Annotated in this window: 90 protein-coding genes, 3 pseudogenes and 1 riboswitch (2 of these 94 cut by a window edge); of the genes and pseudogenes, 58 read left to right on the top strand and 35 right to left on the bottom strand. The window is 61.2% G+C overall.

All coding sequences use genetic code 11. The features are described from left to right. The 6 genes in view from AAIS01_RS10850 to AAIS01_RS10825 are tightly spaced (at most 9 nt apart) and all read right to left on the bottom strand, a layout consistent with a single transcriptional unit that may run on beyond the window. Positions 1-1,274 carry the 5' portion of an ApeI family dehydratase gene (locus tag AAIS01_RS10850; RefSeq protein WP_343468956.1) on the bottom strand. It extends 406 nt beyond the left edge of the window, so the window shows 1,274 of its 1,680 coding nt (coding positions 1-1,274); its start codon is at positions 1,272-1,274; the stop codon falls past the left edge of the window. Then, the gene (locus AAIS01_RS10845; protein ID WP_343468955.1) at positions 1,271-1,816 is read right to left on the bottom strand and encodes a COG4648 family protein; all 546 of its coding nucleotides are present in this window, start codon (positions 1,814-1,816) and stop codon (positions 1,271-1,273) included. The genes AAIS01_RS10850 and AAIS01_RS10845 overlap by 4 nt, the downstream gene beginning before the upstream one ends. Continuing rightward, complete coding sequence (locus tag AAIS01_RS10840; protein WP_030140951.1) at positions 1,813-2,067, bottom strand: acyl carrier protein; 255 nt, start codon at positions 2,065-2,067, stop codon at positions 1,813-1,815. The genes AAIS01_RS10845 and AAIS01_RS10840 overlap by 4 nt, the downstream gene beginning before the upstream one ends. Before the next feature lie 9 nt (positions 2,068-2,076). After that, positions 2,077-2,337: a phosphopantetheine-binding protein gene (locus tag AAIS01_RS10835; protein WP_343468954.1), complete on the bottom strand. Its 261-nt coding sequence runs from the start codon at positions 2,335-2,337 to the stop codon at positions 2,077-2,079. Further along, positions 2,318-3,127 carry a lysophospholipid acyltransferase family protein gene (locus AAIS01_RS10830; protein ID WP_343468953.1) on the bottom strand — a complete coding sequence of 270 codons (810 nt, stop codon included), beginning with the start codon at positions 3,125-3,127 and terminating at the stop codon, positions 2,318-2,320. Before AAIS01_RS10830 ends, AAIS01_RS10835 begins: the two co-directional genes overlap by 20 nt. Further along, on the bottom strand, positions 3,103-3,822 hold the full coding sequence (locus AAIS01_RS10825; protein WP_343469047.1) for a beta-ketoacyl synthase chain length factor: 720 nt from the start codon (positions 3,820-3,822) through the stop codon (positions 3,103-3,105). The genes AAIS01_RS10830 and AAIS01_RS10825 overlap by 25 nt, the downstream gene beginning before the upstream one ends. A gap of 358 nt (positions 3,823-4,180) precedes the next feature. Here AAIS01_RS10825 and AAIS01_RS10820 point away from each other — a divergent pair, with 358 nt between their 5' ends. After that, positions 4,181-4,951 (top strand): ParA family protein, encoded by a 771-nt coding sequence (locus AAIS01_RS10820; RefSeq protein ID WP_343468952.1) that lies wholly within the window; start codon positions 4,181-4,183, stop codon positions 4,949-4,951. Between the two features lie 114 nt (positions 4,952-5,065). Here AAIS01_RS10820 and trxC read toward each other — a convergent pair whose 3' ends face one another. Beyond that, positions 5,066-5,488, bottom strand: coding sequence for a thioredoxin TrxC (trxC, locus tag AAIS01_RS10815; RefSeq protein ID WP_343468950.1), 423 nt, complete (start codon positions 5,486-5,488; stop codon positions 5,066-5,068). Positions 5,489-5,661: 173 nt separating this feature from the next. Then, positions 5,662-6,288, bottom strand: a complete 627-nt coding sequence (ycaC, locus tag AAIS01_RS10810; RefSeq protein WP_343468949.1) for an isochorismate family cysteine hydrolase YcaC — start codon at positions 6,286-6,288, stop codon at positions 5,662-5,664. Between the two features lie 156 nt (positions 6,289-6,444). On the opposite strand from ycaC, the gene AAIS01_RS10805 reads away from it, so the two are divergent. The 3 genes and pseudogenes from AAIS01_RS10805 to AAIS01_RS10795 all read left to right on the top strand — a co-directional run. Beyond that, positions 6,445-7,350: a LysR family transcriptional regulator gene (locus tag AAIS01_RS10805; protein ID WP_343469046.1), complete on the top strand. Its 906-nt coding sequence runs from the start codon at positions 6,445-6,447 to the stop codon at positions 7,348-7,350. 246 nt (positions 7,351-7,596) lie between these two features. Further along, a complete protein-coding gene (locus AAIS01_RS10800; RefSeq protein WP_343468948.1) occupies positions 7,597-7,875 on the top strand; it encodes a hypothetical protein in 279 nt (92 codons plus the stop codon). A 9-nt stretch (positions 7,876-7,884) separates the two neighbouring features. Beyond that, positions 7,885-8,019, top strand: a pseudogene (locus AAIS01_RS10795) (transcriptional regulator); the annotation flags it as partial. Between the two features lie 123 nt (positions 8,020-8,142). On the opposite strand, the gene selO reads toward AAIS01_RS10795, so the two are convergent. The 5 genes and pseudogenes from selO to AAIS01_RS25685 all read right to left on the bottom strand — a co-directional run. After that, on the bottom strand, positions 8,143-9,606 hold the full coding sequence (gene selO / locus AAIS01_RS10790; RefSeq protein WP_343468947.1) for a protein adenylyltransferase SelO: 1,464 nt from the start codon (positions 9,604-9,606) through the stop codon (positions 8,143-8,145). A gap of 37 nt (positions 9,607-9,643) precedes the next feature. After that, complete coding sequence (mscK, locus tag AAIS01_RS10785; RefSeq protein WP_343468946.1) at positions 9,644-13,006, bottom strand: mechanosensitive channel MscK; 3,363 nt, start codon at positions 13,004-13,006, stop codon at positions 9,644-9,646. A gap of 34 nt (positions 13,007-13,040) precedes the next feature. After that, positions 13,041-14,783 (bottom strand): potassium/proton antiporter, encoded by a 1,743-nt coding sequence (locus AAIS01_RS10780; RefSeq protein ID WP_343468945.1) that lies wholly within the window; start codon positions 14,781-14,783, stop codon positions 13,041-13,043. Between the two features lie 312 nt (positions 14,784-15,095). Then, positions 15,096-15,695 (bottom strand): annotated as a pseudogene (locus AAIS01_RS25690) (methyl-accepting chemotaxis protein); the annotation flags it as partial. Between the two features lie 303 nt (positions 15,696-15,998). Next, positions 15,999-16,655, bottom strand: a pseudogene (locus tag AAIS01_RS25685) (MCP four helix bundle domain-containing protein); the annotation flags it as partial. Positions 16,656-16,978: 323 nt separating this feature from the next. Between AAIS01_RS25685 and AAIS01_RS10770 the strand changes: the two are divergent. Both AAIS01_RS10770 and AAIS01_RS10765 read left to right on the top strand, forming a co-directional pair. Next, a complete protein-coding gene (locus AAIS01_RS10770; RefSeq protein ID WP_092395630.1) occupies positions 16,979-17,209 on the top strand; it encodes a hypothetical protein in 231 nt (76 codons plus the stop codon). Beyond that, positions 17,206-17,508, top strand: a complete 303-nt coding sequence (locus tag AAIS01_RS10765; RefSeq protein ID WP_092395632.1) for a cell division protein ZapA — start codon at positions 17,206-17,208, stop codon at positions 17,506-17,508. The genes AAIS01_RS10770 and AAIS01_RS10765 overlap by 4 nt, the downstream gene beginning before the upstream one ends. Positions 17,509-17,692: 184 nt before the next feature. Here the strand turns inward: AAIS01_RS10765 and AAIS01_RS10760 are convergent, their stop codons facing one another. Further along, positions 17,693-19,495: an acyl-CoA dehydrogenase gene (locus AAIS01_RS10760; protein WP_343468943.1), complete on the bottom strand. Its 1,803-nt coding sequence runs from the start codon at positions 19,493-19,495 to the stop codon at positions 17,693-17,695. A 273-nt stretch (positions 19,496-19,768) separates the two neighbouring features. Then, the gene (gene putA / locus AAIS01_RS10755; protein WP_343468942.1) at positions 19,769-23,722 is read right to left on the bottom strand and encodes a trifunctional transcriptional regulator/proline dehydrogenase/L-glutamate gamma-semialdehyde dehydrogenase; all 3,954 of its coding nucleotides are present in this window, start codon (positions 23,720-23,722) and stop codon (positions 19,769-19,771) included. A gap of 466 nt (positions 23,723-24,188) precedes the next feature. Here putA and putP point away from each other — a divergent pair, with 466 nt between their 5' ends. Further along, positions 24,189-25,673, top strand: coding sequence for a sodium/proline symporter PutP (gene putP / locus AAIS01_RS10750; RefSeq protein WP_343468941.1), 1,485 nt, complete (start codon positions 24,189-24,191; stop codon positions 25,671-25,673). A gap of 93 nt (positions 25,674-25,766) precedes the next feature. On the opposite strand, the gene AAIS01_RS10745 is transcribed toward putP, so the two are convergent. Continuing rightward, positions 25,767-26,261, bottom strand: coding sequence for a DUF2165 family protein (locus AAIS01_RS10745; RefSeq protein ID WP_343468940.1), 495 nt, complete (start codon positions 26,259-26,261; stop codon positions 25,767-25,769). A gap of 265 nt (positions 26,262-26,526) precedes the next feature. Here AAIS01_RS10745 and AAIS01_RS10740 point away from each other — a divergent pair, with 265 nt between their 5' ends. The 3 genes from AAIS01_RS10740 to AAIS01_RS10730 all read left to right on the top strand — a co-directional run bounded on the left by AAIS01_RS10740 (position 26,527) and on the right by AAIS01_RS10730 (position 30,249). Beyond that, positions 26,527-28,584 carry a type VI secretion system Vgr family protein gene (locus AAIS01_RS10740; protein ID WP_343468939.1) on the top strand — a complete coding sequence of 686 codons (2,058 nt, stop codon included), beginning with the start codon at positions 26,527-26,529 and terminating at the stop codon, positions 28,582-28,584. Beyond that, on the top strand, positions 28,581-29,315 hold the full coding sequence (locus AAIS01_RS10735; protein WP_343468938.1) for a DUF4123 domain-containing protein: 735 nt from the start codon (positions 28,581-28,583) through the stop codon (positions 29,313-29,315). The genes AAIS01_RS10740 and AAIS01_RS10735 overlap by 4 nt, the downstream gene beginning before the upstream one ends. A 94-nt stretch (positions 29,316-29,409) precedes the next feature. Next, complete coding sequence (locus AAIS01_RS10730) at positions 29,410-30,249, top strand: 23S rRNA (adenine(2030)-N(6))-methyltransferase RlmJ (RefSeq protein WP_343468937.1); 840 nt, start codon at positions 29,410-29,412, stop codon at positions 30,247-30,249. Positions 30,250-30,397: 148 nt separating this feature from the next. Here AAIS01_RS10730 and msrA read toward each other — a convergent pair whose 3' ends face one another. The 5 genes from msrA to aceE form a co-directional block, all read right to left on the bottom strand. Next, entirely contained in the window at positions 30,398-31,045 is a 648-nt protein-coding gene (gene msrA, locus AAIS01_RS10725; RefSeq protein ID WP_047226186.1) for a peptide-methionine (S)-S-oxide reductase MsrA, read from the bottom strand. A 218-nt stretch (positions 31,046-31,263) separates the two neighbouring features. Then, complete coding sequence (locus tag AAIS01_RS10720) at positions 31,264-33,957, bottom strand: putative bifunctional diguanylate cyclase/phosphodiesterase (RefSeq protein WP_343468936.1); 2,694 nt, start codon at positions 33,955-33,957, stop codon at positions 31,264-31,266. A gap of 182 nt (positions 33,958-34,139) precedes the next feature. After that, a complete protein-coding gene (locus AAIS01_RS10715) occupies positions 34,140-35,546 on the bottom strand; it encodes an alkaline phosphatase D family protein (RefSeq protein WP_343468935.1) in 1,407 nt (468 codons plus the stop codon). Positions 35,547-35,859: 313 nt separating this feature from the next. Continuing rightward, entirely contained in the window at positions 35,860-37,497 is a 1,638-nt protein-coding gene (gene aceF, locus AAIS01_RS10710; protein WP_343468934.1) for a dihydrolipoyllysine-residue acetyltransferase, read from the bottom strand. 11 nt (positions 37,498-37,508) lie between these two features. Beyond that, a complete protein-coding gene (gene aceE, locus AAIS01_RS10705) occupies positions 37,509-40,154 on the bottom strand; it encodes a pyruvate dehydrogenase (acetyl-transferring), homodimeric type (protein WP_135843372.1) in 2,646 nt (881 codons plus the stop codon). A 382-nt stretch (positions 40,155-40,536) separates the two neighbouring features. On the opposite strand from aceE, the gene glnE reads away from it, so the two are divergent. The 13 genes from glnE (at position 40,537) to AAIS01_RS10640 (ending at position 56,875) form a co-directional block, all read left to right on the top strand. After that, the gene (gene glnE / locus AAIS01_RS10700; protein WP_343468933.1) at positions 40,537-43,476 is read left to right on the top strand and encodes a bifunctional [glutamate--ammonia ligase]-adenylyl-L-tyrosine phosphorylase/[glutamate--ammonia-ligase] adenylyltransferase; all 2,940 of its coding nucleotides are present in this window, start codon (positions 40,537-40,539) and stop codon (positions 43,474-43,476) included. Between the two features lie 344 nt (positions 43,477-43,820). After that, complete coding sequence (waaF, locus tag AAIS01_RS10695; RefSeq protein WP_107321432.1) at positions 43,821-44,855, top strand: lipopolysaccharide heptosyltransferase II; 1,035 nt, start codon at positions 43,821-43,823, stop codon at positions 44,853-44,855. 1 nt (position 44,856) lies between these two features. Continuing rightward, positions 44,857-45,915: a lipopolysaccharide heptosyltransferase I gene (gene waaC, locus AAIS01_RS10690; RefSeq protein WP_343468932.1), complete on the top strand. Its 1,059-nt coding sequence runs from the start codon at positions 44,857-44,859 to the stop codon at positions 45,913-45,915. Next, positions 45,915-47,039, top strand: a complete 1,125-nt coding sequence (locus AAIS01_RS10685; protein ID WP_343468931.1) for a glycosyltransferase family 4 protein — start codon at positions 45,915-45,917, stop codon at positions 47,037-47,039. The genes waaC and AAIS01_RS10685 overlap by 1 nt, the downstream gene beginning before the upstream one ends. Next, entirely contained in the window at positions 47,036-47,842 is an 807-nt protein-coding gene (rfaP, locus tag AAIS01_RS10680) for a lipopolysaccharide core heptose(I) kinase RfaP (protein ID WP_343468930.1), read from the top strand. The genes AAIS01_RS10685 and rfaP overlap by 4 nt, the downstream gene beginning before the upstream one ends. Then, positions 47,842-48,576: a lipopolysaccharide kinase InaA family protein gene (locus AAIS01_RS10675; protein ID WP_343468929.1), complete on the top strand. Its 735-nt coding sequence runs from the start codon at positions 47,842-47,844 to the stop codon at positions 48,574-48,576. The genes rfaP and AAIS01_RS10675 overlap by 1 nt, the downstream gene beginning before the upstream one ends. Beyond that, the gene (locus tag AAIS01_RS10670; RefSeq protein ID WP_343468928.1) at positions 48,573-49,325 is read left to right on the top strand and encodes a lipopolysaccharide kinase InaA family protein; all 753 of its coding nucleotides are present in this window, start codon (positions 48,573-48,575) and stop codon (positions 49,323-49,325) included. Before AAIS01_RS10675 ends, AAIS01_RS10670 begins: the two co-directional genes overlap by 4 nt. Then, positions 49,325-50,764, top strand: a complete 1,440-nt coding sequence (locus tag AAIS01_RS10665; RefSeq protein WP_343469045.1) for a lipopolysaccharide kinase InaA family protein — start codon at positions 49,325-49,327, stop codon at positions 50,762-50,764. The genes AAIS01_RS10670 and AAIS01_RS10665 overlap by 1 nt, the downstream gene beginning before the upstream one ends. Positions 50,765-51,017: 253 nt before the next feature. Then, entirely contained in the window at positions 51,018-52,775 is a 1,758-nt protein-coding gene (locus AAIS01_RS10660) for a carbamoyltransferase family protein (RefSeq protein ID WP_047225903.1), read from the top strand. Further along, positions 52,759-53,889 (top strand): glycosyltransferase, encoded by a 1,131-nt coding sequence (locus AAIS01_RS10655; protein WP_343468927.1) that lies wholly within the window; start codon positions 52,759-52,761, stop codon positions 53,887-53,889. The genes AAIS01_RS10660 and AAIS01_RS10655 overlap by 17 nt, the downstream gene beginning before the upstream one ends. A 55-nt stretch (positions 53,890-53,944) precedes the next feature. Beyond that, entirely contained in the window at positions 53,945-54,901 is a 957-nt protein-coding gene (locus tag AAIS01_RS10650; RefSeq protein WP_343468925.1) for a glycosyltransferase family protein, read from the top strand. A gap of 57 nt (positions 54,902-54,958) precedes the next feature. Further along, the gene (locus AAIS01_RS10645) at positions 54,959-55,723 is read left to right on the top strand and encodes a glycosyltransferase family protein (protein ID WP_343469044.1); all 765 of its coding nucleotides are present in this window, start codon (positions 54,959-54,961) and stop codon (positions 55,721-55,723) included. Between the two features lie 48 nt (positions 55,724-55,771). Then, positions 55,772-56,875: a glycosyltransferase gene (locus tag AAIS01_RS10640; RefSeq protein ID WP_343468924.1), complete on the top strand. Its 1,104-nt coding sequence runs from the start codon at positions 55,772-55,774 to the stop codon at positions 56,873-56,875. Here the strand turns inward: AAIS01_RS10640 and AAIS01_RS10635 are convergent. After that, entirely contained in the window at positions 56,861-57,466 is a 606-nt protein-coding gene (locus AAIS01_RS10635) for a BUD32 family EKC/KEOPS complex subunit (RefSeq protein WP_343468922.1), read from the bottom strand. The genes AAIS01_RS10640 and AAIS01_RS10635 overlap by 15 nt on opposite strands. A 110-nt stretch (positions 57,467-57,576) precedes the next feature. On the opposite strand from AAIS01_RS10635, the gene AAIS01_RS10630 reads away from it, so the two are divergent. The 4 genes from AAIS01_RS10630 (at position 57,577) to hldE (ending at position 62,777) form a co-directional block, all read left to right on the top strand. Beyond that, the gene (locus AAIS01_RS10630) at positions 57,577-58,749 is read left to right on the top strand and encodes an O-antigen ligase family protein (protein WP_343468921.1); all 1,173 of its coding nucleotides are present in this window, start codon (positions 57,577-57,579) and stop codon (positions 58,747-58,749) included. 15 nt (positions 58,750-58,764) lie between these two features. After that, positions 58,765-60,570, top strand: coding sequence for a lipid A export permease/ATP-binding protein MsbA (msbA, locus tag AAIS01_RS10625; RefSeq protein ID WP_343468920.1), 1,806 nt, complete (start codon positions 58,765-58,767; stop codon positions 60,568-60,570). Between the two features lie 107 nt (positions 60,571-60,677). Beyond that, the gene (gene cysC, locus AAIS01_RS10620; protein ID WP_431191920.1) at positions 60,678-61,265 is read left to right on the top strand and encodes an adenylyl-sulfate kinase; all 588 of its coding nucleotides are present in this window, start codon (positions 60,678-60,680) and stop codon (positions 61,263-61,265) included. Between the two features lie 90 nt (positions 61,266-61,355). Continuing rightward, entirely contained in the window at positions 61,356-62,777 is a 1,422-nt protein-coding gene (gene hldE, locus AAIS01_RS10615; protein ID WP_343468918.1) for a bifunctional D-glycero-beta-D-manno-heptose-7-phosphate kinase/D-glycero-beta-D-manno-heptose 1-phosphate adenylyltransferase HldE, read from the top strand. A 152-nt stretch (positions 62,778-62,929) separates the two neighbouring features. Here hldE and AAIS01_RS10610 read toward each other — a convergent pair whose 3' ends face one another. From AAIS01_RS10610 to AAIS01_RS10595, 4 genes are all read right to left on the bottom strand, one after another. Further along, positions 62,930-63,895, bottom strand: coding sequence for a metal ABC transporter ATPase (locus tag AAIS01_RS10610; protein ID WP_092395688.1), 966 nt, complete (start codon positions 63,893-63,895; stop codon positions 62,930-62,932). 34 nt (positions 63,896-63,929) lie between these two features. Further along, positions 63,930-64,742 (bottom strand): aldo/keto reductase, encoded by an 813-nt coding sequence (locus AAIS01_RS10605; RefSeq protein ID WP_092452423.1) that lies wholly within the window; start codon positions 64,740-64,742, stop codon positions 63,930-63,932. After that, the gene (locus AAIS01_RS10600) at positions 64,739-65,914 is read right to left on the bottom strand and encodes an NAD(P)/FAD-dependent oxidoreductase (protein WP_343468917.1); all 1,176 of its coding nucleotides are present in this window, start codon (positions 65,912-65,914) and stop codon (positions 64,739-64,741) included. The genes AAIS01_RS10605 and AAIS01_RS10600 overlap by 4 nt, the downstream gene beginning before the upstream one ends. 220 nt (positions 65,915-66,134) lie before the next feature. Then, positions 66,135-66,467, bottom strand: a complete 333-nt coding sequence (locus AAIS01_RS10595) for a DMT family transporter (RefSeq protein WP_047225891.1) — start codon at positions 66,465-66,467, stop codon at positions 66,135-66,137. Positions 66,468-66,571: 104 nt separating this feature from the next. On the opposite strand from AAIS01_RS10595, the gene AAIS01_RS10590 reads away from it, so the two are divergent. Together AAIS01_RS10590 and waaA are read left to right on the top strand one after the other, a co-directional pair. Continuing rightward, on the top strand, positions 66,572-67,462 hold the full coding sequence (locus AAIS01_RS10590) for a LysR family transcriptional regulator (RefSeq protein WP_343468916.1): 891 nt from the start codon (positions 66,572-66,574) through the stop codon (positions 67,460-67,462). A 22-nt stretch (positions 67,463-67,484) separates the two neighbouring features. Beyond that, positions 67,485-68,765 carry a lipid IV(A) 3-deoxy-D-manno-octulosonic acid transferase gene (gene waaA / locus AAIS01_RS10585; protein WP_343468915.1) on the top strand — a complete coding sequence of 427 codons (1,281 nt, stop codon included), beginning with the start codon at positions 67,485-67,487 and terminating at the stop codon, positions 68,763-68,765. A 181-nt stretch (positions 68,766-68,946) separates the two neighbouring features. Here waaA and AAIS01_RS10580 read toward each other — a convergent pair whose 3' ends face one another. Further along, entirely contained in the window at positions 68,947-70,386 is a 1,440-nt protein-coding gene (locus AAIS01_RS10580; protein WP_092395698.1) for a TolC family outer membrane protein, read from the bottom strand. A gap of 154 nt (positions 70,387-70,540) precedes the next feature. Further along, positions 70,541-70,646: riboswitch (TPP riboswitch) on the top strand. Positions 70,647-70,821: 175 nt separating this feature from the next. Between AAIS01_RS10580 and thiC the strand changes: the two genes are divergently transcribed. Together thiC and cytX are read left to right on the top strand one after the other, a co-directional pair. Beyond that, positions 70,822-72,711: a phosphomethylpyrimidine synthase ThiC gene (thiC, locus tag AAIS01_RS10575; RefSeq protein WP_092395700.1), complete on the top strand. Its 1,890-nt coding sequence runs from the start codon at positions 70,822-70,824 to the stop codon at positions 72,709-72,711. Between the two features lie 171 nt (positions 72,712-72,882). Beyond that, positions 72,883-74,175, top strand: coding sequence for a putative hydroxymethylpyrimidine transporter CytX (gene cytX / locus AAIS01_RS10570; RefSeq protein WP_343468914.1), 1,293 nt, complete (start codon positions 72,883-72,885; stop codon positions 74,173-74,175). Here cytX and AAIS01_RS10565 read toward each other — a convergent pair. Further along, positions 74,144-74,890 carry a DUF3298 domain-containing protein gene (locus tag AAIS01_RS10565; protein ID WP_343468913.1) on the bottom strand — a complete coding sequence of 249 codons (747 nt, stop codon included), beginning with the start codon at positions 74,888-74,890 and terminating at the stop codon, positions 74,144-74,146. The two genes, cytX and AAIS01_RS10565, sit on opposite strands and share 32 nt — an antisense overlap. Positions 74,891-75,104: 214 nt before the next feature. Between AAIS01_RS10565 and AAIS01_RS10560 the strand changes: the two genes are divergently transcribed. The 10 genes from AAIS01_RS10560 to AAIS01_RS10515 all read left to right on the top strand — a co-directional run bounded on the left by AAIS01_RS10560 (position 75,105) and on the right by AAIS01_RS10515 (position 86,075). Continuing rightward, a complete protein-coding gene (locus AAIS01_RS10560; RefSeq protein WP_343468912.1) occupies positions 75,105-75,722 on the top strand; it encodes an NUDIX domain-containing protein in 618 nt (205 codons plus the stop codon). Beyond that, on the top strand, positions 75,713-76,165 hold the full coding sequence (locus AAIS01_RS10555; protein ID WP_343468911.1) for a DUF1249 domain-containing protein: 453 nt from the start codon (positions 75,713-75,715) through the stop codon (positions 76,163-76,165). Before AAIS01_RS10560 ends, AAIS01_RS10555 begins: the two co-directional genes overlap by 10 nt. Positions 76,166-76,271: 106 nt before the next feature. After that, entirely contained in the window at positions 76,272-77,087 is an 816-nt protein-coding gene (gene cpdA / locus AAIS01_RS10550) for a 3',5'-cyclic-AMP phosphodiesterase (RefSeq protein ID WP_343468910.1), read from the top strand. 1,165 nt (positions 77,088-78,252) lie between these two features. Beyond that, positions 78,253-78,582 (top strand): DUF6124 family protein, encoded by a 330-nt coding sequence (locus AAIS01_RS10545; protein WP_214913614.1) that lies wholly within the window; start codon positions 78,253-78,255, stop codon positions 78,580-78,582. A 275-nt stretch (positions 78,583-78,857) separates the two neighbouring features. Beyond that, positions 78,858-79,466 (top strand): YqiA/YcfP family alpha/beta fold hydrolase, encoded by a 609-nt coding sequence (locus AAIS01_RS10540; RefSeq protein ID WP_343468909.1) that lies wholly within the window; start codon positions 78,858-78,860, stop codon positions 79,464-79,466. Between the two features lie 41 nt (positions 79,467-79,507). Continuing rightward, positions 79,508-81,412, top strand: a complete 1,905-nt coding sequence (gene parE / locus AAIS01_RS10535; RefSeq protein ID WP_343468908.1) for a DNA topoisomerase IV subunit B — start codon at positions 79,508-79,510, stop codon at positions 81,410-81,412. Then, a complete protein-coding gene (locus AAIS01_RS10530; RefSeq protein WP_343468907.1) occupies positions 81,412-82,398 on the top strand; it encodes an esterase-like activity of phytase family protein in 987 nt (328 codons plus the stop codon). Before parE ends, AAIS01_RS10530 begins: the two co-directional genes overlap by 1 nt. After that, positions 82,395-82,916 carry a retropepsin-like aspartic protease family protein gene (locus AAIS01_RS10525; protein WP_186658186.1) on the top strand — a complete coding sequence of 174 codons (522 nt, stop codon included), beginning with the start codon at positions 82,395-82,397 and terminating at the stop codon, positions 82,914-82,916. Before AAIS01_RS10530 ends, AAIS01_RS10525 begins: the two co-directional genes overlap by 4 nt. Positions 82,917-82,926: 10 nt before the next feature. Continuing rightward, the gene (gene parC / locus AAIS01_RS10520) at positions 82,927-85,191 is read left to right on the top strand and encodes a DNA topoisomerase IV subunit A (RefSeq protein ID WP_092395716.1); all 2,265 of its coding nucleotides are present in this window, start codon (positions 82,927-82,929) and stop codon (positions 85,189-85,191) included. Positions 85,192-85,370: 179 nt separating this feature from the next. Then, positions 85,371-86,075 carry a PqiC family protein gene (locus AAIS01_RS10515; RefSeq protein ID WP_343468906.1) on the top strand — a complete coding sequence of 235 codons (705 nt, stop codon included), beginning with the start codon at positions 85,371-85,373 and terminating at the stop codon, positions 86,073-86,075. A 223-nt stretch (positions 86,076-86,298) separates the two neighbouring features. Here the strand turns inward: AAIS01_RS10515 and AAIS01_RS10510 are convergent, their stop codons facing one another. Next, positions 86,299-87,816, bottom strand: coding sequence for an AhpA/YtjB family protein (locus AAIS01_RS10510; protein ID WP_343468905.1), 1,518 nt, complete (start codon positions 87,814-87,816; stop codon positions 86,299-86,301). A gap of 133 nt (positions 87,817-87,949) precedes the next feature. Between AAIS01_RS10510 and serB the strand changes: the two genes are divergently transcribed. Beyond that, complete coding sequence (serB, locus tag AAIS01_RS10505; RefSeq protein WP_092395722.1) at positions 87,950-89,164, top strand: phosphoserine phosphatase SerB; 1,215 nt, start codon at positions 87,950-87,952, stop codon at positions 89,162-89,164. 155 nt (positions 89,165-89,319) lie between these two features. Here serB and AAIS01_RS10500 read toward each other — a convergent pair whose 3' ends face one another. The 4 genes from AAIS01_RS10500 to AAIS01_RS10485 form a co-directional block, all read right to left on the bottom strand. Then, positions 89,320-91,080, bottom strand: a complete 1,761-nt coding sequence (locus AAIS01_RS10500; protein WP_343468904.1) for a molecular chaperone — start codon at positions 91,078-91,080, stop codon at positions 89,320-89,322. A gap of 193 nt (positions 91,081-91,273) precedes the next feature. Then, complete coding sequence (gene asd, locus AAIS01_RS10495; protein ID WP_092452377.1) at positions 91,274-92,134, bottom strand: archaetidylserine decarboxylase; 861 nt, start codon at positions 92,132-92,134, stop codon at positions 91,274-91,276. Between the two features lie 19 nt (positions 92,135-92,153). After that, a complete protein-coding gene (locus AAIS01_RS10490; protein ID WP_343468903.1) occupies positions 92,154-92,969 on the bottom strand; it encodes a rhodanese-like domain-containing protein in 816 nt (271 codons plus the stop codon). Positions 92,970-93,011: 42 nt separating this feature from the next. Beyond that, a complete protein-coding gene (locus AAIS01_RS10485) occupies positions 93,012-94,550 on the bottom strand; it encodes an HDOD domain-containing protein (RefSeq protein WP_343468902.1) in 1,539 nt (512 codons plus the stop codon). Positions 94,551-94,716: 166 nt separating this feature from the next. On the opposite strand from AAIS01_RS10485, the gene motA reads away from it, so the two are divergent. Then, a complete protein-coding gene (motA, locus tag AAIS01_RS10480) occupies positions 94,717-95,568 on the top strand; it encodes a flagellar motor stator protein MotA (protein WP_343468900.1) in 852 nt (283 codons plus the stop codon). 1 nt (position 95,569) lies between these two features. Next, positions 95,570-96,607, top strand: coding sequence for a flagellar motor protein MotB (motB, locus tag AAIS01_RS10475; RefSeq protein ID WP_343468899.1), 1,038 nt, complete (start codon positions 95,570-95,572; stop codon positions 96,605-96,607). A 72-nt stretch (positions 96,608-96,679) separates the two neighbouring features. Here motB and rsgA read toward each other — a convergent pair whose 3' ends face one another. Further along, complete coding sequence (gene rsgA / locus AAIS01_RS10470; protein ID WP_092395734.1) at positions 96,680-97,711, bottom strand: small ribosomal subunit biogenesis GTPase RsgA; 1,032 nt, start codon at positions 97,709-97,711, stop codon at positions 96,680-96,682. A 250-nt stretch (positions 97,712-97,961) separates the two neighbouring features. On the opposite strand from rsgA, the gene orn reads away from it, so the two are divergent. Together orn and AAIS01_RS10460 are read left to right on the top strand one after the other, a co-directional pair. Next, positions 97,962-98,504 carry an oligoribonuclease gene (gene orn / locus AAIS01_RS10465; RefSeq protein WP_024780809.1) on the top strand — a complete coding sequence of 181 codons (543 nt, stop codon included), beginning with the start codon at positions 97,962-97,964 and terminating at the stop codon, positions 98,502-98,504. Between the two features lie 236 nt (positions 98,505-98,740). Next, positions 98,741-99,355 (top strand): trimeric intracellular cation channel family protein, encoded by a 615-nt coding sequence (locus AAIS01_RS10460; protein ID WP_343469043.1) that lies wholly within the window; start codon positions 98,741-98,743, stop codon positions 99,353-99,355. Here AAIS01_RS10460 and queG read toward each other — a convergent pair. Then, positions 99,337-100,416, bottom strand: coding sequence for a tRNA epoxyqueuosine(34) reductase QueG (queG, locus tag AAIS01_RS10455; RefSeq protein ID WP_343468898.1), 1,080 nt, complete (start codon positions 100,414-100,416; stop codon positions 99,337-99,339). The genes AAIS01_RS10460 and queG overlap by 19 nt on opposite strands. 63 nt (positions 100,417-100,479) lie before the next feature. Here queG and AAIS01_RS10450 point away from each other — a divergent pair, with 63 nt between their 5' ends. From AAIS01_RS10450 to AAIS01_RS10395, 12 genes are all read left to right on the top strand, one after another. Continuing rightward, positions 100,480-101,979 carry an NAD(P)H-hydrate dehydratase gene (locus AAIS01_RS10450; RefSeq protein WP_343468897.1) on the top strand — a complete coding sequence of 500 codons (1,500 nt, stop codon included), beginning with the start codon at positions 100,480-100,482 and terminating at the stop codon, positions 101,977-101,979. After that, complete coding sequence (tsaE, locus tag AAIS01_RS10445) at positions 101,967-102,437, top strand: tRNA (adenosine(37)-N6)-threonylcarbamoyltransferase complex ATPase subunit type 1 TsaE (protein WP_214913598.1); 471 nt, start codon at positions 101,967-101,969, stop codon at positions 102,435-102,437. The genes AAIS01_RS10450 and tsaE overlap by 13 nt, the downstream gene beginning before the upstream one ends. After that, a complete protein-coding gene (locus AAIS01_RS10440) occupies positions 102,437-103,867 on the top strand; it encodes an N-acetylmuramoyl-L-alanine amidase (protein WP_343468896.1) in 1,431 nt (476 codons plus the stop codon). Before tsaE ends, AAIS01_RS10440 begins: the two co-directional genes overlap by 1 nt. After that, on the top strand, positions 103,864-105,777 hold the full coding sequence (gene mutL / locus AAIS01_RS10435) for a DNA mismatch repair endonuclease MutL (RefSeq protein WP_343468895.1): 1,914 nt from the start codon (positions 103,864-103,866) through the stop codon (positions 105,775-105,777). Before AAIS01_RS10440 ends, mutL begins: the two co-directional genes overlap by 4 nt. Continuing rightward, entirely contained in the window at positions 105,777-106,748 is a 972-nt protein-coding gene (gene miaA / locus AAIS01_RS10430) for a tRNA (adenosine(37)-N6)-dimethylallyltransferase MiaA (protein WP_343468894.1), read from the top strand. Before mutL ends, miaA begins: the two co-directional genes overlap by 1 nt. Positions 106,749-106,839: 91 nt before the next feature. After that, a complete protein-coding gene (hfq, locus tag AAIS01_RS10425) occupies positions 106,840-107,100 on the top strand; it encodes an RNA chaperone Hfq (protein ID WP_214913595.1) in 261 nt (86 codons plus the stop codon). 12 nt (positions 107,101-107,112) lie between these two features. Beyond that, positions 107,113-108,414, top strand: coding sequence for a ribosome rescue GTPase HflX (gene hflX / locus AAIS01_RS10420; RefSeq protein WP_343468893.1), 1,302 nt, complete (start codon positions 107,113-107,115; stop codon positions 108,412-108,414). A gap of 85 nt (positions 108,415-108,499) precedes the next feature. Next, complete coding sequence (gene hflK / locus AAIS01_RS10415; protein ID WP_343468892.1) at positions 108,500-109,675, top strand: FtsH protease activity modulator HflK; 1,176 nt, start codon at positions 108,500-108,502, stop codon at positions 109,673-109,675. Continuing rightward, positions 109,675-110,544, top strand: a complete 870-nt coding sequence (hflC, locus tag AAIS01_RS10410; protein WP_343468891.1) for a protease modulator HflC — start codon at positions 109,675-109,677, stop codon at positions 110,542-110,544. Before hflK ends, hflC begins: the two co-directional genes overlap by 1 nt. A 313-nt stretch (positions 110,545-110,857) precedes the next feature. Then, positions 110,858-112,045 carry an ATP phosphoribosyltransferase regulatory subunit gene (locus AAIS01_RS10405; RefSeq protein WP_047227314.1) on the top strand — a complete coding sequence of 396 codons (1,188 nt, stop codon included), beginning with the start codon at positions 110,858-110,860 and terminating at the stop codon, positions 112,043-112,045. Between the two features lie 54 nt (positions 112,046-112,099). After that, positions 112,100-113,392, top strand: a complete 1,293-nt coding sequence (locus tag AAIS01_RS10400; RefSeq protein WP_053117910.1) for an adenylosuccinate synthase — start codon at positions 112,100-112,102, stop codon at positions 113,390-113,392. A gap of 149 nt (positions 113,393-113,541) precedes the next feature. Then, a protein-coding gene (locus AAIS01_RS10395) for a methyl-accepting chemotaxis protein (protein ID WP_343468890.1) crosses the window boundary here: on the top strand, positions 113,542-115,343 show its 5' portion. Its footprint extends 133 nt past the window's final position; only the first 1,802 of its 1,935 coding nucleotides appear in the window; its start codon is at positions 113,542-113,544; its stop codon lies beyond the right edge, outside the window.

The raw sequence follows: 115,343 nt of genomic DNA, 5'->3' as shown, positions 1-115,343 counted from the left end.
TTGAGCGGCAACTGCCGCAGCCAGCGCCAGCGTCGAGGCAAGGCGAGCGTTTCGCAGTGTTCGTTCAAGTGATGGCGCAAGGCTTCGGTCACGGCGCGTCGGCCCAGGTTGCGCAAGGCGTGCAGGCCGCTTTCGCTCAGCACCAGCAGCGCCCCGAGGGAGGCGCGATTTTCCTGGACCACCCCCAGCCTTGCTTCGCTGACCCAGTCGTGGGTCATCAGCGCCTGTTCCAGCATGGGCAGTGAAATGCGTTTCTCTTCAAGCTTGACGATGCGGTCCAGTCGTCCGAGCAGTTCGAAGCATCCATCCTCGGCGATCCGCGCCGCGTCGGCAGTGTGCTCCACATGGCCGGCCGGCAAATAAGGCGAGGCGATCAGCAGGGCGCCGTCACTGTCCTGGCTCAGCTTTACGTCGGCGAAGGGCTGCCATAAGCCCGCGCCCTGACGCCAGGCAATGCCGCCGGTTTCTGAACTGCCAAAGATCTCCGTCGGCCATTGCCCCAGTCGCTGGTGCAGGCTTTGTGCAGCCTCGGTCGGCAAGGCACCGCCGGAGGAAAATACCCGGCGTACGCCGCTCAGTGCCGGCCAGTCGAGGTTATCGCCCATGCGCTTGAGCAAGGCCGGGCTGGCGACCCAGGCAAAAGCCGGGTACTGGCGGCTGGCGCGTTGCAGGTCTTCCGGAAAAGCCAGTTGCCGACGCACGAATGTACGCCCGGCGCACAGCGGCCACAGCACGCGAAACAGCAGGCCATAGATGTGCTGGGTGGCGACGCTGCCGATCATGCACGCCGGGCCCAGGTCGGCGCCCCACAGTTGTTCCAGCGCCTGAACTTCGTTACTCAACTGACGCAGGTTTTTTTCGATGCGCTTGGGCTCGCCGCTTGAACCGGAGGTGCACAGGCTCAGCCAGCACTGATCGAGGTCCAGTTCCGTGGCCTCAAGGGGGGCTTGTTGCAGATCGTCGAGACGGATGTCCGTGGGGTGATCGGTCAACCACAGGTCGACGTCCGCCGACCAGCGCTGGCGGGTCTGGGCTTGCAGGTCGGCCGGGAGCAGGACGCAGACCCCGGCGCGCCAGGCACCGAGCAGGGCCACCGCCAGGTCGGCGGCGTCTTCCAGGTGCACCGCCAGGCGCCGTACGCCTCGGGCCTGCAGGCTGGCGGCCAGGCTCAGCGCCGCGTCCCGCAGTTGCGAATGGTTCAGCGCCGGTTCGACGGCCACAGCACGTTCCGGCTGGGCGCTGAGCAACATCTGCTCAAGTGTTATCCAATTCATGGGCGGCCTCTTACCCGTTGTCGTATAAGCCATTCAATGGCAAACAGCAGCCCCATCAATCCGTAGGAAATCAGGCCGGTGTACAACATCCACCAGCTCAGCGGCGCCCAGAGGGTCAGGGCGGCGGCGAGCAAGCCGTTACACAGGAAAAACACACTCCAGACCACCGTGACCTGGCGGGTATACACCACCGCCTTGGCCGGTAGCTGTGGTTCGCGCAGACGGGCCAGGCGTTCAACTATCGGCGGACCGTATTTCAGGCTCAGGGCGAACAGCCCGAGCATGAAGGCGCTGATCAGTACTGGATACCAGCGCAGCAGGAGCGGGCTGTCGAACAGCGCGAGCAATACACTGAAGGCAATTGCCGTCATCGCCATCCAACGGCTGCCGGGCCCGCCTTTGCCGAGCAAGGCTCGGGCCAACCACAGGCTACCCAGCAGCAAGCCGAACTGCCACGGGGCGAAATGCTCCATGCCGAAATACACCGCAAAGGGGTACAGCAGGCCTACCAGCAGCAGGCCGAGGCCAATCAGCCGGGTCATGCGGCCGGTTGAACCAGTCGATAGACCGCCTCGACCACGTCGTTGACGGTGCGCACCGACTTGAATTCTTCGGCGGCGATTTTCTTGCCGGTCTGGCGCTTGATGTGGTCAATCAGGTCGACCGCGTCGATGCTGTCGATTTCCAGATCCTGGTACAGGTTCGATTCCAGCGTTACGCGCTCAGGGTCCAGCTCGAAAAGCTCCACCAGAGCATCGCGCAGGGTATTGAAAATGTCGTCACGAGTTTGCATGGTCCGGTCTCAGGCTACGCGTTTTGCAGTGACGAAGGCCGCAAGGCTTGCCACATTGCTGAAATGGTTGCGGGTGTCCTTGGCGTCGGCATCGATCTTGATGCCGTACTGTTTCTGGATCGCCAGCCCAAGCTCCAGGGCATCCACCGAGTCCAGGCCCAGGCCCTCGCCAAACAGGGTCTGGTGGTCACCGATGTCGTCGGTGCTGATGTCCTCAAGGCCCAGGGCGTCGATGATCAGCTGTTTGATGTCACGGTGCAGATCGCTCATCTTCGGCGAGCTCCTTGATGTAATAGTGATGCAGAAAATCGTTGAGCCTGCGCGACGCCTGAGGCGGGGGGCCGAGCGCGGCGAACGCCTGTGGATCTATATCGGCCCCCACGTGAAAACTGAAGTGCACGCGGCGTTGGGGGATGCGATACCAGGGTTCGGCCTTGGTCAAAGTGGTGGGGCAGACCTTGATGGTCACCGGAGTGAGGATTTTCGCACCTCGCAGGGCGATGGCCGCTGCGCCCCGATGAAAGGCCGGCGGCTGGCCTGGCTGGGTGCGAGTACCTTCGGGAAACACGATCAGGCTCTGGCCGTCCTGCAGGGCGTCGCTGGCGGCATCGAGCATGTCCATGCTGCCATCATTGCTGATGTATTGGGTCGAGCGCAGCGGGCCGCGGGTGAAGGGGTTTTCCCACAGGCTCTGCTTGACCACGCAGTTGGCGTCGCGCACCAGGCCGATCAGGAACACCACGTCGATCAGCGACGGATGGTTGGCGATGATCATTTGCCCGGGGCGACCTAGCTTTTCCGCGCCGTCGATCCGATAGGTGAGCACGCCGGTGCGGGCCATGAAACGAATAAAGAACCAGAACAATCGCCCCACGGTACGGCGGGCCCGCAGGCGGTGGGCCTGGGCGTCGCCGGGCAGCCAGGTCAGCAATGGAAACACCAGCAATCGCAGGCACAGTCCGCCCAGCCCGAACAGGACGAAGCTTGCTGCGGTCGCGAACAGACGCCAGTAGTAGGCGTCGCGATGTTTACCGTTCACCGGTTGCATTGCCAGGTCCATAGACGATTCTTCCAGGCATGTTGGCAGGTGGATGGGGGGTTGAGCAGCGTACGCAACAAACCCAGGGCATGGGGCCAGTCGCTGGCGGGCCTTTGATCGGCCTGGGTGGACAGGTCCAGTTGCCAATCGTCGCCTGGAGTCAACAGCAGGCCCATTGCATAGGGGAAGGGCACGTCGTTGACCCAGGGGGCGTACACCTGGGGTGGCTGCTCTTCGGTGATTACCAGCAGAACCGCCGCCGCACCCTCGTTCAACAGCGCAACGGCTTCCAGGATCCCGTGTTCCAGCCCGTCGCCAGTGGCCGCCAGGGCGGTCATTTCGCTGGTTTCGCCACGCAGGATCGACCACAGACCGATCACGGCGTTATGCACCGACAGGCTGAATTGAGTCGGCGATAACGGTTGGTTGGCTGCCAGGTCCTTGAGAATCTCAAAAGTGCGTGGGGTTTCGCCGTGGCGGGAAATAAAGACCAACGGTAGGTTCGTCCGGCCTTCGGCCAGTGGCCAGCCGACGCTGAAGGCCATCCGCGCCAGGCGACTGAGGCGTCGGCGCTGCATGGCCGGCAGAAACGAAACGTCAGGGGCGGCATCGCTGGCGGGCAACACGACCGGCTGTCGGCTCCACGCCTGCCAGTCGTCCACGCTTTCGAGCCCAGGGGCCCACGCGCGCCATTGGGCGATGTTGAAATTGATCACAAATACACCCCACCCCTGCGGGCTTTTATTGTCACGGTTCAGTGGCTTGACCCGCGTCCAACCCTGCATGGTCTTGCGACCCAAGTGGCGCGCATTATCCCGGTGCGGTTGGCTTGTAGCAAATGCTGGTTACATTTTGCTCAGCGAAATGTACCGGTTCGTTCGTCCAGGCGCAGACAAGAGCCATTGTCGCGATTATGACGAGGATGTCTGTCGGACGTTTCTCTGGTTTTCGAGGTCAATGGATGCTCCATTGCTGGAAAAAGCCACAGACCTTGTGGTCCGGCCACACCGAAGGTAGCGAAGCGGTATCGTGGCCTACTACACTCGGGAATCTTTGATACACGGAGGTTTTGACATGCGGCGCGTGGTGTTCAATCAGAAAGGTGGCGTGGGCAAGTCCAGCATCGCCTGCAATCTGGCAGCGGTCAGTGCCAGCGAGGGGTATCGCACGCTGTTGGTGGACCTGGATGCCCAGGCCAACTCCACTCAGTACCTGACGGGCCTGACCGGCGACGACATCCCCATGGGTATCGCCGATTTCTTCAAGCAAACCCTGTCGTCCGGGCCCTTCTCGAAAAAGAACAAGGTGGATATCTACGAAACGCCATTCGACAACCTGCATGTCATCACCGCCACCGCCGAGCTGACGGATCTGCAACCCAAGCTTGAGGCGAAACACAAGATCAACAAACTGCGCAAGTTGCTCGAAGAGCTGGATGAGGATTACGACCGGATTTATCTGGATACCCCGCCCGCTTTGAATTTTTATGCGGTTTCGGCACTGATCGCTGCTGATCGTGTGCTAATTCCCTTCGATTGCGACAGTTTTTCACGTCAGGCGTTGTACGGGCTGTTGGCGGAAATAGAAGAACTCAAGGACGACCATAACGAAGGGCTTGAGGTCGAAGGCATCGTCGTCAATCAGTTCCAGGCGCGTGCCAGCCTGCCGCAGCAGATCCTCGACGAACTCATTGCCGAAGGCTTGCCGGTTTTGCCGGTGTACCTGAGCAGCTCGGTGCGCATGCGTGAATCCCATCAGGCGAGCCTGCCGCTGATCCATCTGGATCCGCGGCACAAACTGACCCAGCAGTTTGTCGAGCTGCATAGCCTGTTGGAAAGCGCCTGATTCTGGCCTGTGCAAAAACAAGGTGGAAGCGGGCTTGCTCGCGAATGCGGTGTATCAGAGTTGACTGATACACCGCATTCGCGAGCAAGCCCGCTCCCACATTTCTCTCACGGCTCAAATCCCCTGGCTACGCAACCAGCTCATCAACTGCGGCAACGGCAGTGCCCCGCTCTGGCGCGCCACTTCGCGGCCGTCCTTGAACAGAATCAGGCTGGGTATCGAGCGGATCCCCAACTGCGCCGATAGCGGCTGATTGGCTTCGCTGTCGAGCTTGGCCAGGCGGCATTTACCCATCAGTTGCAGGGCGGCCTGTTCGAACACGGGCGCAAAGGACTTGCATGGCCCGCACCAATCGGCCCACACATCCACCAGTAACGGCAGGTCACCCTTGATCTGGCTGGCGTAGTCGCCTTGCTTGAGTTCGAACGGTTTGCTCAACAGCACCTGGGCTTTGCAGCGCCCGCACTTGGGCGCATCGCCCAGGCGTTCGGCGGGGATGCGGTTGAGCCCGTTGCAGTGGGGGCAGGGGATCAGCATTGGGACAGTCTCCAGGAAAAATCATCGGTACAGATTGAACACTATATAGAAACCACCGCAAAAACCTGTGGGAGCGAGCTTGCTCGCGAATGCGGTGTGTCAGACATATAGATGTCGACTGACGCACCGTCTTCGCGAGCAAGCCCGCTCCCACAAGGGTTAGGCGTTGCCGGTTATTTCGCGCTGGTCAGCGTGTTGTAGCTGGTCATGAGGTTGCGGTAGTCCGGGATGTGGTTGGAGAACAAGGTCGCCAGCCCTTCCACATCGTTGCGCCAGTCGCGGTGCAGTTCGCAGGCCAGACCGAACCAGGTCATCAGTTGCGCACCCGAGGAGGACATGCGGTCCCAGGCCGATTGACGGGTCAGCTCGTTGAATGTGCCAGAGGCATCGGTGACCACGAACACCTCGAAACCTTCGGCCAGGGCCGACAGTGCCGGGAAGGCTACACAGACTTCAGTGACCACGCCGGCGATGATCAGTTGCTTCTTGCCGGTGGCCTTGATCGCCTTGACGAAATCTTCGTTGTCCCAGGCGTTGATCTGGCCAGGACGAGCGATGTACGGCGCGTCCGGGAACAGGGTCTTGAGCTCGGGCATCAACGGACCGTTGGGGCCGGTTTCGAAACTGGTGGTGAGGATGGTCGGCAGCTCGAAGTATTTGGCCAGGTCGGCCAGGGCGAGCACGTTGTTCTTGAAACGGTCCGGGTCGATGTCACGCACCAGCGACAGCAGGCCAGCCTGGTGGTCCACCAGCAGAACGGCGGCGTTATCTTTGTCGAGACGGTTGTAGGAAGCGGTCATGGCGTGAGTCCTCTAAGTTTTGGCTGCCGAACGGTTCGGCGTGGTTAACGTTTTCAGTGTTGGTGTGTTGCTAAGCGATGGACATAGATTAAAACTGGCACCTTTGATGCGCTAGACTGCGAAAATCAGCCTTAGCGTTCTATTTGGAGAACGATCATCGAAGACCTCAACACGCTTTACTACTTCACCCAAGTGGTCGAGCACGGCGGTTTCGCCGCCGCCGGCCGGGCGCTGGACATGCCCAAATCGAAACTCAGCCGGCGGATTGCCCAGTTGGAAGAGCGCCTTGGGGTGCGGTTGATCCATCGCACCAGTCGTCATTGCTCGTTGACGGAGATCGGCCAGGCCTACTATCAGCGCTGCCTGGCGATGCGGGTCGAGGCCGAGAGCGCGGCCGAAGTGATCGAACGCAACCGCTCCGAGCCCCAGGGGCTGGTGCGCCTCAGTTGCCCGACGGCGTTGCTCAACAGCTGGGTCGGGCCGATGCTGACCCGCTACATGCTCAAGTACCCGCGGGTGGAGTTGTTCATCGAGAGCACCAACCGCCGGGTCGACCTGATCCATGAGGGGTTCGATATCGCGTTGCGGGTACGTTTTCCGCCCTTGGAAAACACCGACATGGTCATGAAAGTACTGGGTAACAGTACTCAGTGCCTGGTGGGCAGCCCGGCCTACCGCGAGCGCCTGTCCTCACCCGCTTCACCGGCGGACCTCCACGGTTTGCCGAGCGTGCATTGGGGGGCTGCGCAGCGCGAATACCAGTGGGAACTGTTCGGTCCGGACGGCGCCAGCGCGTTGATCCGCCATGAACCACGCATGGTCACCGATGACCTGCTGGCCCTGCGTCATGCGGTATTGGCGGGTATCGGCATCGCGCACCTGCCCGCCGTGGTGGTGCGCGAGGACCTGGCTGCTGGACGACTGGTGGAGTTGGTGCCGGGCTGGACGCCCAAGTGCGGGATCGTCCATGCGATCTTCGCCTCACGGCGCGGGTTGCTGCCGTCGGTGCGCACGCTGATTGATTTTCTGGCCGAGGAATTCAGTCACAGCGACATGGCGTAGCGTGGAGGCAGCCATGCCAGCGGATTCTCCTTGTGGGAGCGGGCTTGCTCGCGAAGACGGTGTGTCAGTCAACATCTATGTGTCTGATACGCCGCATTCGCGAGCAAGCCTGCTCCCAAGGGACTCACACTCCAGGCTTCTCCAAGGACGTTTATCAAGGCTGCCATTCATCAGGTGCGCCGCACTGAAAAGCTGTCAGGGCCTCAAAAAGACACCACGTATCTGTTTGCAGACTCAGGAGGTCCCATGAGCCATCCTCAAGACCCAGCCACTCCCCAAGCAGTGGACAACCCCAATGACGACGGCTTTGTCCTCGGCACCGCAGGCCGCGACGAAGACCCTAACGCCGCCCCGGCCTACGCCATCGACCGCCGCCACGAGCGGGATGAACTGACTCCCGAAGACGCCCGCGGCATGCCCGGTTACCCCGATAAAAAACCGCCGGCCAAACCGGCTGGTGAAGAAGGGGCCGAGACAGAACCGGGCATCGAGACGCCTGAGCAGGGCAACGACAAGGTTGGATGAGCAGGGCCACACCCGCTCACATTGCCAGGCGTCGACACCCAGTCGGTGGTATCGGAGGTATTGAGCGGCAAACGCCAGCTCAATTTAAGGCAGGTCCGCTGGTTGGCGGGGCGCTTCGGCGTATCGGTTGAAACCTTTATTTGACGGTCGCTGTGGGAGCAAAGCTTGCTCGCGATGCGGGCTCCTCGGTTTTTGGGGAAGACCGAGATGCTTTCATTGCGGGCAAGCCGTGCTCCCACATGTCTTGCCCTCGCAAGACTGAAGCCTTTACGACGAACAACTGATTTCCAGGTGCTTGCCCCACTCCGGCGGGCGTTGCGCGTAGCTGTCCATGCCCGGCTGTTCCTCGAACGGCTTGCTCAGCACCGTATGCAGGCGGCGCACTTCGTCGTAGTCGCCTGACTCGGCAGCGTCGATGGCTTTCTGCGCCAGGTAGTTGCGCAGCACATACAGTGGGTTCACCGCGTGCATGCGGGCGCGCCGCCTGTCTTGATCGACAGCACCTTCACGGCTGACGCGGGCGACATAAAGCTCGCCCCAGGCGTCGAAGCCCTTGAGGTCGACGAAGTCATCGCGCAGGCTGGCGACGGCTTGCTCGGGGGATTGATCGCCGAGCCGACGGAAAAACAGGCTGTAGTCGACGCCACTGTTTTGCATCAGTTGCAGCAGGCGCTCCACCAGGTTCTGGTCATCCTCCTCGGCGCTGGTCAGGCCTAGCCGGCGGCGCATCAGGTCCAGGTAGTGGGCCTGGTACAGCGGCAAATACAAACCGAGTGTTTCACGCAGGGCCTCGACGCTGATGAACGGCGTCAGGGCCTGGGCCAGGGCGCTGAGGTTCCATTGGCCGATGGGCACCTGGTTGCTGAACGAGTAGCGGCCCTGGTCGTCGGAGTGGTTGCAGATGAAATTGGCGTCGAAGTCGTCGAGGAAGGCGAATGGCCCGAAATCGAAGGTGATGCCCAGGATCGACATGTTGTCGGTGTTCATCACGCCGTGGCAGAAGCCATAGGCTTGCCATTTGGCGATCAGTTCGGCGTTGCGCTCGACGATCTCGCGGAACATCGCCAGGTACGGCTCCGGTTGTTCGCGGCACTCGGCAAAGTGCATGTTCAGCACATGTTCCGCGAGGGTGGCATGCAACTCGGGCTTTTTGGTGTAGTAGAAGTATTCGAAATGCCCGAAGCGCACATGGCTCGGCGCCATACGCAACACCATGGCGGCGCGCTCCTGCTTCTCGCGCCACACCGGGGTGTCGGAACCGATCACGCATAACGCGCGGGTGGTGGGTATGCCCAGGGCGTGCAGCGCTTCGGACGCCAGGAACTCGCGGATCGAGGAGCGCAATACCGCTCGCCCATCGCCCATGCGTGAGAACGGGGTCTGGCCGGCGCCCTTGAGGTGCAGGTCCCAGTGCTCCCCGGCCTCGTTGTAGACCTCCCCCAGCAACAGCCCGCGGCCGTCCCCCAATTGTGGGTTGTAGTGGCCGAACTGGTGTCCTGAGTACACCATCGCCCGGGGTTCGGTTTCAGCCCACAGCTTGTGCCCGCCGAACAACTCGGCGAACAGCGGTGCCTGGGCTTCGGCCGGGTCCAGGTCCAGCAACGCCATGGCTTGGCGGCTGGCAACAACCAGTCGGGGGTTGTCGATAGGCTCGGGGAGCACGTGGGCCGAGAAACCGTCGCCTAGACGGGCGAAGCGGTTATCGAAGGTCAACGTTTCCAGGGTTTTCATGGCCGTCTCCGGCGCGATGCCCGTAGGCTTCGCGCGATCAGTCGAGTGTGGCTGCCGGCGGCTCCGGCAAGGACTTGGGCCCTGGCGTGAGGGGAGGCTCGGGCGTCGCGGTTTTGTCTTCAGGCAAGACAGGTGTCAGTTTGTATTCCAGGCCTTGAAGATTTTTCAAGGAGACTTCTACCTGCCGGAACGCAATGCTGATGCCCTGTTTCTTGAATTCGCGGCTGATGAACCGGTTGATCTCGTCCAGCACCGGGTTGCGGTCGCCCAGATCACGCACATGCATGCGCAGCTCATGGTCCAGGGTACTCTCCCCGAAGTTGAGGAAGTACACCAGTGGTTCCGGCTCCTTCAGCACCCGTGGATTCTCGCGGGCGGCCTTGAGCAGCAGTTCCTTGACCAGATCCAGGTCCGACCCGTAGTCCACGCCCAGCTTGAGGGTCACGCGGGTGACGGTGTCCGTCAGCGACCAGTTGATCAACTGCCCGGTGATGAAGGTCTTGTTGGGGACGATGATGTCCTTACGGTCGAAGTCGGTGATGGTGGTGGCGCGGATGCGGATCTTGCTGACCGTGCCCGACAGGTTGCCGATGGTGATGGTGTCGCCGATCCGCACCGGACGCTCGAACAGGATCATGATCCCGGAGATGAAGTTGGCGAAGATCTCCTGCATGCCGAAGCCCAGGCCCACCGATAGCGCGGCCACCAGCCATTGCAGCTTGTCCCAGCTCACGCCCAGGGTGGACAGGGTGGTGACGAAGCCGATGCCGGCGATCACATAGGACAGCAGCGTGGTGGCGGCGTAGGCGCTGCCCTGGGCCAGGTTGAGCTTGGACAGGACGAACACTTCCAGCAGTCCCGGCAGGTTGCGTGCCAGGGCGAAGGTGATGCCGATGATGATCAGCGCGCCGAGCATGTCGCCGATGCTGATGGGCACCATGCTCATGGTGGCGCCGGTGCCGCTGGTGTATTCGTAGAGGGTGATGTTGTCCAGGTAGGAGAACACGCTGATCAGGTCTGACCAGACCCAGTACAGCGCGGCAATGAAGCCGCCCAGCAGGGCCAGGCGGATCAGGCGCAGGGACTGCTCGTTGACCTTTTCGATGTCCAGGGTCGGTTCCTCGACCACTGCTTCACCGTCACCGGCTTCCTTGGTCGCCTGACGCTTGGCCAGCGCGCGCTGGTAGGCCAGGCGCCGCGCCGCGACCGACAGGCCGCGTACGAAAGTCGCTTCGATCACCAGCCAGAACATCAGCAGGTACAGGGTATTGATCAGTCGGTCGCTGAGTTTGAGCGCGGTGTAGTAGTAGCCGAAGCACACCGCCACGAACAGCGCGATAGGCAGCGCGGTGAACATCACCCCGACGGCCTTGCGAAACAGTGAGGTGTTCTGGTGCGTCGGGCTGCTGAGCAGCAGGCGGCTGAGCAACCACGCCATCAGGGCGTAGCAGGTCAGCACCACCGGCATGCCCAGCACATCGTCGGCCAGGGCGGAGGGTTGCAGTTCAGCTACCGCCACCACGGCCACCAGCGCCAGTACCACCAGCCCGAGTCGGCGGATCCAGCCCTGGAGGAATTCGACCTGGGGCTTTTCCCAGCGGAAATGCAATTCAGCCACGCCACCGGGCGCCAGCACCCTATAGGCGGTATAGAACACCAGCCAGGCCTGGCCGATCTGCAGCAGCGCCGCGCCGAGGTTGGCATTCTGGCCCCGGGCGTCGATCTGCAGGGCATAGCCGCACAGAGCCAGGGCCAGGGCGACCGGCATCGCCAGGAGGATATTGATCAGAATCGCCTGTGGGGTGTGCCACTGACTGTCACGCTTGAAGTGGCCGACGTCCTGGTGAACCTTGTTCAGCCGGGCATACAGATTCTTGCGTCGCCACAGCAGAGCACCGATGAGCAGCGCCAGGGGCAGGAACAGCAGCGGCCGCTGGGTCAGGCCGTCCGCCAGCTCACTGAGGCTCGAGGCCCAGGGTAGCGAGTCAACCTGTTTTTCCAGGCGAGCCGGCACGTCACGCATCCATTCCAAATCCAGCGGCTTGTTGCTGGGAATCCAGAACATTTGCTCTTCGAGGGTGGCGCGCAGGTTTTGCGCGGTACTGAGCAGTTGCTTCTGGTTGAGCTGCAAGGTGATGGATTCGTTAAGCACCGCGCTCAACTCGCGGTTCAGGCGTTCCAGCAGGTCGACCCGGGTCAGGGCCAGTTCCAGCAGGGTCTTGCGCAGTTGCGGCGTGACTTGCTCGGCAGGCTGCGACGCCAGCAGATTGTCGACATAAGCGCTTGGATTGTTCAGCAGTTCGCGTTGCTGGCTGACTTCGAACTGGTACAGGCGGATGTCGGCGATCTGGTCCGCCAGATTCTTGTCCAGTTCCAGGCGCGGTAGGGTCTGGCGCTGTTTGTAGAGAATCTTGGACAGCAGCAGGCTGCCCTTGAGTACGCTGATCTGCTCGTCCAGCGCGGCGTCGGTCTGGGTAACGCTGTCCAGCAGTTGTTTGGTCTGCAGGTTCTGCTGGGTGACCTCATTGAGGCGGTCGGTGCTTTTGAGCAGATAGTCGGAAAGCTTCAGGTTGGCCGCGCTTTCGGTCGCCAGCAGGCTGCTGCCGCCGGCCTTCTGGGCTTCGATGGATTGTTGGGTCACCGTCTCCTGGGACTGGGCCAGGCGTTTCTGGTTGATCAGGTTTTGCAGGTCCTGGATTTCCTGCTCCATGCGGTTGATTTTTTCCGTCAGCAGGTCGCGCTGGCTGTTGCCCAGGTCTTGCAATTGACTGTTGCCGGCCAGTTCCTGGCGACGCAGCGGAATCAATGCATTGAGTGCCGCCAGTTCGGCGTTGAGCTGGTCGCGCTGTTCGCCGTTGAGGGTTTTACCGGCCTCCTTGCCGGTCTTGAGGATCGTGTTGATTTGCTGGATGCGGGTCTGGCTGTTGGCGATCTCGGCCTGGGCGCGCTCGGGCCGGGTCTGAGCGGTAATGACCAGGCTATTGGCGTCGGCCAGGGCTTTTTGCAAATCACCCTGCTGGGTGGAGCGCTCCGTCAGCATCTGTTCGAGTTGGGGAACCGGCAGGTTGGCGTAACGCTGCGCCACCGGCACCACGGGCGTGCTCTTGAGCCGGGCCAGTTCGCGCTGGTTCTCGATGTTTTGCTTCGGGGCATTGGCCAATTGTTGCTTGAGGTCAACCAGCTTCTGCTCGTATTCGGCCTTGCTGGTGAGCTGTGCCAGAGTCTTTTGCAGTGTCTCCTGCAAGGCCTTCTGCTCGGCTTCCGGCAGTTTGCGGTCAGCGATTTTGTCCAGGCTGGCCTGTACCGAAGCGCTGGTGGGCGGTTCAGCGGCTTGCAGCGGGCAGACGGAAAGACTCAGGCCCAGCAGGGCAATGGTGAAAAAGGAGCGCAGGGTAGGCATAGAGACCGGTCGAGCAAGTGAAAGTGGGAGCAGTTTAGAGGAACAAGCCGGGACCCGGGCGACTTCCTTCGGGGAATCTGACGCCCACTTTGCCGATCTTGTTCCCGTCCATGACCGCAACGGTCCATAGGGTGTTGTTCCATTCCACCTGGTCGCCGACCACTGGCGCGCCGCCAACTTTCTGGGCGATGAAGCGGCCCAGGGACATGTCCGGATCGATGCCGTCCAGCTTCAGCCCATACAGGGCCGCAACTGCGGCCAGCTGGGCGTCTCCTTCGAGTACGAAGTCACCGAAGAAGCGCAGATCCAGGCCCCTTTGCGGAGCCTGGCTGAACAGTTTTCCAAGGGCCGGCAAATCGTGTTCATGACCGATGACACAGAGCAAATCACCGACTTCCAGCACGGTACTACCCGACGGATGGAGCAGTTGCTGGCCACGGAACAGGGCTGCGATCCGTGTGCCGTCGGGCATTTTCAGATCCCGCAGGGGCGAGCCGATGCACCATTTCTCCGCGCCGAGGCGATAGATGAACAGTTCCCACTCACTGGTGACGTGGACCTCCAGCGCTGCCCGGGAAATCGGCAGGGGTTCTGGCGGGACGGTGACATGCAGCAGTTTGGCGACCCACGGCAGGCTCGTACCTTGCACCAGCAACGACACCAGCACGATAAAGAACGCCAGGTTGAAGTAGAGCTGGGCGTTGGGCAGGCCGGCCATCAATGGGAACACTGCCAGGATGATCGGCACCGCGCCGCGTAGGCCGACCCAGGAAATGAACACTTTCTCGCGGCCATGGAAAGCCTTGAACGGCAACAGCCCCACCATCACCGACAGCGGACGTGCGATCAGGATCATCCACAAGGCCAGGCCCAGGGCAGGCAGGGCGATCGGCAGCAGGTCATGGGGCGTGACCAGCAGCCCCAGCACTAGGAACATGCCGATCTGCGCCAGCCAGGCCATGCCATCAAGCATGTGCAGGATGCCATGACGGCTGCGCACCGGGCGGTTGCCGATCACCAGGCCGCACAGGTAAACCGCGAGGAAGCCGCTGCCGTGCAGGGCGTTGGTCAGGGCGAACACCGCCAGGCCGCCGCTGATGACGAGGATCGGGTAGAGCCCGTTGGCCAGGTTGATGCGGTTGACCAGTTGCAGCATCAACCAGCCCCCACCCAGGCCGATCACACCGCCAATGCCGAATTCACGCAACAAGTGCCCCAGCAGGTTCCAATGCAGACCTGTTTCACCGCTGGCGAGCATGCCGATCAGGGTAACGGTCAGGAACACCGCCATGGGGTCGTTGCTGCCGGACTCGATCTCCAGCGTCGCGCTGACCCGCTCGTTCAGGCCCTTGCCGCCCAGCAGCGAAAAGACCGCCGCGGCATCGGTGGAGCCGACGATGGCACCGATCAGCAGGCCTTGCATCAGGTTCAGATTGAACAGCCATGCCGCCGCCAGGCCGGTCAGCCCGGTGGTGATCAGTACGCCAACGGTGGCCAGCGACAAGGCTGGCCACAACGCCACGCGAAAGCTCGACACCCGCGTGCGCAAGCCACCGTCCAGCAGAATGACGGCCAGCGCGAGGTTGCCGACCAGATAGGCCGTGGCGTAGTTATCGAAAAGAATCCCGGCGCCATCGACACCGGCCAGCATGCCCACGGCCAGGATGATCACCAGAATCGGGATGCCCAGGCGGGACGAGAGGGAACTGACCAGAATGCTCGCACCCACCAGCAACGCGCCGATCAAGAACAGGCTGTTGATGGTCGTCGCAGTCAAAGGCAATACTCCGAGCAAGCGTGAGGGGCGGGCGCAAACTGACCATGCAGTCTGCGTGCCAGCGATTCTAACCTGTTGAAATGTGATGCTGTCAAAAAAGGTTGGGTACAAGCGCGGCAGCACCGTGGCGAGAGGGCTTGCTCCCGCTGGGCCCTGTAGGAGCTGGCGAAGCCTGCGATCTTTTGATCTTTATCTTTCGCTTTCGACTCAATGGGTCGTAGAAAGATCGCAGCCTCGTTGCACTCGACAGCTCCTACACAGCTCCTACAGGGCCCCGCGGGAGCAAGGTCCCTCGCCACAAAAGCCAGAGAGTTAAAGGCTGAACCGCCCAACCATGCTGTTCAAATCCACGGCCAGGCGTGACAGTTCGGCACTGGCGGCGCTGGTCTGGTTGGCGCCAGTGGCCGATTGCACCGACAGGTCGCGGATGTTCACCAGGTTGCGGTCCACTTCACGGGCCACCTGGGCCTGTTCTTCGGCGGCGCTGGCGATCACCAGGTTGCGCTCGTTGATCTCGACGATGGCGGTGTTGATGGTGTCCAGGGACAGACCGGCACCACGGGCGATGTTCAGCGTCGACTCGGCACGTTCGGTGCTGTTGCGCATCGAATCCACCGCGTGTTCGGTGCCGCTCTGGATGCTGCCGATCATGCGTTCGATTTCGCTGGTCGACTGCTGGGTTCGATGGGCCAGGGCGCGCACTTCATCGGCCACTACCGCAAAACCACGACCGGCTTCACCGGCACGCGCGGCTTCGATGGCGGCGTTCAAGGCCAGCAGGTTGGTCTGGTCCGCCAGGCCGCGGATTACATCCAGCACCTTGCCAATGTCACGGGACTCATTGGCCAGGTCGCCGATCAACGTGGCGGTGCTCTGTACATCGGCGCTCATGCGTTCGATGGCGCTGACCGTTTCCTGCACCAGGTCGCGACCGTCACCCGCAGAGGCGGTGGCGTCTTTCGAGGCTTCGGAGGTGCTGACCGCGTTGCGTGCCACTTCTTCGACGGCGCTGGTCATTTCATTGACCGCCGTGGCGGCCTGCTCGATTTCGTTGTTCTGCTGGGTCAGGCCACGGGCGCTTTCGTCGGTGACGCTGTTGAGCTCTTCGGCAGCGGAGGCCAGTTGGGTGGCCGAGCCGGAAATCCGCTGCAAGGTATCGCGCAGTTTGTCCTGCATGGTCGACATCGCCCGCAGCAGGCGACCGGCTTCATCGCTGCCATCCACGGTAATCGGTCGGGTCAGGTTGCCCTTGGCGATTTCTTCGGCGGCCTCCAGGGCGCTGCCGATCGGGCGGGTAATGCTGTTGGTCAAAAGCCAGGCGAACAGCAGGGTCAGGCCGGTGGCGATGACCAGCAGCGTGACCACCCAATTGAAGGCCGTTGAATATTGTTGGGTCGCGTCCTGATTGAGGGCTTCGGCTTGCTGGTTGTTGATTTCCACCAGGCGATTGATTGCCACGTTGATGGCGTCCGAGTTGCTCAGCAGTTCAGTGTTGAGCAGGGCGCGCAACTCATCGAGCTGATTGTTGCGCGAAAGGGTTTTCATCCGCTCTTCGAGCTGGCGGTATTGGCTCAGCAATTGAACGTACTGATCGTAGGCGGCCCGCTCCTGCGGGGAGCTGATGAGTTTTTCGTAGGCGCTTTGAGCAGCCTGGATCTGCTGATTGCGTTGCTCGAACAAGCTGAAGGTTTTCTGCTGGATGTCCGGTTCGCGGTTGACCAGCAAGCGATAGGACAGCACGCGCAGGCGCAGGGTCAGCGAGGTGAATTCATCCAGAGCCTTGATGCTGGGCACACTGTTTTGGACGAGGCTTTCGCCGGACGCACGGATTTTGCTCATCTGGCTCAGGGCGAACACCCCGAGGGCCAGCATCAGGGCGCCGATCAGGGCAAACCCCAGGAACGCCCGCGGCGCGATATTCATATTACGTAGGGACATGGAAAGTACCGGAAGAGGGCGCGTCCGTGCGGGGGCTGTGACAGGTGTTCCCTGACTTATCGGTCATACGACTAAAGTCTTGAGTCGCTGCGTGCTTTTGTCGCAGGGCAGCGCCTGCTGCGCGACGAAGGGCGGGAACCAGATCTTCCATTCACAGTCTTTACAGCTCGCCAGCGAAGCACCGCCGCCCAAGCCGTGGCATTGACGGTGACTTTTCTTTATCGTACGCGCCCCCTTGAAAAAGCCTGGAAATCAATATGTTGGAAACATCCCTCAGCCAACTGGAACAACTGGTCAACGACCTGGTGCAACAGAACCGCCACCTCGCCGGCCTGAACGAGACGCTGAATGCGGAACTGGCCAAAGCCAAGGATGAAAATGAAAGCCTGCAACTGAGCCTGATGGAACAGGAAGAGCTGCACGGCACCACCGCCGCGCGCATCCAGGCCCTGATCGAGCGCGCCAGCGCCGGCCCTGTCAGCGCATGAAGCATGGCGCCGACGGGGTGACAGTCGTCTCGATCCTGGGAGAAGACTATTCAATCAAGGCACCGGCCGGGCAGGAACAGGCCCTGCTGGACGCCGCTTCGATGCTCAAGGCGGCCCTGGCCGACACCAAAAGGAAATACCCGACGCTGATCGGTGATCGCCTGCTGGTGCTGGCGGCCATGAACCTGTGCTCGCAACAGATGGAAATGCAGAAGCAACATCAAGCGGAACTCGACCGTTACCAAGAGCAAGTCAGCGCCACGGTCGAGGTCATTGCCAAGACGATTCAGCAGGCTTGAAGGCCAAAGGCTAGCGCAGACCCAACGGTGGGAGCGGGCTTGCTCGCGAAGGCGGCGTGTCAATCGCAATTGATTTGCCGGATCCAACGCTTTCGCGAGCAAGCCCGCTCCCACAGTAGATTCGGGTGGCCAGAGAATCTGCGTTCACCGCCGATTGGATTTCAGCCGCGCCGCAAGAACTGGATCAGAACCACTCATCCCGCATCCCCAGGCACGTATCATCCCGCGCCTCGAGAATCGCCAGCTCATGGTGGCACCCTGGCACCTCCCAAGTCAGGAAGTAACGCGCCGCCTGCAGCTTGCCTTTATAGAAGTCGGTGTCCGCCGCGCTCCCCTTGGCCAGGCCTTCCTCGGCCCGAATCGCCTGTTCCAGCCAGCGCCAGCCAATCACCATGTGCCCAAACACCTTGAGGTACAGCGCCGAGTTGGCGAGGCTGCTGTTGACCTTGCCCTGGGCCAGGTCCGTCAGCAGGCCCAGGGTGACGGTTTGCAGGCGCGCCACCAACGTTTCAAGCGGCTGGCGTAATGGCGTCAACGATGGGTGCGCCTGGGCCCGTTCAGTGGTGTCGGCCACCAGGCGGATCAACTGCTTGAGCCCGGCACCGCCGTTCTGTGCCAGCTTTCGCCCCAGCAGGTCCAGGGACTGGATGCCGTGGGTGCCTTCGTGAATCGGGTTCAAGCGGTTGTCGCGGTAATACTGCTCGACCGGGTATTCGCGGGTGTAGCCGTGGCCACCCAGAATCTGGATCGCCAGTTCGTTGGCCTTCAGGCAAAACTCCGATGGCCAGGATTTGACAATCGGAGTCAACAAATCCAGCAATTCATGAGCGCGTCTGCGCTCGGCTTCGCTTTCAAGGGTGGTGGTGTCGTCGAACAGGCGCGCCGCGTACAGGCCCAGGTCAAATGCGCCTTCAACGTAGGCCTTCTGAGTCAGCAGCATGCGACGTACATCGGCGTGCTGGATGATCGCCACCGGGGCGGTGGTGGGGTCCTTGCTGTCGGGCACCCGGCCTTGCGGACGTTCGCGGGCGTATTCAAGGGAATACAGGTAGCCGGCGTAACCCAGCATCACCGCACCCATGCCAACGCCGATTCGCGCTTCGTTCATCATCTGGAACATGTAGCTCAGGCCGTGGTGCGGTTTTCCTACCAAGTAACCGACGCATTCGCCGTTGTCGCCGAAATTCAGTGCCGTGGAGGTGGTGCCGCGCCAGCCCATCTTGTGGAACAGCCCGGCCAGCAGCACGTCGTTACGTTGGCCGAGGCTGCCGTCGTCATTGACCAGGAACTTGGGCACGATAAACAGCGAGATACCCTTAACCCCGGGCGGCGCGTCCGGCAACTTCGCCAGGACCATGTGTACGATATTTTCCGACAGCGGATGATCGCCGCCGGAGATGAAGATCTTGTTGCCCTTGAGCCGATAAGTGCCGTCGGATGCCGGCTCAGCACGGGTACGAATATCCGACAGCGAAGAGCCGGCGTGGGGTTCGGTCAGGGCCATGGTGCCGAAGAAGCGCCCCTCGATCATCGGTTGCAGGAAGCGTTGTTTTTGCTCCTCGCTGCCGAAGCTTTCGATCAGGTTCGCCGCGCCCATGGTCAGGAACGGGTAAGAAGTCGACGCGGCGTTGGCCGACTGGAAATGCGCGAAGCAGGCCTGGGACAGCAGCGTCGGCAATTGCATACCGCCGGCCTCGAAACTGCGCGCGGCATTGAGAAAACCGGCCTCCAGGAAGGCATCCACCGCCGGTTTCACTTCCGGGATCAGAATCGCCTGACCGTCCTCGTAGCGCGGCTCGTTTTCATCGTTCTTGCGGTTATGCGGTGCGAAATATTTCTCGGCGATGCTGCGGGCTGTGCCGATGGCCGCGTCGAAGGTTTCGCGATTGTGCTCGGCAAACCGCTCGCGCTGGGTCAGGCCCTCGGCATCGAGGACTTCGTACAGCTCGAAAGCCAGATTGCGGGAACTGAGCAACGTCTCGGACATGGCGGCCTACCTTTTTTTGGAATGGGCCGAGTCTAGGCGTGGCAATAGAGGCTGAACAGGATGATTGATTTGGGTGATGGAGGAGAGAGTGCGACGCTAATCAAATGTGGGAGTGGGCTTTGTGGGAGCAAGGCTTGCCCGCGACGAAAGCGCCGCAGTCTCTTGAGTACCGCAGTGCCTGGATCGCGAGCAAGCTCTGCTCCCACAGAGTTCATCCCCACAAGGGATTTCGTTGACCAGGCACCCATTGCAGGTGCCTGGTCTACAGCGGGTTTAGCCGATGGTCATCAGGCTGGCGTTACCACCGGCCGCTGCGGTGTTGACGCTCAAGGCCCGCTCGATCACCAAACGCTCCAACGCAATGTTGGTCTCGCCCTGGGACAAACCATGTACCCCGACGATGGCGCCGGCACGCTTGGCCACCTGCTGGCAAACGTCGCGCAGTTGGTCCGAATCGCCGTGGTGCAGGACCGCGTCGAACAGCACATCGTCCTTGGTCCAGTCGGCAACCCGCTGGATGCGTGCCTGAATCTCTTTCGGCAAGCGTGCGAACAAGGCCTTGCTGGTGTCGGTTTCCGGCCACACGGCCGAGCCGCCCACGGCCAGTACGGCCGCCAGTTGCGTCAGCAGGTCGCCTTCCACGTCGGCCAGGCACAGCACGTGCTCGCGGGGCAGGATGGCGTAGCTGTTGCGTTCGCCGGTCGGACCGGTCAGTTGGCGGGTGATACCGCTTTGCGATTGAGCCGCGAACTGTACGCACAGGGCGCTCAGTTCGGCGAGTTTCTGGCTGTCTGCCCAGGCTTGCAGGGCGGTCAGCGGCTTGCTCATGGCGTCACGCAAACGCAGGTCTGGCGCGTTGAGTGCGTCGTCACGGACGAACGACTGCTGGATCGCATCGGTCGGACGGGTCGACAGCAGGCGGTACAGGTACAGCGGACCACCGGCCTTGGGACCGGTGCCCGACAGGCCTTCGCCGCCGAACGGTTGCACGCCGACCACGGCGCCCACGATGTTGCGGTTCACGTAGACGTTACCGGCATGGACGTTATCGATCACCTTGGCGATGGTCTCGTCGATGCGGGTGTGTACGCCCAGGGTCAGGCCATAACCGGAGGCATTGATCTGGTTGATCAGTTGATCCAGTTCCTTGCGCTTGTAGCGCACCACGTGCAGCACCGGGCCAAAGATTTCGCGCTGCAGTTCGTCGAAGCTTTCCAGCTCGATCAGGGTGGGCATCACAAAGGTGCCGCGCTTGCATTCGGCGCTGTCGGCGATTGCCATCTGGTAAACGGTGCGACCTTTGTCGCGCATGGCCTGGATGTGTTTCTCGATACCGGCCTTGGCTTCGGCATCGATCACCGGGCCGATGTCTACCGACAGACGCTCCGGGTTGCCGAGGCGCGATTCGGCCATGGCGCCCTTGAGCATTTCGATGACTCGGTCGGCCGAGTCTTCCTGCAAGCACAGGACCCGCAGGGCCGAGCAACGCTGGCCGGCGCTATCGAATGCTGAAGACACCACGTCGATGACCACTTGTTCGGTCAGGGCCGAGGAGTCGACGATCATCGCGTTTTGGCCGCCGGTTTCGGCGATCAGCGGGATCGGCCGCCCCTGGTTGTCCAGGCGCCCGGCGATGTTGCGTTGCAACAGACGAGCGACTTCGGTGGAACCGGTGAACATCACGCCTTTGACCCGATCATCACCCACCAGGCGGGCGCCAACGGTTTCGCCACGCCCTGGCAGCAGTTGCAGCACGCCTTCCGGAATACCGGCTTCGAGCATCAGGCGCACGGCTTGGGCGGCCACCAGCGGCGTCTGCTCGGCAGGCTTGGCCAGTACCGGGTTGCCGGCGGCCAGTGCGGCGGCCACTTGTCCGCTGAAAATCGCCAGCGGGAAGTTCCACGGGCTGATGCAGACCACAGGGCCCAGTGGGCGGTGGGCATCGTTGGTGAAGTCATTGCGGGCCTGCACGGCGTAGTAACGCAGGAAGTCTACGGCTTCACGCACTTCGGCAATGGCGTTGGCGAAGGTCTTGCCGGCTTCGCGGGCCAGCAGGCCCATCAGCGGCTGGATCTCGCCTTCCATCAGGTCGGCGGCGCGCTCCAGGATCGCCGCGCGCTCGGCCGGCGGCGTGGCCTGCCAGATAGGTGCAGCGTTGAGCGCGCACTGGATGGCGTTGTCGACGTCTGCGACCGTGGCTTCCTGTACATGGCCGACCACGTCACGGTGATCGGACGGATTCAAAACCTGTGCCGGTGTTTCTTCGCTGGCTGCGCAACCGAGCATCGGCGCGGCTTTCCAGTTGTTATGAGCGGTGGCCAGCAGGGCGCAAGACAGCGACGCCAGGCGATGTTCGTTGGCCAGGTCGATGCCGCTGGAGTTGGCGCGTTCGCTGCCATACAGGTCACGCGGCAGCGGAATACGCGGGTGCGGCAAGCCGAAACCGCCTTCCAGGGTTGCCATCTGCTCGATGCTGGCCACCGGATCGGCCACCAGCTCCTGAATGGAAATGGACTGGTCGGCGATGCGGTTGACGAACGAGGTGTTGGCGCCGTTTTCCAACAGGCGACGCACCAGGTACGCCAGCAGCGTTTCGTGGGTGCCGACCGGGGCGTACACGCGGCACGGACGGTTCAACTTGCCTTCCGAGACTTTGCCTACAACCTGTTCGTACAGTGGTTCACCCATGCCGTGCAGGCACTGGAACTCATACTGGCCCGGGTAATAGTTCTGACCGGCGATGTGATAAATCGCCGACAGAGTGTGGGCATTGTGCGTGGCGAATTGCGGGTAGATGGCTTCCGGCACCGACAGCAGTTTGCGCGCGCAGGCGATGTAGGAGACGTCGGTGTACACCTTGCGGGTGTAGACCGGATAGCCTTCCAGGCCTTCGACCTGGGCGCGCTTGATCTCACTGTCCCAGTAGGCGCCTTTCACCAGGCGGATCATCAGGCGGTGACGGCTGCGGCGGGCCAGATCGATGACGTAGTCGATCACGTACGGGCAACGCTTCTGGTAGGCCTGGATCACGAAGCCAATGCCGTTCCAGCCGGTCAGCTGTGGTTCGAAGCACAGGCGTTCCAGCAGGTCCAGGGACAGCTCGAGGCGATCGGCTTCTTCGGCGTCGATGTTCAGGCCGATGTCGTATTGTTTGGCCAGCAGGGTCAGCGACAGCAGGCGCGGGTACAGCTCTTCCATGACGCGCTCGTACTGGGCGCGGCTGTAGCGGGGGTGCAGGGCCGAGAGCTTGATGGAAATGCCCGGACCTTCATAAATTCCGCGGCCGTGGGACGCCTTGCCGATCGAGTGGATGGCTTGTTCGTACGAGGCCAGGTATTTCTGGGCGTCATGTTCGGTGAGTGCGGCTTCACCCAGCATGTCGTAGGAATAGCGGAAACCCTTGGTCTCGAATTTGTTGGCGTTGGCCAGGGCTTCGGCGATGGTTTCGCCGGTGACGAACTGCTCGCCCATCAGGCGCATCGCCATGTCGACGCCCTTGCGGATCATCGGCTCGCCGCTCTTGCCAATGATGCGGCTCAGAGAGGAAGTCAGGCCCGCTTCATTATGGGTGGCGACCAGTTTGCCGGTCAGCAGCAGGCCCCAAGTGGCGGCGTTGACGAACAGCGATGGGCTGTTGCCCAGGTGTGGGTGCCAGTTGCCGGTGCTGATCTTGTCGCGGATCAGTGCATCGCGAGTGCCTTTGTCCGGGATACGCAGCAGCGCCTCGGCCAGGCACATCAGCGCCACGCCTTCCTGGGACGACAGGGAAAACTCCTGCAACAGCCCCTGAACAATACCGGCACGGCCGCCGGCACTCTTCTGGTTACGCAGTTTTTCAGCAATCGAGGCGGCCAGTTTGTTGGTGGCTTCGGCCATGTCGGCCGGCAGGCGCGCCTGCTCGATCAGCATCGGCACCACTTCCGGCTCCGGTCGACGGTAAGCGGCCGTGATAGAAGCGCGCAGGACCGATTGCGGCAAGATGCTTTCGGCAAACTCCAGGAAGCACTGGTGCGCGTGGTCGACCTGAACGTCGCCGGCCTCATCGTTGTCGGCACGGGTCGAACCGTTCAGTTCGGTCAGGGTTGCACCACCCTCGAGTTTTTCCAGGTAATTGAAAATTGCCTGCTTGATCAGCCAGTGGGGCGTGCGATCAATCGAGGTCGCGGCCGCCTTGAGGCGTTCGCGGGTTGGGTCATCGAGTTTGACCCCAAGGGTGGTGGTAGCCATATTTTTATCCTCATGTTTACCACGTATTGCGTGGCATCAGCTGGCGGCAAGATTAGCTGTGAGCTGGTCGAGGTGCAACCGGGTGCAACCTTTTTTCGTCGAAAAAATAAGCAGCTCATCAGGAAAATAAAAATCGTGGTTCCAACGGTGTCTCTGCTTAGTGCATTGGCTTCTAGCAAAAGGTTGATACCGCACTAAAAGGGAGCAAAAACCAGTCATTGGGCGAAAAAACCGACTAGGTGCAACTGATTCGAGCGAAACTGGTTGCACCTTATTTCATTTGTTGAATAGCATTCGCCGCCAAGGTGCAACCGGCTCGAAGTCGAGGGGCATCGGCTGATGGCTTTCCTGGGGAAACATCAGTCATAAATTCGCGGGTCCTGGAAACGTCAAACAAGGTCTATGGTTGACTTGTCGACGCTTCCTACTGCCACCGCTACATAAAAACAAAGCCAGGGCGTAACTCATGAGTGTTAGTAATCCCACCCTGATCACTTTCGTGATCTATATCGCAGTAATGGTCCTGATCGGCCTGATGGCTTATCGCTCCACCAATAACCTTTCCGATTACATCCTGGGCGGTCGCAGCCTGGGCAGCGTCGTGACTGCATTGTCCGCCGGTGCCTCCGACATGAGCGGCTGGCTGTTGATGGGCTTGCCCGGTGCTATCTACATGTCCGGCCTGTCGGAAGGCTGGATCGCCATTGGCCTGATCATCGGTGCCTACCTGAACTGGCTGTTCGTGGCCGGACGGCTGCGGGTACAGACCGAGCACAACGGTGATGCGCTGACACTGCCGGATTACTTCTCCAGCCGTTTTGAAGATACCAGCGGCCTGCTGCGGATCATCTCTGCGGTGGTGATCCTGGTGTTCTTCACCATCTACTGCGCTTCCGGCATCGTGGCCGGTGCCCGTCTGTTTGAAAGCACCTTCGGCATGTCCTACGAGACAGCGCTGTGGGCCGGTGCGGCGGCAACCATTGCCTACACCTTCATCGGTGGCTTCCTGGCCGTGAGCTGGACCGACACCGTACAAGCGACGCTGATGATCTTTGCACTGATCCTTACGCCGATCATCGTTCTGTTGGCTACCGGCGGCGTGGACACCACGTTCCTGGCCATCGAAGCGAAGGATCCTACCGCTTTCGACATGCTGAAAAACACCACGTTCATCGGCGTGATCTCGCTGATGGGCTGGGGTCTTGGCTACTTCGGCCAGCCGCATATCCTGGCGCGTTTCATGGCTGCCGATTCGGTCAAGTCCATCGCCAAGGCCCGTCGTATCTCGATGGCCTGGATGATTCTCTGCCTGGGCGGCACCGTGGCTGTCGGCTTCTTCGGTATCGCCTACTTCTCGGCACACCCGGAAGTGGCCGGTCCCGTGACCGAGAACCCTGAGCGGGTGTTCATCGAGCTGGCCAAGCTGCTGTTCAACCCATGGGTGGCCGGTGTGCTGCTGTCGGCGATCCTGGCGGCTGTCATGAGCACCCTGAGCTGCCAGTTGCTGGTGTGCTCCAGTGCGCTGACCGAAGACTTCTACAAGGCTTTCCTGCGCAAGGGTGCGTCCCAGCTGGAGCTGGTCTGGGTCGGTCGCGCCATGGTGCTGCTGGTGGCAGTGGTTGCCATCCTCCTGGCGGCCAACCCGGAAAACCGCGTGCTGGGTCTGGTGAGCTACGCCTGGGCCGGTTTCGGTGCAGCCTTCGGTCCTGTGGTCCTGATCTCGGTGATCTGGAAAAACATGACCCGTAACGGCGCGCTGGCAGGCATCCTGGTGGGGGCGATCACTGTGATCGTCTGGAAGCACTTCGAGCTGCTGGGTCTGTACGAAATCATCCCTGGCTTCATCTTCGCCAGCCTGGCGATCTACTTCGTCAGCAAGATGGGCTCGCCTACCGCCGGTATGCTGCAGCGCTTCGAAGCGGCTGAAAAAGATTTCCGCCTGAACCAGTAAGGCTTTCAGCGAGGCCTTGACGGCTCGCGCGAAGGTTGTGAATAGAAAAACGGCCCGTTCTCCATGGAGACGGGCCGTTTTTTTTATGGGTAGTCAGTCCAGCTCTGCGTCGGCCTGATTGAGGAAAATCAGCACGCCCAGTAGCGCCATGTAGAACCTGAAAGCCGCGTCCTGGCCATTCCAGATTTCTGATTGCCACATCAGAAACCATTCCCCGCCAACCACCATGAAGCCAAAGAACCAGACGAAGAAACCCGCCGTCAAACCGATGATGGCCCAGCGCTTGGCCTGGGCGAAAACCAGGCTTGGGGTTTTACGTGCCTGCCATAGTTTCAGCGCGCCATAGCCCAGCAAGCCTGCGGTGAGCGCCTCGCCGAGGATGATCAGCCAGTAGGCACCGTGCCATGCCCAAGGCTGGTCGATGGCGCGATAGCGCGCGGCATTGTCGGGGAAGGTGGTGTCCATGCTCAGCACGTGATGGACGAAATTGAAGTTGGAGTTGTAGTCCGTGAGATTGTTGAACACGGTCAGCAAGGCGAAAGCGGCGAGGGCCAGGGTCATTGCGATTTTTGCGTAGCGAGTCGTCATGGGTTGCATCCTTTGCTTTTGCGACGAAAGGACGTTATCACGGCCTATGGCAGTCCCGGAGGCCGTCGCGTTGTAGGAAGTTGCTGATTGTTTCGTGCGGCGACTTTTGTACCGCCCATGCGCGGGATGTCTGTCGGAAAACACAGCGCGCGATGCGGCTTTTATCTTCTTGAATGTAAGGCGATTCTTTTTTTCCTGACCGCTGATCAACTCTCTCTGCTGCTCATGCAGAATCGGCCGCTTTTATTCAGCAGAGGCACATCGGATGTTCGCGCCTGCCAACCAACCGCGTTTTACGCTGACACTCGACAGCGGGCCGAATGAACTCAAGGTGCTTGAGTTCAGGGGCAAGGAAGCCATCAGTCAACCCTATCGCTTTGATCTGGAACTGGTCAGCGAACGATCGGATCTGGCACTGGAAGAGCTTCTGCATCGTCAGGCCTTTCTGGCTTTCGATGATCGGGGACGGGGGATACACGGCCAGGTGTATAGCGCGGCCCAGGGCGACTCGGGCACGCGCTTGACCCGTTACCAGATCAGTCTGGTTCCACGCCTGGCTTACCTGGACCATCGAATCAACCAGCGGATTTTCCAGCACCTGAGTGTGCCGGCAATCATTACCCTGATCCTGGCGGATCACGGGATACAGGGTGACGCGTTCCAGTTCAACCTCGGTGGGCAATACCCCGAGCGCGAATACTGTGTGCAGTTTGGTGAAAGCGACCTGGCCTTCATCGCACGGATCTGCGCCGAGGTCGGGATTCATTATCACTTCCGGCACAGCCACGACGGCCATCTGTTGGTCTTCGGTGACGACCAGACGGTGTTTCCCCGTCTGCCCGAGTCGACGATGTATCTGCCCGGCAGTGGCATGGCCGCCGACGAGCCGGCGATCAAGCGCCTGGCTGTGCGACTGCAGACCCGGACCACGGCGGTGACGCTGCGTGACTACGATTTCCACAAGCCGGGTCTACTGTTGCAAACCAGCTTGGACAGTCAGCAGCAACCGGTTCTGGAGGCGTATCACTACCCCGGTCGGTTTACTGATCGCGACCATGGCCGGCACCTTACCCAACGCGCACTGGAGCGCCATGGCGCCGATCACCGTCTGGCCGAGGGGCGCAGCGACCAATGCGCGCTCGTCAGTGGACACTTTCTCCAAATCAACGGGCATCCCCGAGCGCAGTGGAATGATCTCTGGCTGCTCACGCAAGTCACCCACCATGGGCGCCAGCCCCAAGTGCTGGAGGAAGCGATCAGTGACAGCCCGGATGAGTTTCAGGGCTACAGCAATACGTTTCTCGCCACCCCGTGGGACGTTTTCTTTCGTCCGCCCTTGTCCCGCGAAAAGCCACCCGCCCATGGTTATCAGTCGGCGGTGGTGACGGGGCCGGTGGACAGCGAGATCCATTGCGACGAATACGGGCGGGTCAAGGTGCAACTAATCTGGGATCGCGACGGCCAGCGCGACGAGCACTCCAGTTGCTGGCTACGGGTGGCCACGGGTTGGGCGCATGATCGCTACGGCGGCGTGATGATCCCCCGGGTCGGCATGGAGGTGCTGGTGGGTTTCATCGACGGTGATGTGGACAAGCCATTGGTCGTGGGCTGCCTGCCGAACGGCGCGACCCCGGTGCCCCTGGACCTGCCGGCCGATAAAACCCGCAGCATATTGCGCAGCCGGAGCAGCCCCGGTGGGGGAGGCTATAACGAATTGCGCATCGAGGATCGTCAAGGCGCCGAGGAGATTTACCTGCGGGCCCAGCGCAACTGGACCCAGCATGTGCTGCATGATCAGCGGGTTCAGGTTGATCACGAACGCAGCATCGTCGTCACCGGCACGGCCCGGCATGAGCTCAAGGCCGACGAGTTGCGCATCACCCATGGCCAGCGCCAGGCTGAGGTCAGGCAGGATGATCATCTGGTGGTGGCCGGCGAGCGGCATATTCGGGTAACCCGTCAGGTCCTCAATGCCACGCAGCAATTTCATGTCAGTGCCGGGCAGCAAGTGGTCCTCGATGCTGGCGTCAGCGCGACCATTCAGGCCGGGGGACATTGGATCAATATCGGCGCGGGGGGAATCTTCAGCAGCGTGCCGATCGAGGTCGGCGGGGCCCCATTGGCAGCCATGAATGCCGCGCCCGGTTCACCCGGCAGTCCCGAAAAACTGGTCGCGGCCGCAGCCGCTCCACTTTCCTTGGCGCAGATTCTCAGCCTGCGAGGGCAGGCGCCATTCTGCGAGGAATGCGAGCGTTGCAAAGGGGGCGTGTGCGAGCCATTACCGGTGATACCCAGGCAGGCTGATACTGAGGGGCGTCCATGAACACTGGTCAATCTCCCCGCGCCTGGCTTGAGCAACAACCCTTGCAGGCATCCGAGCAGCTCTACGCCATCTTCAGTAGCGCCAGTACCGCCGGGCCGTTGATGGCCTGGAGGCGTTCGATGACTTTCGCGCCCAGCCCGATCTGGGCCGACACACCTTACGCGGGCTGGGAAACGGTCATGCCCTATGTCGGTGCTGTCGCCCCAGACAGTGGGTTTCTTGACTGGGTCGCGGCGACCGACTCGCTCGATTGGGGCTGGCTGGCAGTGAGCGCTTGCAGCCAGCAAAGCCTTGCCGAACATTTGCGCGGGCTCACTCAGGTTCTGCTGCCCGGTGGCAAATCGGTTTTTTTCCGTTTCTGGGATGGTGGTTTTATCCAGCCCATCCTGCGGTCGGCCGCGGTGGACGTTGGCCAGCTATTACCCCCGATCAGCCGCTGCCTGATCAACGGTCGGTCCCTTGAGATCCTGGGAAATGCGCAGCGACCGGCTCGAACGTTCCCCTGGTGGGAAGTGCCCGCGCTGTTATTACAGGAACTGGCCGGGGATACGACGGACTGCCTGCTCAATAACCTGCTCAAGTGGTTGAGCGAAGAGCATCCGTATTTGTTCGAACAGGCCGACGAGAGCATCCTGCGCTGCAAGATCAGGCATTTTCTTGGGGAGCCAGGGATGGCCCATGGGCCAAAAGCCCCCCTGCAAGAATACTTGATGCAGGAATTGGGCAGATGACCACCGGGTGTGGTTACGGCCCGTCCGCTCGGCTGCGAACCCCTGACGTTGGGCGCGCTTCAAGGTAAACTCCTCGGCCTTCGCAGGAGCCGCCATGAATTATCGCCACGCCTTCCACGCCGGCAATCACGCCGATGTGTTCAAACACCTGACCTTGACCCGTCTCATCGCTTTGATGTCGCGCAAGGAGCAGCCCTTTGCCTATCTCGATACCCATGCGGGCATCGGGCTTTACGACTTGCAGGGCGATCAGGCCAATCGTACCGGCGAATACCTTGAAGGCATCGCGCGGTTGTGGGGCCAGGAGGATCTGCCCGCGCTGACCGCCGACTACATGAAAGTGCTGCACGAGATGAACCCGGACGGGCAGTTGCGCTACTACCCGGGTTCACCGGAACTGGCACGGCGCCTGACCCGGTCGCAGGATCGGGTGCTTCTCAACGAAAAACATCCAGAAGACGGCGTGCTGCTCAAGGACAACATGAAAGGCGACCGTCGCGTGGCGGTGCACCTGGGCGAAGGCTGGCACGTGCCTCGGGCGCTGCTGCCGGTGGCGGAAAAACGCGGCCTGATGTTGATCGATCCGCCCTTTGAGCAACTTGACGAGATGCAACGCTGCGCCGCGTCACTCAAGGAGGCCATTGGCCGGATGCGCCAGACAGTGGCAGCAATCTGGTACCCGGTGAAGGACCAGCGGATGTTACGTCGTTTCTACCAGGACCTGGCCGGCACAGGTGCGCCGAAATTGCTGCGAGTGGAATTGCTGGTGCATCCGCTGGCCACGCCCAATAGCCTGAACGGCTCCGGTTTGGCGATTGCCAATCCGCCATGGGGGCTGGAGGAAGAGTTGCGCGAGCTGTTGCCGTGGTTGTCGAAGAAGCTTGGTCAGACCCAGGGCGGCTGGCAGATGGATTGGCTGATCGCTGAAGGCTGATGGTTGGCCGGGTGCATTGATAGGCCTGGAAGGACGCCTTCGCGAGCAAGCCCGCTCCCACAGGGTTCCGGGCATGACCACGCGCTTGTGATCAATTCAGGTCCCTGTGGGAGCGGGCTTGCTCGCGAAGCTTTTCAGGGCCTGGGAATCAGATCGGGCAAGTCACGCCCGTACCGCCAATTCCGCAATAGCCCTCGGGATTCTTCGCCAGATATTGCTGGTGATAGGCTTCGGCAAAGAAGAACGTCGGGGCTTCTTCGATTTCGGTGGTGATGACGCCTTTCCCGGCCTTGGTCAATTCAGCCTGAAACACTTGCGCGCTGTGCTTGGCGGCAGCCAGTTGGGTTGGGTTGGTGGCATAGATCACCGAGCGGTACTGGGTGCCAATGTCATTGCCCTGGCGCATGCCCTGGGTCGGGTTGTGCAGCTCCCAGAACATTTTCAAAAGCTGCTCGTAGCTGACTTTTTCCGGCTCGTAGACCACCAGGACCACTTCGCTGTGGCCGGTAAGGCCCGAGCAGACTTCTTCGTACGTCGGGTTCGGCGTAAAGCCACCGGCGTAACCCACCGCTGTACTGACCACGCCTTCGCGCTGCCAGAACTTGCGTTCCGCGCCCCAGAAACAGCCCAGGCCGAAGATCGCGAAATCCACGTCCATGGCAAACGGACCCAGCAGCGGCGCATCGTGGACGAAGTGTTTTTCCGGCACGGTCATTGGGGTTTCACGGCCAGGCAGAGCTTGTTCTTGAGTAGGGAGCACGTTTTTGTTCACCAGGATTTCCGAGCGCAAGACCATCATCAGTCCTCTCAGTCAGATTGAATTGAGCGAATAAGACCGTCAGTGTGCCCAATGCCGATTCGTTAAGAAAGCGACAACTGTGGCGAGGGATTCAGCCCTGTTGGGCCGAGTCCTGCGGGCGCGACCGAAGGCCGTGATCTTTTGACCTTTCACTTTGGACTCAATTGGCGGGGGAAAGATCGCAGCCTCGTTGCACTCGACAGCTCCTACTGGCGTCAGACGAGCGGCCCGCGTGGATAGCGCTTGAGCTTTTCGATCAGCTCCGCGCCAGGGATCGGACGGTCGAACAGGTAGCCCTGGCCGACGTCGCAGCGATGGCGCCGCAGGAACGCCAGCTGCTGTGCGGTTTCGATACCTTCGGCCACCACCTTGAGTTTCAGGTTGTGGGCCATGGCGATCACCGCGGAAGTGATTTCCATGTCGTCCTGGTTGTCCGGGATCTCGTGGATAAAGCTGCGATCGATCTTGATGATATCGATCGGGAATTTTTTCAGGTAGCTCAGGGATGAATAACCGGTGCCGAAGTCGTCCATGGCCAGGGTCAGGCCCAGGCGCTTGAGTTGGTCGAGCTGCAGGTGGGTGTCTTCGGTGGCCTCCAGCAGCAGGCCTTCGGTCAGTTCCAGTTCCAGCAGGCGGGCCGGCAGTTGTTCTTCCTTGAGGATGCTGGCGATCGAGGCGACCAGGTCCGGATCGGAGAACTGCTTGGGCGACAGGTTGATCGCCACTTGCAGGTTACCCAGGCCAGCGGCGGTCAATTGCTTGCTCATGCGGCAAGCCTGACGGGCGATCCATTTGCCAATGGGGATGATCAGGCCGGTTTCTTCGGCCACGCTGATGAACTGGTCCGGGCGAATCATGCCCTTCTCGGGGTGGTTCCAGCGCAGCAACGCCTCCATGCCCAGCAGGCGACCGCTGCGCAGGCACAGCTTGGGCTGGTAGAACACGTCCAGTTCGTTCTGGGTCAAGGCGCGGCGCAGGTTGTTTTCCACGAACAGCTTGTAGCTGGCCTCGGCGTTCAACGCTTCGGTGAAAACCTGGACCTGATGCTTGCCGTTGGCTTTGGCCTTGTGCAAAGCGAGCCCGGCGTTGCGCATCAGGGTCTGGGGGTCGCGGCCGTGCAGTGGCGCGCAGGCCAGGCCAACGGAGCCGGTCACGCTGATCAGCTGGTTATCCACGAACATCGGCTTGTCGAGCGTCATCAGCAACTGGCTGGCGATCTGCTGCCCGGCCTCCAGGTCGGTGTCGTCCAACAGTACGGCGAATTCATTGCTGGCGAAGCGTGCCAGGCTGCCGCTGGGGCTCAGGCTGTTGCGCAAGCGTCGGGCCAGGCTGATCAGCAGCTTGTCTCCGGTCTGATGGCCGAGGCTGTCATTGATGCGCTTGAAGTTGTCGATGTCCACCAGCAACAGGCTGATGGGCGAATCGCTGTCCCGGGCAAAGCGCTCATCGAGGTTGCGGATGAACGCCGGGCGGTTGCCCAGGTTGGTCAGGTTGTCGGTGTAGGCCAGGCGCTCGATGCGCTGTTGGGCCAGTTTGGTCTGGGTGATGTCTTCGTAAATGCCGATGTAGTGGGTCAGTTCACGGTTATCGCCATAGACCTTGGAAATCGACAATTGGCCCCAGTAGGGTTCCAGATTCTTGCGCCTGCTCTTGAATTCACCTTGCCAGCTATTGCTCTGGGCCAGGGCCGACGGTGCATCGAACAGCAGCTCGCTGAGGTTTTCCAGGGCCGGCAGTTCCGAGAGGCGCTGGCCGTGGACTTCCTCGGTGGAGTATTGGGTGATGGCGGTGAAGCTGGGGTTGACGTATTCCACCACGCCGTCGCAATTGACCAACAGGAACGCGTTGGCGCTCTGCTCCACGGCACGCTGGAACAAGTGCAGGGCGTTGGTGGCGGTCCGTCGGTTGTGGTTGTTGATGACCTGGGCGAACTGGTCAGCCAGTTCACCGGCAAAGGCGATCTCGTCGGACTGCCAGGCGCGGGTGACGCCAATTTGCTCCAGGCACAGGACGCCCACCACCTGGCCGTCGATGCGAACGCTGGCGTCGAGCATGGCGTTGACTTCGCGGGTGCGCAGGCTAGCGGCCATTTCCCGGGTACGCGGGTCGCGCATCGCATTGTGCGCGTCGATGGCGCGGCAGGCCTGCAGCGCCTCCATGTAGTCGGGAAACTCGTTGGCGTTGATCACGTCCGGCAGAAAGTAGTCCTGGGAAGCGCGGTTATAAGCCGAAATCGGCACCAACTGGCCGTCTTCCAGGTTCCAGATGCTGGCGCAATCAATCTGGTAGATGTCGCAGGCACTGCGGGTGATGAGCTCGGCGGCTTCCTGCAGTGAATTGTTGGCGCTGTAGCGCTGGCGGGTCAGCAGCAGGATCAGGTCCTGTTGGGCGCGCACCCGGTCCAAGTGTTGAAGCTGCTCCTGCTGGGCGCGCTGGTTCAATTCCAGGGCGATTTGCAGGCGCGAATTTTGAGTTTCCAGGTCCAGAGCCGGCATCGACGGCTCGCTTGCGAGCAAATCGTCCACAGACAGCAGATAGCCGCGTAGTAGATGGCGATTGTGCTGTTTATAGGGCTCGCCCATCTCCAGCAGGTTCATGGGGCCCTTGGCGGTGTGGAGCGTGTAGCGGATCAGATAATGCGGGGCCTGGGCCAGTTGCTGCTGGATCGCATCGTGGAGTTGATAGCGCGCTTCGGGCTCCATCAGGCTGGCGTAGGGTGAACTGACCAGCGAGCAAAGCTCTACCGCCGGCAGGCCGAAATAACGTTCGCAGTTGGGATCGAGGAACAGCAGCGCCCAGCTCGCTTCATTCAGCCGTTCGAAACGCAGCATGCCGAGCCGCGAGGGCACCGGTAACTGCGTCACTACCTCGGCCGCCATACGGCTGGCGGCATCGGGTTGGCTTTTCATGGGGAAACTCGCTTCGAAAATGCTGATCGCGCCGGGCTGACGCCCTCGTTATTACGGACTGCCGCAAGGTTGCATCATTGCGGCACTGGCTGACAAGAGAGATGAAGGCCAAGTGCTATAAACCTTTTATCGGCCGACAAGCGAATTTCTCCAGCCGTCGACCGATCAGAGGGCCTGAGTGGTTATACCACTCGTCCGCGCAACGGGATATCAACGGTCTGTAATGAAGTACCGTCACGGTCATGAAAAGTGACCCGAACGCTCTGGTCCGTGACATGCAGGCGGGCGAAGTTGTCTTGGCTGATCACTTTGCTGGTCAGTTCGTACTGGTATTCACCGCCCCCGGCCCTGGCCATGGCTCTGTTGAAAATAAAATCGGATGGTTTTGCAAAGGGCAGCAGCTTGCTGTTGTAAAACGGCGAGGAAACGATGGTATGGACTTCGAAATCCGGGTCTTGGCTGTGACCCAGGCGGCTGGTCATGGAGCCGTGAATGTCGCCCGACACGAAAATCACATTCTTGATCCCATGGCCTCGGATGGTTTCCAGAAGGCGCAGACGTTGGGCCGGGAAGGCTTGCCAGGCATCACCGTCATTGCGTTTGCTGTCAGGGTAGAACAGGACGCTGGTCACGACGAATTTGACTCGGGCAGGGCTGTTGATAAGCCAGGCAAGCAGTGACTGCTCCTGTTCCACGTCGAGGATGCGTCGATCATCGGCTGACAGGTTGCGTCGGGTCCGGCTGTCAGTGACGAACCATTCGATATCGCCGTGAGTGAATGTGTACCAGAACTGTTTTAACGGCTTCTTTAATGTTCCATCGCTTAAAAGTTCATGGGCTGGGCTATGGCTGGCTTGATAAAGTCCATAAGCGCTCATGGCGTTGGCATATAAAACTTCATCCTTGGCGCATTGGTTGGCTGGCCAGTTATCTTCAATTTCATGGTCGTCGAGGATCATGTAAGTCGGCACGCCGGACATGAGTTTTTTAATGTGTGGCTGGGAAAAAACGGTGCGGTACTTGAACAGAATGTCCTGATAGGTCCGGTCCGGCGCAATACTATTCAAGTCGTCGAGATAAACCTGATCCCCGACCATCAAAACGCCGCTGATCGGCGGGTCGGCCTGGTCCACGATGCGGTTGATGCCAGCGAATGTCCGGTCTCCGAGTTCAGGAGTCGACGCGCGGCCCCCAGTGATCCGCAGGTAGCGGCAAGAACCCACGATATAGGCGCGTGTTGCGCCGGTTTTGCTGGAGGGGGTGCGGAACTGGTAAATACTTGCAGGCCACTGCAGCGGCAGCTCCTGGATGGTTTCCACGGTGTGGGTCGGGCTAAGGGGGGCGAGCCAGCCGGCCTGGTACTCATAGGCGGTGTCGGCTTGAAGACCTGTTAATACGATGACGTCAGACATGTCGCGGTAGCTATTCAACAGAACAAAGTGTCCCTTTGACCATGTTGTATCGCCTTGGCGCCTGTGACGAATGCCGGCAAATGTCAGGGTGCCGCTGCCCTTGTCTGCGCGCAGGAATATTCGCGCGTGATCGGTTGTCGTGTGGCCAACGATGGGGCCAACAGTGGGTTTAAACATATTCGAATCCATTCGAAGTTCATTATTTTTTAAATATGGGAGCTAGCACTTAGTTGTCCGGCCGAAGGAATGCTAAAGGGTGGCGGGAAATAAATGTTGATGGAGGAGGGGGCGTAACTTGTGGGCAATGACCAATGGGAGGTGTAGTCATTTATCTTGGGCGAGGTAGGAAAATTGCTAGATCGTTTCCTGTGCGGGGGTTGAGTTCTATCCCAGGCAAAAAAAGCCCCGCCAAATGGGCGGGGTTGAGGTACGAGCGTGGCGCTCGGAAAACAGCGGTCCGAAGGGCCCTCCGTGGGAGGGCTGCCCGGTGTTACAGCAAGATGGTGCGGATGTCGCCCAGCAGGTCGCTCAGACGCTTGGTGAAGCGTGCAGCGGCGGCGCCGTTGATCACACGGTGATCGTAGGACAGCGACAGTGGCAGCATCAGCTTCGGCTGGAAGGCTTTACCGTCCCAGACGGGCTGGATGGTGGCTTTGGAGACCCCCAGGATCGCCACTTCCGGCGCGTTGACGATCGGCGTGAAGCCGGTGCCGCCAATGTGGCCGAGACTGGAAATGGTGAAGCAGGCGCCCTGCATGTCGTCGGCGGTGAGCTTTTTGCTCCGGGCTTTTTCGGCCAGGGCAGCGGCTTCGCCAGCCAGTTGCAGCAGGCTCTTCTGGTCGACGTTGCGGATGACCGGTACCAGCAGGCCTTCCGGGGTGTCGACGGCAAAACCGATGTGCACGTATTTCTTGCGGATCACAGCTTTGCCGCTTGGGGCCAGCGAGCTGTTGAAGTCCGGCAGTTCCTTGAGCAGATGCGCGCAGGCCTTGAGCAGCAGTGGCAGCACGGTCAGCTTGACGCCGGCCTTCTCGGCCACGGCTTTTTGCGCGACGCGGAAAGCTTCCAGTTCGGTGATGTCGGCCTGGTCGAACTGAGTCACGTGCGGAATGTTCAGCCAGCTGCGGTGCAGGCTCGACGCGCCGATTTGCATCAGGCGAGTCATTGCCACTTCTTCGGTTTCGCCGAAGCGGCTGAAATCCACTGCCGGGATCGGCGGGATGCCCGCACCACCGGTAGCGCCTTCGGCCGGAGCGTTCTTGGCCTTCTGCATCATGGCCTTGACGTAAGCCTGCACGTCTTCCTTCAGCACACGACCGTGTGGACCGCTTGGGCCGACGGCGGACAGCTCGACACCAAACTCACGGGCCAACTGACGCACCGCAGGGCCGGCGTGCACCTTGGCGCCGCTTGGGGCGGGTGCGGCAGCCGGTGCGGGTGCTGGTGCAGTCTCGGCCTTGGCGGCAGGCGCGGCAGCCGGAGCAGGAGCGGCTTCGGCCTTGGCGGCAGGCGCAGCAGCCTGGGCTGGGGCAGCAGGTGCTGCAGCACCGGCCACTTTCAGCTTCAGGATCAGGTCACCGGTGCCCACTTCGTCTTCCAGCTTGATCTCGACGCTTTCCACCACACCGGCAGCCGGCGACGGGATTTCCATGCTGGCTTTATCGGATTCCAGGGTGATCAGCGACTGGTCGGCTTCGACGGTGTCGCCGACCTTGACCAGCACTTCGATGATCTTGGCCTTGCCCGAGGAGCCAATGTCCGGAACATGAATGTCCTGGACCGTGGCGGCGGCCGGTGCGGCGGCAGGGGCGGGAGCCGCCTCAGCAACCGGTGCGGCGGCAGGCTTTTCAACCGCCGGGGCAGCAGGAGCCGCCGCCTCAGGCGCCGCAGCGGCGCCCTCGACTTCCAGCTCCAGCAGTTCGTCGCCTTCTTTCAGGCGATCGCCCAGCTTCACTTTCAGGCTTTTGACGATACCGGCCTTCGGCGCAGGCACTTCCATGCTGGCCTTGTCCGATTCCAGCGTCAGGATGCTCTGCTCGGCTTCGATGCGGTCGCCGACCTTCACAAACAGTTCAATGACTTCACCTTCACCGCTGCCGATGTCAGGTACGCGAATGAGTTCGCTCACAAAAATTCTCCTCAGCAGTCCAGTGGGTTGCGTTTTTCCGGATCGATGCCGAACTTGACGATGGCCTCGGCCACCACCTTGGGTTCGATATCGCCACGGTCAGCCAGGGCTTCCAGGGCTGCCAACACAACGAACTTACGATCGACTTCGAAGAAGTGACGCAGCTTCTTGCGGCTGTCGCTACGGCCGAAACCGTCGGTACCCAGCACCTTGAATTCCTTGGAAGGAACCCACTGGCGGATCTGCTCGGCGAACAGTTTCATGTAGTCGGTCGAGGCGATGACCGGACCTTTGCGGCCGTTCAGGCATTCTTCGACGTAGCTCAGTTTCGGCTTCTGGCCTGGGTGCAGACGGTTGCTGCGCTCTACGGCCAGGCCGTCGCGACGCAGTTCGTTGAAGCTGGTGACGCTCCACACGTCGGCGCCGACGTTGAACTCTTCACGCAGGATCTTCGCTGCTTCACGCACTTCGCGCAGGATGGTGCCGGAGCCCATCAGTTGGACGTGGTGCGCCGCTTCGCGGGTATCTTCTTCGAGCAGGTACATGCCCTTGATGATGCCTTCCTCCACGCCGGCCGGCATGGCTGGCTGCTGGTAGGATTCGTTCATCACGGTGATGTAGTAGAAAACGTCCTGCTGCTCTTCGGTCATCTTCTTCATGCCGTCCTGGATGATCACCGCCAGCTCGTAGCCGTAGGTTGGATCAAAGGTGCGGCAGTTCGGGATGGTGGCAGCCAGGATGTGGCTGTGACCGTCTTCGTGTTGCAAGCCTTCGCCGTTGAGCGTGGTTCTGCCGGCGGTGCCGCCGATCAGAAAACCACGGGTACGGCTGTCGCCAGCGGCCCAGGCCAGGTCGCCGATACGCTGGAAGCCGAACATCGAGTAGAAGATGTAGAACGGCAGCATCGGCTGGTTGTGGCTGGAGTACGAAGTACCGGCAGCGATGAACGAGCTCATGGCGCCCGCTTCGTTGATGCCCTCTTCGAGAATCTGGCCCTTCTTGTCTTCCTTGTAGAACATCACCTGGTCTTTATCGACAGGCTCGTAGAGCTGGCCGACGGAGGAGTAGATGCCCAACTGACGGAACATGCCTTCCATGCCGAAGGTACGGGCTTCGTCCGGGATGATCGGAACGATGCGCGGGCCGATTTCCTTGTCCTTGACCAATTGCGCGAGAATCCGCACGAACGCCATGGTGGTGGAAATTTCGCGGTCGCCCGAGCCGTCAAGGATGGCCTTGAGGGTATCGAGCGATGGGGTCGGCACGCTGAAGCTCTGGGCGCGGCGCTGGGGCACGAAACCACCCAGTGCGGTGCGACGCTCGCTCAGGTAGCGGGCTTCGGCGCTGTTGGGCTCCGGCTTGAAGAACGGCAGGTTTTCCAGTTCCTCGTCCTTGACCGGGATGTCGAAGCGATCACGGAACAACTTCAGGCTGTCGACGTCGACTTTCTTGGTGTTGTGCGCAGTGTTTTTCGCTTCGCCGGCACCGGTGCCATAACCCTTGATGGTCTTGGCCAGGATGACGGTCGGTTGTTCCTTGTGGTTGACCGCTTCGTGGTACGCCGCGTAGACCTTGTACGGGTCGTGGCCGCCACGGTTGAGCTTCCAGATCTCGTCGTCGGACAGATCGGCAACCATTGCCTTGAGTTCAGGCGTGTTGAAGAAGTGCTCACGGACGAACGCGCCGTCCTTGGCCTTGTAGTTCTGGTATTCGCCGTCGATGACTTCGTCCATGCGACGTTGCAGGATGCCGTCGACGTCTTTGGCCAGCAGCGGGTCCCAAAAACGGCCCCAGATGACCTTGGTCACGTTCCACTGGGCGCCGCGGAACACGCCTTCGAGTTCCTGAATGATCTTGCCGTTGCCGCGAACCGGGCCGTCGAGGCGCTGCAGGTTGCAGTTGATGACGAAGATCAGGTTGTCCAGCTTCTCGCGGCCAGCCAGGGAGATGGCGCCCAGGGATTCCGGCTCGTCACACTCGCCGTCGCCCAGGAAGCACCAGACTTTCTGCTTGCCTTCGGGAATGAAGCCACGGGCTTCCAGGTACTTCATGAAGCGTGCCTGGTAGATCGCCTGGATCGGGCCCAGCCCCATGGATACGGTCGGGAACTGCCAGAAGTCCGGCATCAGCCAAGGGTGCGGATAGGACGACAGGCCCTGACCATCCACTTCCTGGCGGAAGTTGTTCATCTGCTCTTCGGTGATGCGGCCTTCCATGAACGCACGGGCGTAAACGCCTGGCGAGGTGTGGCCCTGGAAGTAGATCAGGTCGCCGCCGTGTTCGTCGGTCGGGGCCTGGAAGAAATAGTTGAAGCCGATGTCGTACAAGGTTGCGCTGGAGGCGAAGCTGGAGATGTGACCGCCCAGGTCAGAATCTTTCAGGTTCGTACGCATCACCATGGCCATCGCGTTCCAGCGTACCAGCGAGCGAATGCGGCGTTCCATGAACAGGTCGCCGGGCATGCGTGCTTCGTGGGTAACGGGGATTGTGTTGCGGTATGGCGTGGTGATGGCGTAAGGCAATTGCGAACCGCTGCGGGTTGCGAGTTCGCCCATACGGGTCATCAGATAGTGAGCACGGTCTTCGCCTTCTTTGTCGAGAACCGATTCCAGGGCGTCCAGCCATTCCTGGGTTTCGACGGGATCGAGGTCTTGCATGGCTTGCTCCAGGGCGGAAAGGCTACCAGAATCGGTTGCCTGAGTTTGCGACTGGCCTTGTGGGCAGACGGTATAAATTCTTGGATTGCCGAAGGTTGTTTCGGCGGCGTGTAGTTTTACTACAAATCGTCGGCCGTTTCAGCCTTTCGAATGTATAGACGAGTAGTAAAACTACACATGAGCGGCTTGTGGCCCCTCGTTTCGTTGTGAGAATAATCGTTACTGTTGGTCGTTAGCCAACTCGTACAGGTAAAAACTTGATGTCGGCTGCCAATAAAATCAGATTTTCAGCTATTTATCATCTTTGTTCGACAGTCGATCAGGTAGTGTCATCGGAAAAAACACTACATCCAGCCTTCCCCGCGCCGATCAAGGATAGACCATGAGCCTGCCCTCGCTTACCGAAGTTCCGGCCATTCTCCAGTCATTGGTCAGTCGTGCCGAGCAGTCGTTCCGTGCGGCGGTCGCTTCCCTGGACAACGACCACGGGCTGTCCACCTGGGCGCCCGAACGCTGGAGCGCGTTCAACCGTATTGCCGCCGCCAGTGATTTTTTTATCGAGCAGAGTGTTCGTGACCCCTCGATGCTGCTGGAGCTGGTGCGCAGCGGTGAACTGGACCGCCACCTGGCGCCCGGCGAAATGTGCGCTCAGATTGGCGCCGCCGTCCAGGCCGCCGAGACCGAAGACGAACTGGGTCGCGTCCTGCGTCGCCAGCGCACCCGCCAACAGGTGCGGATCATCTGGCGCGACCTGACCCGCCAGGCGGACCTGGTCCAAACCTGTCGCGACCTCTCCGACATGGCCGATACCTGCATCGACCAGGCCTATCAATGGCTGTACCAGCGCCATAGTCAGCAGTTCGGTACGCCTACCGGACGGCGCAGCGGTGAACCGCAGCACATGGTCATCCTGGGCATGGGCAAGCTTGGCGCGGTGGAACTGAACCTGTCGTCGGACATCGATCTGATTTTCGCCTACCCCGAGGGCGGCGAGACCGTTGGCGCCAAGCGGGCACTGGATAATCAGGAGTTTTTCATTCGTGTGGGGCAGCGCCTGATCAAGGCCCTGGACCCGATGACCGTCGACGGCTTCGTATTCCGCGTCGACATGCGTCTGCGCCCTTATGGTTCGGCCGGAGCGCTGGTGCTGAGTTTCAACGCGCTGGAGCAGTATTACCAGGACCAGGGTCGTGACTGGGAACGCTACGCGATGATCAAGGCGCGGGTGGTGGCGGGAGACCAGGTGGCCGGCGCGCAACTGCTCGACATGTTGCGTCCGTTCGTTTATCGCCGTTACCTGGATTTTTCTGCCATCGAAGCGCTGCGCACCATGAAGCAGTTGATCCAGCAGGAAGTGCGGCGCAAGGGCATGGCCGACAACATCAAGCTGGGGTCGGGCGGCATCCGCGAGGTGGAGTTCATTGCCCAGGCGTTCCAGTTGATCCATGGCGGTCGTGACTTGAGTTTGCAGCAGCGTCCGCTGTTGAAAGTGCTGGCGACCCTGGAAGGCCAGGGTTATCTGCCGGCCAAGGTGGTCGATGAGTTGCGCCAGGGTTATGAGTTTTTGCGTTACACCGAACACGCGATCCAGGCCATCGCCGACCGCCAGACCCAGATGCTGCCGGACACTGCGCAGGACCAGGCGCGCATTGCGTTCATGCTGGGTTTTGCCGACTGGGCGGCCTTCCATGAGCAATTGATGTACTGGCGCGGTCGCGTAGCCTGGCACTTCGGCCAGGTCATCGCCGACCCGGATGAAGAGCAGGACGGCGAAAGCGAAGTCACGGTGGGTGGCGAATGGTTGCCGCTGTGGGAAGACAGCCAGGATGAAGGGGCGGCGTGTCGTCAACTGGAGGAGGGCGGCTTTGCCGACGCACCCAAGGCGCTCAAAGCCCTGGCCGCCCTGCGCGGCAGTGCGCAGTTGCGCGCCATGCAGCGTCTGGGGCGCGAGCGTCTGGATGCATTCATTCCGCGCCTGTTGGCCCAGGCGGTGGAACATGCCAATCCGGACCTGGTGCTTGAGCGCGTATTGCCACTCGTGGAAGCCGTGGCGCGCCGATCGGCCTACCTGGTGCTGCTGACGGAAAATCCCGGCGCCCTGCGACGCCTGCTGACGCTGTGCGCGGCGAGCCCGTGGATTGCCGAGCAGATCACCCGTTTTCCCCTGTTGCTCGATGAATTGCTCAACGAGGGACGCCTGTTCAAGCCGCCCCTGGCGCCGGAGTTGGCGGCAGAGTTGCGTGAGCGCCTGACACGCATCCCCGAGGATGATCTCGAGCAGCAGATGGAGGCCCTGCGGCATTTCAAGCTGGCGCACCGTTTGCGGGTGGCCGCCTCGGAAATTGCCGGCAGCCTGCCCTTGATGAAAGTCAGCGATTACCTGACCTGGCTGGCCGAGGCCATTCTTGAGCAAGTGCTGGCCCTGGCCTGGCGCCAGACCGTGGCCAAGTATGGCGTGCCACTGCGCACTGACGGCAGCCTGTGCGATCCGGGCTTTATCATTGTCGGTTATGGGAAAGTCGGCGGTCTGGAGTTGGGGCATGGTTCCGACCTGGATCTGGTATTCATCCACGATGGCGATCCGCAGGCGGAAACCGATGGCCCGAAACCCATTGACGGCGCGCAGTTCTTCACCCGGCTCGGCCAGCGAATCATCCATTTGCTGACGGCCCAGACCAACTCCGGACAGCTCTATGAAGTGGACATGCGCTTGCGGCCGTCCGGGGCGTCGGGGCTGCTGGTCAGTTCCCTCGGGGCTTTTGCACGTTATCAGGAGAACGAGGCCTGGACCTGGGAGCATCAGGCCTTGGTGCGGGCCCGCGTGCTGGTGGGCAGCCAGGACGTGGGGCAGGCGTTCGAGAAAGTTCGTGCCCAGGTGCTGGGGCGCAAGCGTGATTTGTCGACGTTGCGCCACGAGGTCAGCGAGATGCGCGCCAAGATGCGCGATAACCTCGGCAGCAAGGCCACCGCAGCCGGAACCGCAGCGAATGCCTTCGAAGCCTCGGCGCCGTTCGACCTCAAGCAGGATGCCGGAGGTATCGTCGACATTGAATTTATGGTGCAATACGCGGCCCTGGCGTGGTCCGAGGAGCACCCATCGCTGCTGCGCTACACCGATAACATCCGCATTCTGGAAGGGTTGCAGGAGGTCGGGCTGATGCCGGCCGAAGACGCTACCCTGCTGCGCGAGGCCTACAAGGCCTACCGCTCCGCCGCCCACCGCCAGGCTCTACAGAAAGACGCCGGGGTGATTGCAGGTGACCAGTTTGTGGATGAGCGCCGGCAGGTGCTGCGTATCTGGCGTGAGCTGGGGCTGAGCTGAAGATTTAAATGTGGGAGCGAGCCTGCTCGCGAAGGCGGAGTATCAGGCAACAGGGATGCTGGATGTGGCGGCCCCATCGCGAGCAGGCTCGCCCCCACAATGGATTTGTGGTGCTGCACACTTGAAGCAGATGATTTTCCCCTGTGGGAGTGGGGCTTGCTCGCGAAAGCGGAGTGTCAGGCAATAGGGATGCTGGATGTGACGGCCCCTTCGCGAGCAAGCCCGCTCCCACAGGTTTGGATTGGCGGTGTGTTGTAGAGTGACGGCAACAGGCAGCGTCCTAAGCCACAGTGATTGTCGAGGCGGGGAGGCGTAGGCCTCCCCGCATCGTTTTTGGAAGCCACATGAATATTCTGATTGTAGGGCCCAGTTGGGTCGGTGACATGGTGATGGCGCAGACACTGTTCCAGTGCCTCAAGCAGCGTCACCCGCAGTGCGAAATCGACGTGTTGGCCCCCGAGTGGAGCCGGCCGATTCTTGAACGCATGCCCCAGGTGCGCAAGGCCTTGAGCTTCCCGCTCGGCCACGGTGTGCTGGAACTGGCGACCCGTCGACGCATCGGCAAGTCCCTGGCCGGTCAGTACGACCAGGCGATCCTGCTGCCCAATTCGTTGAAATCGGCACTGGTGCCGTTCTTCGCCAGTATCCCCAAACGCACCGGCTGGCGCGGCGAGTTCCGCTACGGCCTGCTCAATGACGTGCGCACGCTGGATAAAGAGCGCTACCCGCTGATGATCGAGCGCTTCATGGCACTGGCCTACGAGCCGGGTGCCGAGTTGCCCAAGCCGTATCCGCGCCCCAGCCTTGCGATCGACCCGGTGACCCGCGAAGCGGCGCTGGCCAAGTTCGGTCTGAGCCTGGACCGCCCGGTGCTGGCTCTCTGCCCAGGCGCCGAATTCGGTGAGTCCAAACGCTGGCCGGCGGAGCATTACGCCCAGGTCGCCGAGACGAAGATTCGCGAAGGCTGGCAGGTCTGGTTGTTCGGTTCGAAAAACGATCATTCGGTGGGCGAGGACATCCGCTCGCGCCTGATCCCGGGCCTGCGGGAGGAGTCGGTGAATCTCAGCGGCGATACCTCCCTGGCCGAAGCCATCGACCTGTTGTCCTGCGCCGATTCGGTGGTGTCCAACGATTCCGGCCTGATGCACGTGGCCGCCGCCCTGAACCGCCCACTGGTCGCGGTGTATGGTTCCACCTCGCCGGGCTTTACCCCGCCGCTGGCCGAAAAAGTCGAAGTCGTACGTTTGGGCATCGAATGCAGTCCGTGCTTCGACCGCACCTGCCGTTTCGGTCATTACAACTGCCTGCGCCAGCTCATGCCGCCGTCGGTGAACGATGCTCTGGGGCGTTTGCAGGGCGCACCGGTGGAGGTTCAGTAACTTGCGGGTATTGCTGATCAAGACCTCTTCGCTGGGGGATGTGGTTCACACCCTGCCGGCGCTGACCGACGCAGCGCGGGCGATTCCCGGCATCAGGTTCGACTGGGTGGTGGAAGAAGGCTTTGCCGAAATCCCCACCTGGCACCCGGCGGTGGATACTGTCATTCCAGTGGCGATTCGTCGCTGGCGCAAGAACCTCTGGCAAACCATCAAAAGCGGCGAGTGGCGACGTTTCAAGCAAAGCGTGCGTGCCAAAAAGTACGATCTGGTGATCGACGCCCAAGGTCTGCTGAAAAGCGCCTGGCTGACTCGCTACGTCAAAGCTCCGGTGGCTGGCCTGGATCAACACTCAGCGCGTGAACCCTTGGCCGCGCGCTTCTACTCCCGTCGCCTGGCGGTGGCTCGTGGTCAGCATGCGGTAGAGCGTGTGCGCCAGTTGTTTGCCGTGGCACTGGGTTATGACCTGCCCAAAACCATGGGCAGCTACGGCCTGAATGTCGACCGCCTGGTTGAATTGCCGCGCAGCTACCCCTACGTGGTGTTCCTGCATGGCACGACTTGGGAGTCCAAGCACTGGCCTGAACTCTACTGGCGCCAACTCGTTGAGCGCATGGGCCAGTTCGGCGTTGTGGTGAAGCTGCCATGGGGCAGTCCGTTGGAGAAAGCCCGGGCTGAGCGGATCGCCAATGGCATGCGCAACGCCCTGGTACTGCCAAAGCTGAATCTGGGTGGGATGGGCAAGGTGCTGGCCGGCGCGCAGGCCTGTGTGGCCGTGGACACAGGTCTGGGCCACCTGGCCGCTGCGCTGGATGTGCCGACCATTTCACTGCTCGGCCCCACAAACCCGGTGCTGACGGGTGCCTATGGCAAGGGGCAGATTCACCTCGCCAGTGATTTCCCTTGCGCGCCCTGCATGCAGAAACAATGTACTTACCCGCCGACCGCCGAAGATGCCCGTCGGTTTGACCTGAAACGCGAGCAGCCCCTGTGCTTCACGCGTCTGAATCCCGAGCGTGTTGTCAGCCACTTGAGCACGTTATTGGCTGAGGAGCCGCGCTGATGCAATTGGCTTTTGTCCTTTACAAATACTTCCCCTTTGGCGGCCTGCAGCGTGACTTCATGCGCATCGCCCTGGAATGCCAGCGACGCGGTCACCAGATCCGCGTCTACACGCTGATCTGGGAAGGTGACGTCCCGCCGGGTTTCGAAGTGCTGGTGGCGCCGGTCAAGGCGCTGTTCAATCACCGCCGCAACGAGAAACTCAGTGCGTGGATGGAAAAAGACCTGGCCAAACGTCCGGTCGACCGTTTGATCGGCTTCAACAAAATGCCCGGCCTGGACGTGTATTACGCCGCTGACGGCTGCTTTGAAGACAAGGCGCAGAACCTGCGCAATTCGCTGTACCGGCGTTGGGGGCGTTACCGCCACTTTTCCGAGTACGAGCGAGCGGTATTCGCCAAGGATGCCAAGACCGAAATACTGATGATTTCCGAAGTGCAACAGCCTTTGTTCATCAAGCACTACGACACGCCGCTGGAGCGCTTTCACCTGCTGCCACCAGGCATCGCCCAGGATCGTCGCCGGCCCGCCGACGCCGATGAGGTTCGCGCCGCGTTTCGTGCCGAATTCGAACTGGCCGATGATGATCTGCTGCTGGTGCAGATCGGTTCCGGGTTCAAGACCAAGGGCGTGGATCGCAGTCTCAAGGCCCTGGCCGCGCTACCTTCGCAGCTTAAAAAACGCACCCGCCTGTTTGTAATCGGCCAGGACGACCCCAAAGTATTCCAAGTGCAGAGCGCCGCGTTGGGGCTTGGTGACAACGTACGCTTCCTCAAGGGCCGCAGCGACATTCCGCGTTTCCTGCTGGGCGCCGACCTGTTGATTCACCCGGCGTACAACGAGAACACCGGCACCGTACTGCTTGAAGCGCTGGTGGCCGGCTTGCCGGTGCTGGTCAGCGCGGTGTGTGGATACGCCCATTACATCGCCGAGGCCGACAGTGGCCTGGTGTTGGACGAGCCGTTCGAACAGGCGCAGCTCACCGAGTACCTGGGGCGGATGTTGGGTGACGCCGACGCACGCGCGGCCTGGAGCCGCAACGGTCTGGCCTTCGCCGAGACGGCCGACCTCTACAGCATGCCGCAGCACGCGGCCGATGTGATATTGGCGGAGCACGCACAATGAAATTGATGCTGGCCGAACCGTTCAAGAGCCTTTGGGCCGGACGCGATGCGTTCGCCGAAGTCGAGGCGCTCAAGGGCGAGGTCTATCGCGAACTGGAAGCCCGGCGCACCTTGCGCACGGAGGTGGACGGTCGTGGCTTTTTCGTGAAAATCCACCGTGGCATCGGTTGGCGCGAGATCTTCAAGAACCTGCTGACCGCCAAGTTGCCGGTACTGGGCGCGGGACAGGAATGGAAAGCCATCCAGCGCTTGCAGCAAGTCGGTGTGCCGACCATGACCGCCGTTGCCTACGGCGAGAAAGGCAGCAACCCGGCCGACCAGCATTCGTTCATCGTCACCGAAGAGCTGGCGCCGACCATCAGTCTCGAAGATCTGAGCATGGACTGGGTCAAGCAGCCGCCACAGCCGAAACTCAAGCGAGCCCTGATCGCTGAAGTGGCGCGCATGACCGGCATGATGCATCGGGCCGGGGTCAACCATCGCGACTGCTACATCTGTCACTTTCTGCTGCACACCGATAAGCCCGTGACTGCCACGGATTTCAAGCTTTCTGTGATCGACCTGCACCGTGCGCAGATCCGCCCGGCCATCCCCCTTCGTTGGCGCAACAAGGACCTGGCGGCGCTGTATTTCTCTGCACTGGACATCGGTCTGACCCGTCGTGACAAATTGCGTTTCCTCAAAGGTTATTTCCAGCAGCCACTAAGGCGGATCCTGGCCGAAGAAGCTTCGCTGCTGACCTGGCTCGAAGGCAAAGCCAACAGGCTTTACGCGCGCAAACTGCGGTACGGGGGCGCGCTCTGATGTCGGGTTGGGTACTGGAGCCTTCCTACGCTGAGCTGGCAGAGGATTTCGGCAGTCTTGATGCAGTGTTCGCCCTGGAGGGCGAGCGTCTGACGCGCGATCCGCTGTCCGAGGTGATTCGGGTACAGCGCAACGGCGTGAATTACTATGTCAAGCGCTACACCGGGGCCGGCAAGGGGCTGCGGCGATACTTGGGTAAGCCTCGGGTCAAGTCCGAATGGCAGAACCTCAAGCGCTTCGCCAAGTGGGGCATCCCCACCGCCGAAGTCGTGGCCTGGGGGCTGGAGCGACGTGGCGCAGCCTATGATCGTGGCGCGATGATCACGCGCGAACTGCCTGGCACCGAAGACCTCTCGGCATTGGCCCGACGTCACGATCCTAGGCTGGCCAATCGTGCCTGGGTCGACGGCGTGAGTCGGCAACTGGCTGGCTATACCCGGACCATGCACGAAAATCGCTTCACCCATAACGACCTGAAATGGCGCAACTTGCTGATCGACGAGCAGTCACGGCTATTTTTTATCGATTGTCCCAACGGCGATTTCTGGCGCGGCTTCTGGCTCAAGTATCGCATCACCAAAGACCTGGCGTGCCTGGACAAGGTAGCCAAGTATCATTTGTCGGCCACTCAGCGCCTGCGTTTTTACCTGCAGTATCGCCAGCGTAACCGGCTCGATGCGTGTGACAAGAAGCGCATCCGTCACGTAATGAGATTTTTCGAGGGGCGTGAATGACTGATTTTCTGGCGACTGAAGACCGGTCATTGTTGCAACGCCACGGCCTGGATAGCTTCGAAGCCCTTTGGGAGCTGCAATTGGATGCGGTGGATGAACCCAACACCGCGGGTGGCGGTTGGAGCAGTGTCTTCCGGCTGGAACTGGAAGGGCGGGGTTATTACCTCAAGCGCCAGAGTAATTACCTGACCAGGACGTGGTCCCACCCCTTCGGCGAGCCCAGCTTTTCCCGGGAGTTTCGCAACATCAGCCGTTACCGCCAACTGGGGATTCCGGCCCTGCAAGCGGTGTTCTATGGTCAGCGCAATGTGGGCGGGGAGGTGCGGGCGATTCTGCTGACGCGTGCCCTGGACGGTTGGGATGATCTGGATTCATTGCTGCAACGCTGGTCGAGCCTGGCGGCGACGCAACGCGCCACCGTCCTGCAGGCTTGCGGGCAGTTGGCGCGACGCCTGCATGGCATGCGTCAGGTCCATGGTTGCTTCTATCCCAAGCACATTTTTCTGCAAGCCACCGCCAGCGGTTATCAGGCGCAGTTGATCGACCTCGAAAAGACCCGGCCGCTGTTGTTCGGTCAGCGGGATCGAATCAAGGACCTGGAGCCCTTGCTGCGGCGCGCGCGAGCCTGGAGTGACGACGATGTGCGTCAGATGCTCTGCACCTACCTGGATCAACCGCTCAAGAGTGCACTGGTTGACCGCTGGATGACCCGTCTGACCGCCCGGCGCAGCCATAAGGAGGCTCGATGATGCATTTATCCGAATTGAAGAACGCCGGCCGCAGCCCCAGCCTGCCCTTGAGCCTGGAGCTGGCGGACGCCGCCGGCCCGGCGCAATTGCAGTTGCTCTCCCTGTTGCGTGTGTTGCCGGGACAGCGCTACGTCGGTGCTGGCGTCTGGCGCGGCCGTCCGGTGTTGGCCAAGTTGCTGGTCGGCAGCAAAGCGGGCAGGCACTTTCACCGCGAACTGCAAGGCGTGCGGCTGCTGGCCGAGCAGGGGCTGACTACGCCGCTGTTGCTGGCCGATGGCCTGAAAGAAGGCGAGGGTGGCTGGCTGCTGTTCGAATTGCTCGAGGGGGCCGAAAGCCTTGGGGACGCCTGGAAACAGGTCGAGGGCCTGCCATTGCTCGCCGACGAACAAACGGCGGTACTGGCCGAGGCGTTGGGAGCGATTGCACAACTGCACAGCAAAGGCCTGTGGCAGGAAGATCTGCACCTGGACAATCTGCTGCGCCACGGCGGCAAACTCTACTTGATCGACGGCGCCGGCATCCGTGCCGAAACCCCAGGTCACCCGTTGTCGCGCAACAAAGTGCTGGAAAACCTGGGAGTGTTTTTCGCCCAGTTGCCCAAATCCCTCGAGCCTTTCAACGAAGAGTTGTTGGTGCATTATCTGCTGGGTAACGCCGAGCACGCATTGCCCATGGAGGCGCTGCAAAAACAGATCGACAAGGTATACGCCTGGCGCCTGAATGACTTTCTGGAAAAAGTCGGGCGTGAGTGCAGTCTGTTCAGCGTGCAGCGTGGTCCGTTCAGTCTGCGGGCGATTCGTCGTGATGAAGAGGCGGTCATGGCGCCGGTACTGGAGCAGGCCGATGCCTTGCTTGACCAAAGTCACTTATACAAGACCGGTGGGTCGGCGAGCGTGGGTAAAGTCGATGTGAACGGGCGCTCCGTGCTGATCAAGCGTTACAACATCAAAAATTTCGCCCACTGGCTCAAGCGCTTCTGGCGTCCGAGCCGCGCCTGGCATGCCTGGCGCGAAGGTCATCGCCTGACGTTCCTCGGTATCGCCACACCCAAGCCGCTGGCCTTGCTGGAAAAGCGTTTTCTGTGGCTGCGCCGCGGCGCCTACCTGGTGACCGAGCACCTGCCAGGGCCTGACATCATTGAGCGTCTGGCCCCTTACGTCGAAAGCGGCGCCGCTCCCGAGCCGGAGTTGCAGGCGCTGGACCGGTTGTTTGCCGGCCTGATCCGCGAACGCATCAGTCACGGCGACTTCAAGGGCCACAACCTGCTCTGGCAGGACGATCGCTGGGCGCTGATCGACCTGGATTCCATGTGCCAGCACCGCAGCCTCTCCAGCTTCGCCCCGGCCTATGCCCGGGATCGCGCGCGGTTCATGCGCAACTGGCCGCAGGACAGTGCGTTGTATCGGGTGATTGATCAGCGGGTGCCCAAAAGTTTTTAGATGATGCCCCGATAGCTGCTTCGGCACGCTCCTGTGCGTGAGCTGCCGAAGGGCGCGATCGTTGTTTTACCGCTTGAGGTTCAAGGGGAAAGATCAAAGTCAAAAGATCGCAGCCTTCGGCAGCTCCTACGAGGCTTGTCGCTGCTTTTCAGCTATAATCCCGCCCTTTAGCTGCCCCGCGCCCCGGCGTGCGGCACATCTTTTTTTGAGGCGTTTGTCGCCTCGCATGCAGACATTAAGAGGCTAGACCCCTGTGGCATTGACGATTCTTGGCCTGTCCGGCGCCCTTAGCCATGATCCTTCCGCAGCGCTGTATATCGACGGCAAGCTGATCGCGGCAGCCGAGGAAGAGCGCTTCGTACGCGATAAACATGCAAAGAACCGCATGCCCTATGAATCGGCGAAGTTCTGCCTGGAACAGGCCGGCATCAAGCCGTCCGACGTCGATGTAGTGGCGATTCCGTTCGCGCCGATCAGCCTGTTCGGCGAGGCGCGCTGGCACTACGCCAAGCGTTACTGGTACGCCCCGGATCGCGCCCTCGATGCGATCCTGATGGGCAACCGTCGTTATAAGCGTTATCGCCGCAAGATCGTCTGGTGCCTGGAGCAACTGGGTTTTGATCCGAAAAAAATCAAGATCGAGCCGGTCGAGCACCACTTGGCCCACGCCTCCAGTGCCTACCACTGCTCGGGCTTCCAAGAGAAAACCGCGATCCTGGGCATCGACGGCAAGGGTGAATACGCCACGACCTTCTTCGGCTACGGCGAAAACGGCAAGATCCACAAGATAAAGGAATTCTTCGATCCGGACTCTCTGGGCGGCCTGTACGGCGCAATCACCGAGTTCCTGGGTTTTGAAATGCTCGACGGTGAGTTCAAGGTCATGGGCATGGCGCCTTACGGCGATGCCAGCAAGTATGATTTCTCGCGCCTGGCGTCGTTTGAAAACGGCGAACTGGTGATCAATACCGACTACGCCAACGTGATCGGCCTGCGCCGCTATAAAGAGAAGGGCAAGGGCTTCTACTTCTCGCCGAAGCTGATCGAATGGCTCGGGCCCAAGCGCGAAGGCGACATCGCCGATGAGCCGTACATCCATTACGCGGCCAGCATGCAGGCGCTGTTCGAGAAACTCGCGCTGCAGATGATTGATCATTATCTGGGCGATGTGCTCAAGGAAACCGGCAAGCTGGCTTTCGCCGGCGGCTGTGCGTTGAACGTCAAGCTGAACCAGAAAATCATCGCCCGTGATGACGTCAAGGAACTGTTCGTGCAGCCGGCTTCCGGCGACGCCGGCACCGCGGTGGGGGCGGCAGCTTATGTGTCCCATGCCCGTGGCGTGCCGGTGGAGAAAATGGAACACGTCTACCTCGGCCCGGCCTACAGCAACGAAGACGTCATCGCCGCCTGCGCCCGCCATCCGAGCAAGCCTGCGTGGCGCAAGATCGACAACACCCCTGAGCGCATCGCCAAGATCATGGTCGACGGCAACCCGGTGGCCTGGTTCCAGGGGCGCATGGAGTTTGGCCCGCGTGCCTTGGGCGGTCGCTCGATCATCGGTTGCCCGAGCGCCAGCGGCGTGGCCGATCGCATCAACGAACAGATCAAGTTCCGCGAGCGCTGGAGGCCTTTCTGCCCGTCGATGCTCGACACAGTCGCACCGCAGATGATCAAGGTCGATCACCCGGCGCCGTTCATGACGTTCACTTTCGAAGTGGCCGAAGAGTGGAAAACCCGCGTGCCGGAAGTCGTCCACGAAGACGGCACCTCCCGGGCTCAGGTACTCAAGCGCGAATACAACCCGCGCTACTACGACATGATGAAAGCGCTGGAAGTGCTGACCGGCAATGGCGTGTCCCTGAACACCTCGCTCAACCGCCGTGGCGAACCGATGATCTGCTCGCCCACCGACGCACTGAACATGTTCTTTGGCTCAGACCTGCAATACCTGATCATGGAAGATATTCTGGTGGTCAAAGACGGCGTGGATGCCTATGACACGTTCGGCTGAGCGGCATGTATTGCAGTTCTGTCACGGTTACGATGGGCCGTTCCTCGACTGCGCCCGTCAGTATGCCAGTCTGTTCGCAGGCACTGGCTATCGCGTGACGACGGTGTTTCTCACTGGGGCGGCCGATACGGAAGTGGCCGCCCGTTGCGCCTCTGACGAGGTGCTGTTCATGGAGTACAGCTCCAGTGCCATCAGAGGCCTGAAGCTGGGTGCGATCGGCGACTTGAGAAAGATTGCCGCCTCGCGGAATTTCAGTTTTTGCATCGCCCATCGCTTTAAGCCGGTCTATATCACCTTGCTCGCTACCGGCCTGCCGGTGATCGGAGTGCATCACGCGTTGGGGGACTATCAGCGGTTGACCCGACGGGTGTTCGTCCAGTTTTTCCGCGAACGCCTGAGCCTGCTTGGCGTTTCCGATGCAGTGCGTGACGACATTCGCCGTCACTTGCCTAAATGGCCGGCTAGCCGGGTCCAGACCCTCTACAACCGTATCGACCTGGAGGCCGTGCAGGCTGGCCTGGTGTCCCGGGACGAAGCGCGGCATAGCCTGGGGTTGGATTCTCAGGCCTGGATTGTCGGCAATGTTGGCCGGCTGCACCCAGACAAGGACCAGGCCACGCTGTTGCGAGGTTTTGCCCTGGCGCTGGAGTATCTGCCCGCCAATAGCCAGTTGGTGATTCTCGGCAAGGGGCGTCTGGAACAAGACCTAAAGGAACTGGCGCTGGAGTTGGGCATTGCCGACCGTGTGCTGTTCCTCGGTCAGGTGCCTGAAGCACGTCGCTATTTTAGCGCTTTCGATGTATTTGCTCTGAGTTCTGACCATGAGCCGTTCGGCATGGTGCTGCTCGAAGCCATGGCTGCTGGTGTGCCGCTACTGGCCACCGCCTGCGGTGGAGCAAAGGAAGTGGTAGAGGGTGTCGGCATTTTGTTTCCGCTAGGCGATGCTGAACATATGGCGCAGGGCCTGCAGCACTTGGCGGCCATGGATGAGTTGCAGCGTCGCAGATGTGCAGAACTGATGCTTGATCGCTTGCGTGAGCGCTTTTCCGATCGGGCTGCTCGTGAGGCTTTCTGGCGTTTGCCCCTGGTCGCCGAACTGGCGCCCAGGACCTGATGCGCAATAAGACTTCCCGTTATTTATCAAGTCGCTCGGTGCTGCAAGGAAGACGATGAAAGTTTTATTTTTGGTCCAGAAAGAGCAGCGGGCCATCCTGGACCGCCTCTATGAAGGCGTGGCAGCCCATTGCGAGTGTGACCTGCGCTGGCTCGACAGCAAGGAGCAGCGTAACTTGCGAGGGTATTTCCGGCGTCACGTGGACGTATCGCGTTACGACCGGATCGTATTTTTCCTGCGCTTCAAGCAGGAGATCCGCCAGGCGGCATTCATTCGCACGATCCCTAATCTGGTGATCCTGGAACACGACGCCTATCAGAACTACATTGCGTGCAAATACACTGGCAAGTTCAGTGCCCACTATCGTCGTCTGCCATGGGTGCGGGTCATCAGCTCCGGTTTCATGGTTGCTCAACGTCTTCGCGCCGAAGGTTTCGATGCGGTGTTCGTACCCAAAGGCTACGATCAATCGTTATTGCAAAATCAGCATCGCGAGCGGGATATCGAACTGGCCTTTGTAGGAAGCACCAACAGTGCCGCCTACAGCGGACGCAAGATACTGCTGGATGAGTTGGCACGCGTTGAACCGCTGGTGGTAACCCGTACCAAGTCCGGGGAAGAGTATTGCGAAACCCTGAACCGCATTCGTTTTTTTGTCAGCGCCGATGTGGGTATGGGCGAGTTCATGATCAAGAATTTCGAAGCCATGGCCTGTGGTTGTGTGCTTCTGGCTTTCGATCAGGGTGTCGATGAAGCGCGTGCGCTGGGGTTGCAGGACATGCATAACGTGGTGTTGTATGGCGACGTTGCGCAGCTTCAGGAAAAGCTTTCTCGACTGCGAGCTGACCCCGAACTGGCCCATCGTATTGCGCGCAACGGCCATGAGCTGGCGCTGGAGCAGTTCAGTTTCGCACGCATTGGGCAGAAAATCGTTGAGGCACTGGGGCCGACCTTACGGCCTCGTGCACCGCTGAGTCTGCTGGAAAAATTGCGCCTGAAACTGGGCGTTTGACGGGAACCGTTCAGCCATCTGGCGTTCGGATGGCGTTTTGACTAAATGGTATTTCAGGTGCAGTTTTCCGACGAAAGTGACATTACCCTGGTGGTGACCAGTTGCGGTCGGCTCGATCTGCTCAAGCGAACCCTTGAGAGCTTCGACCATTTCAACACCGCGCCGATTCGTGAAGTCTTCATTACCGAAGATGCCGGCGACGAGGGCGTAAATGCAGTTATCCCAGCGCATTGGAGGGATCGCTGTACCGTATTCGTCAATCGACCGAAGCTGGGGCAATTGGCGTCTATTGACCTGGCGTACGGGCATGTGAAGACCCCTTACATCTTTCACTGTGAGGACGACTGGGAGTTCTATCGCCCGGCCTTTGTAGAAGACTCGCGCAAGATTCTCGAATTGCGTCCCGAGATCCTACAGGTCTGGCTGCGCAACTATGTTTACGACCTGTGTGTACACAGCCCTTACATTCGCCTGGGTGAGCGTGAGATCGTCGGCGGCGTGCCGTGTTATCCGCTTATATCCGACAAGCCTGAGTGGCAGAGTTTTTCCCTCAATCCCGGCCTGCGACGCCTGAAAGAGTATCAGCTGTGTGCCCCGTTTGCGGGCTATGGCGGCGAGAAGGCATTGTCGCTTCGCTATGCGCAACTGAACTTGACGGCGGTCACGCTGGAAGGGGATGCTGTTTTGCATACCGGATTCGGCGTCCATGTCGAAGTCCCTGTCGAGCGTCAGCGCAAAGCGCGTCGCAGACGCAGAGAGCAAGTCAAGCTCTTTCTGGTTCTTTTGCTCGGAGTCTGCGTTGGCTGGCTTATCAATTATTAGATGTCTCGAAGCACGAATCCTGGTCGGCGATAAAAGGTTTGCTGCTTGATGAGCATTATCAATGTTATGTGGGCAGGCGGTTTGCCGTTTGCTTCGGTACACAAGGTCCATCATCAGATCCTTTCGCGAATCGAGCCCGGGATGCCCGTAAAAACCTGGCTTTTGCAGGGATCGGCTTCTGACTGTCAGGTCGATGTCGGGCCCGCGCATGAGTGGAATCTCACGTCAGCCCGACTCAAGGGGCGGCACATCTGGCGCCTGTTCAGACCCTGGATGCGAAGCCGTTTTCGGGAGGCTTTGCTCGACAGTGATGCCCGCGTGGTATTGCTCGATGGCCTGGGCGTGGCCCGGACTCTCTTGCCTGTGCTCAAGGACATGCCTCAGATCCGCGTGGTGGTGATCTTCCATGGCGCGACACGCCTGCACATTACAAGCCGTGAGTTGCTGCGCGGTTTTCCTGCTTCGCGCCTGAGTCTGGCGGCTGTCTCCGAGACCTTGGCTACGTCGCTGCAGGACGAACTCGGCCTTCCGGTCGTTGCATTACGCAGCGCGTTCGATCCGGTTGCTTTTCAGGCTTCACTCAAGCCACGTGAGGAGGCTCGCGCTCGTTTGGGTTTGTCCTCTGCAGATCGGCGTGTATTTGGTGCCGTCGGCCGGTTGGTGGGTAAAAAGGGATTTGCCAGCTTGTTGGACGCGTTCGCGCGAGCGGCGTCGGGCCATGGTGATTGGCGCTTGGTCATTGTAGGTGAAGGGCCGAGACGCGATGCGCTCCAGGCTCGGATCGCCCAGCCGGATCTGGTTGGCAAGGTCTTGTTGACTGGGCATCTGGAAGATGTCGCGACGCTTTATAAGGCATTCGATTGGGTGTTGATTCCATCACTCGACGAAGGGCTTGGTCTGATCCTTCAGGAAGCGATACTGGCAGGCATCCCAGTGCTTGCCAGCGAACTCGCTGTATTCCGTGAGCAACTGGGGGATACCGGCTGGTACGCACCGGCCAATAACGAAGTGGCATGGAGTGAGGGGATTACCCTGGCCTCACAGGCTCCGGCCGACGCCGTAGCGCAGGCCCAGTACCAGGCACTGGCCCCGGAGCAGGCTTGGCTGAGTTTCAGCCAGACCGCTCGGGACTTGATCTCAGGCAGGCAGTAAGGCGCTTTCCAGCGCCTGCATGGGAAAGCTCTCGTTCAGGTTCTCCCTGGCAATATAACGGGCGAAATGCTGCAGGTTGCGACGCACAAGGTGGCGCGGCAGTGGGGAGCGCAGAAAACGCATGTCAGCGACATCGATCAGTCCCAGCTTATTCTCAGGAGTGACGACGATGTTACCCAGGTGCAGTGAGCGAAAGTAAATGCCGCGAGCGTGAAGGCTGCGGATCAGTTCGACCAGTGTCGGAAGCGTCTGCTGCCAGCTGAAGTTTTCCTGATTCGATAGTTGACGCAGGGTTTTTCCTGGCAGAGGTCGGTACAGTACGGCTGTCATGCCGGGCTTTTGCAGTTTGTAGTAGGCCAGCACGTCGAGCGTAGGCACGCCGAGTTCCTGCAGTCGGGCTGCATTGTTGATGAACCGTGCTGAATAAGGCCGAAAAAGGGCTGAAGAAAAAAGCCGTTTGAGGCGAAACAGTTTGAGGATATTCCCATCCTGCAACAGATAGACTTTTGGGCCGTGGCCGTCGGCCTCCAGAATACTGGCGCCTTCAATCAATTGATTCAAAGCGGCTTGGGGAAGCCGTGAGGATTGCATCGTAGGAAAGCCTTGTTGAAAAAAGAACCGGTGCCGTAGCGGGCATGATGCCCAAAAGTTTGTGTTTTAACCATGCCGGTTTTGGCTGGTAGACCGTTTAGGAGCGATAGATGTACGCGACGCGTTGGGCACAGGTGTGGATGGCCTTTGGCTTGTTATGGTTTTTGATGGCGATAGCCCTGGCACCGACCAACAAGGTCTATCAGCAAGGCTTGATAGCATTTCTCTGGCTGCCGGTGATCATCTTCGCCTGGTCTGCGCGCCTCCGACTGTTGGAGGTGTGGCGTGCCCAACGGGTGATTTACCTGGCGCTTCTGGCGTTGGCAGCCTGGGCGCTGATTACACTGTTCTGGTCTGAGGCGCCGGAGCCGGGCCGCGAAGCCAAGCGACTGCTTTATATCCTGGCGTTCCTGTTGTTTTTCCCAATGCTTGCCAATCGTCAGCCCGAGCGAGTGATTCGTATCATGCAATGGGGTGGCCTGGGGCTGGCGCTCGTAGCGCTGGTTTCCATTGTCGACTTCTACGGCATTGAAGGGCGCAACTGGGTGGCACGCCTGGAGGGGTTGGGCAAGCTTTCCCATCCGATCCTGGGCACCTACGTGATTGGGCTGGCGGCGGTATGGATGCTGCACTGGGTGCCGCGCCGGATCGGGTTGCAGGTACTTTGGGCGTTAGCGTTGGCTGTGCTGGGCGTCTTTGTCGTGATGTCCCAGAGTCGCGGCGCGGCGCTGGCCTTGTTGCTAAGCGTGTTGGCAATGCCTCTTTACTGCACCGACCAGCGTACGCGCGTCATCGCCGCCATGACGCTGGTGCTGGCCATGCTGACCTTTTGGTTGCTTGAGCCGTTGGTGATGGCCAGGGGGGCGTCCTATCGGCCCGAGATTTTAATGTCGAGCCTGCATATGATCGCCGAGCGGCCGTGGGGTGGCTTGGGATTGGCGGCTGACTACAGGGTTGCGACGCCAGGCCACTCTTTTGATCATGCGCATAACCTGTTCAGCCACGTCGCCATTGAGCTAGGGCTGCCGGGACTGCTGCTTTGGTGCATGGTCTGGTTCGCGGTGTTGCGCGAAGCCTGGCGGGCCCGGGACACCCTACTGGGCCGAGGCATACTGGGCATGTGGGTGTTTTCGTTCCTGGCGATGCAATTTGACGCCGCGAGCCTGACCGGAACCCCTCGCGCGGAATGGTTCATCAGTTGGCTGCCGATCGGCTTGGCCGCGGTTTTGGTCTGGGCAAGGGACAAGCCGGGCGCCTGTGATAAAGTTCCGTGTTCTTCTTAATCAGTGAGCTCGACGATGAGTGACGCACCGCCCAAAACGGAACAGGATTCCAGCCTGAAGATCTATTTTCGTTTGCTGGGATACGTCAAACCCTACGCTGGCATTTTCCTGCTGAGTATCCTGGGCTTCGTGATATTTGCTTCCACCCAACCCATGTTGGCGGGGATTCTCAAATATTTTGTCGATGGTCTGAGCAATCCCAATGCGGTGCTTTTCCCCACCGTTCCGTATCTCAAGGATTTGAAACTGCTGATGGCGGTGCCACTGCTGATCATTCTGATCGCTGCCTGGCAAGGCTTGGGGTCGTTCCTGGGAAACTACTACCTGGCCAGGGTCTCTCTGGGGCTGGTGCACGACTTGCGGGTCGAGTTGTTCAACAAGTTACTGGTGCTGCCCAACCGCTATTTCGATACCCACAACTCCGGGCATCTGATTTCCCGAATCACGTTTAACGTAACCATGGTGACCGGTGCCGCCACCGATGCTATCAAGGTGGTGATTCGTGAAGGCCTCACCGTGGTGTTCCTCTTCGCTTACCTCGTCTGGATGAACTGGAAGCTGACGCTGGTGATGTTGGCGATCCTGCCTCTGATTGCATTAATGGTGAGCAGTGCCAGTAAAAAATTCCGCAAGCAGAGTAAAAAAATCCAGGTGGCCATGGGCGACGTGACGCATGTAGCGTCCGAGACCATCCAGGGCTACCGCGTGGTGCGCAGTTTTGGTGGCGAGGCCTACGAAAAGCAGCGCTTTGCCAATGCCAGCCAGGGCAACACCGATAAACAACTGCGCATGACTCGCACCGGCGCTGTCTATACACCCATGCTGCAACTGGTGATTTACACCGCCATGGCGGCTCTGATGTTTCTGGTGCTTTTTCTGCGGGGCGATGCGACGGCGGGAGATCTGGTGGCCTACATTACGGCAGCGGGCTTGTTGCCCAAGCCGATTCGCCAGCTTTCGGAAGTCAGCTCCACCATCCAGAAAGGCGTGGCCGGTGCTGAAAGCATTTTTGAACAACTGGACGTCGAGCCGGAAGTCGACAGGGGAACGGTCGAGAAGGAGCGCGTCAGCGGCCGTCTGGAGGTTCGCAATCTGAGTTTCACCTACCCTGGCGCTGATCGCGAGGTGCTCAAGGACATCAGTTTCACGGCGGCACCCGGGCAGATGATTGCACTGGTGGGGCGTTCAGGTAGCGGTAAGTCGACGCTGGCGAGCCTCATCCCGCGCTTCTATCACCATGACGTCGGGCAGATTTTTCTCGACGAGGTGGAAATCGAAGACTATCGCCTGCGCAATCTGCGCCGACATGTTGCCCAGGTCACCCAGCACGTCACACTGTTCAACGACACGGTGGCCAACAATATCGCCTACGGGGATTTGGCCGGCGCGCCACGGGCCGATATTGAAAAGGCAGCTCAAGATGCCTACGCCATGGACTTTATTGCGCAACTGCCCAAGGGCCTGGACACCGAGGTGGGTGAAAACGGCGTGCTGTTGTCCGGCGGACAGCGTCAGCGTCTGGCCATTGCCAGGGCCCTATTGAAGAACGCACCGTTGCTGATTCTCGATGAAGCCACGTCGGCCCTGGACACCGAGTCCGAACGGCATATCCAGGCCGCGCTTGATCAGGTCATGAAAGGTCGCACTACGCTGGTCATTGCTCATCGTTTGTCGACCATCGAAAAGGCCGATCTGATTCTGGTGATGGATCAGGGCCGTATTGTCGAGCGCGGTATCCACAGCGAGCTCTTGGCGCAGAATGGCTACTACGCTCGTCTTCACGCCATGGGACTGGACGCTCCCGCCCAGGATATCGCCTAAGTACCGCTCAAACCTGTGGGAGCTTGCGCTCCTGCAGGCATTGGTACGGCGAGTGTACCAACGTGACTACGAGATGCTCGGCTATGAGTGAAGCGCCAAAGGTGTTGATGCCAAAGTCAGAGATTCGCCCTTGCGCACTGGCTGTTGCGCCTGCGGACCGGGCCGCGATCAAGTCCCAGAGGCCGCGTTGCATCTGGCTGACCGGGCTTTCAGGTGCGGGCAAGTCTGCGCTGGGCAATGCTTTGGAGGTGCAGCTCAACCAGCAAGGTTTGCACACCTGCCTGCTCGACGGCGACAACCTGCGCCAGGGGTTGTGCCGAGACCTGGGGATGGACGCCGAGGCGCGCAAGGAAAACATCCGGCGGATTGGCGAAGTGGCGCGCTTGATGGTCGATGCCGGCCTGATCGTGATAGTGGCGGCAATCTCACCGTTTCGCGCTGATCGGGAGGCAGCCCGAAAATTGTTCCCTCAGGGCGTCTTCCTGGAGGTTTATGTAAGCACGCCTTTTGAAGTTTGCGCCCAACGTGATCCCAAGGGGTTGTACCGGGAGGCGCGCGCCGGGCGGATCAAGCATTTTACCGGGCTCGACAGCCCCTACGAGGCGCCGCTGTCGCCCGACTGTGAGATCGATACCAGCGAGGTGGAACTGGCCCAAGCCGTTAGCCGACTTTTGGCCCTGCTGCAAAAGGAATGAAAAAAGCACAGGTCAGGAGGGCCATGGACGAGCCTTCGCCAACCCTGTGCTAATATCGCGGCCCTGTTCATTTTGTATGTGGGATGCTCCATGAAGTTGTCCATGCCGCGATTCGATCAAGCCCCTGTATTGGTGGTCGGCGATGTCATGCTCGACCGCTATTGGCATGGCGGTACCTCACGGATTTCCCCTGAGGCGCCGGTTCCGGTGGTCAAGGTCGAGCACATCGAGGACCGTCCCGGTGGTGCCGCCAACGTTGCCTTGAACATCGCCGCCCTCGGTGCACCGGCCTCCCTGGTGGGGGTGACCGGTGACGACGAAGCCGCCGACAGCCTGACCAACAGCCTCAATGGCGCAGGCGTACGGGCGATATTCCAACGTGTTGCGCACCAGCCGACCATCGTCAAGCTGCGGGTCATGAGCCGTCACCAGCAACTGTTGCGGATCGATTTCGAAGAACCGTTCGCCACTGATCCCCTGGCTCTGGGGGCTGAGGTCGATAACCTGCTCGAAGGCGTCAAGGTCCTGGTGTTGTCGGACTACGGCAAAGGTGCGTTGAAAAACCATCAGGCGCTGATCCAGGCCGCTCGTGCCCGTGGCATTCCGGTACTGGCTGACCCCAAGGGCAAGGATTTCTCGATCTACCGCGGCGCGAGCGTGATTACGCCGAATCTCAGCGAATTTGAAACCATCGTCGGCGGTTGCGCCGATGAGCACGAACTGGTGAGCAAAGGCGCACAACTGATGCAGGACCTCGACCTCGGCGCTTTGCTGGTGACCCGTGGCGAGCATGGCATGACCCTGCTGCGCCCCGATCATCCGGCGCTGCACCTGCCGGCTCGTGCCCGTGAAGTGTTCGACGTGACCGGTGCCGGCGATACCGTGATCTCCACCCTGGCCGCGGCCATCGCCGCTGGCGAGGACCTGCCCCACGCAGTGGCCCTGGCGAACCTGGCGGCGGGCATTGTCGTCGGCAAGCTCGGTACCGCCGCCATCAGCGCCCCGGAGCTACGTCGCGCGATCCAGCGCGAGGAAGGTTCCGAGCGCGGTGTGCTGGGGCTGGAGCAGTTGCTGCTGGCCGTCGACGACGCCCGTGCCCACAACGAGACCATCGTGTTCACCAACGGCTGCTTCGACATCCTGCATGCCGGCCACGTGACCTATCTCGAGCAGGCCAGGGCCCAGGGCGATCGCCTGATCGTCGCGGTCAACGACGATGCATCCGTGAGTCGTCTCAAGGGGCCGGGTCGGCCGATCAACAGTGTCGATCGGCGCATGGCAGTCCTGGCCGGTCTGGGTGCGGTGGACTGGGTGATCAGTTTCAGCGAAGGCACGCCGGAAAACCTGCTGCGCGAGGTCAAGCCGGATGTGCTGGTCAAGGGCGGTGACTACGGCATCGATCAGGTCGTGGGAGCGGACATTGTGGTGGCCTACGGCGGCACCGTGAAGGTGCTGGGGCTGGTGGAAAACAGCTCGACGACGGCGATTGTGGAAAAGATCCGCAATCACTGAGCAATGCATCAGGCAAGGCGCAGAGCCTGTGGGAGCGAGCTTGCTCGCGATGGCGTTGGATCAGTCAGCCTCAAGGTGGCTGACACACCTCGATCGCGAGCAAGCTCGCTCCCACAGGGCCCCCATGGTCCAGCTAGAAAATCGGCTCTGGCCTAACGCGCCACTTTGCGCGGCACGATCTTTTTGAGCAACTGCCGGGCCTTGCCCCTCAATCGGGTCAGCCCCGACTCCTTGCCCGGTGGCGTCAGCCCCTGCTGGCGCAGCCAATCCTTCCAGCGAATGCGCTCGTCTCGTACCAGCCAGCCGTCCTGCCTGGCGAAACTCTCCGCCAGGTACAACCCACGGGTGCTGGCCGGGTACAGTTGATCCTTTTTCAAGGTGTACAGCTCGGGCAAGGGCTGACCGTCCTGTAGCGGCATCAGATAAAGATCGGGTCGCTTGCGGTCCAGGCGCGCCACCAGTTGGTCGCCCTCCAGTCGCTCATCCACATGGAACAGGCTCAGGGATTTGGCTTCCTTGGGCACATCCAGGCGCAAATCGTAAATCAGTTGCAGCGAAGCCGTGGGCAGGTGCACGTAGGCCCGTGGCCGCTCGATCAGTTGCAGGTTGGCACTGCGCACCGGGCGGGCCGAGCCGGACAGCGGCGTCAGGCGAAACGGCAAGGCTTCCCGATAATGCAGGGCGCTGGCGTAGGGCGCCGGCAACCAGGTGTCATTGAAACGCCCGCCCAGCCAGCCCTCGGGGGTTTCCAGCAGACATTCTTCGGCAATTTCGCTGATGGCGGTGAGCAGCGGCAGGTTCAGCTCATGGGCCGGGACATAACCGGAAATCAGCTTGAGCACCACATCGCCACGGTCCTGTCGGCGCTGGCGTACCAGCACCCAATAGTCGCGATTCTGCCAGTGCAGGGTGAGGCGCACCGAGACGCCCAGGTTTGCCAGTTCCAGGGAAAAACGCTCGGCGTCGTCCACCGTCACCGGCCGACGCCTTTGCAGTGTCTGGGAAAAATTCAATGGCATCCCGACGCTCTGGTAAGTCAGGCCTTCGGGTGTCGCTTCGACGAACAGGGGCAGGGTCTTGAAGTCGCTGGGGTTTTTTCTGATGAGCGTACGCGGCATGTCGGCTCCTTCCTTAAGGCCGCGCAGGGCGGCGTCAGTTTCTACGAAGGACCTTGGCAACGGTCGCGACGTTATGGGCGAGGTGCAGCGGATTGATGGTGCCGACAATAGCACTGGCGACACCGGGATGCTCAAACAACAGTTCGAAGCTGGCCCGAACCGGGTCCACGCCAGGGTTCAGGCAGACGTGACCGCTGGCCAAGGCTTTCTTCACCAGAATCGCCTTGCCATGCAAGGCTGCGTAGTCAATGACCGTCTTCTCGTTTCGTTCGTTCAGATTGTAGGTGACCATCGCGCAATCGCCTTGCTCTAGCGCTTGCAGACCGCCCTCGACGGTTTTGCCGGAAAAACCGAAGCCGCCGATCTTGCCCTCGCGCTTGAGCGCCGCCAGGGTCGGGTAGACCTCGCTGTCGTTGAGAATCGCCAGGTCATTGCCGTCGGAGTGCACCAGCACCATGTCGATGTAGTCCGTTTCCAGGCGCTTGAGGCTGCGTTCCACCGAAAATCGGGTGTGGGCGGCACTGAAATCGTGGTGCGACTGGCCGTCACTGAATTCTTCGCCGACCTTGCTGACAATCACCCAATCCTGGCGCTGGCCGCGCAACAAGGGGCCCAGGCGTTCTTCACTGCGGCCATAGGCCGGCGCGGTGTCGATCAGGTTGATGCCCAGGTCACGCGCCAGTTTGAGCAGCATCCGCGCGTCGTCGTCATCGGGAATCTGGAAACCGTTGGGGTATTTGACCCCCTGGTCGCGGCCGAGCTTGACGGTGCCCAGGCCCAGGGGTGAAACCCGCGGGCCGTTATTGCCCAGCGGGCGATGCAAGTCGTGCAGGGTCGGTTGGCTCATGGCAGCAGTTGCTCCCAGGCCGGGACGCCCATGGGCGGTTTCGGCAGGTCCGGCAATGGCGCCGGATGGCTGGGGGCGATGCCATCACGTTGCAGTGTGGCGATCACCCGATCGGCAAAGTCCGGGGCCAGGGCCAGTTTGGTCGGCCAGCCCACCAGCAGGCGATCCTGCTCGGCGAGAAAGGCGTTGTCCGGGCGGGTCAGGCCCGATTGCAGCGGTTCGGCGCGATCGACCCGCAACGTGGCCCATTGTGCGGTGCTGAGGTCGACCCAGGGCAGCAGTTGGCCAAGTTCTTTCTGGGCGGTGGCGATCTGCACGGCCGGTTCGCGAGCCACGGCGTCGCCTTCAGCGAGATCGCCACCCAGGTACCAGACCCATTGGCCGTCAGCGGCCGGATGGGTGGTCACGGTGACCCGTGGTTTGGGGCCGCCGCCCAGGCAGTGGGCGTAGAGCGGCTTGAGGCTCGGGCCCTTGACCAGCACCATATGCAACGGCCGGCGCTGCATGGCGGGTTGGTCCAGGCCCAGGGCCTTGAGCAGGTCGGCGGTGCCGGCCCCAGCGCTGAGGACAATACGCTGGGCGCGAATCTCGCGGCCATCCACCTTCAGGCCTACCAGCTCGTCACCTTCGCGCAGCGGTTCGATGTGTTGCCCGGCCAGCAAGCTGTCGTCGGCCAGTTCCGCCAGGCGTGCGATCAGGCTGGGCACATCCACCACCAGTTCGGCCAGGCGATAGACCTTGCCCTTGAAGCGCTTGTCTTGCAGGGCCGGCGGCAGTTGCTCGCCCTTGACCTGATCGACCCGCCCACGCACGGCCTTGCTGGCAAAGAAGCTGGTGAGGTTGCCGGCCAGCGTACCGGGAGACCAGAGGTAATGAGCGTCGGACAGCAGGCGCACGCCTGACAGATCCAGTTCGCCCTCGCCGCTCAGGGCTTCGCGCCAGCGGCGCGGCATGTCGGCAATGGCTTCCGAGGCGCCGGTGAGCGCGCCGTGCAAGGCGTACTTGGCGCCGCCGTGGATAATGCCTTGGGATTTGAGGCTCTGCCCGCCGCCGAGGCTGGCGCTTTCCACCAATACAGTCGAAAAGCCCTGGCGGCGCAGGCGCGCATTCAGCCAGAGGCCGGCGACTCCGGCGCCGACAATCAGAACGTCGGTGGAAATAACGGATGGCATGCAGCGACCTCAGTATTCAATACGAGGGCGCAGTATACAGACTCGATGGGGATGGGATTTGTTGACGATCAACATCGGCAACCTGCAAGGAAAGCTTTTGTGGCGAGGGAGCTTGCTCCCGCTTGGGTGCGAAGCGCCCATAAAAATGGGGTTGCTGCGCAACCCAGCGGGAGCAAGCTCCCTCGCCACAAAGGTATTCCAATTAATGATCAGTGTGTTTTCAGTGCCCGGCAGTCTTGGAAAACAGCTGAATCACCACCACCCCCAACACAATCAACGCCATCCCCAGCATCGCCGGCACGTCCAGCTTTTGCCCGTAGATGAACAGCGCCGCCACGCTGACCATGACGATCCCCATCCCGGCCCAGACCGCATACGCCACGCCCACCGGAACGGTGCGCACCACCAGGGTCAACATCCAGAATGCGATGCCGTAGCCGGCGATGACCAGCAGCAGGGGCAGGGGTGTGCTCAAGCCTTTGATCGCTTTCATCGACACGGTGGCGATCACTTCGGCGCAGATGGCGATGGCCAGGTAGTAGTAAGCGTTCATGGGTGAAGATCCTCTTGAATGGTGCGTCACTCGATGTCGACATTTTAGAGGGGTGTCAGATGCGGTAAAGTCATTACCTATCGGTATTGGAGATAGGTTGCGCCATGAGTGTTCAGTGGAATCTGGATCAACTGCGGCTGTTTGTCGGGGTTGCCGAGAAACGTTCGTTTTCCGCCGTGGCGCGGGACCAGCGCAAGGCTCAATCGGCCATTAGCAGCGCGATTGCGTTGTTGGAAGCCGACCTGGGCGTGACGCTGTTCGAGCGCAGCAGTGGCCGTCAGCCGAAGCTCACCGAAGCCGGCGAGGCCTTGTTGGAAGAGGCGCGGGAAGTGCTGCGCCAGTGTGAGCGTCTCAATGGCCGGGCCCTGGCCCTGATGCGCGGTCAAGAGGCGCTGCTGCGCCTGGCTCAGGATGAAGCGATGCCCTATCAGCCGGTCATCGACAGCCTGGCGGCCCTGGCCGAGCGGTTCCCGACCCTCGAGGTGCAACTGGCCAGCGCCGCGCAGGGTGATGTGGCGCGCAAGCTGGTGGAGCGCCGCGCTGACCTGGGGTTGTTGTTTTATCACGACCAGATCCCCGAAGCGCTGGAGCGCCGGGTGCTGGGCAGCGTCGAGATGGTCACGGTCTGCGGCAGGGGCCATCCACTGGCGAACCATGGTTACGTGACCTGCCTGGAAATGGCCCGGCATCGGCAATTGCTCATGGCGACCCAGTCCAGTGTCTACCCTGGGAGTGAACAGGCCAGCCCGCAGGTCTGGCGCGCCGACAGCTTCTACGTCTTGGCCGAATGGCTGAGAAGCGGCCTGGGCTGGGCGTGGCTGCCACGGCATGTGGTGCAGTACCCGGCCTACCTGGGGGATATGGTTGAACTCAAAAGCGAGTGGACTCCGCCGGCCCTGGTGGTGGAGCTGGTCTGGCGCCGCGACGAGCCTTTGGGCCCGGCCGCACGCTGGCTGGCGGAACGTTTTGCCGTGCAGTTGCAGGCGATCGGCTGAAAAAACGATAAACTCCGCCGCCATGAACAGAACTCTCTATAGCGCATTGTTTTATCTGGGGCTGCCACTGGTAGCGATTCGGCTCTGGTTGCGGGCCCGCAAGGCGCCGGCCTACGCGCGGCGCATCGGCGAGCGTTTTTCCTGGGGCTTGCCGGTGATGGTGCCAGGAGGCGTCTGGGTCCACGCGGTATCGGTGGGCGAGAGCATTGCCGCCGCGCCGATGATCCGCGCCTTGCTGCAACGTTATCCACAGTTGCCGATCACGGTCACCTGCATGACACCCACCGGTTCCGAGCGGATCCAGGCGTTGTTCGCCAACGAGCCGCGCATCCAGCATTGCTATTTGCCCTACGACTTGCCCTGCGCGGCCAACCGTTTCCTGGATCGAGTTCGCCCGGTGCTGGCGGTGATCATGGAAACCGAGTTGTGGCCCAACCACATTCATCAATGCGCCAAGCGCGGCATTCCTGTTGCCTTGGCCAATGCGCGACTGTCGCAGCGTTCTGCACGCGGTTATGCACGTTTACCCAAACTCACCCGGCCGATGCTCGCCGAGATGAGCCTGTTCGCTGTCCAGACCGAAGCCGAGGCTGAGCGTTTTCTGCAGTTGGGTGCCCGGGCGCAAACCGTCGAGGTCACCGGTTCGATCAAGTTCGACCTGACCATCGACCCGCAGCTGCTGGAAAGCGCCAGCGCCTTGCGCCATGAGTGGCAAGCCACGGAACGCCCGGTGTGGATCGCCGCCAGTACCCATGAAGGCGAAGATGAGGTGGTGCTGGCCGCCCACCGTCGGTTGCTCGCCAGTTATCCTGATGCGTTGCTGATCCTGGTGCCGCGTCATCCCGAGCGTTTCGATTCAGTGCATCAATTGTGTGAAAGCGAAGGTTTCGCCACGGTCCGGCGTTCCAGCGCACAGCCCGTCACTGCCCAGACGTCGGTGCTGCTGGGCGATACCATGGGCGAACTGTTGTTTCTCTACGCGCTGGCCGACAGCGCTTTTGTCGGCGGCAGTCTGGTACCCAACGGCGGCCATAACCTGCTGGAGCCGGCGGCACTGGCCAAGCCGGTGCTCAGCGGGCCGCATCTGTTCAATTTCCTCGAAATCGCCGCGCAACTGCGGGCTGCAGGGGCGTTGGCGGAAGTCGAAGACGCCGAAAGCCTGGCCCTGGCGGTACAACGCCTGTTCGAACTGCCCCGCGATGCCCAGCGCATGGCCGAGGCGGGCTTGAAGGTGATGCGCACCAATCAGGGCGCGTTGCAGCGGTTGCTGGAGGGGTTGGGGCGGTTGCTCGCTGGGCGGTGATCTTTGCCCTGTGCAAGAGGATGCATCTGTGGCGAGGGGATTTATCCCCGATGGGCTGCGAAGCAGCCCCAAAACCTGCTAGCACAGTGTGTCAGGCAGTTCGAATTGGGGGCGCTTCGCACCCCAGCGGGGATAAATCCCCTCGCCACAAAAGTTTACTGTTGCAAGCGATATCTCTGGACTACTGCGCCGGCCGCGAGCGCAGTTGCTCCGCCGCTGCCTGCGCCAGGTCCGGTGGCAGGAAGTCCTTGTCCGGGTTGTAGTCGGGTTTGAGATAGCGTGACAGGTCTTGCAGATCCGACGGGCTCAAAGTACCCGCTGCCTGCTTGAGCCGCAGGTTGTCGAGGATGTAGTCGTAGCGGGCGTTGTTGTAGTTGCGCACCGAGGTGTACAGCTGGCGCTGGGCATCGAGTACATCGACGATGTTACGCGTGCCCACCTGGTAGCCGATCTCCGTGGCTTCCACTGCGCTCTGGTTGGAGATGATGGACTGGCGACGAGCCTGGACCTGTTCCACGTCGGTATTCACCGCCCGGTGCAGGTTGCGGGTGTTCTCCACCACCTGCCGGCGCAGGGCCTCACGCTGCTGCTCGGTCTGGGTCAGTTGCGAATAGGATTCGCGCACCTGAGAGCTGGTCAACCCGCCACTGTAGATCGGGATGCTCAATTGCAGGCCGATGGTGCGTTGCTCGGCATCACCGCCGTAACGCTGACCGGTCGGGCTGGGGTTGGTAAAGCCGAGGCCGTCGTTGTCGCCTTTTTTGTACTGGGCAATGGCATCGAGGGTGGGCGCGTGGCCGGCCTTGCGTTGGCGCAGGGTGTCTTCGGCGGCATCGACGGCGTAGTTGCTGGCCAACAGGTTGAGATTCTGTTTGGCCGCGGTGTCGACCCAGGCCTTGGCATCGTTCGGCGTCGGCGGCAGGATCGGCAACGTATGGACGATGCCCTGGAGCGAGTTGTACTGACGGTTGGTCAGGGTGATCAGGGCTTCGAAGGCGTCGTCGACCTGACGCTGGGCCAGGATCCGGTTGGCCCGCGCGGTGTCGTAGCTGGCCTGGGATTGCAGCACATCGGTCTTGTCCGACAGGCCCACGTCGAAGCGCTCGTTGGACTGGTCGAGCTGGCGCTTGAACGCCGCTTCCTCGGCCTTGGTCGAGGCCAGGTTGTCCTGGCTGCGCAGCACGTTGAAATAGCTCTCGGCGCTTTGCAGGATCATGTTCTGTTCAGTGGCCGAGAGTTGCAGCGACGCTTGTTCGTTGACCGACTTGGCCGCCTGGAACTGAAACCAGCGATCGGCACGGAAAATCGGCTGGGACAGCGTGGCCTGGTAGACCGTGCCACTACGGGTGGCGGTCATGGCGGGCTCGTCGAGCTCGGTGCGGGTGTTGTTCAGGTCGGCACCGGCCGACAGGTTGGGCAGCAACCCGGCACGCGCCTGGGGCACCACTTCTTTCTGGGCACCATACTGGGCACGGGCGGCGGCCAGGTCGGCGTTGTTGTCCACCGCCTCCTGATACACGCTCACCAGGTCGGTTTTGGTGGTCACAGGGGCTTCGGCAGCCCAGGCCATTCCATTGGACGCACAAGACACGGCAAGGGCCAGTGAGAGTTTGCGCAACATGAGGCGATCCCTATTTCACGGATGAGTGCGCACAAGAGGCGCGGCGTAGCGAGTGTAGTTGCGCAGGCCCATGGCAACAATCCTGTATATGCGCCATTCATCACGCCTTTTGCCGTCGCGATGGCGTTCTGTCGTGGTTGTGTCTAGACTGGCCGGGTTCTTGTCGGGGTGCCTTGCTATGAGGCTGAGATCGAATAATTTCGGATCCCGTTGAACCTGATCAGGTTAGCGCCTGCGTAGGGAACAAGATTTCTCGTCACCCGGCGAGTCCTCTTGTGCTTCGTCCGGGATGTTGTTCGACAATCGACTTTCGATCTTCGAACATCCTCGAGCATCGAGCACAGCATCCGCACAGTCGTGCAAGGGTGCGTCCATTCGTTACAGGTTCGCTCCGACAAAAATCCACTGCCTGGATGTGTGTCTGGAGAGCCCGTGATGACGACAAAATCAAAAAACGCGACCAACCTCAGTGATTCGGCCAAGGTCGATGAGCAATCGGTTCAGCCCTTTACTCGCTCGCAAAAAATCTATGTCCAGGGCAGCCGCCCGGATATTCGCGTGCCCATGCGCGAAATCAGCCTCGACGTGACCCCCACCGATTTTGGCGGTGAAATCAACGCGCCGGTGGTGGTGTACGACACCTCGGGTCCTTACACCGACCCGAACGTGATCATCGACGTGCGTAAAGGCCTGGCCGATGTGCGTTCTTCGTGGATCGAAAGCCGTGGCGACACCGAGCGCCTGGCCGGCCTGAGCTCCAACTTCGGCCAGGAACGCCTGGCCGATCCCGAACTGACCAAACTGCGCTTCGCCCACGTGAACAATCCGCGTCGCGCCAAGCCGGGCGCCAACGTCAGCCAGATGCACTACGCGCGCAAAGGCATCATTACCGCCGAGATGGAATACGTCGCCATCCGCGAAAACATGAAGCTGGAAGTGGCCCGCGCCGCCGGCTTGCTCGACCAGCAGCACGCCGGCCACAGCTTTGGTGCCAGTGTGCCGAAAGTCATCACCCCGGAGTTCGTGCGTGATGAAATCGCCCGGGGTCGCGCGATCATTCCGGCCAACATCAACCACACCGAACTGGAACCGATGATCATCGGCCGTAACTTCTTGGTGAAGATCAACGGCAACATTGGTAACAGTGCGCTGGGTTCGTCCATCGAAGAAGAAGTGGCGAAACTGACCTGGGGCATCCGCTGGGGTTCGGATACGGTCATGGACCTGTCCACCGGCAAGCACATCCATGAAACCCGCGAATGGATCATCCGCAACTCGCCGGTGCCGATTGGCACCGTGCCGATCTACCAGGCCCTGGAAAAAGTCGGCGGCGCGGCCGAAGACCTGACCTGGGAGCTGTTCCGCGACACGCTGATCGAACAGGCCGAGCAGGGCGTCGACTACTTCACCATCCATGCCGGCGTGCTGCTGCGCTACGTGCCGCTGACCGCCAAGCGCGTCACCGGCATCGTCAGTCGTGGCGGTTCGATCATGGCCAAGTGGTGCCTGGCGCACCACAAAGAGAACTTCCTCTACACCCACTTCGAAGACATCTGCGAAATCATGAAGGCCTACGACGTCAGCTTCTCGCTGGGCGATGGCCTGCGTCCGGGTTCGATTGCCGACGCCAACGACGAAGCGCAGTTCGGTGAGCTGGAAACCCTCGGCGAGCTGACCAAGATCGCCTGGAAGCATGACGTGCAGTGCATGATCGAAGGCCCGGGCCATGTGCCGATGCAGCTGATCAAAGAGAACATGGACAAGCAGCTGGAGTGCTGCGACGAGGCGCCGTTCTACACCCTCGGCCCGCTGACCACCGACATCGCCCCGGGCTACGACCACATCACCTCCGGCATCGGTGCGGCGATGATCGGTTGGTTCGGTTGCGCCATGCTCTGCTACGTAACCCCGAAGGAACACTTGGGGCTGCCGAACAAGGATGACGTGAAGACCGGGATCATCACCTACAAGATCGCCGCCCACGCGGCCGACTTGGCCAAAGGTCACCCAGGCGCGCAAATTCGCGACAACGCCTTGAGCAAGGCGCGTTTCGAGTTCCGCTGGGAAGACCAGTTCAACCTCGGCCTGGACCCGGACACCGCCCGCTCGTACCACGACGAAACCCTGCCGAAAGACTCGGCCAAGGTCGCGCATTTCTGTTCGATGTGCGGGCCGAAGTTCTGCTCGATGAAAATCACCCAGGAAGTGCGCGAGTACGCGGCCAACCAGCGCATTGAAGCGGTGGATGTCGATGTCGCCCAGGGTTTGGCGGAACAGGCTGAGCGGTTCAAGCAGGAAGGTAGTCAGCTTTACAAGAAAGTGTGATCTGAGCTGAGGGCGGTGGTGATCTCACTACCGCCTTCGCGAGCAAGCCCGCTCCCACAGTCGATCGTTGGTGTACGCAGCTTTTGTGTTCACAGCAGGTCCATTGTGGGAGCGGGCTTGCTCGCGAAGGCAATCGTTAGAACAACAAATATCCCTCTGAGATAACAACCCTTGAACATCCAACCCAGCACCTACTCCCCCGACACCGCCGTGCCCCTGGACAAACGCGTCTTCGGCGCCCGCGATCTGTTTTCCCTGTGGTTCTCCCTCGGCATCGGCCTGATGGTCTTGCAGGTCGGCGCCTTGCTCGCACCGGGTCTGGGCCTGAGTGGTTCGTTACTGGCGATTTTTCTCGGCACGCTGGTGGGCGTCCTGCTACTGGCGGCCGTCGGCGTAATCGGCAGCGACACCGGCCTGTCGGCCATGGCCGCCCTCAAGCTCAGCCTCGGCGGCAAGGGCGCGAGCGTGCCGGCGGTGTTGAACCTGCTGCAGTTGATCGGCTGGGGCTCCTTCGAAATCATCGTCATGCGTGACGCCGCCAGCCTGCTCGGCGCCCGGGCCTTCAGCGAGGGGAGCCTGGGGTCGAACCCGCTGCTGTGGACGTTGTTTTTCGGCGCCCTGGCGACCCTGCTGGCGGTGAGTGGGCCGCTGACGTTCGTACGTAAGGTCCTGCGCAAGTGGGGCATCTGGCTGTTGCTGGCAGCATGCATCTGGCTGACCTGGAACCTATTCGCCAAGGCTGATCTGGGTGCGTTGTGGGTGCGGGCGGGCGATGGTTCGATGCCGTTTGCCGTTGGGTTCGACATTGCGATCGCCATGCCTCTGTCGTGGTTGCCGCTGATTGCCGACTACTCGCGCTTCGGTAAGCGCGCAAAAAACGTCTTCGGCGGCACCGCGCTGGGGTTCTTCATCGGTAATTTCTGGCTGATGAGCCTGGGCGTGGCCTACACCCTGGCGTTCGCACCGAGCGGTGAAGTGAACGCGCTGCTTCTGGCCCTGGCGGGCGCCGGGCTGGGGATCCCACTGCTGCTGATTTTGCTGGACGAGTCGGAAAATGCCTTTGCCGATATCCACTCGGCGGCGGTGTCCAGCGGCATGCTGACGGGGTTGAAAGTCGAGCACCTGGCCTTGGCGATTGGTGTGATCTGCACCTTGATCGCCTGCTTCGCACCGTTGGCGCAGTACCAGAACTTCCTGTTGCTGATCGGCTCGGTGTTCGCGCCGCTGTTCGGTGTGGTGCTGGTGGACCACTTCATCCTGCGCAAGCGCGGTAACCGGGTTGTGTCAGCGGCGTTGTGCTGGCCGGCACTGTTGGCCTGGCTGGGCGGGGTGAGCACCTACCACCTACTGGCCAACCTCTATCCGGATGTCGGTGCAACCCTGCCGTCGCTGATTCTGGCAGGGTTGCTGCAATTGCTGTTGGGTCGGGCGTTCAGCTACGGCCGGGGAACAGCTCGGGCTTGAGGATGCCATTGAGGCGTGGGTAAGCGATCTTCAGTTCGATGTGGCCCAAGGCGTAGGGCGCGATGGTGCTCACTTGGTACTTGAGGATCACCCCACCGTAGGTCAGCGCCACGTTCGGGGTTTTCTGGAACGGCCACTGCTTCACGAACTCCGGTTCCTGATCCAGTTTGGTGCTGATCAGCCAGCTGTTGTGGGCGACCTGCGCGGCTTTCCAGAACGCGTCTTCCTGGCCCGGCAGCAGCATGTCTGACAGCGTCAATACCTTGTGCTGCTGGCGCGAATAGTTGATGAAACCGCGCCCCGGCGTGCCGTGGGCACCGCCGGTGTCCAGGTAGCTGGACAATTCGATGATCACCAGGCCGTCATGTTGCTCGCGTACTTTGGCCTGCAAATAGCTGCTGTTGCGCGGCGCGGCGCTGCGCAAAAACTGCTCGCGGTAGGCGGCCAGCGTTGGCGCCACCGGGGCGTCCGGCGTGGTGCGGGTCATTTGCAGCAAGCGTTTCTCGATAATGCCGTCCAGGGCTGGCTCGGCGGGAAAACGCAGGGTGTCAATGTTGACCAGAGGGCAGTCGGCGCTGGCGCAGCCGGGTTGCAGTTGTTCCGAGGCATCGCGAGTGGTTTCCAGCGGCGCGCGGTAGTTGGGCTGGAACAGGCTTTGGCAAGCGCCCAGGGTCAGGGCAATAGCGGCCACGCAAAGGGTTTTGAAAAGCGACATGGGCGTCCTTCATGAAACAGGGAAAGGCGAAAAGTTACCCGCTTCGACTGTCGGCAGGGCAATCAGTTCGCCACTAAGCTCATTAGAGTGGCTTTGAGGGCAGCCGTCTATCCCGATGACTGCAAAGGGGCTGCATCAAACGGTACGGGCGCGTTAGGATGGCGCGAAGCCGAGGCAGGAGCCTCGCATCGATCCGCTGCAAACGAGGACAGTCATGACCGATTTCGCCAATGCCACACCGAGCGCCGTGGACATCGTCAAGCGTGAAAACTGCTTTCAGGGTTTCTACAAACTCGATCGTGTCCACCTGCGCCACGAGTTGTTTGCCGGTGGCATGAGCCGTGAAATCAGCCGTGAACTGTTCGTGCGTCATGACGCGGTGTGCGTGCTGCCCTACGATCCGCAACGCGATGAGGTGGTACTGATCGAGCAGTTTCGCGTCGGCGCCATTGGCAAGACCACCAATCCCTGGTTGGTGGAACTGGTGGCCGGCCTGATCGACAAGGACGAGCAACCGGAAGAGGTTGCTCATCGCGAAGCGCAGGAGGAAGCTGGGCTTGTCTTCGCTGCGCTCTGGCCGATGACCCAATATTTTCCATCGCCGGGCGGCAGCAATGAATTCGTGCATCTTTATTTGGGGCGTTGCGACAGTGCGGGGGCCGGTGGCCTGCATGGGCTTGTGGAAGAAGCCGAAGACATTCGTGTGAAGGTCTGGGCCTTTGAAGATGCCTTGCAAGCAGTGCGCGACGGGCAGATCTGCAACGCGGCCGGCATCATTGCCTTGCAATGGCTGGCCTTGAATCGCGATGAAGTGAGGGGGCTATGGTCTTAAGCAAGCTGCGCGACCGTTATCGCGTCGATCTGGTCGGGTTGCAGGCCGCCTGCGAGGCCAACTACGCCCGCTTGATGCGCTTGTTGCCGGACATGCGCAACGACCCCGCGCCCCGGCGCATCGCCGTGACCCATGGCGACCAGATGCTCGGCGTGCTGGCCCTCGAAGTGCTGCAGACCTGCCCCTACACCACCACACTGCAGGTGCGCCAGGAACACAGCCTGCCGTGGCTGCCGGTGCCGCAGTTGGAAGTGCAGGTCTATCACGATGCACGCATGGCCGAAGTCGTCAGCGCCGAACACGCGCGACGCTTTCGCGGCATCTATCCTTACCCCAATGCGTCAATGCACCAGCCGGATGAGAAGGCCCAGTTGAATGTGTTCCTGGGTGAATGGCTGAGTCATTGCCTGGCACTGGGCCATGAGTTCGAAGTCGTTCGGTAGTGCGTGGTCTGTGAACCGGTTCCGGTTCGTGGGTTTCCCCTTTCGATCTTCCCCAGCATAATTGCCGCTTCATCCAATGGCGTGGTCGCGCCTGGGAGAGAGCGATTTGCCGAGCGTATCCACCTTGACCACCGCCGATACGGCGTTGCTGGTCCAACTGTCCGACAGTCACCTGTTTGCCGAGGCCGACGGCTCGCTGCTGGGCATGAACACTCGCGACAGCTTGCGGGCGGTCATTGACCTGGTCCTCAAGCAACAGCCGAAGATCGACCTCATGCTTGCCACGGGGGATTTGTCCCAGGACGGGACGCTGCAGTCCTATGAGGCGTTTCGGCAGATGAGTGGGCGAATCGATGCGCCGGCGCGCTGGATTCCGGGCAACCATGATGAGCCGCAGGTCATGATCGAGGCCGCGGTCAAGAGCGCGCTGCTCGAGCCGGTGGTGGATATTGGCAACTGGCGCGTGACGATGCTCGACTCCGCCGTGCCCGGGTCGGTGCCGGGGTTTTTGGCTGAGGAGCAGTTGATTCTGTTGGCCAATGCCTTGAGTGAGGCGCCGGAGCGGCATCATTTGGTGTGTCTGCATCATCATCCTGTTTCGATTGGGTGTGCGTGGATGGAGCCGATTGGGTTGCGTAATCCGGATGCATTGTTTGCGGTGCTGGATCGGTTTCCTCAGGTGCGTGCTGTTCTGTGGGGGCATGTGCATCAGGAGGTTGATCAGGTGCGTGAGGGGGTTCGTTTGTTGGCTTCGCCTTCGACCTGTATTCAGTTTGAGCCGGGGAGTGAGGATTTTGCGGTGGGATCGCAGGCGCCGGGGTATCGGTGGTTGCGGCTTTGGCCGGATGGGCAGTTGGAGACGGGGGTTGAGCGGGTGGTTGGGTTTGCGTTTACCCCCGACTATGACTCCAACGGATATTGAGTTTGATCAAACTGTGGGAGCGAGCTTGCTCGCGATGGCGGTCTGATTGAGTACATATCCATTTCTGCTGTAATGGCTGCTGACGGTTCCGCTCTTACAGCGGCTCACTTTTGAAAAGCGCAAAAGTAAGCAAAACGCTTTTGCCCCACCACTTGGTGCCTCGCTAGGGCTCGGCATGCCCTCACTCCGGCATTGCTCCGTGGGCCGCCGCGAAGGGCCATCCATGGCCCAGCGCGGCTAACCCGGCATCCATGCCGGGTTGCCCACTGCGCAATGCCTGCGTTCGGCCAGCGTGGTTAACGGGGCGCCGAGATCAACGTCCTCCGCGAGGCGGCCTGACAGCCGGCCTGGCTCTTGCGGGGGGGGGGGGTACACCTATCAGACTTGTTTGAGCTGGACCTGTGGGAGCAAAGCTTGCTCGCGAGGCGGCCTGACAGCCGACCTGGTTCTTGCGGGTGTACACCCATCAGACTTGTTTGAGCAGACCTGTGGGAGCAAAGCTTGCTCGCGAGGCGGCCTGATAGCCGACCTGGCTCTTGCGGGTGTACACCCATCAGACTTGTTTGAGCAGACCTGTGGGAGCAAAGCTTGCTCGCGAGGCGGTCTGATAGCCGACCTGACTCTCCCAGTCGTACTCCGGTCCAATTGTGGGAGCGGGCTTGCTCGCGAAGGCGGCGGTACATTCAGCATGGATGTAAGCAGGCCCACCGCTATCGCGAGCAAGCTCGGCTCCCACAGAGCTCGACGGTGAACACTGATCTTATAAACGACCAAAAACCTGTGTGGGAGCGAGCTTGCTCGCGATGGCGCCCTGACAGTCGACCAAAATTTGTGGGAATGGTCGGACACACTTCCTGATTCAGGTGGATTTTTCCGACGAGCTCTGGCGGTTGCCGGGTGGGAAGGGCTGTCGCTAACCTTTTTCCGTCGCTGCCAATTCAGCGGCCGGGCCTGGAAACCCGATGAGTAGAAGGCATATGAGCGAGTCGCGTGAGATACTGCGGCGCTTTGAGCGTTCAGCTCTGCGTTATGGCGGCTGTGCGCGGGAGACTTTCGAGTCTGCCGGGTATTCCTTCTACCTTGGTTTCCAGCCCGCGCATAGCTGCCACCCTCTCGCCTGGAAACGGGAGATGGCGGTTCCACTACGCAAAGAAGGATATGCATCATGTTCAAAGCCACACCCAATCCCCCCGAAACCGATTCCCAAAAGCACGATGAAGCCGCCAAGCGCGCCCTCGATTATTATCTCGACCCCAAGCCTCAAGCCAAAAAGACACAACCCTCAAGCCAGCTGTTCACTGTCGCGGAGAGCGCAGACACGGAGACGCTCCTAGCTAACCTCAGCGAAACCCTGGCCTCCGCCAGCGCCATGCTTGGCGATCTAACCTTTGACCTGGAAGGCTCGCGTCGGCATTTCGCCCTGGGAGTCCAGCAGATGATCGAACTCAGTGAATTGTTGGCGAACCGGGCGTTGGACATCGTCGATCCGCGCTAACGTCAAGCGTAAGCATTGTGTGGGAGCACCTGAGTGTGTCATTCAACATTGATGTCGGCTGACCCGACGCATTCGCGAGCAAGCCCGCTCCCACAGTTTGATCGAAGTACAGCCGGGAGAAACAGGTCGGCTATCAGGCCGCCTCGCGAGCAAGCTTTGCTCCCACAGATACCGTGATCGACTGATCATCGAAGGCGCCAAGAAGGTCAAATCCCCCAAACCACCGCGATCTCCCTGTAAACTCCGCCCTTTGCCCAACACCCAGGGAGTCGGTCATGTCGGGTTCGATCCTTTATATCCACGGCTTCAACAGCGCCCCCGCGTCGACCAAGGCCAGTCAGTTGATCGACGTAATGGCCCGCCTGGGCCTGAGCGACCACCTACAAGTCCCAGCCCTGCACCACCACCCGCGCCAGGCCATCGGTCAGTTGGAACAGGCGATTGCACAACTGGGCCGCCCACTGCTGGTCGGCAGCTCGCTCGGCGGCTACTATGCGACTCACTTGGCCGAGCGCCACGGGCTCAAGGCCTTGCTGGTCAACCCGGCCGTCAGCCCACATCGGATGTTTGACGGTTACCTGGGCACGCAGAAGAATTTGTACACCGACGAAACCTGGGAGTTGACCCACGACCACGTCACGGCCCTGGCTGAGCTGGAAGTGCCGGCGCCCCAGGATCCGCAGCGGTATCAGGTATGGTTGCAAACCGGTGATGAAACGCTGGATTATCGCCACGCCCAGCAGTATTACCGCGCCTGTGCCTTGCGCATCCAGGCCGGCGGCGACCACAGTTTCCAAGGGTTTGCCCGACAGTTGCCGGCGCTGTTGAGTTTTGCCGGCATTGGCGCCGATTTGTACCAGGCGATCGACTTCACGTCGCTGTGAGCCATCGCCTCTTTTTCATTGAACACTGACGACGAGACCCCATGGCCACTCCCAGCGCTAGCTCTTATAACGCAGACGCCATCGAAGTCCTCTCGGGCCTCGACCCGGTGCGCAAGCGCCCCGGCATGTACACCGACACCAGTCGGCCGAACCACCTTGCCCAGGAAGTCATCGACAACAGCGTCGACGAAGCCTTGGCCGGGCACGCCCGTTCGGTGCAGGTCATCCTGCACGCCGACCACTCGCTGGAAGTCAGCGACGACGGCCGCGGTATGCCGGTGGATATTCACCCTGAAGAAGGCGTGTCGGGCGTCGAGTTGATCCTTACCAAGCTCCACGCGGGCGGTAAGTTTTCCAACAAGAACTACCAGTTCTCCGGCGGTTTGCACGGGGTGGGTATTTCCGTGGTCAACGCCTTGTCGACCCTGGTCCGCGTGCGGGTCAAGCGTGACGGCAACGAATACCAGATGACCTTCGCCGACGGCTACAAGGCCACCGAACTGGAAGTGGTCGGCACCGTCGGCAAACGCAATACCGGGACCAGCGTGTATTTTGCCCCGGACCCCAAGTATTTCGATTCGCCGAAATTCTCCGTCACCCGCCTCAAGCATGTGCTCAAGGCCAAGGCCGTGTTGTGCCCGGGGCTGTTGGTCAGTTTCGAGGACAAGGCGACCGGCGAGAAAGTCGAGTGGCATTACGAAGACGGCCTGCGCTCTTATCTGGTGGACGCGGTCAACGGTTTCGAACGCCTGCCCAACGAGCCGTTCTGCGGCAGCCTGGCCGGTAACAAGGAAGCGGTGGACTGGGCGCTGTTGTGGCTGCCCGAAGGGGGCGAAAGCGTTCAGGAGAGCTACGTCAACCTGATCCCCACGGCTCAGGGCGGCACCCACGTCAATGGTTTGCGCCAGGGTTTGCTCGACGCCATGCGCGAGTTCTGCGAGTTCCGCAACCTGCTGCCCCGTGGCGTGAAGCTGGCGCCGGAAGACGTCTGGGAGCGCATCGCCTTCGTGCTGTCGATGAAGATGCAGGAACCGCAGTTCTCCGGCCAGACCAAGGAGCGTCTGTCGTCCCGCGAAGCGGCGGCGTTTGTCTCCGGGGTGGTCAAGGACGCGTTCAGCCTGTGGCTCAATGCCAACCCGGAAACCGGTCTGGCCCTGGCGGAGTTGGCGATCAACAACGCCGGGCGGCGCCTCAAGGCCAGCAAGAAGGTCGAGCGCAAGCGCATCACCCAGGGGCCGGCGTTGCCGGGCAAGCTCGCTGACTGTGCCGGGCAGGACCCGATGCGTTCCGAGCTGTTTTTGGTGGAAGGTGACTCCGCCGGCGGTTCGGCCAAGCAGGCGCGGGACAAAGAATTCCAGGCGATCCTGCCGTTGCGCGGCAAGATCCTCAACACCTGGGAAGTGGACGGCAGCGAAGTGCTGGCCAGTCAGGAAGTGCATAATATTGCCGTGGCCATCGGTGTCGATCCGGGCGCCGCGGACATGAGCCAACTGCGTTACGGCAAGATCTGCATCCTCGCCGACGCCGACTCCGACGGTCTGCACATCGCCACCTTGTTGTGCGCCTTGTTCGTCCAGCATTTCCGTCCGCTGGTGGACGCTGGTCACGTCTACGTGGCGATGCCGCCGCTGTACCGCATCGACCTGGGCAAAGAGATTTACTACGCCCTGGACGAAGCCGAGCGCGATGGCATCCTCGACCGCCTGGTGGCCGAGAAGAAACGCGGCAAACCGCAGGTCACCCGATTCAAGGGCCTTGGCGAGATGAACCCGCCGCAACTGCGCGAAACCACCATGGATCCGAACACGCGCCGCCTGGTGCAGTTGACCCTGGATGATTTCGAAGCGACCTCGGAAATGATGGACATGTTGCTGGCGAAGAAGCGCGCTGGCGATCGCAAGTCCTGGCTCGAATCCAAAGGGGACCTGGCCGAGGTGCTGGCCTGATGCGCAACGGTTTCGCCCTGGCGTTGTTGCTGTGGGCGGGGGTGGTGGTCGCAGGTCCTGCACCGCAATTGAAGTTGCTGTCCGAGCATGCCGTCGAGGATTTGCGGGGCGGTAACTTGTCCGGGCTGGCCGTGTGCGGCGGCGAAATGTGGACGGTGTCGGATCGCGATGATGATCGGATCTACCGCCTCAAGTCCTCTGATGCGCCGTTCTGGCAGGCAGAAGCCGTTGAAATCCAGGTGCCGCCGGTGCCCGACAGCGGTTTGCCGTGGGGTTTGAGATCACGGACCTGGGCGGCGTCGTACCTGCGCGGTGGCGAACTGGATTTTGAAGGCATCAGCTGTGACAGCGCCGGCAATCGCTACGTGGTCAGTGAATCCCATGCCGCGGTGTTGCAGGTGTCGCCGACGGGCGCCGCGTCCTGGTTGAAAATCGCACCGGTGATGATCCGTCAGGCGCGGGCCAGCGGCCTGTTGCTGCATTTCAATGCGTTGTTTGAAGGCCTGGCGGTAAACCCTGCCGGCGATCAGTTGTGGCTGGCGGCGGAGCGTGAACGCCGCGGCCTGTTGCTGATCAAGCGTCAGCAAGCGGTGTGGGACTGTGATGGTAACTGCGTATTGCTGAGTGAAGCGGGGAAAGAGATGCAGCCGGCGCAGTTCCCCAATGCCACGGCGGTATCACGGGATTTCGCCGATCTGTCACTGTTCGACGGCAAGCTGTTTACCCTGGAGCGCAACGCTTATCAGATCTGCCGGCGTGACGCGCAAAGCGCTCAAGTGGAGCGTTGTTGGTCGTTCGCCGCCGAAGTGCTGCAGGAAAACCGTCGTTATTCACAGGACTACGGCTTGGCCGAAGCGCTGGTGGTGGACGCCGAAGGTGCCTGGGTTGGCCTGGATAACAACGACGGCCCCCGGGCCGACGGCGAACGACGGCCGATCATCTGGCGCTTCGCCGCACCGGACGGTGGCTGGAGCGCCTCGCCATGAGCCAGCAACCGCCGGGCAAGCGCGCCGGCAGGGTGCTGATGATACTGGCCTGGTGCGCGGCGCTGTTTCTGGCGACACGGTTTTTTGCCCAGTGGGAGCAGCGTGCGCAGAATCCCAATACCGAGGTGTATTCGCAACAGGGTGAAGGTTTTATCGAGGTGAAGCTGGTCAGCAATAAACAGGGGCATTTTGTCGCCAGCGGCCAGATCAACGGCCAACCGGTGGACTTCATGCTCGATACCGGCGCCACGGACGTGGCGATCCCGCAGGAGCTGGCCGCACGCCTCAAGCTGGAAAAAGGTTTCGGTGTGACGTTGAGCACCGCCAACGGTTTGAGCGAGGGTTATCGTACCCGTATCGACCGGTTGCAGTTGGGCGACATCGTGTTGCGCGATGTCCGTGCCCTGGTGGCGCCAGGCCTGGGGGGCACGCAAGTGCTGCTGGGCATGAGCGCCCTGAACAAACTTGAATTTACCCAGCGCGGCGGCACCATGTTGCTGCGCCAGACAACGAACTGATGAGGCCCGCATGAGCGACATTCTTGCAGACAGCTTAGACGGCGTAGAGCGCCGGTCGCTGGCTGACTTCACCGAAAATGCCTACCTCAATTACTCCATGTACGTGATCATGGACCGCGCCTTGCCGCACATCGGCGACGGTCTCAAGCCGGTTCAGCGGCGGATCATCTACGCCATGAGTGAGCTGGGGCTGGATGCCGATTCCAAGCACAAGAAGTCGGCGCGTACCGTCGGTGACGTGCTCGGCAAGTTCCATCCCCATGGCGACTCGGCCTGCTATGAAGCCATGGTGCTGATGGCCCAGCCGTTCAGCTACCGCTACACCCTGGTGGACGGCCAGGGGAACTGGGGTGCGCCAGACGATCCCAAGTCTTTCGCCGCCATGCGTTACACCGAGGCGCGGCTGTCGCGTTATTCCGAAGTGCTGCTCAGCGAGTTGGGCCAGGGCACTGCAGACTGGGGGCCGAACTTCGATGGCACCCTCGATGAACCCTTGGTGTTGCCGGCACGTTTGCCGAACATCCTCCTCAATGGCACCACCGGTATCGCCGTGGGCATGGCCACTGACGTGCCACCGCACAACCTGCGGGAAGTGGCAACCGCCTGCGTGCGCCTGCTGGACGAGCCGAAAGCGACGGTGGAGCAGCTCTGCGAGCATATCCAGGGCCCGGACTACCCGACCGAAGCGGAAATCATCACCCCGCGTGCCGACCTGCTGAAGATCTACGAAACCGGTCGCGGTTCGGTGCGCATGCGCGCGGTGTACCACATCGAAGATGGCGACATCATCGTCACCGCTCTACCTCACCAGGTTTCCGGGGCCAAGGTTCTGGAACAAATTGCTGCGATGATGCAGGCAAAACCGTCGAAAGCGCCGCAAGTCGCTGACCTTCGCGACGAATCCGACCACGAGAACCCGTGCCGGATCGTGATCATCCCGGTCAACAACCGGGTCGATCACGACGCGCTGATGCAGCATCTGTTTGCCAGTACCGATCTTGAGTCCAGCTACCGGGTCAACATCAACATCATCGGTCTGGACGGCAAGCCACAGCTGAAAAACCTGCGGGCGCTGCTGGTGGAATGGCTGGAGTTTCGCGTCAAGACCGTGCGGCGGCGCCTGCAATTTCGCCTGGACAAGGTCGAGCGTCGCCTGCACCTGTTGGACGGTTTGCTGATTGCCTACCTCAACCTGGATGAAGTGATTCATATCATCCGCACCGAGGAGCACCCCAAGGCCAGCCTGATCGCGCGTTTTGAACTGACCGAAACCCAGGCCGACTACATTCTCGATACTCGCTTGCGGCAACTGGCGCGGTTGGAAGAGATGAAGCTGCGGGCCGAGCAGGATGAATTGCTCAAGGAGCAGGCCAAGCTGCAAGCGTTGCTGGGCAGCGAAGCCAGGCTCAAGAAGCTGGTGCGCACCGAACTGCTCAAGGATGCTGAAACCTACGGCGACGATCGTCGTTCGCCCATCGTCGAGCGCGCCGAAGCCAAGGCGCTGAGCGAACATGATCTGTTGCCGAACGAGAAAGTGACCGTCGTGCTGTCGGAAAAAGGCTGGGTACGCTCCGCCAAGGGTCATGATATTGACGCCGCAGGGCTTTCCTACAAGGCGGGAGACGGTTTCAAGGCACTGGCCGCCGGGCGTTCCAACCAGTTTGCGGTGTTCGTCGATTCCACCGGGCGCAGTTATTCGGTGCCGGCGCATACCCTGCCATCGGCTCGCGGCCAGGGCGAGCCGCTGACCGGTCGATTAACTCCACCACCGGGTGCAACTTTTGAATGCGTGCTGATGCCTGATGATGACGGGCTGTACGTTATTGCGTCGGACGCCGGCTACGGGTTTGTCGTCAAGGGTGAGGACCTGCAGGCCAAGAACAAGGCGGGCAAGGCGTTGTTGAGCCTGCCGAACAACGCCAAGGTCATCGCGCCGCGACCGGTAGCCGATCGCGAGAACAACTGGCTGGCTTCGGTGACGACTGAGGGTCGGTTGCTGGTCTTCAAAATCAGTGACTTGCCACAGCTGGGTAAAGGTAAGGGCAACAAGATCATCGGCATTTCCGGCGAACGGGTGGCCAGTCGTGAGGAATATGTCACGGATATTGCAGTGTTACCGGAAGGCGCCACGCTTGTGCTACAGGCTGGAAAGCGTACGCTTTCGTTGAAGGCTGACGATCTTGAACACTACAAAGGTGAACGTGGTCGGCGGGGCAATAAGCTTCCGAGAGGGTTTCAGCGGGTTGATGCACTGCTCGTCGAAAACCTCAATTAAGCGTGCTAGAGCGCTCGGTCTGCGATTAAAAGCCGCAGATCGGCACTTTCGCGCTGGAGTCGGAGCGCATATTCACGGATGATAGGCCCTTTCAAGCGCCGGCGTGGCCGAGCGTTCTTCATATTGACCGAGTTTTTTTTCACTGTGGTAAGCCTTGTGGCTGCCACCTGGACGGGACGATGACTGCTCTGCGCCTTCCTATTTTGTGGCTCGCCGGCCTGCTTGGCCTGGCGGGCTGTAGCGTCAATCAGCCAGTGTCGCTGTATCAACTCGACAGCGGAAACCCGGCCCAGCCTGCACAAAGCGCAGGCATGGCGGTATTGCTGGGCCCGGTATTGATTGCCGATTACCTGCAACGTGAAACCTTATTGCAACGCCAACCGGACGGCAGCCTTCAGGCCGCCACCGATGGTCGTTGGGCCGGTAGCCTGTCCTCGGACATTGACCAGTTGTTGCTGCGTCAGATCGCCGGGCATCTGGACAGTCAGCGTGTGGTACTTGCGCCGGCCACCCAGGGCTTTACCCCGGATGTTCAAGTGTTGCTGTCGATTACCCGGCTGGATTCGGGCGAATCACAACCGGCGATACTGGATGCCCAGTGGCGTCTGATCGATCGTCGCGGCAAGGTTCGCGAGAACCGCATCATTCATCTGCAAGAGCAACATGCCGGCGGTACCGCTGCGCAGGTCCAGGCTCAGGGCGTGCTGCTGCAGCGCTTGGCCGAACAACTGTCCACGGCGCTCAAGCCTTTGGCCAATCAGCCTGCTGTTGCGGATGTGCCGCGCAAGTCGGCGCCTGCTGCCACCAAAAAGGTCGAGAAGGAAAAGGATAAGATTCCAATGGCCTTGCCGATCCGTACGGACTTGGAAGTGTTCAGGTTCTGATGGTTGAACCGGATGCAAAACAAAGCCCGCATTGATGCGGGCTTTGTTGTTTCTGTGGGTTGCAGTCTCGGGTGTCTATGTTGGCCTCATCGCGAGCAGGGGCCTCTGCTAGCCACAGATCCAGTGTGGGAGCGAGCCTGCTCGCGATGAGGTAGGCGAAGGCCACAAAAAAGCCCGCAGACAATCACTCATCTGCGGGCTTCGTCATTTCAGGTGTTGAGGCTCAGGCCTGACGCTCATGCATCCGCGCCAGTTGTCGCTCCAGCATTGACGGATAAGGCTCCATCAGCCGCTCGACGCAGCAGGCGCCTTCCGGACTGGCGATTGGGCGGATGCGTGCGCGCTGACGGACCAGGGCGTCGTCATTGATCTTGCGCTCCACCAGCAGCAGGTTGCGGCTGTGCTGCGAGAGGGCCAGGGCGTCCTGGGCCGTTTCGGTCAGCAGCAGGTCGATCTGGCTCAGGCCGAACAGCCCGTCGCCCAAGGTCAGGCCCAATTGCAATTGCAGGGTGATGCCGCTGTCGGCGACTTCGATCTGCAACTGGTGTCCCAGCGCTCGGAGCAGCTCACCGCAGCAAATGGCATTGGTGAGGTAGTCATCACCGCTGTCCTCGGTGTGGAACAGCATCAGCGTGCTGCCATCGTTCAGGGTGTGCAGTTGGCCCTGATACAGCGATGCGGCCTGGTCGAGACAGTCGCGATACCGCTCAAGCAGTTCCTTCAGGCGCGCCTGGGGCAGCCGGCGCAGTTGGTCCTGAGCGCCGAGTTGCACGGCCAGTACGGCGCTGTGTTGGGGCAGGTCCGAGGCGACGGGTCTGGCGACCGATTGCGGCTCACCGGCGATTGAGTCGTCACGCAGATCGGCGAAAGCATCGTCGTCTTCATCGTCCTCCACCGTGCGGACCACGCGGCGTAGAGCGGGTTTGGAAGCGGGGACAGGTTGGCTTTCGTCGAAGTCCGGATCTCGCAGGTTACGCACTTCGAAGCCCGGTTCGGCTTCGTCGTCGTCAATGTAGTCGATGTCTTCAGACTCCGGCACGGGCGCAGGCTCCGGGGCGAAGCTGGCGTGCAGTTGCCGGGCCAGATCGCCAATTTCGTCCTGGCGCTGGGTTGCTGGGGTGTGCTCGTCGATATCCCGCAGCCAGACCCGCAGTTGCAGCAGTGGCGTGGAGATGTGGCGCCCCAGGCGCAGGCTCAAGGCCAGCGCCAGCGCCAGCAATATTGCGCTGAGGATGCCCATGCTTTGCAGGCTGATGGTCATCGGCTGCTGGAACTGGTCCATGTCCAGGCTGATGCGCAGTTGCCCGGCGGTCACGTCCTGGAAGGTGATCCGGCTCTGGTACATGCCGCCGGATTCGCCCAGCAGGCCCGGCTTGGGCCGCTGGCCGGCTTCGGCGAGGATGCGGTTGTCCACGCTATAAATGGCGGCGTGGGCCACCAGTTTGTTTTTGGTGAGGTTGTTGAGCAGCACGTTGAGGCTAAGGATGTCGTTGGACACCAGAAGCTCGGTGGCGGACGTGGCGGTCTGCGTGGTCAGGCTCTCGCCCAGCGCATCGGCCTGCTCGTGCATGGCCTGCTTGAACTGCAGGCCCATCACGCAGGCATAGATCACCAGGGCCAGGGCGACCAGGATCACGTTATGGCTGGCAATGCGCAATGCAATCGGCACGCGACGATGGCGCAGTGCACGGAAGATCAGCAGAAAGAAATTGTCGGTTTTGACTGGCGTGGGCCGGTTCACTGAGCTCGGCTCTTTGTCCGTGAAATTGACGCGCAGTATAGCGACAGGCCCATGACCGGCAAAGCACCGACGGTGCCCGATGGTCACTGAAAGTGGGTAGAATGCGGTTTTTTTCCACCTGCGGGGGTGCGCCTTGCGCGAAATCGTCCTGATAAACATCACTGGCAGTGACCGTCCGGGTCTGACTGCGGCCATTACCGGCGTTCTGGCCCAGGGTGGTGTGAACATTCTCGACATTGGTCAGGCGGTGATTCACGACACACTGTCGTTCGGCATCCTGGTTGAAATTCCGGACGCCGAGCAAAGCAAGTCGGTGCTCAAGGACATCCTGTTCACCGCCTACAAGCTCGACCAGCAGGTGCGTTTCACCCCGGTGTCCGAAGCCGATTACCAGCATTGGGTCAATGGCCAGGGCAAGACGCGTCACATCGTGACCCTGTTGACCCGCAAGGTGACCGCCGAGCAATTGCAGCGTGTCAGTTCGATCACTGCCCAATACGGCCTGAACATCGACCACATCGACCGGTTGTCCGGGCGCATGCCGCTGGATACGCCGGATGACAAGGGCAAGGGCTGCATCGAGTTCTCCGTGCGCGGCGAGCCGGCCGATCCCCAGGCGCTACGTGCCGAATTCCTCAGCGTGGCCCAGGAGTTGAATGTCGACATCGCGTTCCAGGAAGACTCGTTGTTCCGCCGTAACCGTCGCCTGGCGGTGTTCGACATGGATTCGACGCTGATCGAAGCCGAAGTCATCGACGAACTGGCCAAGGCCGCTGGCGTCGGCGACAAGGTGTCGGCCATCACTGAACGAGCCATGGCCGGTGAACTGGACTTTCGCGCCAGCTTCAAGGAGCGCCTGGCGCTGCTCAAGGGCCTGGACGTCAGCGTGCTGGACTCGATCGGCGCCTCCCTGCGCCTGACCGAGGGCGCCGAGACGCTGTTCGCCGAACTCAAGCGTCTGGGCTACAAGACCGCGATCCTGTCCGGCGGCTTCACTTATTTCGCCAAGCAGTTGCAGGCCAAACTGGGCATCGACTACGTGTTCGCCAATGAACTGGAAGTGGTGGACGGCAAGGTGACCGGTGTGGCCGTCGAGCCGATCGTCGATGCTCAGCGCAAAGCGGATCTGTTGCGCGAACTGGCCGAGAAGGAAGGCCTGCGCCTGGAGCAGACCATCGCCGTGGGCGACGGCGCCAACGACCTGCCTATGCTGGCGATCGCCGGTCTGGGCGTGGCGTTTCGGGCCAAGCCGCTGGTCAAACAGTCGGCCCGGCAGGCGATCTCCACCCTCGGGTTGGACGGGGTGTTGTATCTGCTGGGGTTCAGGGATCGCGACGGACAGCTTTGAGCGTGTGGCTCTCTCCTGTGGCGAGGGGATTTATCCCCGCTGGGCTGCGAAGCAGCCCCCAATTGCAGTCAACCTGACACACCGCGGTGTCAGGTTTTGGGGTCGCTACGCAACCCAGCGGGGATAAATCCCCTCGCCACAAAGGCCTGCGTTGCTTACAGCGACTTCCACAACGAATCAAAATCCCCTTCATGGTCTTGGCCATCTGCGCTGGTCCCTGAGCCTTCCTGTCGATAAGCAAACTGGTTGAAGCTGTGCGTACTGGTCACCCGTCGGTCCAGGCTGGCGCGGCGTTCCTGGCCGTTGGTGTTGATCAGCACTTGCTGGCCTTCCTGAAAGGGCAGACGGGGCGCGATCATGGTGGGCGGCAGGTCAATGGCGCTGATCTCGGGCAGCAACAGCCCTCGCAGGTAGTGACCCTGCTCACCCTTCTCCCGTACCAGTTGCAGGCCGCAAGGCTGGGCATGGGGGGCGACCAGCTCGATGCCCATTTGCATGGCGCCATTGCGCACCTGCCTGATCCAGCGCACCACGGCGATGCTCCAGGCTTGATCGTCAGTGTCGCGAATACCGACCATTTCCCCTGCCTGCAGTTGCTCAGGCACCTCCTTCGGCCATCCGAGGCAGTAACCGCCGGGGCTGTGGTTGATGATGGGCAGGTCGTAGGTCGCGAAGTGGTGCTGATTGTCGGAGCTGGCACCGTCGTCATCGGCCGGATTGACCGGGTACTCGATTTCCTCATAGGGCAACAAATCACTGTCGCCGGCCGCAGCTGCGTCGAAGGCCTGGCTCCAGGTGTCGTGGGGCTTGCTCGGTGAGGCCTCGAACCGGGCCTTGCGCAGGGCGGAGTCCTTCAGGATTTCGCTGAAAGAGCGCTCGCCGCCGAGGTAATAGTGCAAAGCGCTCATGCCCACGCAGAGCGTCAGCGTGCCGTTGCCCTCGGTGCGTTGGAAGCTGCGTTCAACCGCTTCGCCCCAGGCGGCTTGCAGGTGATGCAAAGTGTCGGCGTTCATTGCGCCAGGCACGGACAGGCTGTGATCGTCAGGTTGTTCCAGGTGAGTGGCGATGGCACGCACCAGCGGCTGCGGATCGAAACCCAGCAGGCTTGGCTGCTGCTCGGCCCTGAACTTGGAACGATAGCGCGGCCCGATATCCAGTTGCGGTGCAACGGCGAACAAGCTCGTGGCGGTGACGGCCGGGTCCAGCGTGACCCCTTGGCTCCAGGACTCCAGCACCTCGGCGAGCCGCGCAATCTGGCCCTGGCGCAGCTGATTGCTGCGGGAGGCGCCCAGCAGCAGGGCGACCACGTAGGTTTGCTCGGTACTCAGCTGATGAACCTGGCTGGCCAGTTCATCGCCGACGCTGAGGTGTTGCAGCCGATGATGGCAGGCGATTCGGTATAGCTGATGCAAATCGAGCCACAGCCCTTCCGGCACTGGGCTGTACAACTGGCTGACACGCAGCAGCGTGCCGTCCAGGGCATGCATCGCGCGTTGCAGCGCGGTGCTGAGCAGGCGGGCGCGGTCCTTGGTGTACTTCGGCGAGATGCGCGCGACGATCTGTTTGTAACCCATGGCCAACTGGGTTTGCAGGGCCTGGCACAGATTGACGATCTTGCGCGAACGCTCATCCAGAACGATGGCCTGTTGTAAAAAATGCCGCTCGAGGTGTTTGCAGACGTAATACACCTCGGGCCGCAACAATTCGAGTAGCTGCAGGCGATTATCGCTGGGGGTGAGCAGTTGGTTGAGTTCGCCGATGGCCTGGTACAACAGGCGCGCGGTTTCGCCGATATTGGCTTTGGGCAGGTTGGCGATCCAGCGCTTGAGGTCGCGCGGCGTGGCATCGCAGAACGACAGGCGCGACTGTGTCGGTGTCAGAACGCGCGAAAGCTGGAGAGGGCTGGTCTCATTCATGCCGTGGATGGGCTCCGGCGGGAAATGAAAGGGATGTTCCCCACTCTAGCAGTTGACAGAGAAGTGCGCCGCGCTGGATGTGCTGTGGGAGCCAAGCTTGCTCGCGATGCAGGCGCCGCGGTCTTTTTTAGACTGCGTTGTCGTTCATCGCGGGCAAGCCTTGCTCCCACAGGCCGGCTTCCGGGGGCGTAACTCAGGCTTTTGGCAGCGCCAGCCCCTGGCCCATCTGCACTGGCGAGCCGGCCACCAGCTCTTCGGCCCATTTCACCTGGTCCGGCCCGAACAGCACGATGGCGGTTGATCCCAGTTTGAAGCGGCCCAGTTCGGCGCCTTTCTCCAGATGGATCGGCGCCCGGGCGGCTTCGTCGTAACGGAAGGTTTTCAGCTCGCGCTTGGGTGGCGTCACCAGCCCGGCCCAGACGGTTTCGATGGACGCAACGATCATCGCGCCCACCAGCACCACGGCCATCGGCCCGCGCTCGGTGTCGAAAATGCACGCCACGCGCTCGTTACGGGCGAACAGCTCCGGAACGTTTTCGGCGGTGGTTTGGTTCACCGAAAAAATTCGCCCCGGGATGTAGACCATTTCCCGCAGGGTGCCGGCCAGGGGCATGTGCACGCGGTGATAGTCCTTGGGCGACAGGTAGATGGTGGCGAAATCGCCGCCCATGAACGGCGCTGCGTTGGCTGCATCGCCGCCCAGCAGTTCCAGCACGCTGAAGCTGTGGCCCTTGGCCTGGAATACCCGACCGTGCTCGATCGGGCCGAGTTGGCTGACGGCGCCGTCGGCGGGGCTGAGGATTGCCCCCGGTGTTGGGTCCAGCGGGCGGGCGCCTTCTTTCAGCGCTCGGGTGAAGAACGCATTGAAGTGCTCGTAGGCCGTGAGGTCTTCCACCAGCGCCTGGGACATGTCCACCTGATAACGTTTGGCGAACCATTGGGTAAAGGCATTCTTGAACCAGCGAACGCGGCATTCGGCAATGCAGCCGGCCAGCCGAGACAGCAAGTGGTGGGGTAGCAGGTATTGGCTGAGGATGAACAAGCGGTTTTTCATTAACTGTCCTTAAGAACCTTCAGAGCTCGATGGGCGTATCAGGGTGGTTGCCCCATTCGCCCCAGGAGCCGGCATAGCCTTTGACACGCGGATAACCGAGCGCCTTGGCCACCAGATAGGTGAAGCCAGAGCGATGGTGGGTCTGGCAATGGGTGATGATTTCTTTGTCGGGCGTGATGCCCAACTGTTCGAGGATTTGCGGCATGTCGCTGCGGATGCGCAGGTTGCGTGCCTGATCCATGCCGGCGGTCCATTCGAAGTTGACCGCGCCGGGGATATGCCCGCCTCTGGCTGCGACGACTTTCTCGCCGGAGTACTCCAGCGGGCCGCGTGCATCCCAGATCGCCAGGTCAGCAGCGCCGAGGCGGCTCTGCAGGTATTCGCGGGTGGCGGTGGGTTCATCGTGCAGGGTCAGGCTCACCTGGCTTGTGGCGGGCGGCGGCACTTCAGTGGACACCGGCAGGCTCTCGTCCAGCCACGACAGCAAGCCGCCGTCGAGGTAGTGGTAGTTTGAATGGCCGATCACATCCAGCAGCCAGATAAAGCGCCCGGCCCAACCACCGCCTTCATCGTCATAGACGACGTAGACCGCATTCGGGTTATGCCCTAATTCGCCGAACAGCGCCTCGAGGTCGGCTTTTGCTGGCAGCAGACCCGGCGCCGGGGGCTGGCCCAGTTGGGTGCGCTTGGGGTCGACGAAGCGTGCGCCAGGGATGTGCCCGGTGCTGTAGCGGGCGGCGCTGGTCAGGTCCACCAGAATCAGTTCGCGGGCATCGAGGCGCGACAGCAAGTCGCTCGGCTCGATTACCAGCGGCAAGCCAGAGAAGTCAGGCATGTGAGGTCTCCAGGGGCGCAAAGGGAAAAGATTGTATCAAGATCAGCGACCGCGGTTGGTAAAGCTGTGCAAGGCGCGTTCGATACACTGCACGGTTTTACCGAAGGCCTGCACCGTCACGTCCGAGAAGGGCCCGCCGCCCTGGTCCACCGCCACCAGCATGATCACTCGGCCGTTGCAGGTCAGTGAGCGTAACAACAGGTGTTCACCGCGAAACAGGCTGCGCAGGCCCGGCGGCAGCAACGCCGAAAACTGCGCGTTGTTGTCCGGGTTCAGGCGAACCTGGGCCTGTTGAGCCTGCAACCGTTGCAACACCTTGCTTTGGCTGATGGAAAAGCTCATGGCCGCCGCTTCGTTGGGCAGGCCGGCGATCTGGTGTACGCGCAGGCTGGTCTGGCTGCGGTCGGCCATCAGAATCATCACTCGTCGCATGCCGCATGCCACCAAGGCGTCCCGTGCCGAGGTGGTCAGGTGCATGGCGTTGCTGAACGGGCTCGGTTCCACCAGCAGTTCGGCGCATTGCTTGCGCCATTGAGTCAGGTCTTCGGCGCTGGGCGGGGCGGCTGGCAGCAGCCCCGGGTGGACGCGTCGGCTGCCCCGGGGCCAGATCAGCGCCACGGCCGGATGCCAGAGGTCCGGCATGGTGTTATGGCGGGCACTGTTGACGGCTTGCTGGTGCAATTGCTGCTGGACGTCATCCATGGACATCTGCAGATACAAACTCGTGAGGTATTGCCAGCGACTGCTGTGAGGGCCGTCCCACGCCTGTTGCGCTGAAAGGGCTAAACCGTTGGCCAGCAGTACCGTATTGGCTGGCTGATTGAGCCAGCGCCGCAGGGTCGGGTCATCGTCCAGGCGATTCTGCTGGCGCAGCGGGTGTTCACTGTCCCGGGCGATACGCAGCACTTTCACCAGCTCGCGACGCTCGTTGAGCAGCAGGCGGTAGCCCTGCGCCACCCAGACCGGCAGGCGCCAGGTCTCCACCAGCGCCAGGCAGATGTTCAGCAGGCCGACGCCGAACAGCTCGCGCTCCACCTTGCTCGCTGATTGGCCCTTATGGACAACCCGCAGTTCCCACTCTTTCAGCAACCCTGGATGAGTCAGGGCCAGCGGCCAGAGGGGGGACAGAAACAACAGGCTGCCCCAATGGATGTCTTGCCACAGCCGCGCCAGGCGGCTGGCAAAAAAGCCATTGGCCTGTTGCGTTGCGTGCTGGCTGATCAGTTGCAACTGGCGCAGGGCAACAGGTATTTGCTGCTCTGGCAAAGAGGGCAGGCGGGCGAGCAATTCTTCGGTGCGCTTGAGGCCGAGGCGGTTGATCGCCACTTCGAGATTTTCTGCCGGTTCGGCAAAGTTGCCATGGGTGTGGTGGTTGGCTTCACGGATGACGCTCAGCGCCAGGGCGGGGCTGTCCTGGATCAGCTCGGCAATGTCACGCAGTGAGCGATGGCTGTCGGCAATGGCTTTGCAGACCAGATCATGACTGGCCTGGGGCACCGGCAGATGGACGCCCTCAAGCAGCTTTACCCAGCCTTCGAGGGTGGTCGGTCGTGGAGTTGGAACCTTCGTTTCGTTAGCCATGGCTGGACGCGATCATCATAGGGAGTATCTACGCCCGGAACGGGGCAAATTGGCTTTTCGCCTGAACTGGCTATAGTCTGGCGCAGTTTTGCCGATAAGTAGAAGAAGAGATTTTTCAGCTTCCGAATATGACCTTGAACCCGACTTAAATAAGTACTTTCTATCTATGGCTAAAATTATCGGCATCATTGTCGTGTTCGCGAGCGTTCTGGGCGGATACGTGCTTTCCCATGGCAAGATCGCCGCCCTGGTCCAGCCCTTTGAGGTCCTGATCATCGGCGGTGCGGCCCTCGGCGCATTTTTGCAGGCCAACCCCGGCTACATGACGATGCACGTGCTCAAGAAGTCCTTGAGCATGTTCGGCTCGCGCTTCAGCCACACCTTCTACCTTGAGGTGCTGGGGCTGATCTACGAGATCCTCAACAAGAGCCGCCGCGAAGGCATGATGGCGATTGAAGGGGATATCGAAGACGCGGCATCCAGCCCGATCTTTGCCAAGTACCCCACGGTACTCAAGGATGAGCGCATGACGGCGTTCGTCTGTGATTACCTGCGCATCATGTCGTCCGGCAACATGGCTCCCCATGAGCTCGAAGGCCTGTTCGACATGGAGCTGTACAGCCTCAAGGAAGACCTGGATCACCCGTCCCACGCCGTCAACGGCATCGCCGACGGCATGCCGGGTTTCGGTATCGTCGCGGCGGTATTGGGCATCGTGGTGACCATGGCCTCCCTGGGCGAAGGTGACCAGGCGTCCATCGGCCTGCACGTGGGTGCGGCTCTGGTGGGTACCTTCTTCGGTATTCTCGCCGCGTATGGCTTCTTCGGCCCGCTGGCCCACTCCCTGGCCCACGACGCCAAGGAAGAACTCAACGTCTATGAAGCCATCAAGGCTTCGCTCGTGGCCTCGGCCTCGGGCATGCCGCCATCGCTGGCCGTGGAGTTCGGTCGCAAGGTCCTGTACCCGGCGCACCGTCCAAGTTTCGCCGAGTTAGAACAAGCGGTTCGCGGTCGCTGAGATGGAAAATAACCAGCCGATCATTATCAAGCGCGTCAAGCGCATCGCCGGCGGGCATCACGGGGGCGCCTGGAAAATCGCCTTCGCCGACTTCGCAACGGCAATGATGGCGTTCTTCCTGGTCCTGTGGCTGTTGTCCACCGCCACACCGGAGCAGAAGATTGCCATTGCCGGTTACTTCAAGGACCCGGTCGGTTTTTCCGAGAGCGGAACGCCCTACATCATCGATCTGGGTGGTTCGCCGACCCTGGCGCCGGAAAATACCCTCAACCCGGAAGTTGAGTCCCAGCCTCAGCCGGACAAGGTGAAGGTGGACGCCGATCAGGCCGAAGGCATGGCCGAAGAGGTCGAGCGCGAGCGTCTGGAGCTGTTGCTGCAAGAGTTGCAGAACAAGGTCGAAGAGAACCCTGAACTGCAGAAGTTCAAGGACCAGATCCTGTTCGAGATCACGCCGAATGGCTTGCGTATCCAGATCATGGACGCCGAGAACCGTCCGATGTTCGACTCCGGCAGCGCGCGTCTGAAACCTTATTTCGAAGATATCCTGCTGGCCATGGCCGACACCATCAAAGCGGTGCCGAACAAGATCAGCATCAGTGGCCATACCGATGCCAAGCCTTTCATCGGCAAAGGTGATTTCGGGAACTGGGAGTTATCCGCCAACCGTGCCAACGCTGCACGTCGCGCCTTGGTGGCTGGTAGTTATCCGGATGAGCAGGTGGCGCGAGTGGTCGGCTATGCCTCTTCGGCGTTGTTCGATCGTCAAGACCCGTTCAACCCGGTCAACCGGCGTATCGATATCGTGGTGTTGACCAAGAAGGCTCAGAAAGCCATCGAAGGTTCGCAAACCGATGATCCTGCGCCAGACCCGGCTCAGGGCGCCGGTGCGCCGGGTGAAGTGCCGACCACGCCTGGCGCGGCGGCGGATCCGAACGCACTGCCGGCGGACCAGCAGCCTGTTCCCGCCCATGAGGTACGCGAGCGTCTGAACCTGTTCGATGATCTCGCACCGAAACCGGCCGAGCCGCCTGCGCAGTGAGGCCTGCTTGCTTTTGTGGCGAGGGAGCAAGCTCCCTCGCCACAATTGTGTCCGGCTTACCTTTCTTTCAGGTCAGTAACTGCTTTCCGGCAAGCTGGCGATGATCGAGCGATAGCTGTTCATCCGTTGCTGTTGCACACGACCGTCTTCCAGTGCCTTGAGCAGGGCGCAACCCGGTTCACGGTCGTGCTTGCAATCGCGGAAGCGGCAGGTGCCGATCAGGTCGTTAAACTCGATGAACCCTGCTTCCACATCGGCTCGGCTGACGTGGCCCAGGCCAAACTCGCGGATGCCCGGCGAGTCGATCAACTCACCGCCGCCGGGGAAGTGGAACAACCGCGCCGTGGTGGTGGTGTGAGTGCCCTGGCCGGACAGCTCGGACAACGGGCCGACGCGCGTCTCGACTTCCGGCAGCAGGCTGTTGACCAGCGACGACTTGCCGACGCCGGACTGGCCGACAAACACGCTGATGCGCCCGTCCAGTTGTTCCTGCAATTTCTCCATGCCATCGCCGTGGTGAGCCGAAACTTCCAGCACCGGGTAGCCCAATTGCCGATAGACCGAGAGCAATGCGTTCAGCGCCGGGGCGTTGTGTTCATCGATCAGGTCGAACTTGTTGAGCAGCAACAATGGGCGGATGCCGGCGTGTTCAGCCGCTACCAAATAGCGGTCGATCAGGTTGGCGTGGGGCTCAGGCAGCGGGGCGAAGACGATGACGATCATGTCGACGTTGGCCGCCACCGGCTTGAGCTGGCCTCGGCTGTCCGGACGACACAGTTCGGTGTGGCGCGGCAGCTGAGCCACGATCACACCGATGCCTTGGTTGCCGGCACGCCAGACCACCTGGTCACCGGTCACCAGAGCGGGCAGGTTGGCGCGCAAGTGGCAGCGGAATACCTGGCCGGCCAGTTCACCTTCACGGGCCTCGACCTCGACCTGTACACCGAAGTGCGCGATCACCAGACCGGTCTGTTCAGGGCCCAGGTCGCCGCCCTCCAGCGCTTGTACCGCGCTGGATTCGCGTTTGGCGGCGCGGGCGGCGCGCTCACCCTGGATTTTTTCGATGCGCCAGTTCTGACGACGATTGAGTTGGCGTTTGGCCATGGGTGTTCCGTATGAAGAATGCAGCGATTAGGTAAAACGGCCGCGAGTTTAGCACGCTCAAGGCCCGGCCTCGGGTTTGAACGAAAAGTCGCCGAGCGGCGATCAGGCAAGGCGAAACAGGCGAGGAAGCGCAGCTGACTGGTTGTCAATGAGCATTGCGAGCCTGTTTTCAACGCAGCACGATCGTCGCGCAGGCACTTTTCGTTCAAAGCCTAAGCTAAACTGCGCAGCTACGCCGAGGAGCTCCCCCATGCAGAACCCGCAGAACCTGATCTGGATCGACCTGGAAATGACCGGTCTGAACCCGGACACCGACGTGATCATCGAAATGGCCACCATCGTCACCGACAGTGATCTCAACACCCTGGCCGAAGGCCCTGTGATCGCGATCCATCACAGCGACGAGATCCTGGCCGGCATGGACGAATGGAACACTCGCCAGCACGGCGGCTCAGGCCTGACCCAGCGGGTGCGCGAGAGCAAAATCAGCATGGCTGAGGCCGAAGCTCAAACCATCGCCTTTCTCGAACAGTGGGTGCCCAAGGGCAAGTCACCGATCTGCGGCAACAGCATCTGCCAGGATCGTCGTTTTCTCTATACCCACATGAAATCCCTGGAAAGCTACTTCCATTACCGCAATCTGGACGTTTCCACTCTCAAGGAACTGGCCGCCCGCTGGGCGCCCGAGGTGCGTGACAGCTTCCAGAAGGGCGGCAGCCACCTGGCCCTGGACGACATCCGCGAGTCCATCGCCGAGCTGCAGCATTACCGCAAGCATTTCATCAAGTTCTGATTGAGGCGCACGGCGCTCTTGTGGCGAGGGGATTTATCCCCGTTGGGCTGCGTAGCAGCCCGCTAGAAAGCCAACACTTGATCGGTTTGGCACCTGAGTAGCCGTGTTGGGCTGCTGACGCAGCCAGCGGGGATAAATCCCCTCGCCACAGGTTCTGTGGTGGGCATGTCAGGGGCTGCCCTCTTTTGGTGCCTGCCCAAACTGGCTAGACTGCGCGCCTTCCTGTATGGACCGCCATCATGTTGCTGATGCTTTACCTGATCGCCATCACCGCCGAAGCCATGACCGGCGCCTTGTCTGCCGGGCGTCGTGGCATGGACTGGTTCGGCGTGGTGCTGATCGCCTGCGTCACGGCGTTGGGCGGTGGCTCGGTGCGTGATGTGCTGCTCGGCCATTACCCTCTCACTTGGGTCAAGCACCCGGAATACCTGGTGTTGACCACTGCTGCGGCGATGCTGACGGTGTTCCTGGCGCGCTGGATGCGTCATTTGCGCTCGCTGTTCCTGGTGCTCGACGCCGTAGGCCTGGTGGCGTTTACCCTGATCGGTTGCATGACCGCTCTGGAAATGGGCCATGGGATGCTGGTGGCTTCGGTCAGTGGCGTGATCACCGGCGTTTTCGGTGGCATCCTGCGGGACATTTTTTGCAACGACATCCCGCTGATCTTCCGTCGCGAGCTGTATGCCAGCGTCTCGTTTGCCGCGGCGTGGTGTTACATGCTGTGTGTCTACGTGCAGTTGCCAAGTGAACAGGCCATCCTCATCACCTTGTTCGGCGGCTTCCTGCTGCGGCTCCTGGCGATCCGCTTTCACTGGGAAATGCCCAAGTTCGTCTATAACGACGAGGTCTGACGCTCGGCGTGTTGGCGCAATGCCCATTGCACATGCTCGCGCACCAGCTCTGACGGATGGTCGCGCCGCGCCTCAAGCGCTTGCAAGACCGGGATGGTTGAAGGCGCATTGCCCAGCCCCACTGCCAGGTTGCGCAACCAGCGTTCGTACCCGGCGCGGCGCAGGGGTGAGCCCTCGGTACTGCTGAGGAATTTTTCCTCGTCCCACATGAACAGCTCGGCCAACCCGGCATTGTCCAGGTTGTGTCGCGGTTTGAAGTCGCTTTCTCCGGACGGTCGGGCGAAGCGGTTCCACGGACAAACGATCTGGCAGTCATCACACCCGAACACCCGATTACCAATCAACGGTCGCAGCTCTTCGGGGATGGCGCTTTTGAGTTCGATGGTGAGGTAGGAAATGCAGCGTCGGGCATCCAGGACGTAGGGGCCCACGAAGGCATTCGTAGGACAGATGTCCAGGCATGCGGTGCATTTTCCGCAGTGTTCGCTGGCGTGGGGCGGGTCAACCGGCAGCGGCAGGTCGACGAACAGCTCGCTCAGGAAGAAATAGCTGCCGGCCTTGCGGTTCAGTACCAGGGTGTTTTTCCCGATCCAGCCCAGGCCGGCCTGTTCGGCGATGGCTTTTTCCAGCACCGGCGCGCTGTCGACGAAGGCGCGATAACCGAAGGGGCCAATGATCGACTGAATTTTTTCTGCCAGTTGCTGCACGCGTTTACGGATCAATTTGTGGTAATCGCGGCCCAATGCATAACGCGAGACGTAGGCCTTTTCTGGTTGGCCAAGCATCTGCGCCATTTGCGTGTCGCCCGGCAGGTAGTCCATGCGCAGCGAAACCACGCGCAATGTGCCCGGCACCAGCTCCGCGGGGTGCGAGCGTTTGCTGCCGTGGGCCCCCATGTAATCCATCTCGCCGTGATAGCCCGCGTCGAGCCAGCGCTGCAGATGTTGCTCATGCTCGGCCAGGTCCAGGCCGCTGATGCCGACCTGCTGGAAGCCCAGCTCGCGGCCCCAGTCCTTGATGGATTGGGCGAGGGCGGGCAAGTCTGTGGGAATGACGGGCATGAGGCGAGAGAAACCGGAGCTGAGATGCGTATAATTCTGCCAGACATCGGAGCCCGAAGACGCATGCCGCACACTAAAGATGATTTTCCCGACGCGCTGTACAGTGCCGCGCAGGTTCGCGACCTCGACGCACAACTGATCGCGGCAGGCACCACTGGCTTCGAATTGATGCAGCGAGCCGCCCGCGCCACCTGGCGCGCCATTGTCCGGCACTGGCCAGACGCCAGCGAGCTGACGGTGCTGGCCGGTCATGGCAACAACGCCGGCGACGGTTATCTGGTGGCGACCCTGGCCCGGCGCGCCGGGTGGTCAGTGCGGGTACTGACGGTGGGTGAGCCCCGGCGTTTGCAGGGGGATGCCGCCAATGCCCACGCCGAGGCGGTGGCGGTGGGTGTGCCGGTTGAGCCATGGTCGGACGAATCCGACTTGCGCGGTGTGCTGCTCGACGCCTTGCTCGGCACGGGATTGAGTGGCGAAGTCCGCGAACCCTACGTCCGGGCAATCGACACCATCAATGTCAGTGGCCTGCCAGTGGCCGCGGTGGATATCCCTTCAGGGCTGTGTGCCGACACGGGACGGGTGCTGGGAACGGCAGTGGTGGCCGACCTGACCGTAACCTTCATTGGTCTGAAGCTGGGCCTGTTTACTGGCGACGCGGCGGATCGGGTCGGTGAACTGATATTCAATGATCTGCACGCCGATCCCGACATTGTCGAGGCGGCGCCGGCCACGGCGCGGCTTCTGCTGCGCCATAATCTGCCGGGTCTGGCGCCTCGCGCACGCACATCCCACAAAGGCAAGTTCGGTCATGTTCTGTTGATCGGCGGCGATCGGGGCTATGGCGGCGCGATCCAGATGAGCGCCGAAAGTGCTCTGCGTTGCGGCGCAGGAATGGTGTCCATGGCGACTCGCAACGAGCATGTGTCTGCGGCGCTGACGCGTTTACCCGAAGTCATGGTGCAGGGCACCCACTCAGCCAACCAATTGATGGGGTTGCTTGAACAGGTCAGTGTGTTGGTGGTCGGTCCGGGCCTGGGCCAGGCCGCGTGGGGACGTAGCCTCTTGTCGGCGGCGGCCAATGCATCGCTGCCCCAGGTGTGGGATGCCGATGCGCTGAACCTGCTGAGCAGTGGCGCGGTCAGTTTGCCCGAGCATTGTGTGATCACCCCTCATCCGGGCGAGGCGGCGCGGCTTCTGGGTATCTCCACGGCTCAGGTGCAGGCCGATCGTCCGGCGGCGGCCCACGCATTGAGCAAAAAATACGCGGCCACAGTGATTCTCAAGGGCGCTGGCAGCCTGATTGCCAGTGCGGACGGTCGCCTGTCGGTTTGCAGTCAGGGCCATCCGGCCATGGCCACGGCAGGCCTCGGCGATGTGCTGGCCGGGGTGGTTGGCGCGTTGCTCGCCCAAGGCATGGATGGCTTCGACGCTGCCTGCCTGGCGGTGTGGTTGCATGCCAATGCCGGTGCGCAAGCCGGTCAGTCGGGCCGTGGATTGGCGGCGACCGATCTGATCCCGTCCATTCGTCAGTTGTTGGAGGAGCATGCACCGTGTCTGAAGTAACCCTGTACGTGGCGGACGAACAAGCCATGACACAATTGGGGGCGCGGATTGCGCGTGCCACGGCAGGCCATGGTCTGATTTTTCTGGAGGGCGACCTCGGCGCAGGAAAAACCACCTTGTCCCGCGGCATTATTCGTGGCCTGGGACACGTCGGCGCAGTGAAAAGCCCTACGTTCACGTTGGTTGAACCCTACGAAATCGGCGACATTCGTGCCTTCCACTTCGATCTCTATCGACTGGTGGATCCTGAGGAGTTGGAATTCCTCGGTATTCGCGATTACTTCGAAGATGACGCCTTGTGTCTGATCGAATGGCCCCAGAAGGGTGCAGGCTTTTTGCCAAAGCCCGACCTGACCATTACCATTGGCGCGCAGAACGGTGGGCGTTCGTTGATACTGACGCCGCAAGGCTCGCGTGGCGAGTCGTGGTGTGCCGCTTTGGCATTGGAAACTAATTGATGATGGGGTTTGGTATGCGCTTTCGCGCGGTGGTTGCTGTCGTAGGAATGTTGCTTACGGCACTGGCCGTCGATGCTGTGGCTCAGACGAAGGTCAGCAGCGTTCGTCTCTGGCGAGCGCCGGACAACACTCGGCTGGTGTTCGATCTGACGGGGCCGGTGCAGCACAGCGTATTCACCCTGACCGCTCCGGACCGCCTGGTGATCGACATCAATGGCGCGTCCCTGGGGGCGCCGCTGACTGCCGCCACCGCCAACACGCCGATCACGGCCATTCGCTCGGCTCAGCGCACACCGACTGACCTGCGGGTCGTCGTCGATCTGAAAAAAGCCGTGACCCCGAAAAGCTTCACCCTGGCGCCCAACGCCCAGTACGGCAATCGACTGGTGGTGGACTTGTTCGACAACCCGGGCGATGCCGCGCCTCCCCCCGCGCCGCCGACCAAAGTCGCGACAGTGCCGGCAGTGCCGGTTACCCCCACTGAGCCTGCTCTCAAGCTACCGCCGATACCTTCCGGCAAGCGCGACATCATCGTGGTGATCGATGCCGGTCACGGTGGTGAGGACCCCGGCGCGTCTGGCTCGCGAGGGCAGCGTGAAAAGGACGTCGTGTTGTCCATTGCCCGGGAGTTGCAGCGCCAGGTCAACGGCATGAAAGGTTTTCGCGCCGAACTGACCCGTACCGGAGACTATTTCATCCCCTTGCGTGGCCGTACCGAAATCGCCCGCAAGAAAGGCGCGGATCTGTTCGTCTCGATCCATGCCGACGCCGCCCCGTCGAAAGCCGCATTCGGGGCCTCGGTGTTTGCCCTGTCCGACCGAGGTGCCACCTCCGAGACCGCCCGTTGGCTGGCCGACAGCGAAAACCGTTCCGACCTCATTGGCGGCGCCGGCAACGTCAGCCTCGATGACAAGGACCGCATGCTCGCGGGTGTGCTGCTCGATTTGTCGATGACAGCCTCGCTGACGTCGAGCCTGAACGTCGGTCAAAAAGTCTTGAGCAACATTGGTCGCGTCACGCCGCTGCACAAGCGACGCGTGGAACAGGCCGGGTTCATGGTGCTCAAATCGCCGGACATCCCGTCGATCCTGGTGGAAACCGGCTTCATCTCCAACGCCAACGAAGCCTCGAAGCTGACCTCCTCCAGTCACCAGCAGGCCCTGGCCCGTTCCATCAGCAGCGGCGTGCGGCAGTTCTTCCAGCAGAACCCGCCGCCGGGCACCTACATCGCCTGGCTGCGTGACTCCGGCAAGATCGCCCAGGGGCCGCGGGACCATCGGGTCAACCCAGGTGAAACCCTGGCAATGATCGCCGTGCGCTATCAGGTGTCGCCTGCTTCCTTGCGCAGCGCCAACAACCTTAAGAGCGACGACCTCAAGATCGGCCAGACCCTGACCATTCCCGGCAACGAAGTGGTGGTCAAGCAATGAGCGATGAACTGACCGGCAGCAATGCCCGCATCGAACTGCTCAGCCCCAGGCTGGCCAACCAGATCGCTGCGGGTGAGGTGGTCGAGCGTCCGGCGTCGGTCATCAAGGAGTTGCTGGAGAACAGCCTCGACTCCGGGGCCAAGCGCATCGATGTGGATGTCGAGCAGGGTGGCGTCAAGCTGTTACGGGTGCGCGATGACGGTGGTGGCATTCCGGCCGACGACCTGCCATTGGCCCTGGCGCGCCACGCCACCAGCAAGATCCGCGACCTGGAAGACCTTGAGCGGGTCATGAGCCTGGGGTTCCGTGGCGAGGCGCTGGCCTCGATCAGTTCGGTGTCGCGCCTGACGCTCACCTCCCGTACCCGTGAAGCCGACCAGGCCTGGCAGGTCGAGACCGAAGGCCGGGACATGGCCTCCCGCGTCCAGCCTGCGGCCCATCCGGTGGGCACCTCGGTGGAAGTGCGCGACCTGTTCTTCAATACCCCGGCCCGGCGCAAGTTTCTCAAGGCCGAGAAGACCGAATTCGATCATCTGCAGGAAGTCATCAAGCGCCTGGCCCTGGCGCGTTTTGACGTGGCGTTCCATTTGCGCCACAACGGCAAGACGATCCTCAGTCTGCACGAGGCCCATGATGATGCGGCCCGGGCGCGGCGCGTCGGCGCGGTGTGCGGTGCGGGTTTCCTGGAGCAGGCATTGCCCATCGAAGTGGAGCGCAATGGCCTGCACCTGTGGGGTTGGGTTGGACTGCCGACTTTTTCTCGCAGCCAGGCGGACTTGCAGTACTTCTACGTGAACGGGCGGGCGGTGCGCGACAAACTGGTGGCCCACGCGGTACGCCAGGCCTATCGCGACGTGTTGTTCAACGGCCGGCATCCGACCTTTGTGCTGTTTTTCGAGGTCGACCCTTCGGTGGTGGATGTCAACGTGCACCCGACCAAGCATGAAGTGCGCTTCCGTGACGGGCGCATGGTGCACGATTTCCTCTACGGTACCTTGCACCGCGCCCTGGGCGACGTGCGTCCGGAGGATCAACTGGCGGCCCCGGCAGCGGTGGCTGGCATGGTCCGGCCGACGGGGCTGGAGGCCGGCGAGTTCGGTCCCCAGGGCGAAATGCGCCTGGCGGCCAATGCACTGTTGGAACAACCCCAACCCCAGCCGAGCTACAACACGGCGGGGACCGGGGCCGGCAGCGGCTATCAGTATCAATACACGCCACGCCCGCAATCGAACGTGCCGGTGGCTGAGGCCCAGGCGGCCTATCGCGAGTTTTTCAAACCCCTGCCTGAGGCCGGAGCGGCAGCGTTGCCGGACGGCCAGGGTGATGTTCCGCCCCTGGGTTATGCCCTGGCGCAGCTCAAAGGCATCTATATCCTCTCGGAAAATGCCCAAGGCCTGGTCCTGGTGGACATGCATGCCGCCCATGAGCGGATCATGTACGAACGGCTGAAGATCGCCATGGCCAGCGAAGGCCTCAGCGGGCAACCGCTATTGGTGCCTGAATCCCTGGCGGTCAGTCAGCGTGAGGCCGATTGCGCCGAGGAACATGTGAGCTGGTTCCAGCGCCTGGGCTTTGAGCTGCAGCGCCTGGGCCCGGAAACCCTGGCGATCCGGCAGATCCCGGCGTTGTTGAAGCAGGCCGAGGCCAATCGACTGGTCAGCGACGTGCTGGCGGACCTGATGGAGTACGGCACCAGCGACCGGATCCAGGCGCACCTGAACGAACTGCTCGGCACCATGGCCTGCCACGGCGCAATCCGCGCCAACCGGCGCCTGGCCTTGCCGGAAATGAACGGCCTGCTGCGGGATATGGAAAACACCGAGCGTAGCGGCCAATGCAACCATGGCCGGCCGACCTGGACCCAACTGGGCCTGGACGACCTGGACAAATTGTTCCTGCGCGGTCGCTGATGAGCCAGTTACCACCTGCGATTTTTCTGATGGGGCCCACCGCTGCCGGCAAGACCGATCTGGCCATCGAATTGACCAGGGCGCTGCCTTGCGAGCTGATCAGCGTCGATTCGGCCCTGGTCTACCGGGGCATGGACATCGGCACGGCCAAACCGTCAAAAGAACTGTTGGCCGAGTTCCCGCACCGACTGATCGACATTCTGGATCCGGCCGAGGCTTACTCGGCAGCGGATTTTCGTCGCGATGCCCTTCAGGCCATGGCCGAAATCACCGCCAGAGGCAAGATTCCGCTGCTGGTGGGTGGCACGATGCTGTATTACAAGGCCCTGGTCGAGGGGCTGGCGGACATGCCGGCGGCCGATCCCAACGTGCGCGCGCAGATCGAAGAGGAGGCTGCACGCCTTGGCTGGCAAGCCCTGCATGAGCAACTGGCGGTGATCGATCCGGAGTCGGCGGCGCGCATTCACCCCAACGACCCGCAGCGGCTCAGCCGGGCGCTGGAGGTCTATCGGGTCAGCGGTCAGAGCATGACCGCTCTGCGACAGCGACAATCTGCGCAAAGTACTGAAGCAGCCGCTTCGGGAATGCAACAATTGCCCTATACTGTCGCCAATCTGGCCATCGCTCCGGCGAACCGGCAAGTGCTGCATCGGCGAATTGAACAAAGATTCACATTAATGTTGGAACAGGGATTCATAGACGAGGTCGTAGCCCTGCGTGAGCGAAGTGACCTGCATGCCGGGTTGCCGTCTATACGTGCGGTGGGTTATCGACAAGTCTGGGACTATCTGGACGGCAAGCTGACGTCAGCCGAGATGCAGGAGCGTGGAATCATTGCCACGCGCCAATTGGCGAAACGCCAGTTCACCTGGCTGCGGAGCTGGACTGACCTGCATTGGCTTGACAGTCTCGATTGCGACAATCTGCCACGCGCCTTGAAATACCTTGGGACCATCTCCATATTGAGCTGAGTCCTTGCAATTGCCGTCTATCCTTGGGGGTGTGACGGCCCAAGCCATCTGATTCCGATTTTAATTATTGATCCTTAAAGGAGTGCGGCACATGTCAAAAGGGCATTCGCTACAAGACCCTTACTTGAACACTTTACGTAAAGAGAAAGTTGGGGTGTCCATCTATCTGGTCAACGGGATCAAACTGCAAGGCCAGATCGAGTCTTTCGACCAGTTTGTCATCCTTCTGAAAAATACCGTCAGCCAGATGGTCTACAAGCACGCGATCTCGACAGTAGTACCCGTTCGTGCAATTCGTCTGCCTAGTGCAACCGAATCCGAAGCCGGTGACGCTGAGCCGGGTAACGCTTGATAGGAGTCTCCTTTGTTCTTTGAGCGCCACGGTGGGGGTGAGCGGGCCATTCTCGTTCACTTGGATGGACAAGACCCTGAGGCGCGCGAAGATCCGCAGGAGTTTCAGGAATTGGCACTTTCGGCCGGCGCCGAGACCGTCGCGTTTTTTAACGTGCCGCGTCATCGGCCAACCGCCAAATACCTGATAGGCAGCGGCAAGGTCGAGGAGTTGCGCGACCTGGTCAAAACCGAGCAGGTCGACCTGGTGATTTTCAATCACATCCTCACGCCCAGTCAGGAACGTAACCTTGAACGTGTGTTCGAGTGTCGCGTGATCGACCGTACGGGTTTGATTCTCGACATCTTCGCCCAGCGCGCCCGTACCCATGAAGGCAAGCTCCAGGTCGAACTGGCCCAGCTTGAGCACATGAGTACGCGGCTGGTTCGCGGCTGGACCCACCTTGAGCGGCAGAAGGGCGGTATCGGCCTGCGCGGTCCGGGTGAAACCCAGCTGGAAACTGACCGGCGCTTGCTGCGGGTTCGTCTGCGCCAGATCAAGGGGCGTCTGGAGAAGGTCCGCAGCCAGCGTGAGCAATCACGACGCGGCCGCAAGCGGGCTGATATCCCGACGGTTTCATTGGTGGGTTATACCAACGCCGGCAAGTCGACGTTGTTCAATAACGTGACCCAGTCCGACGTCTACGCTGCCGACCAACTCTTCGCCACGCTCGATCCGACGCTGCGCCGGCTCGACCTGGACGACCTTGGGCCGATTGTGCTGGCCGACACCGTGGGGTTCATTCGGCACCTGCCGCATAAACTGGTCGAGGCTTTCCGGGCTACGCTCGAAGAGTCGAGCAACTCCGACCTGCTGCTGCACGTGATCGATGCCGCCGAGCCGGACCGGATGCTGCAGATCGAGCAGGTCATGGTGGTACTGGGCGAGATCGGAGCCCAGGACTTGCCGATCCTCGAGGTATACAACAAACTCGATTTGCTCGAAGGCGTGGACCCGCAGATCCAGCGCGATGCCGATGGCAAGCCGCAGCGGGTCTGGTTGTCGGCCCGCGACGGTTCTGGTCTGGATCTGCTCAAGCAGGCCGTGGCGGAACTGTTGGGCGACGACCTGTTTGTCGGCACGCTGAAGTTGCCTCAACGGTTCGCCCGGCTGCGAGCCCAGTTCTTTGAGCTCGGGGCGGTGCAGAAAGAAGAACACGACGAAGAAGGCATCTGCCTGTTGGCGGTTCGTCTGCCTCGGGCGGAGCTCAATCGACTGGTCAGTCGCGAAGGGCTGCAGCCGATGGAATTCATCGAGCAACACACTTTGCAATAAAAGCCTGAGAAAGCTGTGTCAGGCATTCTGTAGCATTGGTCGGCGCGCCGTGGGTGCGTCTTTGCTTTATCAGATGGAGAGCGCTATGGCTTGGAATGAGCCGGGTGGCAACTCGAATAATCAGGATCCCTGGGGTGGCAAACGTCGTAACAACGGCGACCGCAAGGGACCGCCGGATCTCGACGAGGCCTTCCGAAAGCTGCAGGAAAGCCTGAACGGTTTGTTCGGTGGTGGTAAGAAACGCGGTGACGACGGTGGTGGTCGTTCGGGCAAGGGTGGCGGTTTTGGCCTGCTCGGCATTGGTCTCGTCGTGCTCGCGGCTGTCTGGCTGTACAGCGCGGTATATGTCGTGGACGAGCAGGAGCAGGCCGTGGTGCTGCGCTTCGGCAAGTACTACGAGACTGTCGGCCCGGGCCTGAACATCTATTTCCCGCCGATCGACAAGAAGTTCATGGAAAACGTCACGCGTGAGCGTGCCTACACCAAGCAGGGCCAGATGCTGACCGAAGACGAGAACATCGTCGAGGTGCCCCTGACCGTGCAATACAAGATTTCCAATCTGCAAGACTTCGTACTGAACGTCGACCAGCCGGAAATCAGCCTGCAGCACGCCACTGAAAGTGCCTTGCGCCATGTGGTGGGCTCCACCGCCATGGACCAGGTGCTGACTGAAGGTCGTGAGTTGATGGCCAGCGAAATCAAGGAGCGCCTGCAACGGTTCCTCGACACCTATCGCACCGGTATCACCGTGACTCAGGTCAACGTTCAGAGCGCAGCGGCACCGCGTGAAGTCCAGGAAGCCTTCGATGACGTGATCCGTGCCCGTGAAGACGAGCAGCGTTCGCGCAACCAGGCCGAGACCTATGCCAACGGCGTGGTGCCGGAAGCCCGTGGTCAGGCCCAGCGCATCATTGAAGACGCCAACGGCTACCGCGACGAAGTGGTCTCGCGTGCCAAGGGTGAGGCGGATCGCTTCACCAAGCTGGTGGCCGAGTATCGCAAGGCGCCTGAAGTCACCCGCGAGCGTCTCTATCTGGACACCATGCAGGAAGTTTTCAGCAATACCAGCAAGGTGCTCGTGACCGGCAACAAGAACGGCCAGAGCAATCTGCTGTACTTGCCGCTGGACAAGATGGTCGAAGGCGGTCGTAAAACCGGCACGCCGTCGTCCAGCACAGCAGCCGCCAGCAATGAAGCCAATGCCCGCGCGGCAGCGGCGGAGCAGCAGCAACAGCAAGCACGTACCAGGGAGAGTCGCTGATGAGCAATAAATCGCTGATCGCCCTTATTGTCGGTGTCGTCGTGGCGATCGCTGCCTGGAACTGCTTCTACATCGTGGCTCAGACCGAGCGCGCGGTGTTGCTGCAATTCGGTCGCGTGGTCCAGGCTGATGTCCAGCCAGGGCTGCATGTGAAAGTGCCGTACGTCAACAAGGTGCGCAAGTTCGATGGCCGCCTGATGACGCTGGATGCACCGACGCAACGTTTCCTGACGCTGGAAAAGAAAGCCGTGATGGTGGACGCCTACGCCAAGTGGCGCGTGAAAGATGCCGAGCGCTTCTACACCGCGACATCCGGCCTCAAGCAGATCGCCGACGAGCGCCTGTCCCGTCGCCTGGAATCGGGCCTGCGTGACCAGTTCGGTAAGCGTACGCTGCATGAAGTCGTGTCCGGTGAGCGTGATGCGCTCATGGCTGACATCACCCGTTCGCTGAATTCGATGGCAGAAAAAGAGCTGGGTATCGAAGTCGTCGATGTCCGGGTCAAGGCCATCGACCTGCCGAAGGAAGTCAACCGCAGTGTGTTTGAGCGGATGAGCACCGAGCGTGAGCGTGAAGCCCGCGAGCACCGCGCCAAGGGTAACGAGCTGGCCGAAGGCATCCGTGCCGACGCTGATCGTCAGCGTCGCGTGTTGCTGGCCGAGGCCTATCGTGAATCGGAAGAGCTACGCGGTGATGGTGATGCCCAGGCCGCTTCGATCTACGCCCAGGCCTACGGTCAGGATCAGGAGTTCTACGCGTTTTATCGTAGCCTGCGTGCCTACCGTGAAAGCTTTGCGGACAAATCCGACGTCTTGGTCCTTGACCCAAGCAGCGACTTCTTCCAGTACCTGGAAAAGTCCAAGCCTTGATGCGGCGTTGACCTGAAGCACTCCGCCCGGCGGCTAAAGCGTCGGGCAGGGTGATCCTTTGGGAAAACGTGTGTATGATGCGGCAGCCGGGAAATTCCCGGCTTTTTTGCGTCTGCACGTTCGATTGCGGTTTTTGGTGCAGGCATCGGGTTGAACGACTCGACAGGTTTTTCGAGGAAAGTGCTTGGCGAGGCCAACCAAAGGCCATTCGTCACGTTGCTCATGCGCGGGGTTTGCGCATGGGGCGGGCATTTTCTGCTTCACTCAAGGCTTGCCCGAGGGCTGGCCGCCCGGACCATAGGGGAATGGCGTAATGGCAACGGTAGACCGCTGGCTGCTGCCAGATGGCATCGAAGAAGTACTGCCACCGGAAGCCGCGCGTATTGAAGTGGCGCGTCGGCAGGTGTTGGATCTGTTCCAGAGCTGGGGTTACGAATTCGTCGTTACCCCGCATATCGAGTACCTGGAATCCCTGCTGACCGGCGCGGGCCAGGACCTGGATCTGCGCACCTTCAAGGTTATCGACCCGCAGTCGGGCCGACAGATGGGCTTTCGTGCCGACATCACGCCGCAAGTGGCACGTATCGACGCCCACACCCTGCGTCGCGAAGGCCCGAGCCGTCTGTGCTACGCCGGCAGTGTGCTGCACGCCCAGCCGCGCGCCTTGTCATCTTCGCGCAGCCCTATCCAGTTGGGTGCCGAGTTGTATGGCGATGCCAGCCCGAGCAGCGACGTGGAAGTCATCAGCTTGATGCTGGCCATGCTGCAACTGGCCGACGTACCGGATGTCCACATGGACCTGGGTCATGTCGGCATTTATCGTGGCCTGGCGCGTGCGGCCGGCTTGTCGGGCGAAGTGGAACAACAGCTGTTCGACGCCTTGCAGCGCAAGGCCATCGATGAAGTGATCAGCCTGACCGAAGGCCTTCCGGCCGATCTGTCCGGCATGTTGCGGGCGCTGGTAGACCTGTGCGGAGGTCGTGAAGTGCTGGCCGCGGCCCGCGAACGGCTGGCCCATGCGCCGGCGCCTGTGCTTGCGGCGCTGGACGATTTGCTGGCGATTGCCGAGCGCCTGTCGGTGCGTTTCCCCGAACTGCCGCTGTATTTCGACCTGGGTGAGTTGCGCGGGTATCACTACCACACCGGCGTGGTGTTCGCGGTGTTTGTGCCGGGGGTTGGCCAGTCCATCGCTCAGGGCGGTCGATACGATGATATTGGCGCCGATTTCGGTCGTGCCCGCCCGGCGACCGGTTTCTCTACCGATTTGAAAACCCTGGTGACCCTGGGGCGTGCTGAAGTCGAGCTACCGTCTGGCGGTATCTGGATGCCTGACAGTACGGATGCAGCACTCTGGCAGACGGTCTGCCAGTTGCGCAGTGAGGGTCAGCGTGTCGTCCAGGCCTTGCCTGGGCAGCCTTTGGCCGCCGCCCGTGAAGCGGACTGCGACCGGCAATTGATTCAGCAGAACGGGCTTTGGCAAGTATTGCCGCTGGCTTCTTGAGTTTTCCTGCCGGCCGCGGCCGGCACCAAGTTTGCGCGAATGAGGACAAGTGTTATGGGTAAGAATGTCGTAGTCCTGGGCACCCAGTGGGGTGATGAGGGCAAAGGCAAGATCGTTGATCTGCTGACCGAACATGCTGCCGCCGTAGTGCGCTACCAGGGTGGCCACAACGCAGGTCACACCTTGGTGATCGACGGTGAGAAAACCGTACTGCACCTGATTCCGTCGGGCGTGCTGCGCGAAGGCGTGCAGTGCCTGATCGGCAACGGCGTGGTGGTAGCCCCCGACGCCTTGTTGCGGGAAATCATCAAGCTGGAAGAGAAAGGCGTACCGGTGCGCGAGCGCCTGCGTATCAGCCCGTCCTGCCCGCTGATCCTGTCCTATCACGTTGCGCTGGACCAGGCTCGCGAAAAGGCCCGTGGCGAGCTGAAGATCGGCACCACCGGTCGTGGCATCGGCCCGGCTTACGAAGACAAGGTGGCCCGTCGCGGCCTGCGCATCGGTGACCTGTTTCACCGTGAGCGCTTCGCCGCCAAGCTCGGCGAGTTGCTGGACTACCACAACTTCGTTCTGGTCAATTACTACAAAGAGCCGGCTATCGACTTCCAGAAAACCCTGGACGAGTGCATGGAGTACGCCGAGCTGCTCAAGCCGATGATGCTCGACGTCACTGCCGAGCTGCACGAGCTGCGTCGCGCGGGCAAGGACATCATGTTCGAAGGCGCCCAAGGCTCGCTGCTGGACATCGACCACGGTACCTATCCGTATGTCACCAGTTCCAACACCACTGCCGGCGGCATCGCCACCGGTTCGGGTTTTGGACCGATGTACCTGGACTACATCCTGGGTATCACCAAGGCCTACACCACTCGCGTGGGTTCGGGTCCGTTTCCGACCGAGCTGTTCGACGACGTCGGTGCGTTCCTGGCCAAGCGTGGCCATGAGTTCGGCGCCACCACTGGTCGTGCCCGTCGTTGCGGCTGGTTCGATGCCGTCATCCTGCGTCGCGCCATCGACGTCAACAGTATTTCGGGCCTGTGCCTGACCAAGCTGGACGTGCTGGACGGTCTGGAGACCATCAACATCTGCGTGGGCTACAAGAATCAGGACGGCGCCGTTATCGACGCACCGACTGACGCTGACAGCTACATCGGCCTGGAGCCGGTGTACGAGCAGATGCCAGGCTGGACCGAGTCGACCGTGGGTGCCAAGACCCTGGAAGAGCTGCCAATGGCGGCCCGCAACTACATCAAGCGCGTCGAAGAGTTGGTCGGTGCGCCGATCGACATTATTTCGACGGGGCCGGACCGCAACGAAACCATCGTTCTGCGTCACCCGTTTGCCTGATAAGTCTTTGATGTAAAAAGCAAAGGACCCTCATTGGGTCCTTTGCCGTTTCTGGCAGCCAGGCGGCACGACACTTGCTATGCAACCTGAATAATAAGTACTTTTCCTGAAGTGCTAGCAATTTAATGGCGTTAGTAGAGGGATTCCCTGTGTCGGCCGTTCTCTCATTGTTACAAAGCCGCCTGCTGCGGCCTGTGTTCGTTACCTTGGGTGTCGCCCTTTTGGTGCAGGTGCTGGTCGCTGTTGCGCTGACGCGAAGCACAGTCACTGCGCTGGAGGCCGATCTGGAGGCTCGGCTTGGGGGCGACAGTCAGAAGTTGTCTGGCGAACTGGAGCAGGCCGGGCGTGAAGTAACGTCGAGCCTGGACAGCTTGTCTGCCAGCACTCGTCAGCGCCTCACCGCCGGTTTGTCTGCGCGGCTGAAGGATGAACAGGCACAGTTGCGGGCGACGCTGGAAAAATCGCTCAAGGACTCTGCCAATGATATGGCGCAACTCCTGGCTTCGGTCGCGCCCCGTGCCATGTGGGACAGTGACGTGCCGGCCCTCTCCGAGTTTGCTCGTCGGGCTCAACGCAATCCCAACGTACTCTTCGTCATTTATGACGACGCCACCGGCCAGCACCTGACCCGCTACCTGAATCGACAGAACCCGATCAACAAGGCTTTGCTGGAGAAAGGCCAGGGCGATCGAGCGCTGGATAAGGTGTTGGACGCGGCCAGGAACGACCCTTCGGTGTATTACCTTGAGGCCTCGATCAGCCCCAACGGCGTAGAGATCGGTAAGGTGCTGATGGGTGTTTCCACGGCCTCCGTTGAGGCTGACCTGAAGGCGCTGGACCAGCGCTTCTCGGCCCTGATCGCCAGTGGCGACCAGTTGGTGGGCGATAGCCTCAAGGGAGCCGCAGCCGACAGTGCCACGGCAATGCGCGGGCGCCTGGAGTCGGCCCAGTCCACCGCGACGCAAATGCAGGCCAACACCGCCTCCACCGTCCAGGACGCCGCGGGCACTTTGCGCTGGCGCATCGGCCTGGGTCTGGCGCTGGTGGGGTTCGGCGTACTGGTGCTGCTGGCCGTGGTGTTGGGGCGTCGAGTGGTCAATCGTTTGAAGTTGTTGATTGCCGCGATGAACGATTTGGCAGCGGGTGAAGGGGACCTGACCAAGCGCGTGCAGATCAACAGCAAGGACGAAATTGGCGACATGGCCTCGGCGGTCAATCGTTTTGTGGATAAGTTGCAGCCCATCGTGCGAGAGGCGGGGGACGTGGCCCAGCGCACTGGTGTGGAAATCGGCGCAATGACCTTGCGCAACTCCGGTGCCGACGCGGCGGCCGGAATGCAGCGTGATGAAGTGGCCGAGAGTCTGCGAGCGCTGTCGCAAATGGCTGACGAGGCGCAATCGGAAAGCCAGGCGATGCAAGCTGCCCTGCAGCAGGTGGTGGAGATTCGCAAGGCCACTGACGAAAACACCCGTACCTCGGCCAAGGTCGGCGGCTTGATCGAGGCGCTGGCCGGGCAGGTCGACACGGGGGCAAAAGTCATCGAGCGGCTGGCGCAACAGAGCGAGCAGATCGAAGTGGTGCTCACGGTCATTCACGGCATTGCCGAACAAACCAATCTGCTGGCCCTGAACGCGGCCATTGAAGCGGCGCGGGCCGGGGAGACCGGGCGCGGGTTCGCAGTGGTGGCGGACGAGGTGCGGGCGCTGGCAAGCAAGACGCAGAGTTCGACCGGTGACATCCAGGCTCATATCGTTGCGCTGCAGCAGGGCGCTCGCGAGGCCGTGGCTGCCATCGGCCAAGCCGGGCGCCAGGCCAGCGAGGGCTTGTCGGTGCTGCGTGACAGTGCGCGCTTGCAGCAGTCGGTACAGACCTCCGTAGAGCAAGTGCATGCGGCCATCGGCCTGGCCACGCAGGCGGCGGCTCACCAGGCGCAAGGTGCGCAAGCGGTGCG

This window comes from Pseudomonas halotolerans (assembly GCF_039581215.1).
GTDB classification, from domain to species: domain Bacteria; phylum Pseudomonadota; class Gammaproteobacteria; order Pseudomonadales; family Pseudomonadaceae; genus Aquipseudomonas; species Aquipseudomonas tehranensis.
The sequence above is the reverse complement of the archived record's forward strand: the minus strand, read 5'-3'. Positions and strand labels throughout refer to the sequence as shown.

Excerpts from the sequence above, each read along its gene's own strand:
- AAIS01_RS10845 (WP_343468955.1), bottom strand. The coding sequence starts at position 1,816 with ATGACCCGGCTGATTGGCCTCGGCCTGCTGCTGGTAGGCCTGCTGTAC.
- AAIS01_RS10840 (WP_030140951.1), bottom strand. The coding sequence starts at position 2,067 with ATGCAAACTCGTGACGACATTTTCAATACCCTGCGCGATGCTCTGGTG.
- AAIS01_RS10835 (WP_343468954.1), bottom strand. The coding sequence starts at position 2,337 with ATGAGCGATCTGCACCGTGACATCAAACAGCTGATCATCGACGCCCTG.
- AAIS01_RS10830 (WP_343468953.1), bottom strand. The coding sequence starts at position 3,127 with ATGGACCTGGCAATGCAACCGGTGAACGGTAAACATCGCGACGCCTAC.
- AAIS01_RS10820 (WP_343468952.1), top strand. The coding sequence starts at position 4,181 with ATGCGGCGCGTGGTGTTCAATCAGAAAGGTGGCGTGGGCAAGTCCAGC.
- trxC (WP_343468950.1), bottom strand. The coding sequence starts at position 5,488 with ATGCTGATCCCCTGCCCCCACTGCAACGGGCTCAACCGCATCCCCGCC.
- ycaC (WP_343468949.1), bottom strand. The coding sequence starts at position 6,288 with ATGACCGCTTCCTACAACCGTCTCGACAAAGATAACGCCGCCGTTCTG.
- AAIS01_RS10800 (WP_343468948.1), top strand. The coding sequence starts at position 7,597 with ATGAGCCATCCTCAAGACCCAGCCACTCCCCAAGCAGTGGACAACCCC.
- selO (WP_343468947.1), bottom strand. The coding sequence starts at position 9,606 with ATGAAAACCCTGGAAACGTTGACCTTCGATAACCGCTTCGCCCGTCTA.
- mscK (WP_343468946.1), bottom strand. The coding sequence starts at position 13,006 with ATGCCTACCCTGCGCTCCTTTTTCACCATTGCCCTGCTGGGCCTGAGT.
- AAIS01_RS10770 (WP_092395630.1), top strand. The coding sequence starts at position 16,979 with ATGTTGGAAACATCCCTCAGCCAACTGGAACAACTGGTCAACGACCTG.
- AAIS01_RS10765 (WP_092395632.1), top strand. The coding sequence starts at position 17,206 with ATGAAGCATGGCGCCGACGGGGTGACAGTCGTCTCGATCCTGGGAGAA.
- AAIS01_RS10760 (WP_343468943.1), bottom strand. The coding sequence starts at position 19,495 with ATGTCCGAGACGTTGCTCAGTTCCCGCAATCTGGCTTTCGAGCTGTAC.
- putA (WP_343468942.1), bottom strand. The coding sequence starts at position 23,722 with ATGGCTACCACCACCCTTGGGGTCAAACTCGATGACCCAACCCGCGAA.
- putP (WP_343468941.1), top strand. The coding sequence starts at position 24,189 with ATGAGTGTTAGTAATCCCACCCTGATCACTTTCGTGATCTATATCGCA.
- AAIS01_RS10745 (WP_343468940.1), bottom strand. The coding sequence starts at position 26,261 with ATGACGACTCGCTACGCAAAAATCGCAATGACCCTGGCCCTCGCCGCT.
- AAIS01_RS10740 (WP_343468939.1), top strand. The coding sequence starts at position 26,527 with ATGTTCGCGCCTGCCAACCAACCGCGTTTTACGCTGACACTCGACAGC.
- AAIS01_RS10735 (WP_343468938.1), top strand. The coding sequence starts at position 28,581 with ATGAACACTGGTCAATCTCCCCGCGCCTGGCTTGAGCAACAACCCTTG.
- AAIS01_RS10730 (WP_343468937.1), top strand. The coding sequence starts at position 29,410 with ATGAATTATCGCCACGCCTTCCACGCCGGCAATCACGCCGATGTGTTC.
- msrA (WP_047226186.1), bottom strand. The coding sequence starts at position 31,045 with ATGGTCTTGCGCTCGGAAATCCTGGTGAACAAAAACGTGCTCCCTACT.
- AAIS01_RS10720 (WP_343468936.1), bottom strand. The coding sequence starts at position 33,957 with ATGAAAAGCCAACCCGATGCCGCCAGCCGTATGGCGGCCGAGGTAGTG.
- AAIS01_RS10715 (WP_343468935.1), bottom strand. The coding sequence starts at position 35,546 with ATGTTTAAACCCACTGTTGGCCCCATCGTTGGCCACACGACAACCGAT.
- aceE (WP_135843372.1), bottom strand. The coding sequence starts at position 40,154 with ATGCAAGACCTCGATCCCGTCGAAACCCAGGAATGGCTGGACGCCCTG.
- glnE (WP_343468933.1), top strand. The coding sequence starts at position 40,537 with ATGAGCCTGCCCTCGCTTACCGAAGTTCCGGCCATTCTCCAGTCATTG.
- waaF (WP_107321432.1), top strand. The coding sequence starts at position 43,821 with ATGAATATTCTGATTGTAGGGCCCAGTTGGGTCGGTGACATGGTGATG.
- AAIS01_RS10685 (WP_343468931.1), top strand. The coding sequence starts at position 45,915 with ATGCAATTGGCTTTTGTCCTTTACAAATACTTCCCCTTTGGCGGCCTG.
- rfaP (WP_343468930.1), top strand. The coding sequence starts at position 47,036 with ATGAAATTGATGCTGGCCGAACCGTTCAAGAGCCTTTGGGCCGGACGC.
- AAIS01_RS10675 (WP_343468929.1), top strand. The coding sequence starts at position 47,842 with ATGTCGGGTTGGGTACTGGAGCCTTCCTACGCTGAGCTGGCAGAGGAT.
- AAIS01_RS10670 (WP_343468928.1), top strand. The coding sequence starts at position 48,573 with ATGACTGATTTTCTGGCGACTGAAGACCGGTCATTGTTGCAACGCCAC.
- AAIS01_RS10665 (WP_343469045.1), top strand. The coding sequence starts at position 49,325 with ATGCATTTATCCGAATTGAAGAACGCCGGCCGCAGCCCCAGCCTGCCC.
- AAIS01_RS10655 (WP_343468927.1), top strand. The coding sequence starts at position 52,759 with ATGACACGTTCGGCTGAGCGGCATGTATTGCAGTTCTGTCACGGTTAC.
- AAIS01_RS10650 (WP_343468925.1), top strand. The coding sequence starts at position 53,945 with ATGAAAGTTTTATTTTTGGTCCAGAAAGAGCAGCGGGCCATCCTGGAC.
- AAIS01_RS10640 (WP_343468924.1), top strand. The coding sequence starts at position 55,772 with ATGAGCATTATCAATGTTATGTGGGCAGGCGGTTTGCCGTTTGCTTCG.
- AAIS01_RS10635 (WP_343468922.1), bottom strand. The coding sequence starts at position 57,466 with ATGCAATCCTCACGGCTTCCCCAAGCCGCTTTGAATCAATTGATTGAA.
- AAIS01_RS10630 (WP_343468921.1), top strand. The coding sequence starts at position 57,577 with ATGTACGCGACGCGTTGGGCACAGGTGTGGATGGCCTTTGGCTTGTTA.
- msbA (WP_343468920.1), top strand. The coding sequence starts at position 58,765 with ATGAGTGACGCACCGCCCAAAACGGAACAGGATTCCAGCCTGAAGATC.
- cysC (WP_431191920.1), top strand. The coding sequence starts at position 60,678 with ATGCCAAAGTCAGAGATTCGCCCTTGCGCACTGGCTGTTGCGCCTGCG.
- hldE (WP_343468918.1), top strand. The coding sequence starts at position 61,356 with ATGAAGTTGTCCATGCCGCGATTCGATCAAGCCCCTGTATTGGTGGTC.
- AAIS01_RS10610 (WP_092395688.1), bottom strand. The coding sequence starts at position 63,895 with ATGCCGCGTACGCTCATCAGAAAAAACCCCAGCGACTTCAAGACCCTG.
- AAIS01_RS10605 (WP_092452423.1), bottom strand. The coding sequence starts at position 64,742 with ATGAGCCAACCGACCCTGCACGACTTGCATCGCCCGCTGGGCAATAAC.
- AAIS01_RS10600 (WP_343468917.1), bottom strand. The coding sequence starts at position 65,914 with ATGCCATCCGTTATTTCCACCGACGTTCTGATTGTCGGCGCCGGAGTC.
- AAIS01_RS10595 (WP_047225891.1), bottom strand. The coding sequence starts at position 66,467 with ATGAACGCTTACTACTACCTGGCCATCGCCATCTGCGCCGAAGTGATC.
- AAIS01_RS10590 (WP_343468916.1), top strand. The coding sequence starts at position 66,572 with ATGAGTGTTCAGTGGAATCTGGATCAACTGCGGCTGTTTGTCGGGGTT.
- waaA (WP_343468915.1), top strand. The coding sequence starts at position 67,485 with ATGAACAGAACTCTCTATAGCGCATTGTTTTATCTGGGGCTGCCACTG.
- AAIS01_RS10580 (WP_092395698.1), bottom strand. The coding sequence starts at position 70,386 with ATGTTGCGCAAACTCTCACTGGCCCTTGCCGTGTCTTGTGCGTCCAAT.
- thiC (WP_092395700.1), top strand. The coding sequence starts at position 70,822 with ATGACGACAAAATCAAAAAACGCGACCAACCTCAGTGATTCGGCCAAG.
- AAIS01_RS10565 (WP_343468913.1), bottom strand. The coding sequence starts at position 74,890 with ATGTCGCTTTTCAAAACCCTTTGCGTGGCCGCTATTGCCCTGACCCTG.
- AAIS01_RS10560 (WP_343468912.1), top strand. The coding sequence starts at position 75,105 with ATGACCGATTTCGCCAATGCCACACCGAGCGCCGTGGACATCGTCAAG.
- AAIS01_RS10555 (WP_343468911.1), top strand. The coding sequence starts at position 75,713 with ATGGTCTTAAGCAAGCTGCGCGACCGTTATCGCGTCGATCTGGTCGGG.
- AAIS01_RS10545 (WP_214913614.1), top strand. The coding sequence starts at position 78,253 with ATGTTCAAAGCCACACCCAATCCCCCCGAAACCGATTCCCAAAAGCAC.
- AAIS01_RS10540 (WP_343468909.1), top strand. The coding sequence starts at position 78,858 with ATGTCGGGTTCGATCCTTTATATCCACGGCTTCAACAGCGCCCCCGCG.
- parE (WP_343468908.1), top strand. The coding sequence starts at position 79,508 with ATGGCCACTCCCAGCGCTAGCTCTTATAACGCAGACGCCATCGAAGTC.
- AAIS01_RS10530 (WP_343468907.1), top strand. The coding sequence starts at position 81,412 with ATGCGCAACGGTTTCGCCCTGGCGTTGTTGCTGTGGGCGGGGGTGGTG.
- AAIS01_RS10525 (WP_186658186.1), top strand. The coding sequence starts at position 82,395 with ATGAGCCAGCAACCGCCGGGCAAGCGCGCCGGCAGGGTGCTGATGATA.
- parC (WP_092395716.1), top strand. The coding sequence starts at position 82,927 with ATGAGCGACATTCTTGCAGACAGCTTAGACGGCGTAGAGCGCCGGTCG.
- AAIS01_RS10515 (WP_343468906.1), top strand. The coding sequence starts at position 85,371 with ATGACTGCTCTGCGCCTTCCTATTTTGTGGCTCGCCGGCCTGCTTGGC.
- AAIS01_RS10500 (WP_343468904.1), bottom strand. The coding sequence starts at position 91,080 with ATGAATGAGACCAGCCCTCTCCAGCTTTCGCGCGTTCTGACACCGACA.
- asd (WP_092452377.1), bottom strand. The coding sequence starts at position 92,134 with ATGAAAAACCGCTTGTTCATCCTCAGCCAATACCTGCTACCCCACCAC.
- AAIS01_RS10490 (WP_343468903.1), bottom strand. The coding sequence starts at position 92,969 with ATGCCTGACTTCTCTGGCTTGCCGCTGGTAATCGAGCCGAGCGACTTG.
- AAIS01_RS10485 (WP_343468902.1), bottom strand. The coding sequence starts at position 94,550 with ATGGCTAACGAAACGAAGGTTCCAACTCCACGACCGACCACCCTCGAA.
- motA (WP_343468900.1), top strand. The coding sequence starts at position 94,717 with ATGGCTAAAATTATCGGCATCATTGTCGTGTTCGCGAGCGTTCTGGGC.
- motB (WP_343468899.1), top strand. The coding sequence starts at position 95,570 with ATGGAAAATAACCAGCCGATCATTATCAAGCGCGTCAAGCGCATCGCC.
- rsgA (WP_092395734.1), bottom strand. The coding sequence starts at position 97,711 with ATGGCCAAACGCCAACTCAATCGTCGTCAGAACTGGCGCATCGAAAAA.
- orn (WP_024780809.1), top strand. The coding sequence starts at position 97,962 with ATGCAGAACCCGCAGAACCTGATCTGGATCGACCTGGAAATGACCGGT.
- queG (WP_343468898.1), bottom strand. The coding sequence starts at position 100,416 with ATGCCCGTCATTCCCACAGACTTGCCCGCCCTCGCCCAATCCATCAAG.
- AAIS01_RS10450 (WP_343468897.1), top strand. The coding sequence starts at position 100,480 with ATGCCGCACACTAAAGATGATTTTCCCGACGCGCTGTACAGTGCCGCG.
- AAIS01_RS10440 (WP_343468896.1), top strand. The coding sequence starts at position 102,437 with ATGATGGGGTTTGGTATGCGCTTTCGCGCGGTGGTTGCTGTCGTAGGA.
- mutL (WP_343468895.1), top strand. The coding sequence starts at position 103,864 with ATGAGCGATGAACTGACCGGCAGCAATGCCCGCATCGAACTGCTCAGC.
- miaA (WP_343468894.1), top strand. The coding sequence starts at position 105,777 with ATGAGCCAGTTACCACCTGCGATTTTTCTGATGGGGCCCACCGCTGCC.
- hfq (WP_214913595.1), top strand. The coding sequence starts at position 106,840 with ATGTCAAAAGGGCATTCGCTACAAGACCCTTACTTGAACACTTTACGT.
- hflK (WP_343468892.1), top strand. The coding sequence starts at position 108,500 with ATGGCTTGGAATGAGCCGGGTGGCAACTCGAATAATCAGGATCCCTGG.
- hflC (WP_343468891.1), top strand. The coding sequence starts at position 109,675 with ATGAGCAATAAATCGCTGATCGCCCTTATTGTCGGTGTCGTCGTGGCG.
- AAIS01_RS10405 (WP_047227314.1), top strand. The coding sequence starts at position 110,858 with ATGGCAACGGTAGACCGCTGGCTGCTGCCAGATGGCATCGAAGAAGTA.
- AAIS01_RS10400 (WP_053117910.1), top strand. The coding sequence starts at position 112,100 with ATGGGTAAGAATGTCGTAGTCCTGGGCACCCAGTGGGGTGATGAGGGC.